This is a genomic window from Bradyrhizobium frederickii (assembly GCF_004570865.1).
Lineage (GTDB): Bacteria > Pseudomonadota > Alphaproteobacteria > Rhizobiales > Xanthobacteraceae > Bradyrhizobium > Bradyrhizobium frederickii.
The window spans coordinates 110,849-226,191 of record NZ_SPQS01000002.1; the positions used below are offsets into that span (position 1 = coordinate 110,849).

Sequence of the window (115,343 nt, forward strand, 5' to 3'; positions counted from 1 at the left end):
GGAAGGACGAGGTCGTCTCGAAGGGGACCGGCGCGTCCTGTCTCGGCAATCCGCTCAACGCGATGGCCTGGCTTGCCGGCGAACTGGCCCGCCGCAAGCGACCGCTGCGCGCCGGCGACGTCGTGCTCTCCGGAGCGCTCGGCCCGATGGTCGCGGTGAACCCGGGCGACGCGTTCGAGGCCAACATCGCGGGGCTTGGCACCGTCTCGGCGCGGTTCGCTTAACCACATCCGAAGGAACACCAGATGAAGCTCGCCAGATTCGGCAATCCAGGCGCCGAAAAGCCGGGGCTCGTCGACGATCAGGGCCGCCTGCGCGACCTGTCGAATGTCATCGCCGACCTCATCCCCGCCAACCTGTCGCGTACAGCGCTACAGAAGATCGCTGCGATCGCTCCATCCACGCTTCCGCTCGTCGCCGGCGAGCCGCGCTTTGGCGTGCCGATCGCAGGCGTCGGCAAATTCATCGCGATCGGTCTGAACTATGCCGATCATGCCGCGGAGGCGAATCTTCCACTGCCGTCCGAGCCGATCGTCTTTCAGAAGGCGATCACCTCTCTCAGCGGACCGAACGACGATGTCGTTCTACCGAAAGGTTCGAACAAGTCGGACTGGGAAGTGGAACTAGGGATCGTCATTGGCACCCGAGCTTCCTACGTTGAGCGCGCAGACGCGCTCGCCCACGTCGCCGGCTACTGTATCGTGAACGACGTGAGCGAGCGCGAGTACCAGATGGAACGCGGCGGCACGTGGGACAAGGGCAAGGGCTGCGACACCTTTGGTCCTGTCGGACCGTGGTTGGTAACGACGGACGACGTGCCTGACCCGCAGGCGCTCGACGTCTGGCTCGACGTCAACGGACAACGCATGCAGGCGGGTAACACCCGGACCATGATCTTCGATTGTGCCGAGATCGTCAGCTACGTCAGCCGCTTCATGACGCTGATGCCAGGCGACATCATTGCGACCGGCACGCCGCCCGGCGTGGGAATGGGCAAGAAGCCCGCTGCGATCTATCTCAAGCCGGGCGACGTCATGACGCTCGGCATCGAGGGGGGCTCGGAACGCAACGCCAGCAAACCCGTGAGTGGTCGCCAGCTGCGGGGCCGCGGTCGTGACCGTCTATAGGCGAAGGTTCGAAGGACGAACCGCCGTCGTCACGGGCGCGGCATCCGGCATCGGCCGCGACGTGGCGCGTCGCCTGGCAGCCGAAGGCGCCCGGGTCTCCATGTGGGACTTGAACGCCTCTGTCCTCGCCGCCGCAGCGGCGGAGGCCGGTGGGGCGTGCACGCAGTCGGTCGACGTGGCGGAGGAAGACGCAGTCGATGCGGCCATGCGGCGGAGCATCGACGATCTGGGCGGCCGGCTCGACATTCTGGTGGCGAGCGCCGGCATCACCGGGCCGAACGGAGCCGTGAAGGACTGCGCCGGCAGCGATTGGCGCAAGGTTTTCGACGTCAATGTCAACGGAGCTTTCTACTGCAACCGCGCCGCTGTCCGCGCGATGGAGAAGGGAGGCTACGGTCGCATCGTCAACGTCGCCTCGGTCGCGGGCAAGGAAGGTAACCCGAACGCTTCGGCCTACAGCGCGTCCAAGGCCGCCGTGATCGCGCTCACCAAATCGCTGGGCAAGGAAACGGCCACGACCGGTATCCGCGTCAACTGCATCACGCCGGCGGCGATCAAGACGCCCCTGTTCGATCAGATGACGGCCGAGCACATCGAATTCATGCTGTCGAAGATTCCGATCGGCAGGTTCGGAGCGATCGACGAAGCGACGTCGCTCGTCTGCTGGTTGGCGAGCGAGGAGTGCTCGTTCAGCACGGGGGCGGTGTTCGATTTATCCGGGGGGAGAGCAACGTATTAGCGCCCATCGTTATTGCGAGCGTCGAAAAACGAACATTCGTCCTAAACGGGCCAGAGAAGCGAGCTCGTGGGCAAGATTCAATGAGAGAGGGGGAAGATCATGCGTAGGATAGGAAGACGGGGCTTTCTGGCGGGAGCGCCCGCCTGGCGCAATCCGGGTACGAAGCCCGCGACACTGATTTTCATTCCGATCGGCCCACGACGCGAGAATGCGTGATGGCCGAACATTGGCCATCGAAAGGCGGCACAGCTAATCTGGGATAGACTGAATGGACGGGAGTGGGTTCTTTGCGAAGATTGTGAGAGGAGAGCTTCCTCAAGCGCCGATCGCGACGCTGCTGGGGTGGAAGTTCGTTGATTTCGACGCCGAGCAGCAAGTGATCAAGGTCGAGATGCAGGCTCGGCCGGAGTTCATGAATCCGGCTGGGCTCATCCATGGCGGCATGTTGGCCGCGATGCTGGATGAGACGCTGTCGCCCGCTCTGGCTGCGACCCTCGGGCCCGGTGAATTCGCCCCGACGCTCGAGATCAAGGTCAACTTCATCTCGCCGGCGAAAGTCGGCCGAATCTTCGGCACCGGTCGTGTCTTGAGTCGGGGGCGCTCGATCTGCTTCTTGGAAGGCCAACTCCACGACGAACAGGCCACTCTGCTTGTGACCGGCTCGGCGACTTCGAAGATCGGCCGCAGTCGCTGAGAGATTGCGGCGTAGCGCACGGGTCAACAGTCATCGCCTCTAGCCGGCGCAAGTCGAAAGCGCAACTAGCGTGGAGGTGTGCAAGACAGGCCCCTTCTGATTCGACTGAGGCGCTCGACGTGGCTGGCATCGCAGCCCTGGTCGGGCACGCGAAAGGCTCGGTGACGAGCAGATACATTCACATGCTTGACACGACGCTCGTCATGGCCGCGGACACGATCTCCGGCTACATCCAAGGGCTCCTCGATGGCATCGAGTTCAAGCAGACTGCCTACTCGTTGGATCGCGATACGCGAAAGGCCTCCCGATCGGACGTCCTCCATTTTGCCTAGCCGGGGTCTCTTGCTAAGATGACCATTCGGCAGATCGGCGAAGAGGGGGCGGTTCGGTTGATATCCAAGGGGGGCGATAAAACCAATTTCGAGAACTCGATACGCGCGGTCGAGCGGGAGACGCTGAATGACCGGGTCTACCGCGAGCTACGGACGATGATCATGTCGGGCGGCTTCGTTCCTGGAGCCGAGATGAAGCTTCGGACCTTGGCGCAAAGCCTGCACGTCAGCCTCATGCCGGTTCGCGATGCCATCGGCCGCTTGGTGGTCGAGCGCGCGCTGAAGATGCTGCCCAATCACAGGGTGATCGTGCCCGAAATAACGATCGACGAATTCCTGGAGATCCGCCGCGTGCGTATTCTCTTGGAAGGCGAGGCAGCCGCGCTCGCCTGCGCGCACATCGGCACCGATGGCATTGCCGAGCTCAAGCGACTCCATGAGAAGATCAAGTCGCTGGGCACGAACAAGCAGCGGCAGTTTTGGGCGCTTAATCAGGAATTCCACTTCACCATCTATGAAGCGGCCAAGAGCCCGTTGTTGCTCTCGATGATCGAGTCGCTCTGGCTTCAAATCGGGCCTGTATTCAACCAAATCCCGATCAATCTCACATCGGAAGGTGCCCGAGGGCACCAACGCATCATCACGGCCCTGAGCTCCGGCGATGCCAAAGCGGCGCGGGCCGCGCTCACCGAGGATCTCATGAAGGGTGGAGATCGCGTCATCGCTACCCTCATTCAGGACAAGCAGCCGGCGGGCTGAAAGCTCTGATCTCACTATGCAGCGAGTGCCGGCGTTCGTTGAACGCCGGAACGGATGCGCGCGGCCGAGCGGCAGAAGCCAACAAATCTTGCGCCGACGGCTTGTAATGGTATTTGTGATTTGTTATCACAAATTACAAATGAGCGAAGCCGGACTTCGCCGCTGCCGGTTGAGGGAAGGAAAGTCCATGAGAGCACGTGCTTTGTTGCTGGGCTCGGCGCTATTTTGCGCGACCGTCGCGTATGCGGACGAGGCCCCCATAAAGATCGGCGTCATGAACGATATGTCCTCGGTCTACGCCGTTGCCGGCGGGCGCGAGACCGTCGAGGCGGTGCGGATGGCCATCGAAGACACGGGCCCGGTGCTCGGCAAGAAGGTCGAGCTTGTCTTCGCCGACCATCAGAACAAGCCTGACGTGGGATCGACCATAGCGCGGCGGTGGTACGACGTGGACGGAGTGGACGCGATAGTCGACGTGCCGAATTCGGCGGTGGCCTTCGCGGTGCAGTCCCTGGCCAAGGACAAGAAGAAGATCTCGCTCTTCGTCGGTGCTCTGAGCTCGGACGTCACTGGCCCGAAGTGCGACGCCTATACGACGCAATGGGCCGTTGACACTTATTCGCTCGCAAATGTGATGGGTACAGCAGTGCTCAAGCGAGGCGGCAATCGCTGGTTCTTTCTTGGCGCCGACTACGTCTTCGGCCGATCGCTCGTTCGCGATACCAGCGCGGTGATCGAGGCGAATGGCGGCAAAGTGCTGGGCGCGGTCTATGCGCCGCTGAACACGGCGGACTTCTCGTCGTTCTTGCTACAGGCGCAGCCGACCAATCCGAATGTGATCGGGCTTGCGAATTCGTCCGACGACACGGTGAATTCGATCAAGCAGGCCGTCGAGTTCGGTCTCACGTCCAATGGCGCAACCTTCGCGGCCTATGTGCTGTTTCTCGAGCATGTCCAAAGTATCACGTTGAAGGCGGCGCAGGGCCTGCTCCTGGCAAATCCGTTCTACTGGGATCTCAATGACGAAACGCGCGCTTGGTCGAAGCGGTTCGAGGAGAAGATCGGCCACCCACCAGACTGGGATCCGGCCATGGCATACAGCGCCGTCTTCCATTACCTCAAGGCGGTGACGGCTGCCGGCACGCGCGACGCCGACGCGGTTGCGACGAAGATGCGCGAGATTCCCGTCAACGACTTCGCGACCAAGGACGGCAAGGTGCGCCTCGATGGGCGGGTGATACGCAACCTCTACCTGTTGCAGGTTAAGAAGCCCGCAGAGTCCAAGAGCAAATGGGACATTTACAACGTGGTCACAACTGTGCCGGGAGAGCAGGCGTTTCGTCCGCTTGATCAAGGAGGCTGTCCTTTGGTGAAGGCGGACTCAGGCAAGCAATAAAGCGGTCGACGCGTCTCGAAGCCTCGCGCCGTGTCTCGGGTGAGGGGACCAAGAACTGGAATGAATGCAGTGACGATGATGAGTGCCGGCCAGGCGGTCGTGAATGTCCTCAAGGCCGAGGGAGTCAAGTTCGTGTTCGGCATGCCCGGTGGCCATACCATCGGCATCTATGACGCGCTCTACGGCCAGCAGCAGATATCCCATGTCCTCGTGCGCCACGAGCAGCATGCCGCGAGCATGGCTGCCGGGTACGCGCAGCTCACCGGTGATCCGGGCGTATGTTGCGTCACCGCCGGGCCGGGCGCAACGAACCTGGTAACGAGCGTTGCGGAAGCCTTCGTGGGCGCGTTGCCGATGATCATCATCGCCGGTCGTGGTGCGACCCGCAACGCACACCGGGGCGCGAGCCAGGAGATTGATCAGGTCAAGATCTTCGCCGCTATCACGAAGTGGGGCATTCGGGTTGATCGGCCAGATCTCATCGTCGAGAGCCTCCGTCAGGCATTCACGATCGCGCGTTCCGGAAGGCCGGGGCCGGTGCTGGTCGATATCCCGCAGGACGTTCTCGCCGCGCAGATCGATCTTGCTGAGTATCGTCCCGTCGGCAAGCCTGCCGCCGTCAGAGGCGACAACGAACGCATCAAGGCCGCGGCCGCCGCCCTGCTTGCCGCGCAGAGACCGCTGATCGTTGCCGGAGGCGGCGCGATCGCGGCTGGTGCCTGGGTGGAAGTTCGACAGCTTGCCGAAACGCTCGGAAGCCCCGTGATCACCACGCTCGCCGGTCGTGGCATTCTTCCGGACGACCATCCATTAGCCGCCGGCGGCATCGGCCATCACCGTCAGGATGTGACCAAATACCTGCTTCCGAACGCGGACGTCGTCATCGGCGTCGCCGCGCGCTTTGAGCAGCAGGAGACCAACTGGAAACCGGACTATCTGCCGGCGCCATCCGCCACATACATCCAGATCGATATCGACCCGAATGAGATCGGCCGCTCGGTGGTCGCCGCAATCGGCATCACGGGCGATGCACGGCTGGTGCTGCAGGACTTGATCGCTGAGATCGGGCCCGCCAGGTCCAACCCGGGAGCAGAGACGAAGGTGTGGCTCGATGAGCTATCGCGACGTCGCGCGCAACTTGAGACTGAAATCGAGGTCATGGCCGGCTCCGACATGCAGCCGATCCATCCGATCCGGATTTTCAATAAGATCCGGCAGGCGTTCCCGCGCGACGCCACGGTTGCGATTGACGTTGGCGTCATCGCGCAGGGCATGGGCGGAGCCTATCCCTATTTCAAGATCTACGAACCGCGAGCAACGATCGTGCCATCGAGCTTCTACGGCATGGGTTTCTCGGCCTCGGCGTTCCCTGTAGCGCGCTTGGTCTATCCGGACCGGCCTGCGGTTTGCTTCGTTGGCGACGGTTCATTCCAGATGGTGATGAACATCCTACCGGTCGCCGCCGAGCTCAAACTCGGCGTCACTTGGTGCATCTTCAACGATCGTGCGCTGGGCTCGATCCGCGACATCCAGGTCCAGTCGTTCAACCAGCGTTTCATCGCCACCGATTTCATGCTCGATCTCGACTATGCCGGCGTCGCTAGGGCGTCGGGCTGTCATGGCGAACGCATCACCGATCCGAACGGCATCGAAGGGGCCTTGCAGCGCGCAATGACGGCCAACGCTGAGGGCAAGCCGGCCGTTCTCGATTTCGTGGTCGCCAAGGAGCGGCTCAAGGGCAGCACGGAGTTCTTTGCACGATGAAGCGACTTTCCTTCGGTCAACCCGTCGGCGGGATTGTTCAGGCCGCGTACACAGTCGAGAATATCGACGCCGCCATGCAGCACTACGTCGAGGCACTCAATATCGGACCGTGGTTCGTGAGCGGGCCTTTTGTCCCCGCCAAGGGCTTCTACCGCGGCGAACCAACCGACATGAGCCTCACGCTCGCCGTCGCGTTCACCGGCCACATGATGGTTGAGCTGATCGAGCAGCACGACACCAAGCCGTCCGTCTATCAGGAGACCATCAAGGTCAAGGGACACGGCTTTCATCACTGGGCAATTTGCTCCAAGGATTTCGATTCGGACGTCGCGCGCTATGAAGCGGCCGGCTATCCCGTCGTCTTCTCCGACATTTCCCCGCGTGGCGTGCGGATCGTCTATGTCGATACGCGACGAGACCTGCCGGGGATGTTGGAGATTATTGAGACCACGGAGGCGCTCGAAGGAATCTATCACGGCTACTTCGCCGCGGCACAGGATTGGAACGGCAAGGATCCGATCCGGCGTTGGTCGGTGAAGACGGGAACTTCGAAATGAAGTCGCAGGAGCTCTTCGACGTTGCGGGGCTGTCCGTGGCGATCACCGGCGGGGCCAAGGGCCTTGGTCGCGCGTTCGCCGAAGCCATGGTGGACAACGGCGCGCGCGTCACGCTGTTCGATCGTGATCGGGAAACGCTGAACCGAACGGTTTCCGAGTTGAGCGGGCGGGGCGATGTCGACGGCAGCGCGGTCGACGTCACCGATCGCGCCGCGATCGCATCGGCCGTCAACCAAATGGTCGAGAAGCGCGGCCGGCTGGATGTGGTCTTCGCCAATGCCGGCATCGATGCGGGCCCTGGCTTCCTTTCGATGTCCGGCGAACGGGACCCGAAGGGCGCGATCGAAGCGATCCCCGACGCCCTCTGGGACAAGGTCATCGACACCAATCTGACGTCAATGTTCGCAACGCTCAAGGCGGCTGCGCCTTACATGAAGCGGCAGAATGGCGGGCGCATCATTCTGACGGCCTCGATCGCGGGCGTTCGGCCGGGAGCCATCGTCGGCATGCCCTATCAAATCTCGAAGGCGGGCGTCGCGCACCTGGCCAAGCAATCGGCGCTCGAGCTGGCGCGATACAACATTCTCGTCAATGCAATCCTGCCGGGCCCGTTCCTGACCGAGCTCACGACGCCGGAGCTGCAGAAACGTTTCGAGGCGGGAAGCCCCATGCATCGCGTGGGCCGGCCCGAGGAGATCCAGGGACTTGCGCTGTTCCTGGCGTCTCCGGCATCGAGCTACATCACCGGAACGCACATCGTGATCGACGGCGGCTCGCTGCTCGGCCGCGCCGATTGACGCCTCCTGTGGAGACGCAAGATCAATGAAGGCAAATGAACTTTTCGATCTGACCGGCCATGTGGTCGTGGTCACGGGGGCTGCGTCAGGGATCGGTCTGGCTACGTCCCAGGTTGTCACGGCCAACGGGGCCCGCGTCGTCATGATCGACGTGGACGGAGATCGGCTTGTCGGGGCCGCAAACAGCGTGCGGCCTGCGGGCGCGGGCGTCGACACGGTTGTAGTCGATGTGCGCCAGGGCGGGCAGGTCGCAGCCGCCATCGACGATTGTGTCGCGAAGTACGGCAGGCTGGACTGTGTGTTCGCAAACGCCGGCATCAGCGGCGGACCCGGCTTCGGCAAGCTGGACGGCGCGCTCGAAGCGGCTTCCCTCGAGCTCTGGAACAACTGCCTGCGCATCAATCTCGATGGCGCATTTCACACCATGCAAGCCGCGGCGAAGCACATGAAGCCGCGGCGAAGCGGATCGATCGTGGTGACGTCATCCGTCGCCGCGCTTCGGGCCTCCGCAGCGCCGAGCTACGGCTACCACGCCGCCAAGGCCGGCATTGCGCAGGTCGTGCGCGTGGCGGCGCTCGAACTTGGACCACACAATGTGCGAGTGAATGCGATCGCGCCGGGACCGTTCAAGACCAATATCGGCAACGGCCGGATGCACACGGCGGAAGGGGCGGCCTTGTTTGCGAGCACGGTGCCGCTCGGGCGGCTCGCTGAGCTCGACGAAATCAAGGGTCTCGCGCTGCTCCTGGCTTCGCCGGCCTCGAGTTACATGACCGGGGCAATCATCCCAGTCGACGGCGGAACTCAGGCCTGATTGAAACACATCATAACCAAGTGCCCTTCAGGTGCAGAAAGAGTTCCTTGCCTTGCGCGGATTTTTCCGGTGACCCGCTCACGGCTAAATTCGTTTCGCGACTAAGAAATGGAAGAGGGATTTATGTCCGTTGAAGAAAGAGTCGCGATCGTGGGCGCCGGCCCGGTTGGTTTGCTAAGCGCTCTCGGGCTCGCGCAGGCGGGCATCCCGGTTATCGTCATCGAGCGTGCATCAGAAATCATCGCCTCCCCGCGCGCGATAACTTATCACTGGTCTGTACTTGAGGGCCTCGACCGACTTGGCTTGCTCGAAGAGGCGCTAGACGTCGGGTTCGCCAAGCAGGACTATACCTACTTGGATTTCGCGACCGGCGAGAAAATCAACTACAGCCTGGACGTTCTCGACGGACGGACACCTTTCCCTTTCAATCTCCATCTCGGCCAAAACCTACTTGCCGAAATTGCGTTGCGGCGACTCCAGCAGTTTCCGCATGCCGAGGTTCGCTGGGGTGTGACAATGCGCGATTTGATGCAAGATGGCAGCGGGGTCACTCTCTCAGTTGACGGCCCTGAGGGTCCTTCCGAACTCCGTGCCGGATGGGTTATCGGCGCCGACGGCGCGACAAGCAGCGTTCGAAGGGCCTTGCAGCTGGAGTTCGAGGGTATCACATGGCCAAAACGGTTTATCGCGGCCAACGTCCGGCACGATTTCTCGAAGCACGGCTATGCGCGCACCACTTTTGTGATTCACCCGACCCATGGCGCAATCATTGTAAAGCTGGATAAAGGCGATCTGTGGCGCTGCACCTACAGCGAGCCGCTCGATCTACCCGAGGAGAGCATCGCCGAGCGTATGACCGCGTACTTCGACGTCATCCTTCCGGGAGCGCGCGACATTGAGGTCGTTGCCTTTGCGCCTTATCGCATGCATCAGCGGGCAGCCGAGCGGTTCCGTGTTGGCAGAGTGTTGCTGGCCGGCGACGCAGCGCATGCAACGAACCCCAGCGGCGCCTACGGGCTTACATCGGGATTGTTCGACGCATTTGCGCTCTACGAGGCGCTGGCTGCTGTCGTTCGCGGCGATGTCGACGACGCGATCCTCGATCGCTACGCCGAGGAGCGCCGCCGCATCTTCCTCGAGGTCGTCTCGCCCGCGGCGGTCGACAACAAGCGGATCATCTTCGACACGACAGATCCGGAGCAGCACGAGGCCAATCTCATCCGTTTGCGCCGTCTGACAGATAAGGAGGTGCTGCTCGACCGGCTTATGCTGACGGTGCGAATGCGCAGCGAGGCGAGACCTCAGTAGCGTCTGAAGGTCAAGCCTCTGTTCGACGCACTGAAGTGTAGATGACGCGCCTCTTCAACGGGTTCGGCTTCGAGGCAGACGGCTCGTTCCGGCTCGTTGGCGAGCAGATCGACGGCAGCTTCCTCCTGGGTGGCCAAATGAAGACATAGCGTGCCCAGAGCATTGTTGTTATAATGAACTATTCTTCATCACCACGAGGCGCATATTGCGCTGCAGCGGGCCCCGTCAGACTACGCGGAGCAGGAGATGGAAGCCAAGCGCGAGTTTAGAGGCTCCGATACCCACGGTGTTCTGCAACGGTTTGGGGCCGACATCCGTGCAACAAGTGAGGGGCATGGATGGTCTTCGATTTACGCGTCGATCCAAAGGGAGAACCCCTTCGAGGGGCGGTTCGAAGCGATCCCTGATGACCTCATTGTGTTGCACCGTAGCGGCCCCGTGGAGACGACCTTTGCATCCGGCGGGCACGTCACTTCACGTTGCATTCCAAAAGGAAGCATCTTTTTTTTGCCGGCAGGTCATGCATGCGAAGTGGGATTGCGTGGGGCGCTGGATACTCTCCATATTTATCTCCGCGCAAACTTAGTTTCTGTCCACAATGTTACACCGCTGCTGGTGGAACGTGACGTGGTTATACAGCATCTGGCGCAGGCGGTTGAGCAGGCGGTTTGCGAGAAGGTCTCGAATTCAGATCGCTTCATCGATCCGATAGCGCGGGCGCTCGCGGACAGGGTCTCCGCGATTAGCAGGAGTAGCGAACCGTGGCAGGTTCAGACCGCTGGGCTGCCGGACTACGAACTTCGGCGCCTTAACGATTTCATAGAAGCCAATCTTGAGGGTGAGATCACCCTTGCTGCGATGGCCAGCGCGTGCGGAATTGGCACAAAGTCTTTCGTTCGGGCGTTTGCAGCAACGACCGGCAAGTCACCATACCAATATGTAATCGCGGCACGTGTCGAACGGGCCAAGCGATTGATCGAGCAAGACCAGGAAGGCCTCGCTGAGATAGCACTACGGTGTGGCTTCTCCCACCAGGAACACTTGACGCGTGCCTTCCGCAGGCTGACGGGCCAAACGCCCGGTCGGTACCGTCGCAGCGTCAACTGACAAGCAGCTAGGGCCAATGCAGAAACGCTCCGATCCAGCATCGCCAGTTGCAGTGCAAAATGAGCATACCGCGCGGCCTTTCGACGGAGGCGAGGTCCATTCCGTGCTGCGACAGTTCGCCGTGAAACGCGAGGCATCCAGTGCGGGGCTCGGCTGGTCGACTATGTTCGCATCGCTCCAGCGGGAAGAGCCGTTCAGGGGCCGCTTCGAAGCCAATGCCAACGCCCTGCTGGTGACTGCAGCTAGTGGACCAGTCGATATTACCTATCGGATCGATGGGCGTGTCGTATCCAGGCACTTGCAGGAGAAGGGGATCTTTTTCCTACCGCCGCGCCGCGACTGTGAGGTGACGCTAAATACGCCGTTGAATTCGATCCATGTGTACCTGCGCCCTGAACTGTTTTCTGGCTCTGAAGATAAAGCGGAGAACTCCGATTTTGGCCTCTTGCCTTTGTTGGGTGAGCCGGAGCCCCTAACCAGCAATCTCCTGGCAGTGGTGGAAGAAATGGTGCGTGAGGGTGATACCTCGTGTTCCCTCCTGGCCGATTCGATTTCGCATGCAATAGTCAATCGCCTTGTGGTGCTCAATGCACGGGAGCGGAAAGCGACGTGCGCTGTGGAACGCCAGCTGAGTACACGTAGCGTGCGCTCCATTCGTGATTTTGTCGAAGCTAATATCGCGGATTGCATCAAGCTGGACGATTTGGCTGCGATCTGCGGCGTAAGTCCCGAGTATTTCATACGGGTGTTCAAGTCTTCGCTGGGCGTGTCTCCTCACCGCTACGTTGTGGGGGTGCGAATTCATCATGCGAAACTGCTCCTGACGGATCCAAACATTGGCCTTGCGGAAGTCGCGAGGCAATGCGGGTTTGCGCACCAGCAGCATTTCACGAACACGTTCCGTCGGATGACCGGCTTGTCGCCAGGCGCTTATCGACGGGCAATGAATTAAGACTCCAGGATCTGCCTTTTCGATCTGAACGCTGGCTCGTTTCCTGACAACGAAGCGGACAGTTTGTGTCAGTTTCCTGCAAACCGGTCCGGTTTGTGCAGGCTTAGCCACCCGGCATGTCCTACTTTCACCTCACGTAGAGGCGCCAGACGCAATCACGGCGCCAACGATAGGGAGAGACGCGCATGGCATTGTTCGATGCCGGGCGAGGGTGCTCGCATATCCGAATTGGCCAGCATTCGCTTGAGGAGCCCTGGACCTCGGGTGATCTTGCTGCGCAGGAAAGTGGGCCGCTGCGATGAAAGACTGGTCTCCGCTCGTCGTCGGGATCGGCGGAACGTTGCGCGACGGATCAACCTCGGAGAGGGCGCTCCGCCTGGCTTTGACGGAAGCCGCGCGGCTCGGTGCGAAAACGCAGATCTTCGCCGGACAATCATTGAATCTCCCGCACTACGACAGCATTGAACGTACGGAGCGTGCGACCTCGTTGGTCGAAGCACTGCGCGCCGCAGACGGAGTCATCATAGCCACCCCAAGCTATCATGGCTCCATCTCCGGCCTGGTCAAGAACGCAATAGACTACACCGAGGATCTCAGCGCCGACGCGCGTAGCTATCTTGCCGGACGCGCCGTCGGCGCCATCGTATGCGCGGGCGGAGCCCAAGCCATGGGAGCGACGCTGGGGACTCTGCGGACCATCGTTCACGCGCTGCGCGGTTGGCCGACTCCATTTTCGGCGGTCATTAACAGTGCGCAGAGGCCATTTTCCGCAGATGGTGCGTGCAGTGATCCGATCATAGCGCAACAGCTTGCATTCGTGGCCGAGCAGGTCGTCGAGTTCGCGAGAATGCGGCGGCTGTATGAGAGCCGGCGCAATGGGCTGGCGCCTCAAGAAGTATCAGAAGCCGCGCCGGCGCAATGCGCCTAGAACGCGGCCGCAAACGACCATAACGGGAAACAATAGGGAGGGGTCATGAGCAGGAATCGCATCCTTAGTTATGAAAATCTCGTTGTCGTCTTGATGGGGTCCGCGTTTGGCTTCGTATTTTTCGACCGTCTTGCGCTGAATTTTCTATCTCCGTTTCTGATGCCTGAGCTCCAACTGAACAACACCCAGCTGGGTGCCCTCTCGGCTGGCCTGGCTCTGACCTGGGCAATCGCCGGCTATGCGGTCGGCACTCTTTCGGACTATTTTCAGAATCGCAAGACGCTCCTGGTCTGCGCGATAGTGATCTTCTCGATGTGCTCGGTAGGATCCGGTCTCGCCAATTCGTTTCTGACGCTGCTTGCCGCGCGCCTCGTCATGGGATTTGCGGAAGGACCCGTACTTCCGATCGCGCAATCGATCATGGCTGCGGAATCGTCGGAGCACCGTCGCGGCTTCAACATGGGCGTTTTGCAGAATTTCTTCAGCGCGCTCCTAAGTAATTTTGCCGCTCCTCTGCTGCTTGTCGCAATTGCGCAGATCTACGGCTGGAGAAGCGCTTTCTACATTGCGGCGGTGCCTGGCTTCGTGGTGGCCGCCCTGATTGTCGCATTTATCCGTGAACCTTCGTCGGGTGCCGCTCCGATATCGACTGCGTCAGCGCGCAACACGATCCCGCTTTCGACGATGCTGAAACATCGCAACATCTGGGTTTGCGCGATCGTGAGCTGCCTGATGGTGGCTTGGCTCCTGATTCAGATAACGTTCCTTCCGATCTATCTGGTGCAGGTCCGCGGTCTGTCGCCCAGTGCGATGAGCGTTGCCCTGGCCGCGACCGGTCTCGCAACGGCGGCGTCTTCGATCATCGTACCGGCGCTGTCGGATCGATTTGGCCGCCGTCCGATCCTGATCTTGTCAGGCTTCGTTGGCGTGATTGCCCCGGTGACAACCGTCATGTTCGACGGACCTTTGCCGTTGATGGTGTTGTTCATGGGGGTCGGCTATCTCGCCATTGGCGGCTTCTCGTTGTTCATGGCCACCGTGCCGTCCGAGACAATCCCGCCGACCCATGTTGCTACCGCGCTTGGCTTCATAATGGGCGTTGGCGAGCTCGCGGGCGGCTTCGCGGGCCCGGCCCTCGCCGGGATCGCTTCCGACGTGTTCGGTCCGTCCAGCTCGATGTGGATCGCCGCTACGCTTTGCATCTGTGCAGGCTTGCTTTGCCTGATGCTGGACGAAACTGCGCCGCGGGTGCTCGAGCGCCACAAAAGAATGATTGTGAGTTCGCCGGCATAAATGCCTATCGCCGGTTAGCTGCCACGCGCTCAACGGAAACGTCAGGAGATTGAAATGAACGTTCAGGCCATGCGCAAGAGCCTGCCGGTACCGGAACCTCACCTCACTCCGCAGGATCTGGTCGACCGCGCAGCCTCGATGCGAACGCTGCTGCGGGAATCGCAAGACGAGACCGATGAGCGAGGACATTTTTCGGACGAAATCCAGCAGAAGTTCATCGATGCTGGATTCTATCGGATCTTGCAGCCCAAGATGTTTGGTGGCTACGAGTTGGATTACGAAACATTTTTCCGCGTCATGGTGGAGATATCGCGCGGTCATCCGTCTGCAGGGTGGTGCTTGACGTTGGCCGCTTCTCATGCGCCGGTCATAGCCGCGCACTGGTCGGAAGCTGCGCAGATCGAAATCTTCGGTTCATCCGGACATTTCGCGTCACCGCACCGGGCTGCCCCCGGGGGCACGTGCCTGCCGGTGGAGGGCGGCTATATCATCAATGGTGTTTGGCCATACTCGTCGGGAATACCGCACAGCACGCACTTCCTGGGCGCAACGTTGCTTCAAACGTCGTTCCCGCCACGATTGCTCCACTTCGTTGTGCCGCAGGGGCAATACACAATTCTGGGCGATTGGGGTGGAGACCGCACCTTGGGCATGCGCGGCTCCGGCTCGAACAGCGTCAAGCTGGACAATGTCTTCGTGCCCGAGCACATGACCGCGTTTTTCGACGCGCTGGGTGTGAAGCAGGATCTCTCCGATGGCACACCCGGAACGCGATTGCATGGCAACCCTATGTACCTCGGCGTTCTCATGGGTCCTTATCACGCGTCCCTGACATCGCCTATCATCGGTGCCGCGCGCGCGGCGATCGATGAATATCGCGATATCCTGTTCTCGCAAAACACATTTGTTCCACCCTTCATTAAGCGCGCCTTCGAGACTGATTTCCAGGTCAACTATGGCCGCGCGATAGCTTTGACCGATGCAGCCGAAGGCGTGCTGCTCCAGGGTTTGCGCAAGCACATGGAGTACTGCCAGCGGTGGGCGAAGACGGGTTTGCAAGCCTCCGCAGAAGAAAACTTGCGACTCTGGGGAATGCTGCAGACCGGCGCACGTCTTGCCTGTGAAGCCATCGAACTCTTGTTCCAGACCGCCGGGTCGACCGCGGCGCGGAAGGGCTCAAGGATGCTTCGATACTTTGGCGACGCCCAGATGTATCGAGGACACATGTCCTCCCAATACATGACCTTCGCGAAGTACATTGGTCGCAGCAATCTCGGGCTGCCGACCGGTTTTCTGGATCTCTGAAGAAAGTCGGAGGGGGGACGTGACCCAAACTAAAGCAAAACCTGCTCCGTTGGTGCTGGCAGATCAGGGATTCTTTTGGACCGGTTTGGTCCGCCAGCAGACACCGAATGGCACCATCGCTGCGGGCCAGATGTTCGTACAATATCAGATCCCGGAGCACATCCGGCATCCATATCCTATCGTGATGGTCCACGGAGGTGGCGGGCAGGGAACGGATTTTCTCGGTACTCCCGATGGGCGGCCTGGATGGGCCACTTACTTTCTGAAACAGGGTTACGCGGTCTATGTCGTCGACCGCCCAGGGCACGGTCGCTCACCCCTGCATCCGGAGGCTCTGGGTCCCATGACACCTCCGCTGACCTACGAGTTTGCCATGACCCTGTTTACCGCGCCCGGCAAGCAGCCGAACAGCTGGCCGAACGCGCAAAAGCATAACCAGTGGCCTGGCTCCGGCGTCGTCGGCGATCCAGTTCTGGACCAATTCATTGCGACCCAAGGTCCATTCCTTGTCTTCTTGGCACAGACGCAACAGCTGATGCAGCGAGCCGGAGCCGAATTGCTGGATCGTATCGGTCCAGCGATCCTGCTCACCCATTCCATGGGCGCGCCCTTCGGCTGGCTCGCGGCAGATAGTCGACCGAACCTGGTGAAAGGCATTGTCGCGATCGAGCCAATGGGACCGCCTTTCGCCCAATTGCCAATGGGGCTCGGCGACCTCTCTTACGGACTCACCGCGATCCCGATGACATTCGATCCGCCCCTCAAAGGCCCAACTGAACTGCGGCGCGAAATCCGCAAGGCCCAGAAGCCGGGGCTGGCGGACTGCTTCGTTCAGAAAGAGCCGGCGAGGCGTCTTCCCAACCTGGCATCGATACCCGTTGCTGTCGTGACATCGGAGGCGTCGGCTTGGTCCATGCATGATCACGGAACCGTCGACTATCTCGTTCAGGCAGGCGTGCGAGCCGTCCATCTGCGCCTCGAAGACCATGGCCTGCGCGGCAACGGCCACCTGATGATGCAAGAACGGAACAGCGATGACATCGCTGCTTTCCTGGAAAGGTGGATCTCGGAATATGTGGGATCACGACCAACATAAATTCGATTTTTCGCGCCGCACTTGTGGTGAAGCAGCGGCTGGAAGGTGCGAGTGAGGTGGTCCGGTTTGTCAACAGACCGTTAGCGCAAGAGGAGTGCGAGATGGCGAAGAAGGGATATTGGGTCGGTCACATCAACGTCACGAACCCGGAGCGCTACAAGGACTACATCGCGGCCAACGCCGCACCATTGAAGAAGTACGGGGCGCGGTTCCTTGTCCGAAACGGTGCATGCGAGGTGCACGGCGACGCACTTCAGGGGCGTCGCCACGTCGTCATCGAGTTCGAAAGCTACGCAATAGCCAAGGCCTGCCACGACTCGCCCGAGTATCAGGCGGCGGCCAAGATTCGCGACGAAGCCAGCACCTCCGATTTCGTCATGATCGAGGGCCACGAGGATTAACAGCGATCCGCGGCGAGGGTCTGGCAACTTACGATTAAGAGCCTAGCCGGAGGTGGAGACTAATTCGTTCCACAGTATGCCGGTCAGTATCCGTCGCCGTAGCGGCGGGGCTTGCACCCCACCTTCTCGCTCATGCTCGAGAAGCCGCGATGACGTCCAGGGGCGTGCGCAAGGAATCAGGAGCATCATCAAATGAAAGATATCGAAGACAAGGTCGCGTTCATCACGGGAGGCGCGAGTGGGATCGGGTTCGGAATGGCCCGCGCGTTCTTGCAACATGGGGTGAAGGTCGTTATCGCAGACGTCCGTCAATCGCATCTCGATGCGGCTGCTTCCGCCCTCGATCGCTCCAACAAGAACTACCATCTGATCCGTCTGGACGTTACCGACCGCGAGTCAATGGCACGGGCCGCGACGGAGGCCGAGAAGGTATTCGGCAACGTCCACATACTCTGCAACAATGCAGGCGTATCGAGCATGGTGCCTATGGAAGACGCGAGCTTCGCGGATTGGGATTTTGTGATGAACATCAACGTCGGGGGCGTCGTCAACGGCATCGCGACGTTCGTTCCCCGGATTCGGGCGCATGGAGAAGGTGGTCACATCGTCAACACCTCCTCGATGGCCGGCATTCTCGCTCTTCCAAATCCCGGCGGCATCTACTCGACATCCAAATTCGCGGTGCGTGGCCTGACGGAGTCGTTGCGTATGGCGCTCGGACCGCACAACATCGGCGTTTCGCTCCTTTGTCCCGGTCTGGTTCGCAGCAATCTCGTCGACACGACGCTTCACCTCAATACGTTCGGTTCTGCTCAACCGGCGGGCGGCCCGTTCGCGGCCAGCGGTTCGCCGTTGGAAGCCGGGATGGATCCTCTCGCCGTAGGCGAACGGGTGGTCGAAGGAATCGTCGGGAACGAGCCATACATTCTTCCGCACGGCGAATTCAAAGACGAAGTCGCAGAGTCGTTCGGAGAGATACTTCAGTCGTTCCCCACCGATCGAGACGTCGATCCAAAACGGCAGCAGTTCGAAGCGATGCGCCGGCAAGCGACGACGGAGGCCAAGCGCTTGGCTGCAAGCATTGGTTAGAACTTCGATCTGGCGCTCGAGGACCGCGCCGATCTCCATTGGACGCCCGCTCGCAGCCGGGTCATTCGAAAGACGTCGCAATAATCGGAGGAAGCAATCCTCCGAACAAACAGCCGCTCTCAGCGCGGCCTATCAGGGAGGTGTCGATGCGAAGCGCTATCGCAGCCGCAGGGCTGTACGTGGTCTGGTCCGTTCTCGCGGCGCCGGCTGTCGCCGAAGACGAGCCCGGCATCACCGCCACCGAGATCCGCATCGGACAGACCATGCCCTATAGCGGGCCAGTGTCCGCCTTCGGCATCCTCGGCAAGGGGGAGGTCGCATATTTCAAGATGGTCAACGACCGCGGCGGCATCAATGGCCGAAAAGTCAACCTGCTCTCGCTCGACGACAGCTACGTGCCACCCAAGACCGTGGAGCAGACGCGCCGCCTGATCGAGAGCGACCAGGTTTCATTCATCTTCTCGACGATGGGCACCGCGCATAACACGGCGATCGCCAAATATCTGCAGGGCAAGAAGGTTCCCCAGCTGTTCGTCGCCTCGGGCGCCTCGAAGTTCGGCGATCCCGCGCAGTTTCCTCTAACGCTGATGGGCGTGATGGCGCCGTTCCGGAACGAGGCCCGGCTCTATGCGCGCTATGCTCTGCAGAAGAAAGCCGACGCGACCTTCGCGGTGCTGGCGCAGAACGACGATTTCGGACGCGACTACCTCGCCGGGCTCAAGGACGTGCTCGGCGATCGCTACGAGACGGCCGTCACGGCGGCGACCTACGAGACGACCGAGCCGACGATCGACTCCCAGATCGTGAAGCTCAAATCAACCGGCGCGGATGCGCTCGTGATCGCCGCGACGCCGAAATTCGCTGCGCAGGCGATCCGCAAGACTTACGAGATCAACTGGCGTCCGATGATGTTCCTGACCAACGTGTCGGTATGGATGTCCTCAGTAATGGAGCCCGCCGGGCTCGATGCCGGCACCGGCATCATTTCGAGCGCCTATGTCAAGGATCCGCTCGATCCGGCATGGGCGGACGATCCCGGGGTGAAAGGGTGGCGCGACTATATGGCCAAATACGTGCCTGACGGCGACATCCGCGATTCCAACTACGTCAACAGTTACAACAACGGCATGGCACTCGAGCACGTGCTTAAGGCGGCCGGCAACGACCTCAGTCGCGAGAACATCCTGCGGCAGGCGCTGTCGATCAAAGACTTGGAATTGCCGATGCTCCTGCCCGGCATCAAGGTCAATACCGGCGAGAGTGACCATCTGCCAGTCGAGCAGCTGCAGTTCATGCGCTTCACCGGCAAGCAGTGGGAGCGGTTCGGGGAGGTGCTCTCGACCAAGTAGCGTCGACATCAAACCGCATGCAATGATGTCGCGGCAGGTTGGTCCCGCGGGTTGCTGCCATTGCGCTGCAGCAACGATGGGAGCGATCGTATTGAAAATTGAGGGCCATTGGGTTTTACTCCGCGGCACCGAAGCCTCGAGCCCTTGGTCTGTCGGATGCAGGCGACGTCGAATTTTGGGGTGCAGGAGACGCACGGGATCCTGAACCGCTTCCAGGCCGAATTCCGCGGCTCGAGCGAAGGGCTCGGCTGGTCGTCCGCCTTTGCCTCGGTTCAGCGCGAACGGCCGTTCGAGGGGCACTTCCACGCACTATCCGACAATCTGATGGTGCTGCATCGGGGCGGCCCGGTCGACATCACGTATGTGATGGACGGCAAGTCGGTTGCCCGGCACATCCCGCGCGGCGGGGTTTTCTTCCTGCCGGCGGGCCATGCATGCCACGTGCTCCTGCGCGAACCGCTGGAATCCACCCATATCTATCTGCGCTCCGACCTTTTCGCCGGCCCTGACGGGTCGCCCGGCGTGATCGGCGGCCTCGCGCCGATGCTCGGCGATCAGGACGCTGTGCTGGAGCATCTTGCCTCGGCGATCGGTGATACCATCACCGGTGGTCTGCCGGCCTCGTCGCTCTTCGTCGATCCGATCGCGCAAGCGATCGCTAACCGTTTGGTGGCGATGAACTTCCACAAGCCGAGCACGGAAGCCGGCAAGCACCCGAACCTGCTCAGTGGCAGGCAGATGGCACGCATTCGCGAATTCGTTGATGCCAATATCGATGGCGATATCCGCCTCGACCAGCTGGCGGAGCTGTGCGGCCGCAGCACCGAGTATTTCGTGCGGCTTTTCAAGGCGACCAGCGGCGTCTCGCCTTATCAATACGTGCTCAATTTGCGCATAGAGCGCGCCCGGGCGCTACTTGCCGACGAGACCTTAAGTCTGGCCGAGATCGCGCTGGCTTGCGGCTTCTCCCATCAAGAGCATTTCACGCGGATGTTCCGCCGCTTCACTGGCATAACACCCGGACGATACCGACACAGCCACTAGGTTCCGCTGATTGCGGCCCCGGCGGTCGAAGGCCCGATACGGCCTGCATTATTTTTCCGGTTTTGTGCAGATTTTCTTCGGTTTCGTGCAGGCCCGCCGCGCCAGCCCGCCCCTAGCTTCCTTCCAACGACATGAGAACGCCGGTTCGCCGGCTTGGGAGGATTGCCATGAGCATCGCGCTGGCCGATGTCGGAGGCGCGTCCGTTGCGACGGCCGGTGATGCCGGCAAGGGCGCGTTTGCCTATTGCTCGCAGCAATATCGCGTCCTGTTCGGTACCGGCACCTCGGCGCGACTCGGCGAGGAGGCAGAGCGCCTCGGCATCAAGCGGGCGCTCGTGCTGACCACAAGCGAGCAGCACGACCTCGGGCGACGGCTCGGCACAGGCCTCGGTGACAGGCTCGCCGGACTGTTTAGTGCCGCGCGCATGCATACGCCGGTTGAAGTCACCAACGAAGCGCTTCGGATTGTGGAGTCCGGCGATATCGACGGGCTGGTCGCGGTCGGCGGCGGCTCGACGGTCGGACTCGGCAAGGCGCTCTCGCTGCGCACAGGGTTGCCGCATATCGCGATGCCGACCACCTATGCAGGCTCCGAGATGACGCCGATTCTTGGCGAGACCAGCAACGGCATCAAGACTACGCAGCAATCCCAGGATCTGGTGCCGGACACCGTCATCTACGACGTCGATCTCACCGTCAGCCTGCCGCCGCACATCTCCGCCGCCAGCGGCCTGAACGCGATCGCCCACGCCGTCGAGGCGCTTTATGCGCCCGACGCCAATCCTCTGACTTCGCTGATGGCGGAGGATGGCATCGCCGCGCTTGCCCGCGCGCTACCGCGCATCATGGTGGCGCCTGCCGATCCCGGAGCCCGTCGCGATGCGCTCTACGGCGCCTGGCTTTGCGGCGTCTGCCTCGGCGCGGTCGGCATGTCGCTGCATCACAAGCTCTGCCACGTGCTGGGCGGCATGTTCAACCTGCCGCATGCCGAAACTCACGCGATCGTGCTGCCGCACGCCGCCGCCTACAACGCCGCTGCCGCGCCTGAGGCCATGACTCGCGTCGCACGGGCGCTGCACAGCGCCAATGCTCCGCAGGGCCTGTTTGACCTTGCCCGGCAGCTCGCGCTGCCGCGCGCGCTCGCCGACATTGGAATGCCCGAGGGCGGCATCGCACGCGCCGCGGAGATGGCGGTGCGCAAGCCGTATGCCAATCCCAGACCGATTGATCGGGCCCCGATCGAGCAATTGATCGCGGCAGCTTGGCGCGGCGATGCGCCCGCGCAGGACTGAACCTCAGGGATCAAGGACAACACGATGGCCAATTTCAACGAGCATAACCTCACTGACGAGGTGGTTCGCAGCTTCGCCAACACGCCGAACAAGCGGCTGAAGTTTCTCATCGAGGAGACGGTGAAATCGCTGCACGATCTGGTGCGCCGCACCGAACTCACCTTCGAGGAATGGAATGAGGCGATCGAGTTCCTGACCCGCACCGGCCAGACCTGCACGCCGCTGCGCCAGGAGTTCATCTTGCTCTCCGACGTGCTCGGCGTCTCGATGCTGGTCGACGCCGTCAATCACCGCGAGCGCGAGGGCGCGACCGAGACCACGGTGCTCGGCCCGTTCTATGTCGGCGAGCACCGCGTCATGCCGCACGGTGCCAACATCTCCGAGGGCATCGACGGTGAAGTGATGTTCGTGCAGAGCCGCGTCACCGACCTCGCCGGCAAGCCGCTCGCCGGTGCCGAGATCGATGTCTGGCATGCCGACGATGACGGCTTCTACGATTCGCAGAAGGCCGATTACGCGACCCAGGGTTCGTCGCTGCGCGCGCGCTTCGTCACCGATGCCGACGGCCGCTTCTCGTTCCGCACGATCTTGCCGTGCAGCTATCCGATCCCGACCGACGGCCCGGTCGGCGATCTCATCACCGCCACGCAGCGTCATCCGATGCGCCCCGCGCATGTGCACTTCCTGGTCAAGGCCGAAGGCTACGAGCCACTGATCACCCACGTCTTCCTCGATGGCGACCAATATCTGCGCAGCGACGTGGTGTTCGGCGTCAAGGATGAGCTCATCGCGCGTGTCGAGCCGCGCAACGAAGCAGCGCTCCCGAACGGCGAGCGGGTCTCCGGCCCGTGGCACCTGATGGTCTACGATTTCCAGATGAAGCCCGGCGCGGGGCTGGTGCCCCGGCCGATGATGGCCGCCGAATGACGATCGCAACCAACGACACGACCAAGGAGAGGATGATGACCAGTAAACCTGTTGAGACCGATGTGCTTGTCGTCGGCAGCGGCCCGGCCGGCGCGACGGCGGCGGCGCTGCTCGGCATGTACGGCGTCAAGCACATCTTGGTGACGAAATATGGCTGGCTGGCTGACACGCCGCGCGCCCACATCACCAACCAGCGTGCGATGGAGGTGCTGCGCGATCTCGGCCTCGAGGACAAGGCGGTGGCGCAGGCGGTGCCGCAGCATCTAATGGCAAACAACGTGTTCTGCGAAAGCCTCGCCGGCGAGGAGTTCGGCCGGCTCTATTCCTGGGGCAATCATCCCTCGCGCAAGGCGGATTACGATCTCGCCAGCCCGACCCGGATCTGCGACCTGCCGCAGAATTTGCTCGAGCCGATCCTGATCGAGGCCGCCGGCCAGCGCGGTACTTCGCTCTGCTTCAACACCGAGTTCGTCGACCTGGTGCAGGACGCCGACGGCGTCACGGCAACGGTGAAGGATCGGCTATCCGGCGAGACCTACCAGATCCGCGCGAAATATCTGATCGGCGCCGATGGCGGCCGTAGCCGGGTTGCCGAGGTGATCGGGCTGCCGATGGAGGGGCAGATGGGCCGCGCCGGCAGCATGAACATCATCGTGCAGGCGGACTTGAGCAAATACGTCGCGCACAGGCCGAGTGTACTCTATTGGGTGCTGCAGCCGGGCGCGCAGATCGGCGGCATCGGCGCCGGCCTGATCCGCATGGTGCGGCCCTGGAACGAATGGCTGATCATCTGGGGCTACGACATCGAGCAGGGCGAGCGCAAGCTCAGCAATGACGAGGCGATCTCGATCGTGCGCAATCTCGTCGGCGACGAGGGCCTCGAGGTCAAGGTCCGCTCCACCTCGACCTGGACCGTGAACGAGATGTATGCCGGCCACTATTCATCGGGTCGCGTGTTCTGCGTCGGCGATGCCGTGCACCGCCATCCGCCGACCAACGGCCTCGGCTCCAATACCTCGATCCAGGACTCCTATAATTTGTGCTGGAAGCTCAAGCTGGTGCTCGAGGGCCACGCGGCACCGTCGCTGCTCAAGACCTATTCGGCCGAGCGCCAGCCGGTCGGCAAGCAGATCGTGACCCGCGCCAACAAGAGCATCGGCGATTTCCCGCCGATCTTCGAGGCAGTGGGCCTCGTCGCTTCGACCGATCCGGCGGAAGCACGCAAGGCGATCGCCGCGCGCAAGGCACCGACCGCCGAGGGCAAGGCGCGCCGCAAGAAGCTCTATGAGGCCATCGCCAACAAGAGCTACGAGTTCAACTGCCACGGCGTCGAGCTGAACCAGCGCTACGGCTCGACCGCCGTGGTGTCCGACGGCACGCCGATGCCGGCCTTCACCAGGGATCACGAACTTTATTATCAGGCCACCACCTGGCCCGGCGCACACTTGCCGCATGTCTGGGTCGAGCATCAGGGCCAGCGCAAATCGACGCTCGATCTTGTCGGCAAGGGCCGTTTCACGCTGCTCACCGGGATCGGGGGCGATGGCTGGAAGGCGGCGGCTGCCGCAATCGGGAAGACCTACGGCCTGCCGGTCGATGTGGTGACGATCGGTCCGCAGGGCTGCGACGCGCTCGACATCTATGCCGACTGGTATCGCCTGAGCGAAGTCGACGAGGACGGCTGCGTGCTGGTACGGCCCGACATGTATGTCGCATGGCGCGCCAGAGAGGCGGAAGTGAATGCCCACGACGTGCTGCTCGACGTGTTCGGCCAGATCCTTGGCCGTAGTGCGAAGGCGCAGGCGAAGTCCGTCGCCGCCGCGTGATGCGACGCTGCGCGGATAGTTTTCCAGAACGGAATGAACGGCAGCCGGCTTGAAAAACCGGCTTGCCTCAAGGGAGGGGAAAATGACCAAGGACCTATTGAACATAAAGTCTTTCGATCGCCGCCGTGTGCTGCAGGGCATCGCCGGTGGTTTCGCCGCCGTAGGCGCGACGACCTTGTTCGCGCCGGCGTTGCGGGCGGCCAACAAGCCGATCAAGATCGGCTATGTCTCGCCGAAGAGCGGTCCGCTGGCGGCCTTTGCCGAAGCCGACGATTTCGTGCTCGGTGAGTTCAGGAAGTTCATCAAGGATGGCGTCAAGGTCGGATCACAGACCTATCAGGTCGAGGTGGTGACAAAAGACAGTCAGTCGAATCCGAACCGCGCCGCCGAGGTCGCCAAGGAGCTGATAACCCGTGACAATGTCGGGCTGATCGTGGTCGGCGCCACGCCCGAAACCAACAATCCCGTGGCGACGCAGTGCGAGCTCGAGCAGGTGCCGTGCATCTCCAGCGTCGCGCCGTGGCAGACCAATTTCATCGGCCGCCAGACCAACCCCGGCGATCCCAAGAGCTGGAAGCCGTTCGACTATACCTTTCATTACTTCTGGGGGCTGGAGGACGTGATCGGCGTCTTCACCAGCATGTGGAGCCAGGTCGCGACCAACAAGTCGGTCGGCGCGCTGTTCCCCAACGATGCCGACGGCAACGCCTGGGGCGACACCACCATCGGCTTCCCGCCCGTGTTGGCCAAGCAGGGTTTCAAGCTCACCGATCCCGGTCGCTTCCAGAACCTCACCGACGATTTCAGCTCGCAGATCGCGGCATTTCGTGGCGCCGATGCAGAGATCATCACCGGCGTGATCATCCCGCCCGACTTCACCACGTTCTGGAACCAGTCGCGACAGAAGGGGCTCAAGCCGAAAGTCGTGTCGGTCGCCAAGGCGTTGCTGTTCCCCGCATCCGTGCAGGCGCTCGGCAAGGGCGGCAACAACATCTCAACCGAGGTGTGGTGGACGCCGACGCATCCCTACAAGTCGAGCCTCAGCGGCGTCAGCGCCGCCGATCTCGCCAAGGGATATGAGCAGGCCTCCGGCAAGCAATGGACCCAGCCGATCGGCTTCGTGCATTCGCTGTTCGAGGTCGCGATCGACGCCATCAAGCGCTCCAGCGATCCTAGCGACGGCGCGGCGCTGGCGAAGGCGATCGGGGCCACCAAGCTCGATACGATTGTGGGCCAGGTCGCATTCGGCTCCAACGCGGTGCCGCCCTTTGCCGCGAAGAACATCGCCAAGACGCCGCTGGTGGGCGGCCAGTGGCGGCTCGGCGGCGACAAGTACAACATGGTGATCACAGACAACAAGCTGGCGCCTCAGATTCCGCTCGGCGGCGACATGCAGGCGCTGAGTTAGCGCAAGCCAGCTGATTCATCGAAGGAGGAGAATGCGTGGTGTTGCTGAGCATCTCCTCTCCGCCGAAACCAGATGTGGGGCGACCATGCTCGAACTCCATGCCATCTCGAAACGGTTCGGCGCCATCGTCGTTGCCGACGCGATCGACCTGACGCTGTCCTCCGGTGAGGCACTGGGCGTGATCGGGCCGAACGGCGCCGGCAAATCGACGCTGTTCAACCTGATCACCGGGCTGCTGCGGCCCGATGCCGGCCGCATCGTTCTCGAGGGCATCGACATCACGGGTCTCTCGCCCGAGGCACGCTGTCGCGCCGGCATCGGGCGCTCGTTCCAGATCCCGCAGCCGTTCGACCATCTCTCGGTGTTCGAGAATCTTGCGGTCGCCGCGCTGTTCGGGGGCGGCCTGTCGGAGGTGGATGCGATCCAGCATTGCGGCCGCATGCTCGATCTGACCGGCCTCGAAGCCAAGGCCAATCGGCTCGCGGGCAGCCTGCCGCTGCTCGATCGCAAGCGGCTCGAACTGGCGCGGGCGCTCGCCACCCGGCCGCGCACGCTGTTGCTCGACGAGATCGCGGGCGGCCTTACCGATGCCGAATGCCACGAGCTGGTCGAGACGATCAGAACCATCCATGCCGAAGGTGTCGGCATCATCTGGATCGAGCATGTCGTGCACGCGCTGCTCGCCGTGGTGCAGCGACTGGTCGTGCTGAACTTCGGTAAGGTCGTGGCGCAGGGCGTGCCGAACGAGGTGATGCGCTCGCGCGAGGTCGAGACCATCTATATGGGCGTGCCGGCATGACCGCGCTGCTCAATGTCACGGCGCTCGATGCGTTCTATGGCGACTTCCAGGCGCTGTTCGGCATCGACTTCGAGCTGAACGAGGGCGAGGCAGTCGCAGTGATCGGCGCCAACGGCGCCGGCAAGTCGACCATGCTGAAATCGCTGGCGGGGCTGGTCAAGAACCGTCCCGACGCGATCTGCCTCGAGGGACGGGCGATCGGCGATGCGTCCGCCGCCAGCATCGTCCGGCTCGGCCTCGCGCTGGTGCCGGAGGGGCGCCAGCTGTTTCCCTCGCTCAGCGTCGAGGAGAACCTCCTGATCGGCGCATATGGCGGCGAACGCAGGGCGCCGTGGGATCTCGCCGCGGTCTACCGCATGTTCCCGGTGCTGAAGGAGCGGCGGCGCGGCGCGGTCACCGCGCTGTCGGGCGGGCAGCAGCAGATGGTGGCGATCGGCCGCGCGCTGATGTCCAACCCGTCGGTCCTGCTGTGCGACGAGATCAGCCTCGGCCTCGCGCCGATCGTGGTGGAGGACATCTACCGCATGCTGCCGCAGATCCGCTCTGGCGGTACCGCCGTCGTGCTGGTCGAGCAGGACATCGCCCGCGCCTTGCGGGCTTCGGATCGCTTCTACTGTTTGCAGGAGGGACGGGTGACTCTGAGCGGACGGCCAAGGGATGTCGATCAGGACACCATCCGCGCGGCCTATTTCGGAGCATGAGGAAGCGATGAGCGGGTTCGACACCATCATCGAAGGCGTGCTGCTCGGCGGCGTCTATGCGCTGTTCGCGCTCGGCCTGTCGTTGATCTTCGGCATCATGCGCCTGGTCAATCTGGCGCATGGCGATCTGATCCTGCTTGCCGCCTATCTGGTGCTCAGCGCCACCACCGCGCTCGGTCTGCCGCTTGCGGCCGCATCCCTGCTGGTCGTCATCACGATGTTCGTGCTCGGCTTCGTGCTGCAGCGGCTGGTGCTGGAGCGGGTGCTCGGCGACGACATCCTGCCGCCGCTGCTCGTCACCTTCGGCCTGTCGATCGTGATCCAGAACGGACTGCTGCTCGGCTACGGCGCCGACAGTCGCCGGCTGCAAGCAGGCGCCTTCGAATCCTCGTCGGTGGCGCTCGCCCCCGGCCTGAGCGTCGGGCTGGCGCCGCTGACCGCGCTGGTGACGGCGGTTGCCGCCGTCGCGCTGCTCCAGCTCATCTTCTATCGCACCTCGCTCGGCCGCGCCTTCCGCGCCACTGCGGATAATCCCGCGATCGCGCAATTGATGGGCATCAACGAGCGCAATGTCTACGCCATCGCGGTCGGACTGTCGCTCGCAGTGTCGGTGATCGCCGCTGTTGTGCTCGGTATCCGCGCCAGCTTCGATCCGTCGATCGGACCGGCGCGGCTGCTCTACGCATTCGAGGCGGTGATCATCGGCGGGCTCGGCAGCCTGTGGGGGACGCTGGCGGGCGGCATCGTGCTCGGGCTGGCGCAGGCGATCGGAGGGCGGATCAACCCGGAATGGCAGATCCTGGCCGGCCATCTCGCCTTCCTTGTCGTGCTGATGGTGCGGCCGCGCGGGCTGTTCCCGGCGAGGCGGACATGAGCGTCGAAAGCATCCGTAGCCCGGCAAGCCGCGAGCAGCGCCCGGTGGACGCGCCGGTTTGGCAGGTTCGGGTCGGCACACGGCTGTCGCGCATCGCGGCCGTGGCCGGCATCGCGCTGATCGTGGCGCTGGCCGCGCTGCCCGCGGTCGCCTCGCGCAACCTGATCCAGGATCTAATCTTCGTCTTCACCATGCTGAGCTTGGCACAGCTCTGGAACGTACTGGCCGGGTGGGGCGGGCTGGTATCGGTCGGGCAGCAGGCGTTTGTGGGGCTCGGCGCCTATGCGCTGTTTGCCGGCATCGTGATGGCCGGGCTCGATCCGGTTGCGGCGATCCCGCTGGCCGGACTGTTCGCGGCGCTGGTCGCGGCGGTGCTCGGGCCGCTGCTGTTCCGGCTGGAAGGGCCATATTTCGCGATCGGCAGCTGGGTCGCCGCCGAAGCGCTGCGGCTGATCTGCGCCCAGTTCAAGTCGCTAGGCGGCGGCACCGGGATGTCGATCTCGCCGGGCGAACTGTCGCAGATGGTCGGGCTGAAGGCGGTGCAGGCGCTGCTTGGCCTGCGCCCAGCGGCCGCGCGCGATGTGCTGGTTTACTGGTTGGCACTGCTGCTCGCCGTGCTGGTCACGCTCGGCATCTACGCCTTCATGCGCTCGCATCACGGCCTTGCGCTGGCCGCAAGCCGTGACAACGCAGCGGCGGCGCGCAGCGTCGGCGTCCGCACCGCGCGGACTCGCCACGTGCTGTGGATCGCGGTCGCGTTCGCCACTGGCATGGTCGGCGCCTTGGTTTATTTGCAGAAGGCGCGTATTTCGCCTGATGCGGCCTTCAGCGTCACCGACTGGACCGCCTATGTCATCTTCATCGTCGTAATCGGCGGGGTGCGCACCATCGAAGGTCCGATGGTCGGCGTGCTCCTGCTGTGGGGACTAGTCACCTATCTCGCCCAATATGGCAGTCTCTATCTGGTCGTGCTCGGCACGCTCGCCATCCCGATCATGCTGTTCATGCCCAACGGCGTGTGGGGCGCGGCAGCTCGACGCTGGCAATTGCAGCTGTTCCCGACCCAGCGCTGGCTCGGCCGCAGCGAGTCCGGTCCAATGCCGTTATGACCAATCCTGTGCCGAGTAGCTTCGTCCGTTCAGAAGCGCCACCGGTCCATCTTTGGGAAGGAGGCGCTCGGGCGTCCATGCGCCCTTGCAGTTGGACGTTTCGCTGTAAGCCATTGATCTCCAATGATCGGATTTTGGCTTAGTTGGAAAAAATTCTCTTGAGAAATCAATGGGAGCAGCATGTCTCTTAATCAGCGGGTCCCAGGTTCGAGCCTTGGTGCGCTGGCGGAGCTTGGCGCCGGGGCCACGGCTGAGACGGTAGCCGATGCCTCAATTGGCCGCCGACCGACTATGTTATGAGTGAACGTCAACGGTGTGCTGAGACGGTCGCAGCTGGCGGCGCGCAGCCAGAAATGCCCGTGATGGATTGGAGCATCAGGAGCTTGGCGTCGACTTCGGATAGCCGGCCGCAGTTGCAATCGTGCGGAACGTTTGACGAAGATCGTTGTCCATCTCGATTGTATTTCCGGTCCCCCTCGGCGTGACAGCGGAACATCGAAGCCTTTCCTCCCTCCGCCATTGCCCGAACGTAGCATCCAAGCGGGTGAATCTTTCTGGCCATCGTTTCCAGACGTTCGGCCGTCGTGACTCCCCAAGATTGCGGCGTCACAAAGTTGACTCCGGTGCCTACCGCGCCTTTCGCGGCCATCCGCCTTAATTCGTATCGGAAGTATCGATGCGGCATCTCCTTCGTTCATGCGGGCAAGCCAGTATTGCAAATATGTGATATATCATGTATCAAAGCTCGCCGATATTGCACGAGACCTGCGGGACGCATGACGAAGCTCATCTTCGGAGTGGTGGCGGACGATCTGACGGGCGGCATGGAAACGGCCGCCATGCTGGTCGCTGCCGGGATCGAATGCGGATTTGTCACCGACCCCGATCTCGCCGGCAGCTGCGGCGATGTGCCGGCTATTGTGGTCGCGCAGAAGACGCGGATGATCCCCGCAAGCGAAGCCGTCACCATGACGGAAAAGGCGGCGCGGGCGCTGCTTGCGCGGGGCGCGAAGCAGATCTTCTTCAAATATTGTGCGACGTTCGATTCCACCGACCAGGGAAATATCGGCCCGGTCTCCGACCTGCTGATGCAGCTGACCGGCGCCGAATACACCGCCTTCTGCCCGGCTTCTCCCGCCCTTCGAAGGACCGTCTATAATGGTCATCTGTTTCTCGGAACCGAGCTGATCTCGGATTCGCCGAAGCGCAATGACCCGCTGACCCCGATGACCGATCCCGATCTCGTCCGGGTTCTGCAACGTCAAACGCGGGTCAGGGTCGGTCTTCTGGCGCATTCGCAGATCAACGTCGGCGCCGACCCGGCCGGTCGTGCGATCGCGGAAGCGGCGGCTCGGGGTATCCAATACTTCATTGCGGACACGATCTACGATCGGGATCTCGATACGCTTGCCACGCTCACCTGCGACTGGAAGCTGATGACGGGCAATGCGACGATCGTGCAGCACTACCCGGCAATCTGGAAGGCGCGGGGGCTCATCGCCACGGCCAGGAGACCGCCCGGTTTGCGCGCGGTTGGTGGCGGCGGCGTGGTTCTCGCCGGAAGTTGCGCCGAGCGGACGTTGGAGCAACTTGCCGAATTCGAGAAGAGCCATCCCTTGTTTCGCATCGATCTTCCGAGCGCCGAAGATGTGGCGGCGACGGTTGGCGATGCGCTCGACTGGGCGCGGCCGCGGCTGGACCGCGGTCCTGTTGGCTTCGCCACCTCGGGCGCTCCGGAGGCCGTCAAAATGGCTCAGCAGCGATACGGCCGTGAAGGCGCGGCGCAACTCGCCGAAGCCATTCTTGGTCGGCTTGCTGTCTCTCTTCGCAGTATCGGCGTGCGGCGCTTCGCGGTGGCCGGTGGCGAGACGTCTGGTGCGATCGTCGAACACCTCGGCATTCGGCGTTTGCGGGTCGGTCCCTATGGTGGACCCGGCATCGGCATCGCGGTGACCGAAGACGAGGATCCGGTAGCCCTTTGTCTGAAGTCCGGCAAGCTGGGCCCCATCGACCTGTTCGCGACGACGCTGGAAGCGATGTTGAATCCGGAGGCGGTCAATTGAACGAACGCGAACTTAGACAATCCGTGCTGGAGACTGTAGCGCGCCTGGAAGCCAAGGGCTTCAATCACGGCAGCAGCGGAAATGTCAGCTGTCGCATCGGAGAAGACGTTCTCATCACGCCGACCGGTGGCAATAGCGGCAACACGACCATCGATGGTCTCGTCCATTTGAAGCGCGACGGAACGGTGGTTGGAGGCGGCTTGCCCTCCAGTGAATGGCACATGCATCTGGCGATCTTGAACGCCTATCCGCACGTGAACGCGGTGGTGCACACCCATGCCGACTGCTGCGTCGCGCTGTCCTGCCTCGCAAAGCCAATTCCTGCATTCCACTACATGGTCGCCAGTTTTGGCGGAAACGATGTGCCTTGTGCACCCTACGCCACGTTCGGCACCAGGGCTCTCGCCGACGGCGCCGTCGCGGCGCTGAAAGGGCGCAAGGCCTGCCTGCTCGCAAACCACGGGATGATTGCCGTCGGCAAAGGGCTGCAGGCGGCCTTCGACCTCACCGTGAAGCTCGAAACCCTTGCCCGGCAGTATCTGCTCGCCCGTCAGGCGGGCGCACCCGCGATCCTTGCCGACGACGAAATGGCGCGGGTGGTCGAGCGCTACGGCAGTTACGGCCGCGCCGCTCTGCCGGCCTGAGAAGGACAGCTTCATGGAGATCACCGGCAAGACCAAGATCATGTTTGTGCTCGCCGACCCGATCGATCATGTGCGGGCGAGTGCCGTCATGAATGCCTATTTCGGATCGATCGGCGACGACCTGGCCGTATCGCCGATCCACGTCCTGCCCGGCGATCTCGGCCACGTCATTGCAAGCCTCAGGCTCATGCGCAACGTCTTTGGTTTCGGCGTCACGATCCCGCACAAGACCCGCGTGATCGAGCATCTGGATGAGATTACGCCGGCGGCGCGGCTCATCGGCGCGGTCAATTTTGTCAAACGAACGGCCGAAGGGTGCCTCGTTGGCGACAATCTGGATGCGCGGGGATTCATCGCCAGCCTCGCTCAGCATGAGGTCGCGGTTCGGAATCGGAAGGTGCTCCAGGTCGGTGCAGGTGGTGCGGGACGCGCAACTGCATTCGGCCTGGCGGAGGCCGGCGCGCGCGAACTCATAATCACGAACCGGGATGACGGGAAGGCTCACGCGCTTGCGGCCGCCGTGGCTGCACACTATCCCGCCACGAAGGTCAGCGCCGGCCGCGCGGAGGCGCGCTCATTCGATCTCATCGTCAATACGACGTCGCTCGGCATGAAACCGGATGATCCGCTTCCGGTGGATATCGAAGGTGTCGGTGCCGGCGCCACCGTCAGCGACATTATCGTTAACCCAGCCGTGACCCGGCTTCTTGCAAGGGCGGCTGCGCAGGGCGCAAAGGTCATCGGCGGAAACCCTATGCTTGATGCGCAGATGGCCCTTGTCGCGCGGTTCATCGCGCGATAGCCTGATATATCAAATATTATATCTAGGAAGGCGACTTTGGGATTGGGTGCAAGGGGCCGCCGGATCGAAGGCAAGACGGAAGGGAAGCGAGGCTCCGTGAATATTGTATCGGCCAGGCAATCGGCGTCGGGCGCATCGATCCGCATCAGTCGCTTGGAGAAGCGCTTCGGTGCCGTGTCCGCCGTCGATGGCGTCGATATCGATATTGCTGCCGGTGAGTTTATCGCCCTGCTCGGACCAAGCGGCTCCGGAAAGACGACGATCCTGATGAGCGTCGCAGGATTCGAATTCCCGACCAGCGGCACCATTCACGTCGATTCCGAGGACCTGACCTATGTTCCTTCGAACAGACGCAATCTGGGAATGGTGTTCCAGAATTATACGCTGTTCCCGCACATGTCGATTCTCGACAATGTCGCCTTTCCCTTGAAGATGCGCGGTCTCCGGACAGCTGAGCGCCACGCGCGCGCCGAAGCCGCGCTCGCGACCGTGCGTCTGGCAGGCTATGGCCACCGCCGTCCGAATGAGCTTTCAGGCGGTCAGCAGCAGCGTGTGGCGCTCGCGCGTGCGATCGTCTACCAACCGCGCGTGCTCTTGATGGACGAGCCGCTAAGTGCGCTCGACAAGAATTTGCGCGAAGACATGCAACTCGAGATCAAGCGATTGCATGCCGAACTCGGCATCACTGTCATCTTCGTCACTCACGACCAGAGCGAGGCGCTTACTATGGCCGACCGGATCGCTGTCCTGAGAGACGGCAAGATCCAGCAGATCGGGCCGGCGCGCCAGCTTTACGAAAGGCCCGCGAATCTCTTTACCGCCGGCTTCATCGGCGAGATGAATTTCGTCGACGTTCGGGTCGAAAGCGTTGGCGACGACGTCGCGGTGGCGCTGCCCTGGGGTGAAACATGGCGCCTGCCGGCCACGGCGGCCGTTGAGCCGGCTGTTGCCGGCGAGGCAGCGGTGCTGGCCGTAAGGCCCGAGCGGCTGCAACTCGGCGTCAGTCCCGCCGGGCAAGTCATCGCTGTAACGTTAAGCGACGTTGTCTATGCGGGGGCCGCCCTGCTTCTGATTGGACATCTGCCTGACGGCACCGAGATGCGCGCGCGAATCCCCGGCGCCTCGCAGCTCAGCTCGTTGGTCCCAGGCGACGTTGCGTCCTTCACGATCCCTACGGAGGCGATGCTGCTCTACCGGGGGAAGCGGCGATGACGGAGGCGGGGCGATCGCATTTCTGGCATTCCGACGGCCGCCGGCTGAGCGGCCTGTCGACGCTGCTGCTGCTCCTGCCGTTCTTCACCATCATCGCCTTCGTCTTTGTCTATCCGATCCTGCAGCTCCTGGTGATCAGCATCCTCGAGCCGCATCCGACCTTGGACAACTATGCGCGCGTCGTCGAGAATCCGGTTCACATGCGCGTCCTGATGCGCACGCTCTGGACCGCAATGCTGGTGACCGCCTTATCCGTGGTCCTCGGCTTCCCGGTCGCCTATTACATGAGCCGGGCCAAGGGGACGGTCGCCGCCCTTGTCGCTGTCTGTGTCATCCTGCCGCTCTGGTCGAGCGTCCTGGTGCGCACCGCCGCCTGGTCATTCCTGTTCCAGCGCAACGGGCTGATCAATTCGGCGTTGATGTCTCTCGGCCTGACCTCGCAGCCGTTCAAGCTGCTTTATACCCAGAGCGCCGTCGTCATCGCCATGACCCACGTGCTTTTGCCGTTCATGATCCTGCCGATCTACGGCGCATTGCGCAGCATTCCGAATGACTATGGGCGTGCGGCCGCCGTGCTCGGCGCAACGCGCCTGCGGACCTTTCTGGAGGTGATCCTCCCCTTGAGCCTGCCGGGCGTCGTCTCCGGTTCGCTACTCGTGTTCCTCACGGCGCTCGGCTTCTTCATTACGCCCGCGCTGCTCGGCTCGCCGCAGGAGATGATGATCTCGACGCTCGTCTCGAAGCAGATTCGTGAGGTTCTCGATTGGCCCTTCGCTGCGGCGCTGGTCGGAGTGCTGACCGTATTCGTCACGTTGCTGGCGATCATCTTCAGCAAGATGCTCCGTTTCGACCGGCTGATGGGGAATGCCTCATGAAACCGCCGACCGACCGCGGATCGCTCGCGCTGGGAGCCTATGTCTATGCCGTGCTGGCTTTCATCATCGTGCCGTTGGTCATCGTCATTCCAATGTCGTTCAGCCAGAACGACTATCTGGCATTTCCGCCGTCCGGCTTTACGCTGAAATGGTACTCCGAATATTTTGACAGCAGGCAATGGCGTGCCGCCACCTGGCTCAGCGTACAGGTCGCCTTGCTGACCGCTCTCTTCGCGTCGGTCATCGGCACGGCCGCGACCTATGCAATGATCCGCGGCCACAGCCGGTTGGTAACCGCTTTCCAGATCGCCCTGATCGGGCCGATCATTGTGCCGCACATCGCGCTCGCGGTCGGTCTCTATCTGTTTTTTCAGACGATCGGTCTCTCCGGGACCATTCCCGGCTTCGTGCTGGCGCATACGGTGCTCACCTTGCCATTCGTCGTCTTCACGATGGCTGCCGCCTTGGGAAAGGTCGATGCCAATCTGGAGGCCGCCGCCATGAGCTGCGGCGCGACACGCTTTCAAGCTTTCCGCCTGGTCACGCTGCCGCTCGTCCTGCCGAGTCTCGCCAGCAGTGCGTTGTTTGCCTTCATCATCTCCTTCGACGAGCCGGTGGTGTCGTTCTTTCTGTCCGGTGTGCGCCAGAAGACGCTGCCGCGCCGAATGTTCGAGGACATCGAGCAGAACCTGACACCGGTGATTCCCGCGATCGCGACACTGCTGATCATGCTGTCTATTCTGATTCTGCTGGGGGCCCATGTCCTCAGATCCCGCAGCGTTACCCGGTAGCGAGCCAGTGAGAAGCCAGAGAGGAGACCTTCGATGCTGAAAGCAGGTTGGATGTGGAACTCGGCAGCCGTCGCGCTTGCTTCGGTTCTTTGTGGAGCGTTGCCGGCTGCCGCTGAAAAACTGGAAGACCAATTGGTGATTGCAACGACCGGTGGCCTGATGGGCAACACCCTCGCAAAATATTTCTACGACCCCTTCAACAAGGCCAAGAATGTCGAAATCGTCCCGGTCGCAATCGAGGTCCCCGACCAGTGGGCGCGCGCCAAGGCGATGCAACGAACCGGCAAGGTGGAGTTCGACATCGTCACGGCAACGGGTCCCGACCTGATCGGACGCACCGACATGCTCGAGAAGATCGACTGTGCGAAACTGCCCAGCGTCCAGAAGTTCGGTGTCGCCGACGCCTGTCAGCCCTACGGTGTTGCTCGCACGACCGGCGGCATGCTGATCGCCTACAATACCGAAACGTTCAAGAACAAGGCGCCCAAGACATGGGCGGACTTCTGGGACCTCAAGCAGTTTCCCGGCCCGCGAGGGCTGCCCGATACCGGCGATAGCGATTGGTGGGTGCCGGTAGCCGCGCTCCTCGCCGACGGCGTCAAGCCGGATCAACTTTTCCCGTTGGACATCAATCGTGCATACAAGAAGCTGGACGAGATCCGTCCCAATGTCGCGGTGTGGTGGAAGACCGGCGACCAGGTGCAGCAGATTATGCGCAGCCGCGAGGTCGTCATGGCCATGAGCTATTCAGGCCGCGCACTCGCCGTGGTGAAGGAGGGCGTGCCGGTTGCCATGTCCTGGGACCAAGCCATTCGCGACACCGGTTACATGGCTGTTCTCAAGGGGGCGCCCGACCCCAAAGCCGCCATGGCCTATCTCGATTTCTTCTATGCGAGCTCCGACGCGCATGTGCCGTTCATGCGCGCTGTCAACTATGCGACGGCCAGCAAGTCGGCCATCGAGTTGTTGAAGCCGGAGGAGCGCAATCTCTACGCGACCTCGCCGGAGAACTACGAAAAGCTGGTCAAGCCCGATTTCGCCTGGATCGGCGAACATCGTAACGAGCTGCGTGAGCGGTGGATGGCTTGGCTGACCCGCTAAGCCGCATTAGCTTCTGCCGCCATTCGCACTTGCAAGACGAGGACGGACCATGGATCACACCAGTGACCCCGGCGCGCTGCGCTACGTGATCGATCCTCGAAGGCTCGATCTCGTCGAGGAGTTCCGCGCAAGTCCGCTCGGCGTGCATAGCCCAGAACTTCGCAAGCTGTTGGCCCGGATGCGATGGGGCAAGCCGGAAGGGCGGCTTGTCCTGATCGTGCTCGAACCTGGTAAGGCCTGGCGGCTGTCGCGCATCCCCAACCGTCGGGGGGATCGGATGCCTTTCGTCGATGATCGCGTCTTGACCTCTCTCGTTGAAGCGGAGTGGCATGTCTTCAAGCTGCGTTGGCAGGAAATGACGGGAACGACGCTGCCTGCGGAGATTTCCGGTGATCTATAAGACCAACGAATATCTCGGCTATCCGGATCGCATCAGCGTCCCGGCCGGCGAGGCCGTCAGATTCCAGCTGAGCAGCAAGCGGCCGAGCGTGAAGGTCGAGGTGCTCAGGCTGCGCTGCGGCGATGTCGATGCGAGCGGCCCAGGCTTCAAATACGAGGTGATGGCGAGCCCCCTTGACGGTGAGCATGCCTGCCTCGACCAACCGATCCGCCCGGGATCAAACGCCGTCATCGACCACGACGGTGCCCTGGTCCCGACCGGCGGGCACTGGTGTTTCGGAGCCTACGTGTATCCGACGCGGATCGCGGACAATGCCAAGGCCGTGTTGGGAAATTGGTGCGAGCGCTCGGCGCGCGGCTACGCGCTGGAGCTCGACGAGGAGGGTCATCTGGTCCTGGTGCTAGGCCAGGCGAGCGGTGCGCCGGCGCGTTTTACCCTCGACGTCAAGCTGCGCCCGCGGGTCTGGGCGTTCGTATCATGCGCGCTTGATCTTGCGCAGGGATCGGTAACCTTGTCACTGATCGTGCCGGCAGACGGCGTTCGGCCGGCCGCGGCCTGTTCGAAATCGTTCGCGCTGCCGCAAACGCCCGCGCTCGATTCCGGTCTGCCGTTCCTGATCGCGGCCCATCATGTGAATGGTGATCGCCAATATACCTCGCACTTCGACGGCAAGATCGAATCTCCGCGCGTCTTTTCGTGTCCATTGGACGCAGAGGCGCTGCGGGTATTCGACGGCCGGCTGCGGACGGGGGTAAGCGATGCCGGGCTTGTCGCCTTCTGGGATTTCTCGAACGGAATCTCGTCACTGTCGATCAAGGACCTTTCGCCGAACAACCTGCATGGCAGCCTGCGCCAGTTGCCTCGCAGGGGCGTCACCGGCTTTCACTGGTCTGGATCCGTCCACGACTGGCGGCTGTCGCCGCAGGAATATGCGGCGATTCATTTCCACAGCGACGACATCTACGATTGCGAGTGGCAGACCACTTGCACGCTCGATGTGCCGGCCCATTGGCGATCCGGCGTCTATGCGCTCCGGTTGACGTCGGGTGGCAACAATCCCGACCGCGACTGCGAAAGCTACGTCACTTTTTTCGTGACGCCCGGTAGGGCGTCCAGACGCGCAGATCTGGTTGTGGTCGCTTCGGTCGCGACATACCTGGCTTATGCCAACAGTGCGTTGCGTCTTTATCAGGTTCACTTCGAGACGCTGATGGAGCACGTTCTGTGGTTGCCGCAAGATGACGTCTTCATGCAGGAGAACCCGGAGATCGGCCAGTCGACCTATGATTGCCATGTCGACGGCTCGGGGCGAGCGTACAGCTCCTGGCTGCGGCCTATCCTCAACATGCGTCCGCGCGGCTACTGGTTCAATTTGGTCAACGACACCCATATCCTCGACTGGCTCGAGGAGAAGGGGATCGCCTACGATCTGATCACGGATGTCGAGCTCGATCGGGAAGGAGCGCGGGCGCTCGCTCCTTACCGGGTCATGATGACGCCGACCCATCCCGAGTATTTTAGCTTCAGCATGATGAACGCGATCATGGCGTATCAGAACGCCGGCGGGCGGCACATCTCGATGGGAGGCAATGCATTCTACTGGCGCTGCGGCTTTCACCCGGCCGCGCCCGCCGCGCTTGAGGTTCGCCGCGGCATGGCCGGAACGCGCACCTGGGAATCGGAGCCGGGCGAAGTGCATCTTGCCGGCACCGGCGAGCCGGGCTCGCTGTGGCGGCATTCGGGCTTTGCGCCACAAAAGCTCGTTGGCGTCGGGTTCTCGGCCATGATCAACGATACCTGCGGCTACTATCTGCGCACCGCCGAAAGCGAGGATGCGCGCGTCGCGTTCACCTTCGAGGGCACGGGCCGTCACGAGAAGTTCGGTGATTTTGGATTTCGCTACAATGGTGCCGTCGGCAGCGAGATCGACCGTTACGATCTCGAGCTCGGAACTCCGCCGCATGCGTTGCGGATCGCGACGTCGGAAGGATTGGGCGCGGGGGCGCTGCCCACGCCGGAGGAATTTCGCACCGTGGTCGACGGGCTCGACGGCACGCAGAACGCGCTGGTGCGCGCCGACATGGTGTTCTTCGAGACCGCCCATGGCGGCGCCGTCTTTGCGACCGGATCGATCACCTACGGCATGTCGTTGGGTCACAACAATTACGACAACAACATCAGCACCATCACGTTGAACGTCGTGAATCGCTTTCTCGATCCACGGCCGTTCGTCATGCCCGCCAAAACCTAGACTGCGGCCTCGATTTCGGCCCAACATGCAAAATCGCCATCTCGTCGCCAGAGATGGCTTTTCGAACCAGGGAGGCTGTCATGTCGGACAAGCCTGAGTTTCAATCCCCGGAATCGGGGTCCGTCAACGTCGCTCCCCGCAAGGCGCGCCCGATGCATGCGGACGAGCACTGGGCCAGCCAGCCCTGGTATGAGGTTCCGCGCGGCGATCCTGCCGTGGCAGAGGTCTACACCTATACCGATGCGATGTCCTACGATCCGGGAGACGAAGTCGTGTTGCGCTCCTCAGCAACAGCAAAGATCTGGCGATTGCAGATCTATCGCGATGGTTTGGAGCCCGAGATGGTGCATGAGATCGACGCGCTTGACGGCGTGTTCGCCGCTACGCCGTCCGATGCCTACCGCAACGGCTGCAACTGGCCTGTCGCTCATCGCTGGACGTTGCCGCCGGATCTGCGCTCGGGCTTTTATCGTGTGGTCTCCTCGTGCGAGCGAGCGAACGGGGCCCGCTTCGTCCAGCATCATTTCTTCGTCGTGCGCCCGACCGAGAAGACGCGGCGCGCGAAGATTCTGATGATCCTGCCGACGGGCACCTGGACCGCCTACAATGATTTCGGCGGTGCCAATCACTACTTTGGCGTTGAAGGTCCTGACAGGGATGAACCGTCACCGGTGCTGTCGCTGCAACGGCCATGGACGCGCGGGGTGGTCTGGCTGCCGCCGGGCGCACCGCGCATCTGCGCCGATCCTGCACCCGAGATAGGTGACGCGCCACGTTATCCGATGAAGGAGTGGGCGTTCGCCAACGGCTTTGGCCAGTATTACGCGGCGGCTGGCTGGGCCCAGTTCGACAGGCATTTTGTGCTCTGGGCGCAGAAGGAAGGCTACGCCCTCGACATGATCACCCAGACCGATCTTCACTACCGGCCCGAGCTGCTCGACGCCTACCCTTGCGTCACCATCATCGGCCATGACGAGTACTGGACATGGGAGATGCGCGAGGCGATTGAGCGCTATGTGGAGGGCGGCGGGCGGCTCGCGCGCTTCGGCGCGAACTTCCTGTGGCAGATCCGGCTCGAGGACGATGGCAAGCGCCAAGTCTGCTACAAGTTCAAGGCCATCCACAAGGACCCGATCGTCGGCACGGACCGCGCGCGCCTGATGACGTCTGCCTGGGAAGATCGCAACGTCCGTTGGCCCGGCGCCTCGACGGTCGGCGTGAACGGCGCGCATGGCCTCTACGCGTCCTGGGGTGGCTTCGCGCCGAACGGCCAAAGAGGCTTTACCGTCTATCGCCCGGAGCATTGGGCGTTTGCCGGCACAGGACTGCACTATGCCGATATCTTCGGCGACAAGCAGCACATCTTCGCTTACGAGGTGGATGGGCTGGACTACACGTTCCGCAACGGTCTTCCTTTTCCAGTCCCGGCCGAGGGGCAGCCCGAGACCATTCAGATCCTGGCGATGGCGCCGGCCGTCCTGGCCGAAGACGAGCCGCAGGGTGAGGGATTCCGCTATTACATCCGCAGCAGCGACCACGAAGGGCTGGTGGAGTGCATCACCGGCGAGGTCACGCCCGAGGGTCTGGCCCGCTACAAATACGGCTCCGGCATGATGGTGCACATGACCCGCGGCAAGGGCGAGGTGCTGACAGCCGCGACCTGCGAATGGGTGATGGGACTGAAGCGCGGCGACCCGTTCACGCAGCGGATCACCCGCAACATCCTCGATCGCTTCACTGCGCCCCGTTCCGCGTGAGCAACTTTCAGCGACGCCTGGATTTCGAGCGTGCTGCCTTGGCAGGTGGTGCAGCGCGCGTCTTCATCGCTTCGATCTCGACGTCGTCGTCAATGGCCGTCTCGGGAGTCATGAAGCGCGTGCCGCCATGCTTTTCCAGCAACCGGACGAGATTCTGGCCGCCCTCCATCATGTCCGCCTGGATCGACTCGCGAACCTTGTCCGGCCGGCGCTGCCGCAGATTCTTGAGAACGGACAGGTGCTGGTGCTCGTTTGGATAGGTCGGGGGGGCGTGCGGGTAATGGAAATTCAACAAGGGGCCGTTCCGCATCCAGATATCGTCGAGGATGGCGAGCACTTCGGGAAGCCCCGATCCATCATAGAGACCGCGGTGGAATTGCCAGTTGGCTCGAACGGCGTCGGACCATCTGTGCTCCTTCTCCGCGCTGATCAGCTCGCGGTGAGTGGCCTCCATCCTGTCGATGTCGGCTTCCGAGATGCGCGTGGTTGCGTGCTCGGCAGCAAGTCCCTCGAGAAACAGCCTGACGGTCCTGAGCTCGATATACTGCTTGGCCGTCATGTGGGCGACCATGATCGAGCGTCCCGCCTGCATCTCGAGCGCGCGGCCGCGCACGAGCTGCATCAGGGCTTCGCGAATGGGCGTCTCGGAAACGTTCATGGTCGCAGCAAGGTCGCGGATCTTGAAGCGATGGCCGGGCCAGAACCGGCCTTCCATCAGCGCCTGGCGCAGATTGTTGTAGACCAGGCTTGTCAGGCTGTCGCGCGCGACCGGGCCAACGCCGCCCTCGCCATATCTCTGTTCAACGTCAACCATTCTCGGTCCCCGAAAGGTCTGGGCCGTTTCGGCCATGCGCGCCGATACGGGTTCGAATCCATTTCATATATAATATAGGATCCTACCTCGCGCACCGCGCGGGGCTTCTTTCCGAGACGGAGCCTTGAGAGGTTGGCCGCCTCCCCTGAAAAGTCGAATCCGTCGGCTCCGGACCACGGTCCCACTACGCCTTAGATAGGCAAACAATAATTCCCTGTAGTCGAGAACATAATATATGATATATCAGAGCTAGAGGAGAAGGGAAGGCATGCCGGAACTGATCAGGACAAGGGATGCCGCCCTGCGGGCGCGGGCCGAGAAGGTCGTGCCAGGCGGGATGTGGGGACATCTCCACGCGGCCAAGTTGCCGGAGGCGTATCCGCAGTTCTTCAGCCGTGGCGAAGGCGGCGTGCTCTGGGATGTTGATGGTCACCGCTACGTGGATTTCATGTGCAGCTGGGGTCCCAACCTGCTCGGCCACCACCATCCCGAGGTGGAGGAAGCCGCCGAGCGTCAGCGGCGCGACGGCGACTGCCTCAATGGTCCGGCCGAAGTCATGGTCGAGTTGGCCGAGCTTGTCGTCGATATGGTGGGACATGCCGATTGGACGCAGTTTCAGAAGAACGGCACCGATGCGACGACGACGTGCGTCACGATCGCGAGGGCTGCAACAGGTCGACGAAAGATCCTCGTCGCCAAGGGCGCCTATCATGGTGCCGTACCGTGGTGCTCACCGTCCCTTCTCGGTGTGACCGCGGAGGATCGCGCCCATCTCGCATACTTCACATTCAACGACGTCGAGAGCCTTGAGGCGGCGGCCAAGGAGGCGGGTGATGATCTTGCCGGAATTCTGATTTCGGCGTTCCGCCACGATCTCGGGTCCGATCAGGAACTTCCAACCGTAGAGTTCGCCCGTGCGGCGCGTCGCATCTGTGATAGCAAGGGGGCCGCGCTGCTTATCGACGAAGTTCGTGCCGGCTTCCGCCTGAATGCCGCGGGTAGCTGGGAAGGCCTTGGTGTTCGGCCCGATTTGTCCGCTTGGAGCAAGGCGATCGCCAATGGTCATGCCCTGGCGGCCGTCACCGGAGCCGATTGGCTGCGCCGCGCCGCGAGTCAGGTCTTTGTCACGGGGTCATTCTGGGCCGGCGCCGTCGCCATGGCTGCTGCCGTCGCGACGTTGAAGATCGTGCGCAGGGACGATGTTCCGGCCCGCCTTGCGCAGCTCGGGCAAACGCTGCGTGATGGTCTCGAGACGCGTTCCCGCCAGTTCGGTCTTTCAATCCGTCAGTCGGGGCCTGTGCAAATGCCGACCCTTTTGTTTGAAGGGGACCCGGATTATCGGAAAGGTTCGGCCTTTTGCAGCGCGATGCTTGCAAGGGGTGTCTACTTCCATCCCAAGCACAACATGTTCCTTTGCGCCGCCCATACCGAGAGCGACATCGCCGTGGCTCTCGAGGCTGCGGAGCACGGCTTCGCAAGCGTGGCGGCACTTTGATGTCACGTGGTGCGAAAACTATGATGGTGCGACGAATGCCCATGTTTGGTCGGATAAGCCGAGTGGTGCGACCAGTAAGTGATTGATTGATCTTGACCCGTCGCTATCTCTTAATCAGCTGCTCGATGAGTACACGCAAAGTCCTACGACGCGTTAGGATGCCCTTGCACGTATCGATACTGACGGTCTCCGCTTTTCACGCGAGCAGCATGTAGTTGGCTCAGCTCGGAGAGGCGCTTCCTTGTTTGGAAATGCCTGCTAAGCAATTGATATTACTAGAGGCGAATTGGTCCGTTTTTTCCAAATGCGCCTTGAAATCATTGAATAATCAAACTGATTTTGATTCCGCCATTCGGAGGTTCGACCCTCCCGCCCCAGCCAGAAGCTCCGCCCCCCTGAAATTGCTCACGAAACCGGCCCGACTGGGGCGCTGCTGCACAGCGCTGCGACGCATCCCTGCGGCACAGGTGTCGCTCGCAAATGGCTCGCCACATCTATCGCCGCCGAGCCGTCTGCTATTGGCGGCGGCGCACGCCTCCCGCGCTCGCCAAATAAGCATATTGGACTACGCGCTGCTGAACGCCCCGGGTGGCACCGCGGGACACAAGCTGCTCCTCCCGGACCTTATTTCTCTCAGTAGCCGTTCGCCCTTGGGTGATCGTTTCTGCAAGGAGTTCAACCCGATCCTCACGGCGGCCGACATTACGGAGGAAGGGCTCGGCGTTCACGCCGTGCGCCGTCTTTTCGGAGCGCAACTGAAAGGGAAGCTGCTGACCAAGGAGGATCGTGCGGGATCTCCTGGGCATGATAGCGAGAGCGAAACCACTGAACGCGATTGTGACCCGCACGAGTTCGAAGCGCTGTTCGAAGTCATCATGAAGCTCGTTGCTCGAGGCCGAGCGACGCCACCGCGAAACCGCGGGCGCAACAATCGGTAATGACCGCCTGATCGATTCGCGGCGTGACGATGACGCACCCAGGATCCGGTCAGTGCAACCGCCAGCAGTCTGCGGGCTGGACGATCGATCGACGGATCAATAACGTGATACGGCATGTATTGATTTGATCGAAAAGTCTTCTCCCCGAAGGAAAGTCTTGATTGTGACTGCGATTGCTGTTGTCGGCATTGGCTGCAGACTTCCAGGACATATCGAATCCCCGGACGCCTTGTGGGGCGCGCTTCTGGCAGGCACCGACCTCGTTGGGGAGATTCCGTCGCAGCGCTGGAATGCCGACGATTATTACGAACCCGTAGCAGGCGTGGCGGGCCGCTCGGTTTCGCGCTGGGGCGCGTTCCTGGACGACCCGTCGGGCTTTGATCATCGCTTTTTCGGCATCGGCGAACCCGAGGCCGTCGCCATGGACCCGCAGCACCGGCTGTTGCTCGAGGTCACTTGGGAGGCCGCCGAACATTCCGGTCGCGATCCGCGCCGCCTGTTTGGGACCGATGCCGGCGTGTTCTTCGGCCTCTCGCATCAGGACTACATGCAGGTCACGCGTGACGCAGGTGCAATGGGCCTCGCCTACGCTTTCACGGGAACGCCCTTCAGCATGGCGTCAGGACGGGTCGCCCATGCGATGGGGCTCACGGGTCCTGCCATCACCATGGATACGGCCTGCTCGTCCAGTCTCGTCGCCGTGCATGCGGCTCGGCGAAGCCTGCTCGCGCGCGAGTGCCACGTTGCGTTTGCCGGCGGGGCCATGTTGATGTTCTCGCCCACGACATTCGCCTCGGCGTCAGGGCTCGGCATGTTGTCGCCGACCGGGCGTTGTCATGCGTTTGACGAGCGCGCCGATGGCTTCGTGCGCGCCGAAGGCTGTGGGGTGGTGATGCTCAAGCTACTGAGCGACGCCCTGCGCGATAGCGATCGCGTGCTCGCGGTCATCCGCGGTAGCGCCGTCAATCAGGACGGACGCACGCACAACATATTGGCGCCTTCCCGCGCGGCCCAGATCGCGGTGATCGATCGTGCGCTTGCCGAGGCGCAGGTTGATCCCTCATCCGTCGGCATGATCGAGGCGCACGGCACCGGTACGCCGGTGGGCGATACTGAGGAGTTCCATAGTCTCTCAACACGGTATGGACGACATTCGCCCTGCGCCCTCGGCTCGCTCAAGAGCAACCTTGGCCACGCGGAATCGGCGGCGGGCGTCCTGGGCCTGATCAAAGCGACGCTCGCGCTGGCACATGGCGTCGTACCGCGATCCGTTCACTTCCATCAGCTGCCTGCGCATCTCCGGCCGATCGAGACTCAGCTCTTCGTCCCGACGGACACCGCGCCCTGGCCCTCGACCGGCGCTGACGGACTCCGCCGCGCGGCCGTATCGTCCTACGGAATGTCCGGCACGAATGCCCACGTCGTGCTCGAACAAGCCCCTCACGCGCCAGCTTCATCTTGTTCGCCGCAAGCCGCCGAAACACACGATCAGCCGTGGTTGTTTCCAATTTCTTCGACCTCGCCGGAGGCGCTTCGCGTTTCGGCCGGGCGACTTGCCGCTTGGCTGGACGCGAGCGCCGGCCGTCGTCGCCCCGGTGACGTCGCGCGGACCCTCGCCTGCAGGCGCGGGCACCGGCCCGTCCGGCACGCGCTCATTGCGACAACGCTCGGCGATCTGACAGCGCAATTGCGCAGGCTCGCGACCGATCAGTCCATCGATGCAGATTGGGCCGACCAGGATAGAAGCGGTCCCGTCTTCGTATTCTCCGGACAGGGGTCGCAATGGGAGTCGATGGGCGCGGCACTGATTGACATCGATCCGGTCTTCGCCGGGATGGTTGGCGCCATTGAACCTCTGATTCAGACCCTCTGCGGTTTCTCTGTGACCGATGCCCTGCGTCGACCGGCGCAACTCGACGGCATCGAACGGATCCAGCCCGCCATCTTTACTATCCAGGTCGCGTTGGCGGCGTCTCTGAAGGCCCAGGGCGTGGTGCCGTCGGCAGTGATCGGCCATTCGATGGGCGAAGTGTCGGCGGCAGTCGTGGCCGGCGCGCTCTCGCTCGAAGATGGCGTGCGGGTGATCTGTCATCGCGCCATGCTGTGCCAAACGCTCGCTGGATCCGGTGCAATGGCAGTCGTCGGGATGACGCCGGCGGCGGTTCGCGAAGATCTTGCGCGCCGACGGATTGACGACGTCGAGATCGCCGTACTGGCTGCTCCGGCCTCGACGGTGGTGGGGGGCGCTGCCGTGGCCGTGCAGCGCCTCGTCGCTGCCTGGCAGGCTGAAGGCCGCTCCGCCCGCGAGGTCGCGGTCGATGTGGCCTCGCACACGTCGCAAGTGGAGCCGATCCTCGCGCAACTGTCGGAGCGCCTTGCGGGGGTGACTGCGCACAGTCCGCACACACCGATGTACAGCACCGTGCTGCTTGATCCGCGCGAATCCCCCGTTTGCGATGGCGCTTACTGGATCGACAACCTTCGGCAGACGGTCCGCTTCCGTCCGGCTGTTCAGGCGGCGCTCGAAGACGGACATCGCGTATTCGTCGAGCTTTCGCCACATCCCATCGTGTCCCACGCGGTGTTGGAGAATGCTTCCGCAACGGACTTCGCCGTCCGCGCGCTTGCGTCGATGACTCGCGGCGAGCCCATGCACAACGGGCTTCTGGACCTGGTCGGCGCCATCTATGTCGCCGGCGCTGGGATCGACTTCAATGTTCTTTATCCGGATGGCCAGCTGCTTGACCTCCCGTTGCCGGCCTGGACGCACTATCCCCTGTTCCTAGCGCCGGCGAGGCCGGCCGTAGCTCCGCATCATGTGCCGTCGACGCATCCGCTGTTGAACGTCCACCGCGTCCTGCACGAAGAGCCGGAACGCCACGTCTGGGCTTGTGAGGTTGGTCTCGATGCCCACCCCTGGCTTGCGGACCACCGGGTGAACGGAACGCCGCTGTTCCCGGGCGCTGGCTTCTGCGAAATGGCGCTCGCCGCCGCGCGCACAGCCCTTGGCACATCGCTCGTCGAAGTGCAGACGATCACGTTCGACCACGCGTTGCGGTTGGAGCCATCGATCCCGATCGTCTGCACGGCAGTGCCGGACCGACCGGCTGAGCTGAATTTCAGGCTCGAGAGCCAGGCGAAGAGCGAAGCGCGGGTCCATGCAAGCGCCCGGCTTTCTGGCGCTACCTCTGCAAAGCTGCCGGCCGCGCACGACGTAGCCGCGCTACGCGCCGTTCACGCGACGCCCGTCGCCGTGGACGAGGTGTGGCGGTGGTTCGACTCGCAGGGCATCCAGTACGGCCCGTCATTTCGCGCACTGGCCCCGGGCTTGGCGTTGTCAGCGGACGGCGCTTCGCTCTTTGCGGATCTTCGGCTCCCGACCTCGTTCCGAACGGGCGCGCGGGGCTACACGGTGCATCCCGTGCTGCTTGACGCGTGCTTCCAGTCCGTCGGGGCGTTCGCCCGGGTGGTTTCGGAGACAAACGGGCGCTTGCTGCTGCCGCTCTCGGTGCGAAGCCTCCGGCTCCACCACACGGACGCCGACGCCGCCCACTGCATCACCCGCCTGGTCGCGATCGACGCCCTGCACGTCGAGGTGGATATCGATCTGCTCGACGCCTCCGGTCGCGTGCTGCTCAGTGTCGATGGATTGGCGATGGGGAGCGGCGCGGCCGAACAGCATGCCGATGCCGTCGCCTGCAACTCGCGCCTGCTCGACATAACCTGGCAGTCATGGGACATCCCGCGTGCCACGGCCAGGCCGGACGACGGCGCCTGGCTGCTGCTCGATGCCGATGATGCGGGGCACCGCTTGATGTTGGACTTGGAACGAGACCTGCGCCTGCAAGGGTTCAAGTCCCGCATCCTCAGCAGCGCCGGAGCGGGGAAGGGGGGCGCATGGCGCGGGCAGGTTGAAGACGCTCTGCATCAGCATCGCCCTGGAGCCGTGGTGGTGGTCTTGCCACGCGGTAATGAGCCGGCGAGTCCCGACGTATCTCGGGCGAACATAAGCAGCCTGCTGCACGTGACCAACGCGCTGAGGCAATGCGAGCGGCGGCCCCGCCTCTTCGTCGTCACATGTATGGCTCAACGCGTATTGCCAGACGACACCGTTCAGCTCGCGCACGCCGGAGTGCGCGGATGGCTGCGAGCCGTCGGCGCCGAGCTTCCCGCACTCCATCCGACCCAGATCGACGTGAACCCGCAGGCGGACGTGTCATTGCTTCGGTCTCAGTTGCTGAGCGGCTCGGACGAAGACGAAACGGCGCTGCGCGGAGCGAGTGCATATGTCGCACGGCTGCAGCGAAGCTCCCTTGGTCACGCCGATCGCCGTATGGTGGACCGCGACGCGACCCGCGATGGTCTTCGCCTGGAAATCCGCGTGCCTGGTGACCTTCAGAGCCTGGAGATGGCGGCCTACGAGAGGCGTGCGCCGGGCGGCGGCGAGGTGGAGGTCGCCGTCCATGCCACCAGTGTCAATTTCGCGGATGTGCTCGTTGCCCTTGGCCGCTATCCATCACTTGATGGCCGTGCGCAGGGGCTTGGCCTGGACTTCGCCGGCATTGTCACCGCCGTCGGGCCTGGCGTTTCGGCATTTCGCGTTGGCGACCGCGTGGCCGGGCTCTGCTGTGGGGGCGCCTGGGGCACGTATCTGACTTGCGATGCACGCCTGCTTGTCGCGATACCGCGCAGGCTCACGGATGCCGAAGCGGCCGCCATTCTCACGACAAGTGCCACGGCGATGTATGGCCTCGAGGATCTGACCCGGATCGGGCCTGGCGACAAGGTGCTCATTCACTCGGCGACCGGCGGCGTCGGGCAGGCGGCTGTGGCCATTGCCCGCGCGGCTGGTGCAGAGATATTTGCAACAGCGGGCTCCGAGGCGCGGCGAGAGCTGCTGCGCGCCGACGGCATCCGCCACGTCTACGATTCTCGAACCGCGGCATTCGCCGAGCAGATCCGGCAGGACACGGCAGGTTACGGCGTGGACGTGGTTCTCAACTCGCTCACGGGCGCGGCCCAGCGCGCCGGCCTGGGGCTCCTTGCGGCGGGCGGGCGGTTCATCGAGATCGGCAAGAAGGACATCTATGGCGGCACGTGGCTGGAACTGGCTCCGTTCAAGCGTAACCTCTCGTTCTTTGCCGTCGACCTTGCGCAGATGTGCACGACTGCTCCGGCCCGCGTGCAGGCGCTGCTCTCGCGAGTCATGCGTCTCGTTGGGGAGGAGCGGCTGCCCCTGCCGGACATCGCGACCTATCCCCTCGCCGACGCGGCTGACGCCATTCGCATTGTGAGCGGCGCCGGTCACACCGGAAAGCTCGTGCTCACGGTTCCAATGACCGGCCGTTTCCGGGTGCCGGCGGCGCCGGAACGCTTCACGCCGTTCAGGCGCGATGGTGCGTACATCGTCACTGGCGGCCTTGGCGGGCTCGGCCTGTTCCTCGCTGATGCGATGTCTGCCGCCGGCGCTGGTCGCGTGATCCTCAACGCGCGCTCCGAGCCCACCGATGCGGCGACGAGCGTGCTGAGCGCGATGAAAGCACGAGGCACCGAAGTTCAGGTGATAAGTGCGGACATCGCCGAGCCGTCGACTGCACGGCGCGTAGTCGGAGCTGCCACGGCGACCGGCCTGCCGCTGCGAGGTGTCCTGCACGGTGCAGCCGTCGTCGAGGACGGCATCCTCGCCTCCGTCACGGAGGAGAGGCTGCATCGAAACTGGGCCCCCAAGGCGGAAGGCGCCTGGCATTTGCATGCGGCGACGCTGAAGCAGCAACTCGACTGGTTTTGCTGTTTCTCTTCGGTTGCGGCGCTGTTCGGTTCGCCTGGGCAGTCCGCGTACGCCGCCGCCAACGGCTGGCTCGACACATTCACACAGTGGCGGCGCGCCCAGGGGCTGCCGTCCTCGGCGATCGCCTGGGCGGCGTGGGCGGATATTGGCGCCGGTGCGCATCTCTCGGCCCGCGGCGATGCGCGCATGATCGAGCCACGGGACGGTGCTTACGCATTCGAGACGCTGCTGCGGCACGACCGCGGGTATGCCGCGTATGTCCATCTCGACGGCGCCCCATGGCTGACGTCGCTCGCTGCGCGCAGCCCGTTCGGGGCGGCGATGTCGCAGGCCGCAGAGGCCGCGGGCGAACCGGCGCGCCGCCTGCGCATGGAGTTGAGACGCGCGCCGCCCGGCGAGCGCCCGGCCCTGCTGCGGCGTCTGATCATCGAGCATCTCGGTGTCATCTTGCGCCGCCCGGTGAATCCGGACCGCTCGTTTTTCGATTACGGCCTCGACTCACTCGGGACGCTCCAGCTGCTGATTGCGCTCGAGGCCGACACAGGCATCCGGCCCCGTTCCGTGAACGTGACGACCGTGCGTGCACTCGCCGACTCGCTGAGTGGCGCCATGCAGGAACTGCAGCCCGCTGGAGCAGATGCAAGTGACTGATCTGCGTCCGCTGCACGATTGGTCAGGGCCTCCGGCGGGGCTGACGCTGTGGCGTCCGTCTGCTGCGTCGATGGAGAGTGCGAAACGCGCGCCGGTGTCTCCCGTATTGCCGAGCTTCGAACAGGAGCAGCATCTGCGCGCCTTCCGTGCCTGTGAGCAGCGGCACGAGGCGATGGCGCGGCTGCTCGTCGTCGTGTGGGAAGAACCCGGGCGGTGTGACCTCAGAGCCATGACCCATGTGGTGACCGAGCATCTGCGCAGGCACGACACCTATCACAGCTGGTTCGAAGAGCGCGGCGGAGCAATCGTAAGGCACGTCCTCACAGAACCCGCGGCCATCCAGATGGAGCCTTCGACACTGGGCGAGATATGCGCGGAGGATTGGCAGAAACATGTCATGGCAACTCCAGCACCGTTTGCATGGGATTGCTTTCGATTTGGCATTCTCCAGCGCACGAGCGGGTTCACTTGCTTCGCAAGCATTGACCATTTGCACGCCGATGCGACCATCATAGCGTTCCTGATGACGGAGATCCGCTCAGCGTATCGCGCTGTGCTCGACGGCGAGAGGCCGCTTCAGCCGGGATCGCCGGGAAGCTATCTGGATTACTGCAGCAGTCAGCGCCAGCGGGCGGCCGCGACGACGCTGGCGGATCCCGAGGTGAGCCGATGGATCGCGTTCCTGCACCGCAACGGCGGGCGGATGCCGTCTTTCGCGCTGCCGCTCGGTGTGCTGGAGGATCGCTATCACGCGGAGTACGTGCATGTGGATGTCCTCGAAGAGGCCGTCATGGACGCATTCGAGTCCGCGTGCCACGCTGCCGGCGCGCGGGCGATCGGCGGCCTGCTGGCGTGCGCAGCGCTGACCGAACGGGAATTGGCTTGCCGCTCGCACTACAGTGTCGTCACGCCGACGACGACGCGAAGATCGCCAAAGGCTTTCAGGACAAGCGGTTGGTGCGTGGGAGTGGTTCCAATCGACTTCGACGTGCAACAACGAAGGTTTCCTGAACTTGCCTTCGCGGCCCAGCGCAACTTCGACGACCGGATGAGCCTGGCCGAGCTGCCGATCGAGCTCGTGCTGGAGCTGGCGGCCGGATTGCCGACGGTCGGGTCCGCTGCGTCAGGTGGCGTCATGCTATCCTATATGGATGTGAACGTTCCTCCGCTCAGCGCCCAGATCGCCCGCGAATGGCATCAGGCGGATGGGAGGGTCTATATCAACCAGGGCATCGCCGCGCAGGTTGCGATCTGGTTGTTCCGTACGCAACGCGGGCTTTCGCTCACGGCGGCCTATCCGGCAAACGAGACAGCCCGCACATCCATGCACCGCTATATCAAGGCGTTTGCGGACGCATGCCGCCGGGCCGCCGACGCATCGATGCCGGCGTACTGCGATGCCGGTCGCGAACGATGACGCATGCGATGGCGCACCCGGCAAACGTATCGAGTATGACGCCGGCATTCTTGTCCTTCGCAGATCAGGCGATTTATCTCGCGCATGTCTCGCTCGGGCAGCACGCGGTCATTCAGGTGCTGTGGCGCTACCTGCGGCCTGTAGACATGGACGCCTTGACGAGGTTTCGTGACAGCCTTGCGCACGGTCATCTGGCGCGGCTGATCCGGCCAGCGCTGCTTCCGTTTGGACGGCACCAATGGGTCAGCGCGCCGCCGCCGTCGGCTGCCATAGCTGCCGTGGTGGGGCCGCTTGCCCCCGAGGCGACGCAGGCGTGGGCCGACGCCCAGGTGGAGCTTGCATTGGATCCCGTGCGCGGACCAGCATGGAGCTTGACCTCCCAGGGCTTCACCGATGGCTCCACGGTGGTCTCGCTCGTCGTGTCGCATTGCATCGCAGACGGGCTGACGATCGCAATGGCCGTGAGCGAGGCGGTGCGCGGAGAGCGGCGTGTACCAATCTATCCGGGAGTTCGGACGGCGCGGCGCGCTGCGACGGCGCTGGGTGCCGAGCTCCAGCGCATTGTGCGTGACGCGCCAGCGACGTTTCGAGCGCTCGGCCAGCTGGCCCGTACGGCATCCACCTCGCTCGGCACGTCCAACACATCCGCCGCATCGCCGGTGGTGGCAACCGAGGATGACCGGACAATCGTGTATCCGTCGGCCTTCCTGCGCGTGCCCACGTCGGTCTGGGACGCCAGAGCACGGAGCCGCGGTGCGAGCCGCCTCACGCTCCTGACTGCGATCACTGCCCGCTTCGCCGAGCTGCTCGGTCGCGTCCGCGATGATGAAGTGACCCTGTTGATTCCCGTGAACCAGCGCAAAGGTCTGTCGCACACCGGCGGGAACGACGTCGCCCTCGCCACATTGAAGGTGCGTGTCGACGAACCGCGCGGGCGCCTGCATGCGTTGCAGCGGCGTCTGCGGGCCACGCTGCTGCGGACGAGACAGGAGCCTAATCGACTTGCCGCGCTGCTGCCGTTGGTGCCCTTTGTGCCGCGACGCGCATTTTGGGCTGCCAGCCATCTGGCGCTTGGCGCGCTCGCCGACCTGCCGGTCACCTGTTCGAACCTGGGCGACTTGCCCAAGGACGTGCTCCTGATCGATGGCGACGCGGCCGATCGAATCTGCTTTCGCGGCATCGACCGCCCGGTCGCGCGCCGCGCGATCGAGGCGCGTCAAGGCGTGGCGACGCTCTTCGCCGGCGTCATACCTGGATATATCGCCCTGAGCTTCGTTGCCTACCAGCCCGGCGTGGTCACGGAGCCTCGGCATCTTCGTGCGCTCGTGGAAGGTCTCTTGGCCGATTGCGAACTCGCTGGCGAGTTTTTTGATGCTTGAGACGAGCACGGCCGGCACCCCTGCACACACGCGGCACCGCCTCGCCTGGCTGGACCAACTTGCCTACGAATTGTTCCGGGTCACCGGCCGGAGCCAGCTGATGCAATGCCTCTGGCTCTATGATCGTGACGTGAACCGCGCCGCGCTGGTGCAAACATATGAACGGCTCACGGCGTTGTCCTTCAATCGGCTCATTGAGCCGTCACCTCTACCATGGGGCAGGCCACGTTGGGTGAAGCCGGCCGCAGGGTCCATTCCGTTCGAGCAGAGTTCGGACCTGCTGCCACGATCGCAGCTGCTGCAATGGGCTAACCAGCAAGCGCGCGCGCCGATGGACCCTGTCATCGGTCCCGCCGGGCGAATGGCCATCCAGCCATTCGACGATGGCAGCACAGCCGTGAGCATCGTCGGATCGCATCTGCTGCTCGACGGGATGGGGGCCTTGCGCGTCATCGCGTCTGCCGTGAACGGCACAGGCGTCCCGAATCCGTACTTGCCCAAAGGCGCCCGCGGGCGGCTGTCCGGGTGCCTGTCGGACGCCTGGCAGATCCTCGCCGACGCTCCGCAGACGGTTGCCGCACTCGCTCGGATCGCACACGCGAACTGGTACCGACGCGCCGCCCCCGTAAAGGGTCCGGCCCTTGCAGCCGTTGAGGTGGGTCACGACCCCTCGACGATCGTGGAGCTTCCAGCCGTTGCGGTGACTGTTGAATCGCGCGCCTGGTTTGCGTGCGAGCAGCGGCTTGGCGGTGGCATGAGCACGCTGCTGCCGGGCTTCGTGGCGTCCTTGGCATCGAGTCTGGGCCGTCGCCGTTGCTCGGATGGCGCCGTCAGCCTGCTCGTCCCAAGAAGCCGAAGGCGTGGGCTGGCCGACGAACGAGCGCTGGCGATCGAATTTCATATGATGAACGTCGCGCCTGAAGGGCTGACCAAGAGTCTGGAGCCGGTGAATGCAGCGAGGGCTCTGCTTCGTGGCGCGAGGAAAAGTCAGACCGATGTGCTGACTTCGTTGCTCCCTGCCATCGCTTGGATGCCCCGCACTGCGGCAAAGACGCTGGTGAACGGGCTGTTTGATTATTCCGATGAGCTGCCGGTAAGCTGCTCCGACCTTGGAATGCTGCCGGAAGGGCTCGCGCGCATCGACGGCGCGCCGTGCCGGCACTTGCTGACACGAGCCGTCGATGTCAACGTCTCACGCCAGGACCTGGAGCGTTCCCATGGTCATCTCGTCGTCGTGGCCTCCCGCTACGACCAGAAGGTTTCTCTGTGCATCGAGGCCTGCCAGTTGCACCCCACACCAACCACGGCCGACGAACTCCGCCTGCTGGTCGCTCGAACGCTCGCCGAATTTGGACTTGAGGCGGTCATAGACGCCTGAGGTCGGCGGCTATTGCATGTGAATTCGGAATCAAGGGAGATAGGACTTTGACGGACGGCGGTCGCCTCGTGCAGCAAGAGGCCAGGGGACCTGAGGGTTGAGCCTATCTCCTGCCAACAAACGGCGCGGCGGCGCGCGCGACGCCGGGGCGGACGACGTGCTGTGCTATATGGACCAGGCCTCATTCGTCGGATTGCGGGCGCTCGGACGCGGGCCGGCGCTGCAAGTCACCTGGCTGTATCCGCACGCGATCGATGAGGCCGCCGTGGCGCAGTTCAGTGAGCGGCTCGCACAGGGGTTGCTGGGACGCCTGCTGCAGCGTTCACCCTTGCCCTGGGGGCGGCACCGTTGGGTGGCGAACCCTGTGCCGGGCCCGGTGGCGTGGTTTAGCGATCCGCTCCCCCACGAGTTTCTCCCCAAGTCGCGACGTAAGCTGCTCGATCTGCCGGTGGATCCCGAGCGCGGACCTGGCTGGCGCCTGGCAGTCCAGGCGCTGGAGGGCGGCGGCTGCGCGCTGACGATGCTGGTGTCGCACACGATCGCCGACATGCAGGCCACCAGCCAGGCCATCGCCGACGCGGTGGCTGGCCGACGTATCGACTACGGGTTCCCCGCCCCATCCTGGCGATGGTCTCCGGTGAGGCTGGCGCGCGACAGCGTCGAGAGCCTGCGCGCGCTGCCTGGTGTTTCGCGCGCCGTGGTGGCTCTCGCGCGGCGGTCGCGCAAGGGGAGGGCGCGTTCGAACTCCGGCCCGCGAAGCCGGGACGGCTTGGAGCCGGCAGTGGACGTGCCGCTCGTGCAGGTGGTCATCGACGCAGGCGCGTGCCAACAGCGTGCGTCGGATCTGGGCGTTGCCAGCAACACGCTGATCATGGCGTTCGTGGCACGGCTCGCCTTCCGGATGGGCCGCGTGGACCCGTCAGGACGCGTGAAGCTGGTGCTGCCGGTCAGCGACCGTCATTCGGGTGACCGCCGCGGCAACGCGCTGCGGTCGATCACCGTGATGGCGGACCCCGATACGTGCCGCAACGATCCGCGCGCCTTGCAGCGGGATCTCAAGGCCGCACTGGCCTCGCTGATTCGGAACGGCGATGACTTGTCACCGCTATTTCCACTGATCCCCTATGTGCCGCTGTGGCTGGCGCGCCGCCTGGAGCGGGAGGCGCTTGGGGCGGACCTTCCCGTCGGATGCAGCCTGATCGGTGAATTGCCGCTCGACGTGAACTGCCCCTGCGGCGAGGCGCTGCTTCTGCAGATTTCTTTGCTGGAGCGCTATACGGCCTCGCAGCTCAATCGACTGGGTGGCGTGCTCTTCATCCCGAGCTACCGTGTCGGCGAGCGGCTATTCATGACCGTGTCCGGATACGTGCCGGACCGCGTGACGACCTGTGCTCGGTTGGCACCATTCGTGCGCGATGCGCTGGCGGATATGTGCATATGCGGGACGGTGAGTTGAGGCAACCTCACACCAAGGAATGTAGCGCTACGATCAGGATGAAGAACGCAAAGGTTTCGTGCTCAAGCAACGCGTAGCGCGTCGACGATCTTCATGCGGGCAGCCCGCACGGCCGGCAGGAATCCTCCGAGGAAGCCCATCACGAGGGCGAAGACCAGCGACCGCAGGACGATGCCGGGCGTTAGCACAAACCGAAACGCAAGCTCGGAGAGCGACGTCCAGTTGAGTGTCGTGATCCTCACCTGCGTCATGAGTGACGCCAACAAGATTCCAACGACCCATCCGATCAGCGCGAGCAGCAGCGCCTCGACGAGGAATGCAACCAAGATCCGCGAGCGCCGAAATCCGAGCGCGCGCAGCACTCCGACCTCCATCATGCGGCTGGCCACGGCCGCGTACATCGTAATCGTCGCGCCGATGACTGCGCCGAGCGAGAACATCCCCGAGAGCGTGAGCCCGAGAATCTGAATGAACCCGGAGAGCAGGCGTGACTGCTCCTCATAGAAGATACGCTCGCGCTTGGCCTCGATGGTGAGGCGAGGATCAGCTTCAAGGCGCGCCTTGAGCGCGTCGAAGCCGGAGCGGTCGGCGAGTCGCACCGTGATCGAAGAGAAGAAGTCTCGTCGGAACGATTGCATGAGCTGCTCGCTGTCGCCCCATATCTCGGAATCGAACCCGCTGCCGCCGGCGTCGAACCGACCCACGATCCGCCACTCCCGCTGGGCAAACCGGAGGCTCGATCCAATCTCGATGTCTTCGAAGCGCCCCGCGAGGGCTCGGCCGATTACGATCTCGTTCGATCCCGGACGAAACATGCGCCCCTCGGCGATCTGCACGTGCGGACGCACGGCGAGCGCGGCCGGACCGACGCCGCGGATCAACAGGTTGCTGGCCTGCCTGGTCTTGCGCCTTGGCTGCGCGATCAAGACCGCCACTTCCTTCGATACGAGCGGCGCCCCTTCGGCCCCGATGACGATTTCCGGCTGGCTTTCGATGATCCTGGCCTGCCGGCGGTCGATCAGGCTCTGGATCTCGACCTCCGCAGAGCGGCGCACGAAGATGACGTTGGTGTCTTCGCCGGTCGCGACCAGCGTCTGCTTGAGCCCGGAATCAAGCATGAGCACAGCAGCATAGACGAAAACCACGAGAGCCATGCCCGTCGCGGTGAGAAGATTGGTGAGCTTGCGCTCCTGCAGGTTTCGTAAGCTGTAGGAGAGCAGCAGCGGCATGATCAGCCCAACGCCCGAAGGCCGTCGACGATGCGGACACGGGCTGCCCTGCGCATCGGCAATAGTGCGGCGAGAATCCCGACCACCAACGCTGCAAGTGCCTGCAACATGACGGTGTTGACGCTTACGAACAGGGTCGGGAACAGCGTGGCGGAGAGCTCGGCAAGGCGCGCGGCGACCGGGGGCGTAAGCGCGATGCCGATCGCACCGCCGATCAACGCTATCAGGACGGATTCCCCGAGGATCAATCGCGCCACGTAGCCGGGACTGAAGCCGATGGCTTTCAGCGTGGCGTACTCGCGGAGTCGCTCGCGGGCCGTCATCGCCATGGTGTTCGCCATCACGGCCAGGATGATGAAGATCACCACGAAGGAGACGACACGAATGGAAATCAGGATCGCCTCGGTCTGCTTCACGAAACCGATCTGGAAAGCGCGCTCGGTCTCGGTGAGCGTCTCGGCCAGTGAGTTTCGAAACACTTCGTCGATGGCTTGACTGACGTCTGCAACGCTGTCCAGGCTAACGACGTCCACCGCGAACACGCCCACCTGGTCGGCTTGTGCCTTCGAGCGCACACGCAGTATCTCGTTCAGGTAATCCCAGCGGAAGAATAGCTGCGAGGTGTCGGTTTTGGGATCCCGGCCGTCGAAGACGCCGCAGATCACAAACTCCCAATTGCCGGGGAAAATGGTTCCGCGCAGCTGGATCACGTCGCCCGGCTTGAAGCCGTAGCGTTTGGCGAGCTTGCGCCCGACAATCGCGCCGCGGCGCTCGCTCAGGAAGGCGCGCCGCACCTCGTCCGGCACCAGGAGCTCGGGGAACATGTCGAGATAGCTCGCGGCATCGATCGCAAACTGGGGAAAGAAGTTTTTCGAATCCTTGTAGACGCCGCCGAACCAGCTCAAGTGGGTGACGCGCCGCACGCCTTCGACGGCGCTGATGCGCTTCTGATAGGATTTCGGCAGCGGAAGCGTAAAGGAGATGGCGTTGCGGGTCAGAAGCCGCGAAGGAACGGCGCCATCCACCCCCGCATACCACGTCTTGACGACGGTCTGGAGCACGCCAAAGGCGAGGATCGCGACGATGAGACCGACGAGCGTCAGGGAGGTGCGGAGCCGGTGCCGCAAGACGTTGCGTGCCACGAGCTTGAGCCACTGGCTCATGGTCGGCATTCACTCAAGGCGCTGCTCCACGAGGTAAGAGAGATCGCCCTTCTCCAGATTCATGATGCGTTTCGCATGCGCGGCGGCGCGGTGATCATGCGTGACCATCACGATCGTCTTGCCCATGTCGCGGTTCAGCCGCTGCATGATCTCGAGCACCTCCTTCGCCGACTGCCGGTCGAGGTCGCCCGTCGGCTCGTCGGCCACCAGCACGGTCGGGTCGGTGACGATCGCCCGCGCGATCGCCACGCGCTGCTGCTGTCCACCCGAGAGCTCGGAGGGCAGATGTTTGACGCGATCGCTGAGGCCGACCAGACTGAGCGCGAGTTGCGCGCGGTCCCGGCGGTCGCGCCGCCCCAGGCTGGTAAGCGTGAGAGGCAATTCGACGTTCTCGAGCGCCGTGAGCACGGGCATCAGGTTGTAGAACTGGAAGATGAAGCCTACGTTCGCGGCGCGCCAGTCGGCGAGTTCGGCTTCCGGAAGGAGCGTGATGTCCTCGCCCCCCACCGTGATCGAGCCATGATCCGGACTGTCGATGCCGGCGATCAGGTTGAGCATTGTCGATTTGCCCGACCCCGACGGACCCATCAGGGCGAGGAACTCCTTGCGACGGATGTCGAACGTCAGTCTGGAAAGAACCGGGACGATCTGCGCGCCGCGGCGGTAGCTCTTGCTTACGTCGCTCAGCGCGATCAGCACGTCCGCTCCGGTCGGCCGGTCGGAGATGGAAAGCACGGTCACTTCGTGGCCTGCTTCACTGCGCGTCCGTCGACGAGATCTTCCAGCGGCCGGACCACGACGCGCGTGCCGGCCTTGAGGTCGCGAACCTCGATCTGGTCGCCTATCTTTTCGCCGAGATCCACGTTCCGCAGACGGGCCTTGCCATCCTCGACGACATAGAGATGCTGGCGCCCATCGACCTCGAAGACGGCGGCCGCCGGCACCGCGAGAACAGGCTTGCGCTCCTTCTCCGATACTTCACGCTCGAGGAAAGCCACCTTTGCGCTCATCTCCGGAAGCATCCTCGGGTCGCGCTGCACGAACCGGATTTTCACGAGGGTCGACGCCTTGGCGCGATCCACGGTCGGCACCATCCGGCTGACCACGCCCTCGAAACGCTCGCCGGGGATCGCGTCCAGCTGGATCTCGACCGGTTGCCCCACGTGGATGCTCAGGTACGACGACTCCGCCACGTCGGCTTCCACCTCCAGCGAGTCCATGTCGGCAATGGTGACGACCGCGCCCTTGGTGTCGACCGCCTGCGAGAACGGGGTGATGGTGTCGCCTACGTTGGCGTGCCGCGTGAGGACGACGCCGTCGAAGGGCGCTCGGATCTGGGTCTGTCCGACGGCAACTTCGGAGGCGCGGAGATTGGCCTGCGCCGCGGCGATGGCGGCCCCGTATCCGTTAAACGCAGCGCGCGCCTTGGCGAGGCGTGCCTCGGCGCTTTCGCGCGTCGAATCGCTGATGATGTTCTTCTCGCCGAGGGCCTCGGAGCGCTTGAACGCGATTTCCGCCTGCGTCAGCTCCGCCCGCCCTTGGGCCAGGTTGGCTTCCGCAACCTGCACGTTGGCGGCTGCCTGGTCGCGCACCGCCACAGTGTCGCTGCTCTCGAGCCGGGCGATCACCTCGCCCTCGTGCACCTTGCTGCCTTCGAGCACGCCGAGCCACTCGAGACGGCCTGTCGCCTTCGAGGCGACGGACGCCTTGCGTTGCGCAACGACGTAGCCGGTCGCGTTCAGCAGCGTCAGCGCCTGCGACGGATAGACGGAGTAGACGACCGCCGTCTCGACGACGATCTGCGCATGGCTGCGCCACACCCACGTCGCGCCCCCGATACCGACGAGCAGGGCGAGGAGAAGCACGCGCCCCAGGATGCGGCGCAACTGCCTGCGGCGCCGGGAGCCGGCGCTACGGTCGATTGCAAGCGCGGAAAGATCGGAGGCGTCGGCTGCGCCGTCGCTTAGGGCCTGGGGCAAAGTCATGGTTTGATCATGGATTTCCGAACAAAACAGCGCAGACTTTGAAGAAAATATCCTGTTGAGAAAGCCTTAAGCCATGCGCTTGACCGGTGTCATTAGCATGAAGGGTCGCGCTTGACATCCATGATTTCGTATTCTCCAAATCTTCTCATGGCTTGAAACATAGCCGATGGCACCCGCATCGACGCGATCGCCATGACTCGACACTTCGAAGACCGGAGCGGGACCATCAGGTTTGCCATCGCAGTCCATGGGACACGAGGAGACATCGAGCCTGCGGTTGCGGTTGCACGTGAGCTGCAGCGCCGCGGTCACGAGGTCAGGATGGCCGTTCCCCCTAATCTCGTCAGGTTCGCCGAGTCGGCCGGTCTTTGTTCGGTGAATTCCTACGGTCCCGATTCCCAACGCCAGCTCGAGGCGGAAGTTTTCCACGACTGGTTCAAGTTGCGCAATCCCGTCAAGGTGCTGCGCCAGGCGCGCGAGTACCTCGCCGACGGCTGGGCGGACATGAGCGCGACCCTGACCGGGTTGGCGGCCGGCGCCGATGTGATCCTGAGCGGTACGACCTATCAGGAGCTGGCCGCCAACGTTGCCGAGGCCCAGGGGGTGCCGCTTGCCGCCCTGCATTACTTTCCCGTCAGGGCGAACAATCACATCCTGCCGATTCGATTGCCCCCGAGATTGGTCGATACCTTGTGGTCATTCGCCGAGTGGTCGCACTGGCGTCTGTTGCGGCCGGCCTATGATGACCAGCGCCGTGCCCTGGGGCTTCCGCACTCCGGAATTCGTGCCGCGCGTCATATCGTCGAATCCGGCGCGTTGGAGATTCAAGCCTATGACAAGGTGTTCTTTCCCGGGCTCGAGGCGGAATGGGGCGGGAAGAGACCGTTAGTGGGCACGATGACCCTGCAATTCGCGACCGAGTTCGACGATTCCGTGAATTCCTGGATCGCCGCCGGCGACCGCCCCCTTTACTTCGGGTTCGGCAGCATGCCAGTCGATAGACCGGCGGAGACCGTCGCCATGATCACAGATGCGTGCCGGGACCTCGGCGAGCGTGCGCTGATCTGTTCGGGAGTCCTGCCGCTTGAAGGCACGGTTCCCACACAGGACGTCATGATCGTGCCTTCGGTCAATCACGCCGACGTCCTGCCGCGCTGCCGGGCCATCGTTCACCATGGCGGCGCCGGCACCACGGCCGCCAGCATGCGCTCCGGCGTCCCGACTCTTGTGCTGTGGATAGGCGCCGACCAGCCCGTATGGGCGACACAAATCAAACGCCTCGGCGTCGGCACCTCGCGTCGTCTCGCCACAACGACCCGGGACACCCTTCGACATGACCTGCGGACCGTTCTGGAGTCAGGCTGCGCCGCCCGGGCGCGCGAGGTGGCCGATCAGATGACACCGCCGAGCCGGAGCCTGACGACCACCGTCGCCCTTCTCGAAGGGCTGGCCGGCACGCGCGCGTGATGTCGAGACCACTCAGAGGACGGAAGCCGAAAGGGTTGGTCGAGGCGCTCGGGGGCCCTCGACTGCCCTACGCGAGCGTTCGGAGAAAACGTTGCAACCGGGGATGCGCGGAGCTGTTGATCAGGTCCGCCGGTCTGCCCCGCTCGACCACCGCCCCGCGTTCCATGAACCACACCTCGTCGGCCACTTCGCGGGCGAAGCCCATTTCATGAGTCACGCAGATCATGGTCATGCCATTGGTCGCAAGCTGCTTGATCGCGGCCAGCACCTCGCCGACCATTTCAGGATCGAGCGCCGAGGTCGGCTCGTCGAACAGCATCACCTCGGGGTCCATGGCGAGCGAGCGGGCGATGGCGACGCGCTGGCGCTGACCGCCGGACAGCTTGCCCGGCATCTCCTCGGCCTTCGCGGCGAGGCCGACGCGGGCGAGCTCGGCCAACGCCCGCTCGCGGGCTTCCGCCTTTCCCATCTTGCGCAGCTTGGTCAGGCCGAGGGTGATGTTGCCGATCGCCGACAAGTGCGGAAACAAATTGTAGGCTTGGAACACGAAGCCGACCCGCTGGCGCAGCCGGTTGATGTTGACGCCGCGCGCGCCGACGTCCACGCCGTCGACCAGCACGCGGCCGCCCTGGATCGCCTCGAGCCGGGTCACGGTGCGGATCAGGGTCGACTTGCCGCAACCCGACGGCCCGACCAGCACCTTGACCTCGCCGCGGCGGACCTCGCCGGAGACGCCGGCCAGAGCCTGCATCGCTCCGTACCATTTATCGACGCTCTCGAACTGGATCATGGCCGCCTCACACTGCCACCGCAACGGCCGGTGTCGCGACGGCGACGCGCCCGGCAGAAATTCGCCGCTCGATATATCGGGCCAGCGAAGTCAGCGCGAAGCACAGCACGAAATAGGTCAGCGCCAGGATGGCGTAGACCTCGAACGGCTGGGTCAGCAGCACGTTGTTGACCTGGCTCGCGGCGAAGGTCATTTCGTGCGCCGAGATGACATAGCCCAGCGACGTCTCCTTGATCGTCGAGACGAACTGGCTGACCATGCTCGGCAGCATGTTGTGCAGCGCCTGCGGCAGCACGATCTTCCAGGTTGTGGTCCAGTAGCCGAGGCCCAGCGCGGAGGCTGCCTCGAACTGGCCCTTGGGCAGGCCCTGGATGCCGGCGCGGATGATCTCCGATAGATAGGCCGCCTCATAGACCACCAGCGCGATGATCAGCGTTTCGACGCCGCCGACCGCGCGGCCGATGATCAGCGGCGAGAAGAAATAGGTCCAGAAAATGAACATGATCAGCGGCAGGCCGCGGACCGTGTGCACGATCGCGGTCGCAGACAGGCGCAGCCAGCGATAGGGGCTGAGCCGCGCCAGCGCCAGGCAAATGGCGAACGGGAAGCACAAAGCGAGCGCCGTCAACGCCATGAACAGGGTCATGGCCAGTCCGCCGATCGGTCCGTGCGGGTATTGCCCGACGAGGAACAGCAACCAGTTGTTCTGCAGGATCTCCAGCATCAGGCGTTCTCGAGCTTGAGGCGGCGACCGGCATAGGCGCCGCAGGCCATGATGCCGAACGAGATGGCGAGATAGATCGCGGTGGCGACTGCAAAGGCTTCGAAGGTCTTGAAGGTGTAGCTTTCGACCTCGCGCGTGCGGTAGGTCAGTTCGCCGACGCCGATCGCCATGGCGAGGCTGGTGTTCTTGAACAGCAAAAGCGTCTGGTTGATCAGAGGCGGGACCGCGATCCGGATCGCCTGCGGCAGCACCACGTAGCCCATCGCCCCGAGATAGCCGAAGCCGATCGAGCGCGCCGCCTCGTTCTGCGCCTTGGGAATCGAGCGGATGCCACTTCGAATGTCCTCGGCGACGTACGCGGCCGCCGCCAGCCCGAGCGCGATAGTGGCAAGCAAGAACTCGCCGTGATGGCCGTTGATCCATTGCCGGGCCGGGCGGGGCAGCAGTGAGGGGACGCCAAAGTACCAGACGAAGATCTGCACCAGCAGGGGCACGTTGCGGTGGTACTCGACATACAGCGCGACAAACCACTCGAAGGGCCGGAACGGGATCATTCTGATCAGCGTCAAGATGATACCCATCGTCATGGCAAGGCACCACGCGGCGCAGGTCAGTGCGATCGTGACGGCAAGCCCGATCAGGAACCAGTCGAAATACTGGCCTGAGAGGACCCCGCGGAGATCAAAGATATATCCCATCGCGCCGGCCCTCTCTCGATATCGGTTGCGACCTCAGCCCTTGATCTCTTCGACCGGGAAATCGCGCTTGATGTTGAACGCGGTGCCTTCACCGAGCCATTTGCCGAAGACCTTGTCGATCTCGCCGGAACTTGCGAGCTTGGCGAGCACGGCGTTGACATGATCCTTGAGCGCGGCCTCGTTCTTGCGCAGGCCAAGGCCCCAGGGCTCGACGAACAGCGATTTCTCGATCACCAGCATCGGCGTCTTGGCCTGGCTCTGCTGGCGCAGTTTTACCAGGATCAGCTCGGAGGCGCAGAAGGCGTCGACCTTGTCCTGCACCAGTGCGAGGTAAGCCGACGACGTGTCCTGGAAGGTCACGGTCTCCGCCGTTGGAATCAGACGACGCACGCCCTGCTCGGAGGACGAGCCCTTGAGCGCCGTGACCTTCTTGCCGGCGAGTTGGTCGAGTGCCGTGATGCCGGATTCCTTGGTCACCATCAGCTTCTGCTGGCTGACGAAATACGAATAGGAGAAGTCGATCTGCTTGGCGCGTTCGGGGGTGTAGCCAAGATTGGCGGCGAGAATATCGACGCGGCCCTGGATCAGCTCGGGGATGCGCGCCTCTACTGCGATCGGCTTGAGCTCGAGTGTAACGCCGAGCGATTCCGCGACCTTCTGGCAGACGTCCACGTCATAGCCGACGATCTCGCGGGTCTGCGGGTGCTGGAACGAGAACGGCTCGGCGGTGCCTAGCGTGCCGCAGATCAGTTTGCCCCGCGCCTTGATGTCGGCGAGCTGGTCGGCGTTGGCTGCGGTCGCCGCGCCGGCGGCGAGGAGGGTGGCCAATCCAAGAATCGAAATCAGTCGCATCGTGCGTTCCCCTGCTATCATGGTCGGTGCAGCGCCTCGCAGGCGCGCTTCAGGCGCGCCCCGGCATCCTCGAGCGCATCCAGAGACGTCGCGATCGACAGGCGCAGATAGGGCGACAGCCCATAGGCCGAGCCGTCGAGCACGGCAACGCCCGCGTCCTCGAGGAAATACATCGCCACGTCGAGATCAGTCTCCAGCAAGCTGCCGTCGGGCCGCCTGCGGCCGATCAGGCCGGCACAGGACGGATAAATGTAGAAGGCGCCGTCGGGCGTCGCGCAGCTGATGCCGTCGATCGCGTTCAACAGTTCGACGGCCCGGTCGCGCCGTGCCTTGTAGGCGGCCCGCGCCGTGCCAACAAAACTTTGGTCGCCTTCGAGCGCGGCAGCGGCGGCGGCCATGCTCATGGCGGCTGCAGCCGACGTGGTCTGCGACTGGATCACGTTCATCGCGGCCAGCAGCGGCTTCGGGCCGGCGCCATAGCCGATCCGAAAGCCCGTCATCGCATAGGTCTTGGAGACGCCGTTGACCAGGAGCGTGCGTTCCCGCAACGCCGGCGCGATTGCAACCGGGCAGACCGGCGCGCCGCCGTCGAAACGGATCTGCTCATAGATGTCGTCGGTCATCAGCGCGACGTGCGGATGGCGCAGGAGGACGTCGGTCAGCGCGGCCATTTCGGCGGCATCGTAAAACGCGCCGGTCGGGTTCGACGGCGTATTCAGGATCAGCCAGCGGGTGCGCGGCGTGATCGCATGTTCGAGCGCCTCGGCCGTCAGCTTGAACCCGGTATTCTCTCCACAGGGGACGATGACGGGCTTGCCGTCGCAGGCCAGCACCATGTCGGGATAGGACACCCAATAGGGCGCCGGCACGATCACCTCGTCGCCTTCGTTCAAGGTCGCGGCCAGCGCGTTGAAGATCACTTGTTTGGCGCCGCTGCCGACCGTGATCTCGTCGATCGCGTAAGTGACCCCATTCTCGCGCGCGAACTTGGCTGATATCGCCTTGCGCAGCCGCGGCGTGCCGTTGACCGGGGCGTAGCGCGTCTGGCCGGCGGCCATGGCAGCGGTGGCCGCCGCCTGGATATGGGCGGGGGTATCGAAATCGGGCTCGCCGGTGGTGAGATCGATGATATCGCGGCCCTGCGCCTTCAACTGCTGCGCGCGCATGCGCGCCATCATGCTGGGCGAGGGTTTGATCCGCTGGACGCGGGCCGAAAGCGGAATGGCCATCGTGTTCATGGTGCCTTCGCCACGCCGATATAGGCATTGTCGAGCCGGCCTTCCGCGATTGCTTTCAGCGCATCGGCCTCCCGGGCCTCCTGCTTGCGCACCAGCGCCAGCAATTCGGCGGCCTCGGCACGGTCGAATGTCACGACGCCGTCGGCGTCGCCGATCACCACGTCGCCGGGCATCACGACCATGCCGTCGACCGAGACCGGCACGTTGATCTCGCCAGGACCGCTCTTGTAGGGACCGCGATGGGTGACGCCCCGCGCGTAGCAGGGGAAGTCGGCCTTCACGAACGCATCTACGTCGCGGATCGCGCCGTCGATGACAAAACCGGCAACGCCGATCGCCTTGGCCCGGCTCATCATGATCTCGCCGACCAGGGCCTGGGCGAGGTCGCCGCTGCCGTCCACCACCAGCACGTCGCCGGCGCGGAGGATTTCATAGGCCTTGTGCAGGGTCTGGTTATCGCCGGGCCGGGTCTTCACCGTCACCGCCGTGCCGATCAGGCGGCCGGAGCGATGATAGGGCCTGAGGCTCTTGCTGCCGTGCAGCCGGTTCATGTTGTCGGAAATGACGGCGACCGCGGCATCGCGAAAATCGTCGAGGATAGCGGCCGGGACTGGAGGGGCGCTGGGATTGATGCGATGGCCGATGGGGGACATGCGTTGATCTTGCTTTGGGAAAGGGCGTTGACGACGATCATGTGACTTGGCTTCAATGATGGAAAGTGAATATTATTCGCAGACATGATCGCTTTTTTTCATAGGTCGTTCGGCCGCTGGCGACCGAGGATTTGCCGATGCCGGTCAGCCTGAAGCAGATCGAGGCCTTCTACTGGACGGCGAAGCTGGGCGGCTTCACCGAGGCAGCTGAGCGGCTCCATCTGGCCCAATCGACGATCTCGAAGCGGATCCTGGAGCTTGAGGACGTCATCAAGGAGCCGCTGTTCGACCGGGCAAGCTACGCGTTGCGGCTGACCCGGGCGGGTGCGGCGAGCCTGCCGATCGCGACCGAGATGCTGACGCTGGAAACGCGCTTTCGCGAAGTCGCCGGCGGCTCGGGGACGTTCTCCGGTCCATTCCGTTTCGGCGTGACCGAGCTCGTGGCGTTGACCTGGCTGCCGAAGTTGATCGTCGCGATGAAACGGGAATATCCGAACCTGATCCCAGAGCCGGAGGTTGCGGCCAGCATCGACCTGTATGGAAAGCTCGCTGCCAACGAGATCGATCTCGTGATCGGGCTCGATCCGCCGCAAACTCCAAACCTGTTGTTGGTGCCGCTCGGGGCGGTGCAGCTCGAATGGGTCGCCGCGCCAGGCTTCGGACCGGCCGAAGACTGCATTCCGCTGCATGAGATGGCGAAATATCCCATCCTGAGCCAGACCCAGGGCTCGGGCCTGCAGCGTCTGGTGCTGGACTGGGCGGTCGCGAATGGCCTGCGGATCAATCGCGTGGTCCAGTGCAACAGCTTGAACGTGCTGGCCGGGCTCGCTGCATCCGGCCTTGGCGTCACCTTCCTGACCGCGAGCTATTTCGCCGACGAGATCAGGCGCGGGCGTCTGCGCGTGATCCGGACCGAGCCTGCGATTCCGCCGATCCGCTATTTCGCTGTGCGTCGCGCCGAGGATCTGTCGCCGCTTGCCGGCCGCATCGCAGACATTGCCCAGGTAAGCTGTGACTTCTCGGCCCGCAGCCTGCCGGGCCGGTGAAGCGGCTCCCGTCCGGCTGCGAGTCCGGCTTGCGCCGATCCCGACGCAAACCTCTTGACAGCGGCCAAAATACTTAACATGTTAAGTATGTGGGGCCAGCTACGCGACTTCGTGCGTCGAAGCGCGCATTGTTCGCTGCCGTCGCCCAAACAAAGAGCTGCCGGTCGCAACGGCTCGAACCAGGGAAGGACCCGTGATGTCCAAGCTTGCGGAAAACATCGCCAAGGCGGAACGCTACCTTGCCCGGTTCGCGGAGCATGGGGTGCTCAACCGCATCGGCGGCGAGGACGTCCCGGCTGCGGACAGCGCGACGTTCGAAACGATTTCTCCCGTCGATCTGAAGCCGCTCGCCAAGGTGGCGCACGGCAAGGCCGCAGACATCGATCGGGCCGCGAAGGCCGCGCACGCAGCCTTTCCGCTATGGGCCGAGACATCCGGGGAGGCCCGGAAAGCGCTCTTGCACCGGGTTGCCGACGCCATCGTCGCCCGCGCCGAAGAGATCGCCTTCGTCGAATGCATGGATACCGGGCAGTCTCTCAAGTTCATGGCCAAGGCGGCGTTGAGGGGCGCCGAGAATTTCCGTTTTTTTGCCGACCGCGCGCCCGAGGCCCGCGACGGCAAGTCGCTTCGGACCGACGGCCAGGTGAACATGACCACCCGCGTGCCGATCGGTCCGGTGGGCATCATCACGCCCTGGAATACGCCCTTCATGTTGTCGACGTGGAAGATCGCGCCGGCGCTCGCGGCCGGCTGCACCATCGTTCACAAGCCGGCCGAATTCTCGCCACTGACCGCGCGCCTGCTGATCGAGATCGCGGAAGAGGCGGGTCTGCCCAAGGGCGTCTGGAATCTCGTCAACGGTTTTGGCGAGGACGCCGGCAAGGCGCTGACCGAGCATCCGCTGGTCAAGGCGATCGGATTCGTCGGGGAAAGCCGCACCGGCTCGATGATCATGAAACAGGGCGCCGATACGCTGAAGCGCGTTCATTTCGAGCTGGGCGGCAAGAACCCGGTGATCGTGTTTGCGGATGCTGACCTCGACCGCGCCGCGGATGCGGCTTTATTCATGATCTACTCTCTCAACGGCGAGCGCTGCACCTCCTCCTCGCGTCTGCTCGTCGAGGCGAGCATCTACGACAAATTCACCGCGACGGTCGCGGAGAAGGCCGGCCGGATAAAGGTGGGACATCCGCTCGATCCCGACACCGTCATCGGTCCGCTGATCCATCCGGTTCACGAGAAGAAGGTGCTCGACTACGTCGAGATCGGCAAATCGGAGGGCGCGACGATTGCCACCGGCGGCCGCAAGGTCGATGGTCCTGGCGGCGGCTGCTACGTCGCCCCGACGCTCTTTACCGGCGCCAACAACCGGATGCGCATCGCACAGGAGGAAATCTTCGGCCCCGTTCTGACGGCGATCCCGTTCAAGGACGAGGCGGAGGCGCTCGCACTCGCCAACGACGTCCAGTACGGTCTCACCGGCTATCTCTGGACGGCCGACGTCACGCGCGCCTTCCGCTTCACCGATCGGCTGCAGGCCGGAATGATCTGGGTCAATTCGGAGAATGTCCGCCACCTGCCGACGCCCTTTGGCGGTGTGAAGAGCTCCGGTATCGGCCGCGACGGCGGAGATTGGTCGTTCGATTTCTATATGGAGACGAAGAACGTCGCGTTCGCTACCACCGCGCATAAGATCCAAAAACTAGGCGGTTAAGCGGTCCGCAGCAGACCAAGGAGGACATCATGGCATTGCCTACGCCCAACCTTTATCCGCCATTCAACATCGTACGTCTCAGCCATGTCGAATTTGGCGTGAGCGACCTTGCCAAGTCCCGCGCGTTCTATGTCGACACGCTCGGTCTGCAGGTGACGGACGAAAGCTCCGATGCGATCTATCTTCGGGCGATGGAAGAGCGCGGCCACCATTGCATCGTGCTGAGGAAGTCCGACAAGATCGAGGCCCGCGATCTCGGCTTCAAGGTGTTCGGCGAAGAAGACCTCGACAAGGCGGTCCAGTTCTTTGAGAGCAAGGATCTGCCGGTCGAGTGGGTGGAGCGTCCCTATCAGTCACGCACGTTCCGCACCCGCGATCCGCACGGCATTCCGCTCGAGTTCTATTCGAAGATGGATCGGTTGCCGCCGATTCACCAGAAATACGCCCTCTACAAAGGTGTGAAGCCGCTCCGCATCGACCACTTCAATTGCTTCTCGCCGAACGTCGACGAATCCGTCGCTTTCTACAACGAGATCGGCTTCCGCGTGACGGAGTACACCGAGGACGAGGAGACCGGACGTCTATGGGCGGCCTGGACCCACCGCAAAGGCGGGGTTCACGACCTGGCGTTCACCAATGGCCGCGGCCCGCGCCTGCACCACACGGCGTTCTGGGTGCCGACCCCGCTCAACATCATCGATCTGCTCGACCTCATGGCCACCACCGGATGGGTGTCCAGCATCGAACGCGGTCCGGGCCGCCACGGCATCTCGAATGCCTTCTTCCTCTACATCCTCGATCCGGATGGCCATCGCATCGAAATCTACTGCTCGGATTACCAGACCGTCGATCCCGATCTCGAACCGATCAAATGGGACCTGAAGGACCCGCAGCGTCAGACGCTGTGGGGGGCGCCCGCGCCGAAATCCTGGTTCGAGCACGGCAGCCTGTTCGCCGGGATTGCGCCGCGCGACGCCGAGCTGGCGGCCCAGCCGATCATCGCCCCCTGATCGGCTGGAGAACACATTCAACAAGGAAGGCCGCGCATGTCTCGTCCAAGGTTCATCAGCTTCACCCGCAACGGTGCGCTCGGCTACGGCCTGCTCGTGGACCATGGCGTGGTCGATCTGTCCGGACGTCACGCCAAGCGCTGGCCCAGCTTGCGTGAGGTGATCGGGGACGGTGCGCTGCTGTCTCTGGCCGAGGAGAGCGCCGCGCGATCGGCGGATTTTCCGGTCGAAGACATCCGCTATGAGATTCCAGTGCCGGCGCCGGAAAAGATCATCTGCGTCGGCGTCAACTTTCCCGACCGCAACGAGGAATACAAGGACGGCCAGGCGGCCCCCTCAAATCCCTCGCTCTTCATCCGCTTTCCGCGCTCGTTCACGGGCCATGAACAGGCTTTGCTGCGTCCCCCGGAGAGCCCGCAGCTCGATTACGAGGGCGAGATCGTCATCGTGATCGGCAAGGGCGGCCGCAGGATTGCGCAGAGAGAGGCGCTCGAGCATATCGCCGCGCTATCGCTGTGCAACGAAGGCACGATCCGCGATTGGGTCCGGCACGCCAAGTTCAACGTGACACAGGGCAAGAACTTCGATCGGACCGGTTCGATCGGACCCTGGCTCATTCCCTATACCGATGAGAGCCAGCTAGCCGACATCAAGCTTGAAACGCGGGTCAATGGCGACGTCCGCCAGCAGGACCGCACGAGCCGGATGATCTTCTCCTTCCGCAAGATCATCAACTATATCTCGACGTTCACGACCCTGGTCCCGGGCGATGTCATCGTAACAGGTACGCCGACGGGGGCCGGCGCACGCTTCGACCCGCCGATCTGGCTGAAGCCCGGCGACGTCGTCGAGGTCGAGGCGGAAGGCATCGGCGTGCTCCGCAACACGATCGCAGATGAAGTGTGATCGCCGCCACGGCCCGCCGATAGCCGCGCTAGATCAGGCCGCCGATGCGGCCTGCACGCGAATTCGGCCCTGGTCATCCACGGCGATCGGAATGGCATCGAGAGCGCAATTCAGGCCCAGTCCTTCGACGCCGACGCCGTCCCGAACACGGAATCCGGCGCTGTGATTGGTGCATCGAAGAACGGTTCCATCCGCGCTCAGCAAATTGTCACCGCGATGATCGAGCGGCAGGTACTGGTGGGGACACGCATTGACGTAAGCTGCCAGAGTGCCCGCCGATCTGACGATCAGGATCGGAAAATCCGCCGGGCCGGATTTGATCGATTTGAAGCTGCCTTCGCCGACGTCATTGGCATGGCACAGGATGGTTCCCTCGGCCGGCGCGCCGCGATAGCTCCTCCATGCGTCCAGTATCGCGACCTCCCTCAAGATGCCTTCAGCACGCCGCGCTGAATCTGATCGGCCTCGATGCTCTCGAACAGGGCCTTGAAGTTGCCCTCGCCGAAACCGTCATCGCCCTTTCTCTGGATGAACTCGAAGAAGATCGGGCCGATCACGGTCTTGGAGAAGATCTGAAGCAGGATGCGCGTCAGCCCGCCGTTGACGACACCCTCGCCGTCGATCAGGATTCCGTGCTTGCGCATGCGGTCGAGCGGTTCGGTGTGGCCCTTCACGCGGTCAAATGATTTGTCATAGTAGATCGAGGGCGGCCCCGGCATGAACTCGAGCCCGCGCGCGGCGATGGCGTCGGTCGCCGAATAGATGTCATCGGTGCCGACGGCGATGTGCTGGATGCCTTCGCCCTTGTACTGGCGCAGATATTCTTCGATCTGGCTCTTGTCGTCGGCGCTCTCGTTGATCGGGATTCGAATCTTGCCGCAGGGGGACGTCAGGGCGCGCGAGGTCAGGCCGGTCAGCTTGCCCGAAATGTCGAAGTAGCGGATCTCGCGGAAATTGAACGTCTGGCTGTAGAACTTGTACCAGGTGTCCATGTTGCCGCGCATGACGTTATGCGTGAGGTGATCGAGATAGTAGAACCCGACGCCTTTCGGGGTTGGGTCGACTTCACCGGTCCAGTCATACTCGGCCGAATAGGGCGAGCCCTTCGCGCCATAGGTCTCGACCAGGTACAGCAGGGATCCGCCGATGCCGACCACGGCCGGCACGTCGAGCGACTTGTCGTTGCCGGTGTATTCCGTTCCGCCGAGCTCCAGGACGCGCTTCAGGGCGTGTTTGGCATCGACGACGCGCCAGGCCATCGCCGGCGCGCAAGGTCCGTGTTCTCCGACGAAGCGCGCCGCATGGGAGTTCGGCTCCCGGTTCAGGACGTAATTGATCTTACCCTGGCGCCAAAGGGAGATGTCCTTGGTCTTGTGCCGTGCGACCTCCGTGTAGCCCATCTGCTCGAACAGCTTGGCGAGCTGCTGCGGCTCCGGATGGGCGAACTCGACAAACTCGAAGCCATCGGTGCCTGCCGGATTGACTGCCGAAATCGTGGCCGGTGGGGCATCGTGAGGGAAGGGGCCCAATGTCGCTCTCCTGGAAAGGGTCTGGTCCGATAGGAAATATACTGCCGGCGGCCTGCACGATCTCCGCAAAATCCGCTCGACAAAGCCGGGCTGTGCGTGAAACATGCATACTTACGTATTTATGTGCAAGGATCACGCATGGATCAGTTCGACGTCAAATTGCTGCAGGCGCTTCAATCCAACGGACGTCTGTCGAATTTCGAACTGGCCGACGTCGTCGGTCTATCGGCGTCGCAATGCTCGCGCCGTCGCGCGGCCCTCGAGGATACCGGCGCGATTGCGAGCTACCACGCGCATCTCGATCCCGAAGTGCTCGGACTCGGCATTGTCGTCTTCGTGCAGGTGACGCTTGCGACACACTCGCCGGACAATTCGCGGCGCTTCCTCAAGCTGATCGAGAGCCTGGAGGAAGTGCAGGAGGCGTATGCGCTCACCGGCGAAGCCGATTACCTCATCAAGGTGACGATCACCGACTTGAAGGCGCTCTCGCGGCTTCTCAACGAGGTGTTTCTGCCGCACGACAGCGTCGCGCATGTGCGCTCATCCATCGTTCTCGATCGCTTGAAGCAAACCTCGCAATTGCCGCTTGGGCACCTCATCCCGGCCGAGCCGCGCGCTGCGGAGAGCTCCGCCTCCCGACGCAAAGGTTCATCACGGCCCGGGCGATCCAGAAAGAGTTGAGCTGGTGTAGCTTGCAGGCGATCAGCCCACGGCATGCCGATCACATCCTGCTGGCGGGGAGCATCATGTCTGGTCGCGCAATGCGCAAGACATCATGTCCATCGCGCCTGCTGCGCCGGATTGCAGCATCGGTCCGGATTTCAGACGAGACAACAGCATTGCAGCAAGTCGGACGTCGTGCGCTTCGCCCGGACTCAGGGCCAGCCGTACAGGCAGGCCGGCGGCAGATCACGCCAGGGCGCTCATGATCGTAGGACCCAGAAGATGCCGTTGAGGACACGTCGATCGTTCACCCGAGGAACGCCTCGTGGCTGGTTCGGCAGCATCGGCTTGATGGCAGTCCATTCGTCGTCGGAGAGCTCGTAGCGCATGATTCGGCCCCGCGCTCAGGGGCATGAATCACGGCTCGTCAGTCGGGACTGACTCAACGCAGCACAGTTAGGCAAATGCCCGCAGCAGCTGGTTGCCAGTTTATTAACTCAGTCGCGCTCACGTTGCATCAAAGGCACAATGCGTGTTTTTGCTTCGAATAGCGCGCTCCGTCGTTGTCGAGCTCACCTGCGTCATCTACCGTAACAATCGATAACACTTCGCAATCCGCGTGGAACCGCGGTCTCCGGCTTGTGGAGCGGCAATCGTCGAGAGGCTGAGGTACGATGCGCGAATGCATTGGGGCTGTGCTGGTTCGAACTCAATCGGACCAGATGAAGAGAATGAGTCCGCGTGAAACTCGTCGATCGCCTAAGCCCATTGGACTTTACCGTCTGCTGCTGATGAGCGTCTCGGTGGCCATGCTATCGGCGCTGCTGCCGCGATCTGTGGCAGCGCAGGGCTGGAACGGCAGCACGAGTTCCGACTGGACCGTGGCAGCCAACTGGACAGGCGGAATTCTGCCCAGTGCCGGTGCCGCGGCCGGCATCAATACAGTGTCCCCCAATCCGACCATCCTCGGCGTTAGCGGTGCTGCGTCGGCTGCGGTGGGCAGCTTCGGCGTCGCTCAGTCATCTGCAACGTCCGGCAGCCTCACAATTCAGAACGGCAGCACGCTGACGAGCGGCGGCACCCTGTCTTCGGTCGGTTCGGGCACGGCAGGCACCGGCATCGTGACGGTGACCGGCGCCGGATCGCGGTGGATCGTATCCAGTACGACGTTCATCATCGGCAATGCCGGCAACGGCACACTCAACATTGCGGACGGAGCGACCGTCGTCGCCCAGAACGGGATGAGGCTCGGAAACCTTGCCGCAGGTTTCGGCACGCTCAACATCAGCGGCGGTGGCGTCCTGGAGACAACCGGTCTGGTTGCGGGCGCCGGAGCGCGGCAGATGAACTTTGATAACGCCACTGTCCGGGCATTGGCCAACAGCGCCGCTTTTTTTGGTGGAAGCATCAACCAGATCAATATTGCCGCCGGCGGACTGACGTTCGATACCAATGGGTTCAACGTCAAAACGCTTGGATTCAGCGGCGTCGGTGGCTTGACCAAGATCGGCGCCGGGACCTTCACGCTGGGCGCCGCCAGTACGTATACCGGCGAAACGGTGATCCAGCAGGGCACGCTTGCGCTGGCGGGCCCTGCCGGCTCTGCCACTGATGCCCTCGCCAACTCGAGCCGCGTGGTCGCGAACGCAACATTCGATATTTCGGCGATAATAGGTGCCGGCTCGCATATTCAGAGTCTGGCCGGCACCGGCACCGTCAACCTGGGCGCCAAAGACCTGATCGTCACCAATGCGAACGATACGTTCGCCGGAGCCATCAACGGCAGCGGCGGACTGACGCTCGCGAGCGGCACGCAGACGCTGGCGGGGGGCAACACCTACACCGGCGCGACCACGTTGAGCGGGGGCACGCTACGAGCCGGCGCTGCGGGCGCTTTCAGTGCCGGTTCCGCCACCGTCGCAAACGCTGGCACGACATTAGACCTGAACGGCTTCAATCAGACGGTGGCCTCGCTTGATAACGCCGGCACCTTGCGGTTCGGCAGCGCGCCGGGGACTACACTGACGGTGACCGGGAACTATGTCGGCAACGGCGGCACGCTTCTCCTCAACACTGCGCTCGGCGGCGACAACTCGGCCACGGATCGCCTGGTGGTGCAGGGAAACACGTCTGGCTCCTCCACGCTGCGAATCACCAATGTGGGCGGCGCTGGCGCGCAGACGGTCGAAGGCATCAAGGTGATCGACGTCGCCGGTGCCTCGAATGGGAGTTTCGTCTTGCAGGGCGATTACGTGCTGCAAGGCCAGCAGGCCGTCGTTGGCGGTGCCTACGCCTATACGCTGCAGAAGAACGGCCTCGGCACGCCGACGGATGGCGACTGGTATTTGCGTTCAAGTCTCATTAATTCGCCGACGTCGCCACCTGCCGGACCGCTCTACCAGCCCGGCGTTCCCCTCTACGAGAACTATGGGCAGGTGCTGCTCGGCATGAGCCAGGCGCCGAGCTTGCAGCAACGCGTCGGCAACCGCTATTGGAACGGCAGCGAGGCGATGGCGCGCGCTGGCATCAACACGGCGCCGACGGCGGATAATTCGTGGACGCAATCTGCATTCTGGGGCCGCGTTGAGGGCGGTCAGGTCGAGTTGCGGCCTTCGAACACCACGGGTTCGACCTACAATGCCGACGAGATGAAGGCCCAAGTGGGTCTCGACGGCGTTGCGCTCGACAACGACCGCGGCCGGTTGATCTTAGGACTCACCGCGCAATATGGCCTGACGACGGCCAGTATCAATTCGTTCTTCGGCAACGGCCGCATCCGTGCCGAGGGGACGGGGGTGGGAGCGACTGCGACCTGGTATGGCCATGACGGCTTCTATGTCGATGGCCAGGCCCAGACCATGTTCTACCGCAGCGACCTCTCATCGGCGCTTGTTGGCAGCATGACTCATGGCAATGAAGGCTTCGGCTACACGTTCAGCGTCGAGACCGGCAAGCGGATTTCGGTCGGCAACGGCTTTTCGCTGACCCCGCAGGCGCAGCTTTCGTATGCAAAAGTCGGGTTCGATGCCTTCGCCGATCGCTTCGGCGCGCTGGTCTCAATGCAGGATGCCGAGAGCCTGCTCGGCCGCGTCGGGCTGTCGCTCAATCATCAAAATGTCTGGAACGACGGCTCGGGCATTATCCGCTCCGACGTCTATGCGATCGGCAATCTGCAATACGAGTTCCTCAATGGCACCAGGATTGACGTCGCCGGCACCGGCTTCGCGAGTGCCAGCGACCGCTTGTGGGGCAATATCGGCGGTGGAGGTAGCTATAGCTGGGCCAACGGTCGCTATGCCGTGTTCGGCGAAATCACCTATCGTACGAGCCTCGAAAGCGTTGGCGAGAACCACAGCTACAAAGGCACCGGCGGCTTCCGCGTCACCTGGTGAATATTGGCCTCTGCGCGCTTCGCGTTCTTAGCCCTGACGTCCAAGTCCGAAATAGGCCCCATAGCGTCGTTTGGTCCGATGCAGCGGTCTGTCTGGAGTAGCGAAAAGTTGACCCGCCGGCCGAGCTCCGACTTCTCGGTTTTGCCCTTCAGCGACGTCTGGAGATGTCCGCTTTTCCGCCGCCGTTAGAGGCATTGCGCGGCCAGCCGCGTAATGAGTACACGGCCTAGCTCAACGCGGCCGAGAGCTTGTGCATCACCCGGTCGAGCACCTTCACCTCCTCGGCGGTCAGCACGCCGAGCAGCTCGGTCTCCCGCGCCAGCGCGAAAGGCACGATCTTGCGATAGAGCGCGCGGCCGGCCGGGGTCAGCGCGACGATCAGCTCGCGCCGATCGTCTGGATGATGCTTGCGACTCGCGATGCCGCGCGACTGAAGTCCCTGGACGGCGCGGCTGACCTGCATCTTGTCGAGCGTCGTCAGCGGACCGATCTCCTTGGTCGCGATTTGCGGGCGTACGCCGAGGATCGCAAGCACGCGCCATTCCTGCCGCGTCAGCGCAAAGCGTTCGGAATAGACCTCGGCAACCGCCAGCGACACCTGTTCGGCGAGCCGCGCCAGCCGGTACGGAAAATATTGCTGCAAGTCGAGCTCGCCACCATCCTGCGCCGTCATGCGCTCAGTCGCTTCCCGGTCTCGCGCCTCCCCCGAACGTCCCATCACACCATGTCCGCGCCGTAGGTCCACCTGGCGGATTCTTCCGAGCCGGTTGATCCAGATCAAATCCAGGTAATAGTAACATCTGATACCAATTGCGCAACGGCAAATCCAGGGAGCGAGACATCATGAAAATCGAGAAGATCCATCACGTCGCCTATCGCTGCGTCGACGCCAAGGCCACCGTCGAGTTCTACAAGAAGGTCATGAACATGGATCTTCTCGGCGCCATTGCCGAGGACCGGGTGCCGTCGACCAAGGCGCCGGATCCCTACATGCACATCTTCCTCGATGCCGGGAACGGCAACATCCTCGCCTTCTTCGAGCTGCCGAACTCGCCGCCGATGGGACGCGATCCCAACACGCCGGACTGGACCCAGCACATCGCCTTTCAGGTCAAGGATCTCGCCGAGCTCGATGAGGCCAAGGCGCGCGCAGAGGCCGCCGGCCTCGACGTCGTCGGCGTCACCGACCACACCATCTTCAAGTCGATCTATTTCCGCGACCCCAGCGGTCATCGCCTGGAGATCGCGGCCTGGACCGCGACACCCGAGCAGATCGATCGCATGAAGTCGGTCGCCCACGAGATGGTCGAGGAATGGTCGCGCACCAAGCGTCCGCCGCGCCACACCGCCTGGATGCACGAGAAGGAATTCGCGGACGCGCATTGATCCTTGGCCGTGCATCAGGAAGCGAACATGACGAGCTACATCTATCCGAAGTTCGGTTATCGGCGCTGCCAGGAGCAGGCCGAGGGAATTGTGAAGCGGCATCCGATCGTAGTGATCGGCGCAGGTCCCATCGGCTTGACCGCGGCGCTTGATTGCGCGGCACGCGGCCAGCCGGTCGTGGTGCTCGACGACAACGACACCGTCTCGATCGGCTCGCGCGCAGTCTGCTACGCCAAGCGTCCGCTCGAAATATGGAACCGCCTCGGTTGCGCGGCGCCCATGGTCGGGCGCGGCGTCAGCTGGAACGTCGGGAAGGTGTTCTTCCGGGACGAGCTGTCCTACCAGTTCGATCTGCTGCCGGAGGCCGACCACCAATGGCCGGCCATGATCAACCTGCAGCAATATCATCTGGAGGAGATGCTGGTTGCCCAATGCAGGGCCAATCCGCTGATCGAGCTGCGCTGGAAGCACCGTCTCATCAGCCTCAAGCAGGCCGCCGACCATGCGACCTTGGCGGTGGAAACGCCCGACGGCATCTTCACCATGGAAGCGCAATGGGTGATCGCCTGTGACGGCGCCAATTCCGACGTGCGCAAGATGGTGGGTGCCGAGTTCACCGGACAGTTCTTCCAGGACCGCTTCCTGATCGCCGACGTCGCCATGAAGGCGGATTTCCCGACCGAGCGCTGGTTCTGGTTCGACCCGCCGTTCCACCCCGGCCAGTCCGTGCTGCTGCACCGGCAGGCGGACAATATCTGGCGCATCGACTTCCAGCTCGGCTGGGAGGCCAATCCCGATGAGGAAAAGAGGCCCGAGCGGGTGATCCCGCGCATCCGCGCCATGCTCGGCGAGGACACCGAATTCGCGCTCGAATGGGTTTCGATCTATCAGTTCGCCTGCCGGCGCATCGACAATTTCCGGCAAGGTAGGGTGCTGTTCGCCGGCGACGCGGCGCATCAGGTCTCGCCGTTCGGCGCGCGCGGCGCCAATACCGGCGTGCAGGACATCGACAATCTCGCCTGGAAGCTCGCGATGGTGCTGCGCGGCGAGGCGTCGGAAGCGCTGCTCGACAGCTATCACGAGGAGCGTGCCTATGCCGCGGACGACAACATCCTGAACTCGACGCGGGCCACCGACTTCATCACCCCGAAGACCAGACCGAGCCGCTATTTCCGTGACGCGGTGCTGGAGCTCGCCCGGCATCACGGCTTTGCCCGACCGCTGGTCAACAGCGGCCGGCTCTCGACCCCGACCCCTTACCTGACGTCGGCGCTCAACACGCCCGACCAGGACGCGGTGCCGGGAGGCATGCGGCCCGGCACGAATGCGGCGGATGCGCCGATTGCGGTGGACGGCAAGCCGGCCTGGTTCCTGCATTGTCTCGGCGACGGCTTCACGGTCGTGGCCTTCGGCAAGGTGAGCGACAAGACCGAGATCGCGGTCGGGCCGTTCACGGCGAAGCTCATTCTCGTCGGCTGCGATATCGAGGATCCCACGGGTCTTCTTGCCGAGCGCTACGGCGCTGCGCCCGGGACCACCTATTTGTTCCGTCCCGACCAATATGTCGCCGCGCGCTGGAGTGGCTTCGACGAGGCCAAGATCACACAGGCGGTGCTGCGCGCCGCCGGCCACGACACCGCCGACCGGACGGAGCTTGCGGCATGATGCTCAATCTGTCACCGAACATCACCGATCGCGACGATTTCTACGCCGAGCTGATCAACAGTCAGCGTGACCTCGACGAGGAGCAGGCGCTGCGCATGAACGCCCGGCTGATCCTGTTGCTCGCCAATCACATCGGCGACCGCAAGGTGCTGACCGAGGCGATCGGCTGCGCCCGCCGGGGCGGCGGTTAGGTCGCGGACACCGGTCTCATCGAGGCTCGTACGAAGCCGCAGGCGGCGCCGGGTTCCTGTCGCGCGATCTCGCCAGCTGAATGCGGCGCCGAGGTCGCTCGCGTCGAAAAGCCACGGGGGCAAGCCGGAGCACGAGCCGCTCTTCTTGACTTGGCTCAAGGTGAACTCGGCGAAGTTCGCCATCCTCTCAGGCCACACCAAGGTCGGAGGAAGTCCCATGGTAGGCCGAACCGTTGCCGCAGCGTTGCTGTTCGCCATCCTGGGCCAGCCAGCTCTGGCTCAATCGCCCGCGGACCATCAGGGCCATCATCCAGGACAGGACCAGGCGCCGGCGTCGCCGCAGTCGAGTTCCCCTGCAAACCCGTCCGCCGAGCGGCAAGGCCCGACGCGCGGCGGAGATATGATGGGAATGATGGGGCGCGGAATGATGGGCCAAGGAATGAAGGGGCATGGCGCGACAGGCGGCGATGCCGTGCAGTCGCCGGTCGTCTTCCGCATCATCTTCGCGCTGATGGATGCCGATGGCGACGGGAACGTCTCGTTGCCGGAGTTTCAGGTCGCTCACGAGCGAATTTTCAAGGCAATGGATCGCGACAAGGACGGAAAGCTCACGTTTGAGGAGATGATGGCGTTCATGCACAGGAGCAAGAGCCACGTCGCGCCACAGCAGTGAGCCGAACCGAAGGGCAGGCGCGCCAGGCCGTGTCGTTTGATCGGGTCCTGCGATGGGCTCTGGTTGCGATCGCAATCGCGGGGTTGACTGCCGGCATTCTCGCGCGAGCCGCGGGCCGGTCTGATCTGGCCGAGGTCGCGTGGTCGCTCGGCACGGCGCCCGTGATTGCAGGATTGGCGGTCTCGATCATCCAGGATCTGCTGAGAGGCCGCGTCGGAGTGGACGCGATCGCTCTGCTCTCGATGAGTGCGGCGTTAGCGCTCGGGCAGCCGCTCGCAGGGGCTGTCGTCGCGCTGATGTACTCCGGTGGCAACGTGCTGGAGGAGATCGCGATCGCACGGGCGGAGCATGATCTGCGATCCCTGGTTGATCGGGCGCCGCGGCAGGTCCATCGCAAATCCTGTGACCGGATCGAGGATGTTCCGATCGAGGACGTCGCGGTCGGCGAAGAGCTTCTGGTGCAGGCCGGCGAGATCGTGCCGGTCGACGGTGTCGTTGCGTCGGCTTTTGCCACGATCGACGAGTCCGCGGTTACGGGCGAGCCGATTCCGGTGGAGAAGACGCGCGGAAGCGCCGTTCTCTCCGGCTCTCTGAATGCGGGTGAGACCTTCCAACTGCACGTGACCGCGCCGGCCAGCGAGAGTACCTACGCGGGCATCGTGCGCATGGTGACTGCGGCGCAAACGGCGAGAGCGCCCTTTGTGCGGTTGGCCGATCGGTATGCGCTGATCTTCCTGCCGGTGACACTCGTCATCGCCTTTGTGGCATGGTACGTCTCCGGCGACGTGACCCGCAGCCTTGCCGTGCTGGTGGCGGCGACGCCTTGCCCCTTGATTCTGGCCGCACCCGTGGCCTTTATCGCCGGGGTGGCGCAAGCGGCCCGCCGCGGCATCCTGGTCAAGGGCGGGAGGGCGCTGGAGGCGTTGGCCCGTGCGCACACGGTGCTATTCGACAAGACCGGGACTCTGACCGTCGGCGGAGCGCGGCTATTGTCCGTGGAAGTTGCGCCGGGCGAGAATCCGGATGAGGTGCTCGCGCTCGGGGCGTCGCTCGAGCAAGCTTCGCATCACGTGCTTGCGAAGGCCGTCGTCGCTGCGGCCCTCGCCCGAGGGCTCAAGCTGAAGTCGCCCGATCATGTCAAGGAGACCATGGGTTCCGGCCTTAGCGGCCAGATCGACGGACGCCAGGTTATGGCGGGCTCGCGAGAGATGCTGCTCTCGCGGGCCGAGCTCTCGCCATGGGAGTTGCGGGCAATTCGTCGTGCCTCGTGGCGCTCGGCGCTGATCGTCTTCGTCGCGGTGGACGGCCGTCCCATCGGCGCGTTGCTGCTGGCCGACGAATTGCGAGCCGATACACCACGAGCGATCAGGCTGCTGCGCGATGCCGGCATCGTGCGCATGGTGATGGTCACGGGTGATCGCGCCGCCGCGGCGCAGGCGATCGGGGCCGCGCTCGACCTCGATGCCGTGCTGGCCGATCGCGTTCCCTCAGACAAGGTCGAGGCGGTGCGTAGCGAACAGCGGCTGCATCCGACCATCATGGTCGGCGACGGCATCAATGACGCCCCGGCGCTGGCCGTGGCCGACACCGGGATCGCGCTCGGCGCACGCGGTGCAAGCGCCTGCTCCGAGGCGGCAGACGTGGTGATTCTCACGGATCGGCTGGACCGGGTTGGCGAAGCGATCATCATCGCGCAGCGGTCGCGGCGCATCGCCCTTCAGAGCATCTTCGTCGGAATGGGATTGTCGCTGGCGGCAATGGTCGCTGCCAGCCTTGGCTGGCTCGATCCCGTCCCCGCCGCGATCGTCCAGGAGGTGATCGATGTCGCCGTCATTCTGAACGCGCTGCGCGCGCTCAATCCGCCCCTGGTCAGGACTGGTCCGCGCCTCAGCGCGGAGCAGGGGCTGACATTGCATCACGATCATCAGGCCCTGCTCAGGGATCTCGACCGCTTGCGCCAGATCGTCGATGCCCTGGACGATGCGGCCCCCGAATCCGTCGCTGCCTTGATCGGCGAGGCCCTCCGCCTGGTCCAGGGCAGCGTCGTGCTGCACGAACGCGAGGATGAGGACAGCGTCTATCCGAAGCTCACGGAGGTGCTGCGCGATCGCCACGGGCTCTCTGCCATGAGCCGTGCACATCGCGAGATACTGCATCTCGCGCGGCTACTGGCCCGGATTGCGGAGGATCTGCCGTCGGAGAAGATCGACCGCTACCTTGTTCGAGACGCTCAGCGCGTGATCGAGGCGATCGAAACGCTGGTGCGCATGCACACGGCCCAGGAGGAGGATATCTACGAGGCCGTGGCGGCATAGGCGTTCGCCGTGCCGCACGCTGACGGGCATCAGGAGCTGTTCGCGATGCGATGATGAAGGTCGCATGTGCATTCCGCTTCGCAACTTGCTCTCGTAGCCTTTCCCTGTAATCTGCAACAAGAAACAGGAAGGGATCGATGGCAGGAGTCTTGGAGGGCGTGCGTGTGCTCGATTTCGGGCGCTATATCGCTGGACCCTATTGCGCGACGCTGCTGGCCGAATTCGGCGCCGAGGTCATTCGCGTCGAGAAGCGCGACGGCAGCGAGGATCGCTTCGTGGCGCCGGTCGGCGAGAATGGCGAAGGCGCGCTGTTTCTCCAAATCAACCGGAACAAGAAGTGCATCACGCTCGACCCGATGAAGCCGGAAGGGCAGGAGGTGATGCGCCGCCTGGTGGCGCGAGCGGACGTCGTCGTCGCCAATCTGCCGCCGCAGACCCTGCGCGCGATGAGGCTCGACTACGAGTCCCTGAAGGCGATCAAGCCCGACATCATCCTGACCACGGCGACCGCGTTCGGCGGGCCGGGCCCCTGGTCCGACCGCGTCGGCTTCGACGGTGTCGGGCAGGTGATGTCGGGATCGGTGTACATGACGGGCGCAGGCGATCCGCCGTACCGCGCCGCGGTGAACTGGGTCGATTTCGGCACCGCGCTGCATTGCGCGTTCGGCACGCTCGCCGCCCTGATCGAGCGCGGCAAGTCCGGGCGGGGGCAAATCGTGGAGGGCGCGCTGCTCGCAACCGCTTTGTCCTTCACCAACGCGACGCTGATCGAGCAGGCCGTCATCAACGTCAATCGCGTGCCGACCGGCAATCTCGGCCAGACCGCGGCTCCCGCCGACATCTACCGCACCAAAGACGGCTGGGTGCTGTGCCAGGTCACCGGCCATCCGCTGTTCAAGCGCTGGGCTCGGCTGATGGGCGAGGAGGACGTATGGCTGAACGATCCGCGCTTTGCCGACGACATCAGCCGCGGCAACAACGGCGCCGTGATCAGCAAGCGGATGGCGCGCTGGTGCGCCGAGCGCACCACGCAGGAGGCCGTTGATACGCTGGGCCAGGCCATGATTCCGACCGGCCCGGTGCTCTCGCCGCAACAGGCGCTGGATCATCCGCATATTCGTGCGGCCGGCTTCATGCAGGACGTCGACTATCCAGGCCTGCCGAAGCCGGCACCGGTGACACGTGTCGCGGTCCGGCTCTCGGAAACGCCGGGCGAAATCGCAAGCCGCCCGCCGACGCTCGGCGAGCACACCGATCTCGTCCTCAAAGAGCTCGGCTATGACGCCGCGGAGATCGCGGCGCTTCGACAAGGCGGCATCGTCTAGCGTCACAGCAATTGCTTCAACGCCAGCGCGTCGGCGGGGGCGGCGCTCTTCTGGTCATTGTCGAAATAGACATAGACGTCGCAGCCCTGCCGTTTCCAGGACTTGATGCGCTTGGCCCATTGCGCCAGCGTGGCCTTGGTATAGTGCCCGTGATAGCGCCCGCTCGGCCCGTGCCCGCGCACATAGACGAAATCCGCCGTGCGCTTCCAGGGCGCCGGCGCATCGTGATGGTCGGACAGGCAGAGCGAGATGTTCTCGTCGGCCAGCATGCGCAGGATGCGCGGCTGATACCAGCTCGGATGACGGAATTCGAAGCTGTAACGCCGTTTCCGCGACAGCAGCTTGAAGAAGGATGCAAGGCGATCGGGGTTCGCTTCGAATTGCGGCGGCAGCTGGAACAGGATCGGGCCGGCCTTGCCGCCGAGCCGCGAGATGCGGTCTTCCAGCAGCTCGAGGCTGTTGACGGAGCGCTCCGACAGGCGCTTCCAATGCGTGATGAATTTCGATGCCTTCCAGGCGAAGACGAAGTCGCGCCCGGTCTGCTCGCGCCAGCCCGTCACCGCTTCGGGTGTCGGCGTGCGGTAGAACACGCCGTTCAGCTCCGTGGTGTCGAACTGTCCGGCGTAGTAGCTGAGCTGCTGCTTCAGCGTCACGCCCTCGGGAAAGAACGGACCGCGCCAGGAATCGTAATGCCAGCCCGAAGTTCCGATCAGAACGCGCGCCATCGATCAGGCATCCCTTGGGCGCGGCGGGAGGCCGCGCCTTGCTGGAGGCAACGTTCGTGCGCGAGATATGTTGCTGTCGGCGTGGCGGGCGCGCGTGGATCAGTTCGACGCCAGCGCCGCCTTGGCCACCTCGGCCATCCAGCTCGACGCCACGGGTAGGATCGCGTCGTTGAAATCGTAGCGCGGGCCGTGCAGCTCGGCGCCGTCGCGCAATTCGCCATTGCCGATCCAGACGAAGGCACCCGGCCGCTGCTGGAGGTAATGGGCAAAATCCTCGCCGGCCATGCTGGGCGCGAGGTCGCGCCGCACCGGCGCCCGCACCTTTTCCGCGGCGATGCGCGCGAGGTCGGCCTCATCAGGCGTGTTGACCACCACGCCCACACCCCAGACGATCTCCGGCGTGACCTTGACGCCGAAGCTTGTCGCGATCCCGGCGCAGGTGCGTTCGATGCCGTCGAGGATGACGTCCTTGACCGCCTCGCGGTGGTAGCGCAGCGTGCCGCGGATGGTGACGCGTCCCGCGATCTGGTTCGGCGCGGTGCCGCCTTCGATGGTGCAGAGCGACAGTACGGCGGTGTCGAGCGGATCGACGCCGCGCGCCACGATCGATTGCAGCGCCACGATCAGATGGCCGGCCGCCATTACCGGATCGCGCGTCAAATGCGGCATGCCGGCGTGGCCCGCATGGCCCTCGATGGTGATGGTGATGCGTCCGCCGGAGGCCATGACGACGCCGTCATGCACGGCGATGGTGCCGGCGGCAAGGCCCGGCCAATTGTGAAAGCCGAACACCCGCTGCATCGGAAAGCGGTCGAACAGCCCGGCCGCGACCATCGCGCGCGAGCCGCCAAAGCCTTCCTCCGCCGGCTGGAAGATGAAATCGACCGTGCCGCTCCAGCTGGTATCAGTGGCGAGCAGCGCGGCGGCGCCGAGCAGCGAGGCGGTGTGGCCATCATGGCCGCAGGCATGCATCACGCCCGCTGTCTTGGACGCATAGGGCAGGCCGGTGTCCTCGGTGATCGGCAGCGCGTCCATATCGGCACGCAAGCCGACGCGGCTCTGCGCATGGCCGCGCGTCAGGGTCGCGACGATGCCGTGGCCGCCGATACCGGCCTCGAACGGAATGCCGAGCTCGGTGAGCCGGTCCTGCACGAAGGCGGCGGTGGCTTTTTCCTGGAGCGAGAGTTCCGGGTGGGCATGAAGGTGCCGGCGCCAATTGGTCAGTTTCTGGTGCAGCTCGGGTGTCAAGCGGGTGTCTCTCGCAAGGTGTCGATTACTGCCACCATAACGGATTATCGGGCTGACGCATCCAGCGCCAGCGAATGGCTCGCGTGCAGCCACATCGTCATGGCCGGGCTTGACCCGGCCATCCACGTCTTCCTCTCGGCATAAAGAACGTGGATGCCCGGGACAAGCCCGGGCATGACGGCGTGCTCTACGCCGCCAGCTTCGCCAGGCCCGCCCAGTCGAAGCTGATCCCATGCCCGCGCCGGTCCGGCGCCAGCGCCTTGCCGTCCTCAAGCACCAGCGGGTGTTCGATGTATTTGTCCAGCCCGAAGCCATGCGCCTCCAGATAGGAGCGGTTCGGGCAGGCCGCGAGCAGATGCACGGTGATGTCGTGGGCGCCGTGGCTGGTGACGGGCAGGTTGAACGCTTCCGCCAGCCGCGCGATCTTCATGAAGGCGGAAACGCCGCCGCAATTGGTGACGTCGGGCTCGGGATAGGACACCGCGCCACTGGCGATGTAGCTCTTGAACTCCCACAGCGAGCGCAAATTCTCGCCCGCCGCGATCGGTACGCCGCCGGCTTGCATGATGCGCGCGTGCCCGGCGATATCATCGGGGATGGTCGGCTCTTCCAGCCAGGTGAGATCGTAGGGAACGAAGGCGCGCGCGGCGCGGATCGCCTCCTCCACCGTCCACTTCATGTTGGCATCCGCCATCAGCGGAAAGCCGTCGCCAAGATGCTGTCGCATCGCGGAGACCTTGGCGACGTCGGCTTTCAGGTCGGGCCGGCCGACCTTCATCTTGATGGCGCGAAAGCTCTTCGCGAGGTTGCCGTCGGTCTGCTTCAGCAGCTCATCCACGGAGAGATCGAGGTCGATGCCGCCGGCATAGCACGGCACCCGTGCGTCGAAGCCGCCGAGCAATTGATACAGCGGCAGCTTGGCGCGCCGCGCCTTCAAATCCCACAGCGCGATATCGAGCGCGGAGAGCGCCAGCACCACCGGCCCGCCGCGGCCGCCATAATGCAGCGCCCACCAGACCTGCTGCCAGATCGCCTCGGTATCGTCGGCCTCGCGGCCCTCGACCAGCGCGGGGATCTCGCGCCTGAGAATGTCGGCGACAGCGCCGCCGTTGCGGCCCACGGTGTAAGTGTAGCCGACGCCTTCGGCGCCGTCGGCATCGCGGATGCGGCAGGTGATCAGCTCGAACGCCGCCATCTCGCCATGGGTGGAGTCGGACAGCGTGACGGGGAGGGGGATCCGGAAGAGTCCGGTCTCGATGTTTGCGATAAGCGGCATGCGACCTCCCTTTTTCTTTTTATTTCGTAGGGTGGGTTAGCGAGCGGCTGAGCGAAGCGCAGTCCGCTCGCGTAACCCACCTCTTTAATCTCCGCGGCGGCAGAAAGGGTGGGTTACGCCGCGCGAACTGCGCTTCGCGCAGTCGCGGGGCTAACCCACCCTGCACCTTGCGTCACCGCATCGTCGCGAGTTGCAGCGCCAGCGCACAGGCGCGGTCGTATTCGTCGAGATTGATCCATTCGTCGATCGTGTGTGCCTCGTTCTGGCCGGCGCCGAAGGTCACGGTCGGAATGCCGTGACGGACCATCCAGTTGGCATCGAGGCCGCCATTGGCGGTGCGGACGTTGGGAGTTCCGCCGACCGCGGTCACGGCCTCGACCGCGCGCTTGATGACGGGCTGGCTGTCCTTCATGCGGAATGGATAATAGTCGGTCTCGGCCTTGAACTTGACCTTGCCGGACTTGCCCTGCGCATTCGTCACCTTCTTGGCCGCTTTCTCGAACGCGGCCTTGTAGGCCTTGGTGATCTCCTTGAAGAATTTGCCGTCATGGCTGCGGCTCTCGCCGCGCACATGGACGTAATCGGTGACGACGTTGGTGGCATCGCCCGCGGGGCGGCCCTCGCCGCCGGTGACCGGGCCGACATTGCTGGTGCCTTGCCGCTTGCCCTTCACCACCTTGCCGAACCAGCCACCCGCCTTCACGTCGGCGAGCGCCAGCGCCATGATCATGGTCGAGGAGATGCCGCGCTCCGGCGCGACGCCGGCATGCGAGGCCCGGCCGAAGATCTCGACGGTCCAGCGGTCGGCGCCGACCGCGCCGATGACGACGTTGGAGGCGGAGCCGCCGTCATAGTTGAAGGCCATCACCGGCGAGCCGAGCTCGTCCAGCTTGACGTGGCGCGCGCCGTAGAGTCCGCTCTCCTCGCGTACGCAGAACAACAGCGTGATCGGCGGATGATCGAGCTTCTGCTTTTCGAGCTCGGCTGCCAGCGTCACCAGCACGCCGCAGCCGCAGCGATTGTCGCCGCCGAGCGCGGTCTTGGCCTCGTTGACGATCTTGCGTCCGGATTTCTTCGGCTTGGCACCGGCGCAGAGCGGCACGGTGTCCATGTGGGTCATGAACATGATGCGCGGCTGGTTGTGCAGCGCGCCGCGGCCGGGCAGGTCGACCATGAGGTTGCCGGTCTCGGTCGGCACGGGAATGCGGGTGTTGGCGTCGTCGAGCCGGATCGCCTTCGCCGGCACGCCGGCTTCCTTCAGTGCGGCGGCAAGCTCGCACCCGATCGCCGCCTCCTGTCCGGTCACGCCCTCGACGGCGAGGAAACGCATGAGGCGGTCGGTGGCGGCTTTGGTGTCGACGGGCATGATTCTTCCTTTGGCAAACCGGCCCCGCACCTTATGAACGCGGCGAGGTGTAAGTCAAAAAGATCAGCACGCCGAGTGCCAGCATGGCAGCCATGAATAGCAGCACGGCCGGGAGTCCCGCGAGCGCTGCCACCGCGCCCGTCACCGACTGCATCAAGGCTGCGCCGAGGAAGAAGGCGAGGTTGATCGCCGCCAACGCCTTGCCCGCCACTTGCGCATCGACGAGCTGGCGGGACATGCCGAACAGCAGCGGCTGGGCGGAGGTCGCAAGCCCGATCAGCACGAACAGCACGAGGTCGTATTGCGGCGGCATCACGGGTAGGCCGAACAGCGTGGAGACCGCATAGTGCGGCGCGCCCAACGCCATCAGCGCCAGCAGCACCGCCCCGGCCATATGCGAGCCCGCCACCAGATCGCGGCGGCGGCCGAGCCTGCGGTCGATCATGCCGATGAGAAGCGGACCGATGATCATCGCCAGCGTGAAGGCGCCGAGCTGGTTGCCGGCCTCGACCCGCGACAGTCCCTTGACCTGCATCAGCCACGGCCCGCCCCACAATCCGCGCAGCACCAGCAAGGTCGCCAGCGACACCAGCGCGAGCGCGATCAGCCCGCGCAGGGGACGCGAGAGGCCGAGCCTGAGCACCTCGATCATCTGCGACAGCGGCGAGGAATCGTCCTTGTGCTCGGCCGGCTGATTCGGAACCAGGGCGAACACGGCGAGCGCGACCGCGATGCCGCCGAGCGCGGACATCCAGAACCCGGCGCGCCAGCCCCAATTGTCGACCACGAAGGCGAGCGGGCTCGCCGACAGCAGCATGCCGATATTGCCGATCGAGAGGATCGCGCCCGACCACAGCCCGAACCGCGCCGCAGACAATTGCTTCGCTGCCAGCGTCATCGGGCACATCAGCATGCCCGAGGTGGCGACCCCCAGCATGAACTGCCCGACCGCGAAGCTCGCAGGCCCCGTCGCAAATCCCGACGCGACCGCGCCGATCACGGTGCCCGCGAGCAGGCTCAGCGACACCGGCCGCACGCCGAAGCGATCCATTGCCGCGCCGACCGGGATCTGCGCCGCGGCAAAGGCGAAAAGATAGATCGAGGTGAGGCTCGCCAGCGCCTGCGGCTCGAGATGGAAATCCGCCGCCATCAGATCGAGGCTGACGGCCGGAATGGTGCGCAGCAAGGTCGAGAGCATGTGGCCGCACGCGAGCGCGACGAGTGCAAGGATCAGCACGCGGGTGGCGCTGCCCGCGTCGTCGGTGGTGGCCATGGGCGTCCCGTTCCCGAAATGGTTTTGGACGGGCTTACATGACAGCGAGGAGGGCGCCAATGGCAGTAGCGCGCCCCCCTCATTCCGGATTGTGGCTTCAGCCGGCAATCCGCACGGCGTTGACCAGGTGCCTCTGGACCGTCATGGCGAAGTGCCGGGCAGGTGGTATTCCCGGCCTCGGGCGGCCCTTCTGAACCAGGACGGCCGCCAGACGTTGTATTCGGGAAAACGTGGCATCCTGCCGGGTAAACGCGCCTTCCCCTGCCGCCAGCGGCGGCAATCTCTTCGTCCGAAAGTACAAGTCAGATGACAAGCGAGACGGCCCGTCGGGAGCGGAGGAGGAGCAATTCCTTGCTTTTGGCTCTCGCCGTGGGATTCCTCGTCTTTGGCGGCGCGGCGGGCGCACTCTATTATGCGTTGCGGCCCGACGTCCTCCGGATCGCCGTTGGACCACCAGGCAGCGACGACCACAAAGTCATTCAGGCGATGGCCGAGGCCTTCGGCGGCGAAAGCCGGACTGTCAGGCTGCTCCCGATCAAGACCGATGGAGCGGTGGAGTCCCTCGCTCTGCTTGGGGCTGGCAAGGCCGAGCTTGCCGTCGGGCGGGGCGATCTGGACATGCCCGCCGAGGCGCAGACCGTTGCCGTCGTACGCAAGAACTTCGTCGTGCTGTGGGCTCCGTCTGGAGCCGCGGGGAAGAGCTCGAAAAGAAAGCCTTCGCCCAGAATCAAGGAGGTCGGCGATCTCGCAGGGCGCCGCGTCGGCGTGATCGGCCGGACCCCGGTCAACGCCGCATTGCTACGCGTCATCCTGAGCGCCTCCGGAGTGGAGTCGGACAAGGTCGTCGTGACACACTTTGGCACGGACCAGATCGAAGAGCTGGCGCGCGATCCGACCCTCGATGCATTCATGGCGGTGGGGCCGCTCGACAGCAAGATCACATCCGATGCTGTGGCTGCAACGGCCCGGGTGCGCGGCGCGCCGAAGTTTCTCGCAATCGAGACATCGGAAGCGATTGCCCTCAGGCACCCCCGGTACGAATCGGAGGAAATTCCGCCCAGCGTCTTCAATGCGGATCCGGCGTGGCCGGACGACAAGGTTGAAACAATCAGCGTCAGCCACCTCATCGTCGCGAGAAAGTCCCTGCCTGAAACGACAGTCTCGGCCTTTTTCCGCCAGCTCTTTGCCGTTCGCCAGGCGATTGCAAGGCAGGTGCCGGGTGCAGCGCACATTACCAAGCCGGACGTCGAAAAGGACACCGAACTGCCGGTCCATCGAGGAGCGGCGGCTGTCATCGACGGCAACGAGCGTACCTTTCTTGACCGGTACGGCGATTACTTCTGGTTCGGGCTGCTGCTTCTGTCGGGGATCGGCTCGGCCGCCGCCTGGTTGCGTCGCTATTTGAATCGCGACGAAAGAGAGGAAACCAACAGCCACCGCAAGAGGATCCTGGCCATGGTTTTCAGCGCGCGCACCGCGGGATCGAACCAGGAACTTCTGGATTTGCAGCGCGAGGCCGACGCCCTCATCGGTGAAACGCTCGAATGCTACGATGACGGCGCTATCGAGCAGGACGAACTCGCGGCATTTGCTCTGGTGCTCGGGCTGTTGAGCAATGCCATCGCGGACCGACGAGCCGCGTTGCAGCGCGCCAACTTCGAAACCGTTCGAGGCGCGGCGACGGCGCCGCGAGGGTGAGGCGACCATCTGAAACTGCCGCGGTCGATCCCCGCGCGCAAATGCCCCGCAATGCAAAGACCGAGGGCACAGTCGGGATTAACTTCTGCTTGCGGGCACCCGGCTTCCGACGCGGTCGGCGTTTTCCTCAGCCGGCACGCATTGCCGTGTCGATAGCGACGTTGACCTCGCCGTTTCGCTCATTCGTCATTCAGGACCGCGCGGCCCGGGAATAATCGGAACAAAAGCGACGTTGTCGCTCTTAGCTTGGTCAGGAGACCTTCTCATGCTGCGCTCAAGACCGCCACGGGTCATTCGCACAACGCTCGATCTTGCGAATGCGAACCAGGTCAAGTCCGTTCGCAAGCGCCTCAAGATCTCCGATGCCGATCTGGTCAGGATCGTCGACAAGATCGGTAACTCCCTGGCGGCCATAGAGAAGGAAGTTCAGCTCGAAAAGCTCGAGTTCGTTGAGCAGTGCAGCGCCAAGGGCGGACACATGATCCCCGGCACATGATCCCCGGATAAACTCAATCATCCCATCGAAAAGGAGAACTGAGATGAACGGCCTGATTTACCTCGTAGGACTCATCGTCGTGATCGCGGCCATTCTGTCGTTTTTTGGCTTGCGTTGATCGTTCTCATGCGGGCCGACCGCCACCCATCTGGGTGAAGCAGTTGGCGACTTCGTGTGTATCAAATGGATGATTTGCACCAGGTGAACACCATCATCGCCACGACCATTTGCGCCTTCTTCAAAGGACATCCCGACGCCCAGATCGGGACCGAAGAGGCCAAGCTGCTGGCGAAGCAGATTACCCAGGCGCTGGAGCAGGCAGGGCTAGAGATTTCTGCCGCCAATCCGGCGAAAGGACCGCACTAGGCTTTCGGCCGGCGAGCCGGTGATGTCGCCAACCCCTGACGTTGCAGTGCTTCATGGAGGCCAGCCTGTCCGGAATTGTTGATGGCGGAGACGTTGCGGTGTCCCACATCTCTTTCCCAAACGAACTGGCTGCCTTAGCCGGATTCCGTCCTGGCCCTGCTTTCCATTAATTCGAGTCCAACTCCCCCAGCAGCTTCCCCGCCTCATCGAGTAGCTCCCGGATCGCCCTTCGCTCCGCGATCCGCTCCCGCGTGAAGGCGCCATGCTTGCGTGCGTTGCGGTTGCCCCATGGCGCGCCCGATCCCGGGGCACCGCCGTGCATGCGGCAGCGCAGCTTGCCGCGCACGGCCGGCGCGCGGCAGGCGAGGCCGCCGCGCGTACTGGCGCCGCAGCGCGGGCTCGCCGCCATCGCACGCGTGTTGCGGACGTGATCGGCGCTCACGAGTCGGCGCCCTGGCTGCCCTGCTCGCCGACCGTCAGGTGCGCATGCTGCGCGACATTCCCCACGATTGCCCTGCCGCCATCCTGCACCGACAGATTCTGCACCGTGATCGGACGTTCGCCGTTGCCGCGGTGGCGGTTGAGGGCCTCGATCTGGGCGGCGAAGGTGCGGGCCAGCCGGGTCATTGTGCGCGCGATGCCTTCCTGCTGCGCGAGGTCCTCGGTGAAGGCGAGGCGGCAGGCCGAGCGCATGGTGGCGACGTGAACGGACACCATCTGCGCTGTCAGCATGGCCTCGAGCGAATCCCTGGGAGCGATGCTCTTCATCATCGAGACCATGAAGGCGAGATTGGCCTCGTCGGGCTTCTGCAGGATCACGCTGGCTTTCATCAATTGCTTGAGGATGCCGTGCAGCGCGTCGCGGTCGACGGCGCCGAGCGCCTCGCCCAACAGCCGTTCGCCGGCCTCGGCGTCGGGATGCTGGATCACGATGTGTTCTGCGGTGAGCTTGATCCGTGGGCTCGGCTTGCCGCGGTCATGCTTGGTGACGGGCGTGGTGCCGTTGCGTGTCAGGGCTGTCGTCATGGCGATATCTCCTTGGGCCCACGGCAGGCGCGAAGGGGCCCCGCTGGTGCGAGGCCGACCCGCGCAGCTGCCGTGCGGCGGTTTTCGATTTTCAGATGTCGATGAAGGGCTTATGCGCGATTGAAACCGGCACCCATGGCCAAGCAGGCCGGGTTGCTCACGGTTGTCGCGATGATGGCATTATGCCCCTGTTTTGCCCGACGAGTCAAAATCGATTTCGTAACATCCGAAGATGGGTGCCCCCGCGTAAGTCGTTGTTTCGACTGGGGCCGTCTACTGTGCATGGGGTTGTTTTCGCATTTTTTGTTTGGCGGAGGTGCGTACCTGCCGTGCTGCGGAATGAAGACGCCCGAACGCGATTGCGAAATCCGGCACGCCCGCTATTCATGATCCTTCAATGCGTCGCACCAACAAGCCTGCACAAGCGGCGCTGGTGAGGTCTGGGGAGAGAACCAATGCAACGAACCGTCCGCCTGCTCGCCGTCATCGCCGGATTGTGCGCTGCTGTGCTGTCGACCGAAGCCATGGCGCAGAAATATCCGGTGCGGCCGGTCAAGGTCATGGTCGGCTTCAGCGCGGGCGGACCGGTCGATGTCGTCGCGCGCATCGTCGGCGATCGCCTCGGCAGCAAGCTCGGACAGCCCTTCGTGATCGAGAACCGCGCCGGCGCCAACGGCATGATCGCGGCCGAAGGCGTCGCGCGGGCCGAAGCGGACGGCTACGCCATGCTCGCCTGCAACTCCTCCACCATCACGCTGAACAGGACGCTGTTCAAGGACATCCGCTACGATCCGGAAAAGGACTTCGCGCCGCTCACCACCGTCGTGTCGGCGCCGCTCGTGCTGGTGGTCAATCCGGAGAATCCCAAGACGGCCGATATCAAGACCGTGGCCGATCTCGTTGCCGCGGCGAAGGCCGCGCCCGGTGCGCTGGCCTACGGCTCGGGCGGCAACGGCAACCTCGCCCATCTCGCCATGGAGCTGCTCAGCCAGAAGGCCGGCGTCAAGCTGATCCACGTGCCTTATCGCGGCGGTTCGGCCGCCGAGGTCGGGATTCTCGCACAGGAGGTGCTGGCAGTGTTCGATCCGCTCTCCGCCGTGCCGCTGGTCAAGGCCGGCAAGCTGCGCGCGCTCGCGGTGTCGTCGGCCGAGCGGCTGCCGGCGCTGCCTGACGTGCCGACCGTTGCGGAAGCGGGCTATCCCGGCTTCGACATCTCATTCTGGGTCGGCTTCTTCATGCCGAAATCGACGCCGGCGCCGATCCTCGAGACGCTGCACCGGGAAATCGTCGCGGCGGCCAAGGATCCGGCGATCGCGGAGAAGCTCGGCTCGCAAGGCGTCGTCAGCGTGCTCAGCCCGGCCGACTACGCCACCAAGATCGCGAAAGAGACGAAGGAGCTTGCCGAGGTCGTGGCCGCGGCGAACATCAAGGCGGAGTGAGAAGGCCGCTTGCTCGAATGATCATGATTGCGGTCAACTTTCCTCGTCGCCGGCCAGCTGCGCCAGCCGGTCGAGCAGCGGGCGTTGGCCTGCGTTGATCTTCTCCCGCGCCGCTTCGAGCGTGAACCATTCGGCACGATCGACCTCCGGGAAGGTTTGCCGTTTGCCGCTCCGTGGCGGCCATTCCATCTCGAACGTGTTGCTGCGAACGCTGCGCACGTCGAGATCGAGCTCAGCAGCGAAGGCGGTGACGAGCTTGCCGCCGCGCTGCTTGACCTGACCAAGCGCCGTCAGCGGCCCGGACAGCTCGAGCCCAAGCTCCTCGGCGAATTCCCGCCGCGCGGCGATATCAGCATCCTCTTCGTCCGCATATTCCCCCTTGGGGATCGACCATGCGCCGAGATCCTTGTTGCGCCAGAACGGCCCCCCGGGATGAACGAGGAGAACCTCGAGCTTCCGGCGCCTCCGATAGGCGATGATCCCGGCACTCTTCGATGGCATCGCGGGTTCCGTGCAGAAGGGTCCACCCTTTCGGTTGGGAAAAAGTGGAACAGGCGGTTTTTGCGCAGGTTAGTAGCCAACGTTCATTTAATAAGTTTAATAAGAGGGAGTGACCCATGATCCGCCTGTTGGCAACCACGGCCTTGGGGCTGGTGCTGGCGAACGCCGCCTTTGCGCAATCGCCCAGCACGACCACGAAGTCCGATCAAACCCCGCAATCCCAGACAAACTCCACAGCGCCGTCCACCTCTTCGCCATCCGGCACCGCTGATACGCAGCGCACCACATCGCAGCCGCAGCAATCACCGGCGACTGGAACGTCGGCACAGAATACGCAGAGCCCCGCGTCGTCTGGGGCTGCAAATCCCAGCACGCCCAGCAATGCCGCGAACAGCACGGATACTTCGCGGCCGCAGAGCGGCACCGCGACCTCGAACACGGCCGGCAACCAGCCCGCGCCGCAGCAGAGCGCCAACCCGCCACCGGCCAACAGCAACCAGGCGCAGGATCGGTCCAATCCGCCTCCGACCAACAGCAATCAGGCCCAGCAGGCCCCTGCGGCGTCCGGAACCAACCAGGCCCAGCAGGCGCCGAATGCGCCCGCCAGCAATCAGGCGCAGGGCGAGCGGGCCGGAACCGGCTCGCAGGCGGCCGCGCAGACCGACGTCAATCTCAACCGCCAGCAGGAGACAAGGATCAGCACGTTGATCTCGCGCCTGAACGTTCGGCCTTTGACTAGCGTCAATTTCTCGCTGAATGTCGGCACGGTGGTGCCGCGCGACGTGCATCTCTCGACGCTACCGCCGGACGTCGTCGAGATCGTGCCGCAATATCGCGGCTACAGCTTTGCGCTGGTCAAGGATCAGATCGTGGTGGTCGATCCGGCGACGTACAAGATCGTGACGGTGTTGCCGTATTCGGGGCAATCCACCGCGACAACGACGACCACGCGCGAGCGCAGCGCCAGCAAGTTCTCCGATCGCGATCGTGAGGTGATCCGCAAGCATGCGAATTCCGCACCGAAGGGCGAAGCGAGGCGCGGACCACCGGCAGCACGGCGCGAACGGAGATCCGCGTCGGCGATCGCGTGCCGGACAGTGTCGAAGTGGAGGAATTCCCGAGCACGGTCTATCGGGATGCGCCGGGTCTGCGGGAATACCGCTACATCCATCGCGACACCCGGACCTACGTCATCGAGCCCCGCGAACGGCGGGTGATCGAGGAGATCGACTAACGGTGAATGTCGGAGCCACCCTCGCGGGTGGCTCCGAGCACTAGCCCGAGGGCCGTTCGCGTGATGCGAAGCGAACGGCGCGGGCCTTCGCGCTCTTTCCTGCCGCGCGCGCTGCAATCATGCTGCGCGCCTTGCCGTGAGCGGACGCCTTCTTGCGCAGCAGGCTCGCGAACCGCTTGCGGGCACGGTTCTCCGTCAGCCGGGCGGCCAGCTGTTCGGCCTTGCGGATGGAAGCGATCGCGGAAGACGTCAGGTTGACGGGAACCCAGGCCACGTCCTTGGCCTTCGAGAGACTGCCGACACCTTCGCAAGGCGCCTCGCGCGGCAGGTCGATCCGGATTGCAATGGCCTCCGAGCGCTCGGTCCAGTCCTCGGCCTTGGTGCCGGTGATGATGCGGACATAGTCGCGCGTCTCGCGTGGCAGCTCACTCTGTTTGGCAAGCCACCTTTGAATGCGGCCCGGACCTGCATTGTAGGCGGCTGCGGCGAGACCGAGATTGCCGAAATCATCGCGCAGCTTGCGCAGGAATTTTGCCGATGCCGGCAGCGCCTTCATGGGATCGAAGGGATCGTCGAGCCCGACTTCGGCGGCCGTCTCCGGCATGAACTGCGCTACGCCCTGCGCGCCGGCATGGCTGACCTCGTTGGACTTGAAGCGGCTCTCCTGCCAGAGCAGGCGGGCAAAGAACGGCACGGGAATGCCGCTGGCCTCGGCGGCTTCGCGAAGCGCATGACAGAATTTATCCGTCGGCGAAACCGGCCCTTCGGCGACGGGTTCGCTCGCGCGCAGCGGCTCGATTGTTTCCTCATGCGCCGCGCGCGCGTTGGCCAGCTCGATGGCCTGCACGCTGGCGAGGAAGAGTTCGACCACCGGAACCAGTGGCGAGGCATGGTTGTTCTGAAGGATGGCGGTGTTGAAAGTTGATGTCTTCCGGGACGCCGACGGATCGAGGTCGCACATCAGAATCAGGAACGCGGCACAAGCCGCGACGACAAATCGCATTTGCTGGGACAACCTCGAACTGTGGGAATGAACGGCCAGCGATGCGCCGGCGATAGGAAGTCCTTAACCTTCCGATTGCGGCAAAGCTGCGATCTCGCCGGTTCCTTCGGTGCTACTACGGTGTTCCCAAAAAGAAACTGCCCGCGATTGTGCGGATCATGATTTTCAAATGGGACGAGCGATCATGATGCGATGGATGCTTGGCGTGGTGATGTCGCTGTGGCTCGTCTGCCCGGCGCTCGCGGGCAATCTCGATGCGAAGGCAGTGAACGATGCAGCGCGTCCGGAAAAGCAGCCAGCTGCGGACAAGATCAGCGCGCCGGTGACGAAGCTTCAGATTCTGCTCGATCGTGCGCAATTCTCTCCGGGCCAGATCGACGGCAAGCTCGGCGAGAACGCGCAGAAGGCGCTGAAGGCGTTCGCCGAGCAGAACGGACTTGGCTTCGACAAGACCATCGGCGCTGAACTCTGGGACAAGCTGAACGCAGCCAGCGAAGGCTCTGTTCTCGTCGACTACAAGATCACCGACGCGGATGCGAAGGGGCCATTCCTCAAGAAGCTGCCAACCAAGCTCGAGGAGATGAAGTCGCTGGAGGCGCTGAGCTACACCAGCCCGCTCGAAGGGCTTGCTGAAAAATTCCATATGAGCGAAGAGCTGTTGAAGGCGCTCAATCCGGGAAAGGCGTTCGACAAGATCGGCGAGACGATTGCCGTGGCCAACGTACCGGCGCGTCGGGAGCTTCCGCGCATCGTTCGGATCGAGATCGACAAGGCGCGCGCGACGCTGAAGGCTTACGAGGGCTCTGGTCGTCTGGTCGCGTTCTACCCGGCGTCAATCGGCAGTCCGGATCGCCCGACGCCGACGGGGACGCTGAAGGTCACCGGCACCCATGAGCTGCCGACCTATCACTACAATCCGGAATACAAGTTCAAGAGCGTGAAATCCAAAACGCCCTTCGAGATCAAGCCGGGTCCCAACAACCCGGTCGGATCGTACTGGATCGGGCTATCGGCACAGGGCTATGGCATCCACGGGACGGCGGAGCCGGACAGGGTCAGCAAGTCCGCCTCTCACGGCTGCATCAGGCTCACCAACTGGGACGCGCGTGTGCTCGGCGAGAATGCCAAGCGCGGCACCCCCGTCGTCTTCCTCGATGCGCCGACGGAATCCTCCTCGCAGCAGCGGGACACGGCGGCCGGCAAGCGGGCGGCGACCTCGTCGAACTAGTCCTTGGGGAAGTCCTTGCGCATCGCAATCTCGGCGGCGTCGCCGGGCGACAGCACCGTCTGGTCGAAGGCGGCCTGCGGTTTCGTCATGATGTCGTAGAGCGAGATGCCTTTGATGGGCTTGCCCATCAGCTCGCGGACGCAGTCGGCGAGCGTGCCGTTGTAGACGAGATAGGGCGGACCTCGGTCCTTCTGTCTCTCGCCCTTCAGCGACGGCCACTTCTTCAATTCGGCCGGCGCGTCATAGGCGATCGGCGATCCCTCTTTGAACATGCGTTGGACCCCGGTGGCTTGGATTGCCGGGAATCCTAGAGCCGCCGGGTAAACACACGTTAAAGAATTAGTTCAAATCAATCGGCGATGAAGGCGAGCAGGGTGCCGTTGGCCTTGGCTGGCGGCACGCAGACCGCAGGCCCACTGCGCACGGCAGCCGACCCCAGTGCCCTCTCCGTCGCCGCGAGATCGCCGCTGACGAGCACGAGCGCTGCGCCGCCGCGCTCGGCGAGGCCGGCGAGTGGCACGCCGGGATAGCGCTTTCCGAGCTGCTCCAGCGTGAGATAGACGAAGTCGGCGCGATCGCCGCCGGAGGGCACGGTCACGGCGCCGTCGGGGTCCGCCTTCGGCTCGCGGTCGATCAGCCGGCCGAGATGTGCGGCGTCCTGCGCCGGCTCGGGCGTTGCGATCAGAATCTGCTTGATCCGCTTCGCCGCGTTGGCGTGCTTCATCAGCTCGGGAATCCACACGGTCTCGCGCGTCTTGTGCTGGCAGGCGAAAATGCGAACGCCGCCGGGCGCTTCGGCGGTCGGCCACATGAAGGTGCGGAATTTCGCCGCCGAGACGGTGCCATCAGGCAGCGTCACCGGCCGCTCGAAATCGGTCGGGCCGATCGGCGTCAGGCCGCGGGCTCGGATCTCCTCGGCGCCGGCGGTGGAATCGACCGCGGTGAATGCGATGCGCTCGATGCCTTCGCCGCGCTTGTCGAGGAAGGCGCGCGCCGGCGCGTTGTGCTCGGTCGCGGCGAGCACGCCGAGCAGCTCCATATAGTCGGGATCGAACATGATGGTGTAATTGCCGGTGCCCATATGCGCGCTATGGGTGCCGCGCGGAGAGACGGTGAAGCCGAGCCGCCGGTAGTTCTCGGCGGCCTGGTCGAGATCCTTCACCATGATTACGGCGTGGTCGATACCGATGACGTTCTTGAGAGCCACTGTTCTCTTCCCGCGAATGCAAACTGACTTGGACCGCCGCGCCGGCGGCCGCTGGTCCTGTCTACGCCGGATAGGCGGCCAAGTCATTTTCAAATCGGCGCGAGATGCGGAATTTCATTTCGCGAAATGCGGCGCCGTTGGATGACCAGGTCAGCGGGCCTGCGCGAGATAAGCGGCGAGGATCGCGCGCTCTTCGCCGGTCATCTCGGTGATGTTGCCCGGCGGCATCGCGCCGGACCAGGCCGCGACACGGCCGATCAAGCGGATGTTGCGATGGATGTGCTCGGGCGTATCGAGCAGGATGCCCTTCGGCGCGGTCACGATCCCGGCCCAGACCGGCTCGGCCGCGTGGCACATACTGCACCGGGACATCACGATCTCCTCGACAGCGTTGCGCGTGGGTTGTGCTGACAGCGCGCCCGTCCTCACCTCGCGTGGGCCGGCTGCCGAGAGGAACAGGATCGCGATGACGCCGATTGCCGCCACGCCCCAGACCCACCATGGCGATTTGCGCCCGGCGTGCCGCTCGTTGAAGAAATGGCGGATCACCGGGCCGAGCGCCAGGATGATCGCGACGATGATCCAGTTGAAGCGTGTGGCGTAGAGCAGGGGATAGTGGTTGCTGATCATCAGCACGACGACGGGGAGCGTCAGATAATTGTTGTGGACCGAGCGCTCCTTGCTGGCCTTGCCGAGCTTCGGATCGGGCGACTGCCCCGCGATCAGCGCCGCCACGATCCTCTTCTGGTTCGGGATGATCAGCGCGAAGACGTTGGCGACCATGATGGTGCCGATGATCGCCCCGATCTGGTTGAATGCGCCGCGGCCGCTCAGCACATGGGTGAAGGCATAGGTCAGCGCGACCAGGAACAGATAGCCGCCGATGGCAAAGGGCAATTCGCGCTGCGCGAGCCCGGTGCGACAGGCGGCCTCATAGAGCAGCCATGCCAGCGCGAGACTCGCGAAGCTGAACAGGCCGGCCTGGAACGGCGTGAGGTCGAGGATCGACTTGTCGACCAGGAACAGGTCGGCCTCGAGATAATACACCACCACCATCAGCGCAAAGCCTGACAGCCAGGTCGTGTAGGCCTCCCATTTGAACCAGGTCAGCTCGTCCGGCATCTGGCTGGGGGCGACCAGATATTTCATGATCCGGTAGAAGCCGCCGCCATGGACCTGCCAGGCCTCACCCTGCACGCCATCGGGCAGGTCGCGTCTCGGCCTGAGGCTGAGATCGAGGGCGATAAAGTAGAAGGAACTGCCGATCCAGGCGATCGCCGCCACCACGTGCAGCCAGCGGAGCAGCAGGCTCGCCCATTCCGATATGATGGATCCCCACATGATGCCCCCAACATTCGTGGCGGCGATGCCGCGGCACTGCTGACCGCGACGTGCAGCCGCGCCCTCACATCTGTCGCATCGATCGGCCGCATTTTCCAGTACGATGGAATGCGGCTGATGCACATCGTGCGAGCACGGGCTGACGTGGAATTCGGCGGCGTGTAACCTGCCGCAGACCATTTGCGGGGCGATCGACGTTACGTTTGCGACGGGCAGGCCGGGAGGATGACGACGTGAAGAACAGGATTTCGACCGCGGTGCTGGCTGCGGGGGTGATCGTATCGGCGACCGGTGCGCAGGCCGAGCCGGTGTTGCAGGGCAAGGACGCTTATGGCGATTGGCAGGCCGACAAGCCCGGCACGATCAGGCTGATCCGGCCGCAGGATCTGGTCAGGCCCGGCGCCACGCGCTCGGTTGCGAGCTCGTCGCGCGTGGTACCGCGTCCGCCGGAGGCCGCGCTCCGGGTGCCGGCGGGCTTCAAGATCGACCTGTTCGCCGAAGGCCTGCGCGCGCCTCGCATCGTGCGAGTGGCGCCGAACGGCGATGTCTTCGTCGCGGAGACGCGGGCCGGCACTATCCGCGTGTTGCGCGCCGGCGAGGGCGGCAAGGTTGCGAGCAACGAGGTGTTTGCCAGTGGCCTGCGCCAGCCCTTCGGCATCGCCTTCTTCCCGAGCGGCGACAATCCGCAATGGGTCTATGTCGCCAACACCGACAGCGTCGTCCGCTTTCCCTATCAGGCCGGCGATCTCAAGGCGCGCGGCAAGGCGGAGACGATCGTGCCAAGCCTGCCGCATGACGGCGGCCACTCCACCCGCGACATCGTCTTCACGCCAGACAACAAGCGCATGCTGGTCTCGGTCGGCTCGCTCAGCAATGTCGCGGAAGGTCTGGGCACGCCGCCGGGCGGATTGGAGGCTTGGTCGAAAGCGCAACCGCTTGGCGCGGCCTGGGCCAGCGAGACGGAGCGCGCCGCCGTGCTCGCCTTCACGCCTGATGGCAAGGAGCGGAAGATCTACGCCACCGGCATCCGCAATTGCGTCGGCCTTGCGATCCAGCCACAGACCGGTCTGCCCTGGTGCTCGACCAACGAGCGCGACGGCCTCGGCGACGATCTCGTGCCCGACTACGTCACCAGCGTGAAGGAAGGCGCCTTCTATGGCTGGCCGTGGTTTTATATAGGCAACAATGAAGATCCGCGCCATTCCGGCGCGCGGCCGGACCTCAAGGACAAGGTGACGGTGCCCGACGTGCTGATTCAGCCGCATTCGGCCTCGCTCGGCATGACGTTCTACCAGGGCACGCAGTTTCCGCAGGAGTACCAGGGCGATGCCTTTGCCGCCGAGCACGGCTCGTGGAACAGGTCGAAGCGCACCGGCTACAAGGTGATCCGCATCAAGATGAAGGACGGCAAGCCGACCGGGGAGTATGAGGATTTCGTCACGGGGTTCGTGGTGAGCGACACGGAAGTTTGGGGAAGGCCGGTGGGAGTGGCGGTGGCAAAGGACGGATCGCTGCTGGTGTCGGAGGACGGCAACGGCACGATCTGGCGGGTGACGCATTCGCGGTGAGCGAACATGCTTCGCCTCTCCCCGCAAGGGCAGGGCAATCGCATATGGCATCACTCGCGAGCGGAGCGCGCGCCTCGTCCTTCGAGACGACCGCTTCGCGGTCTCCTCAGGATGAGGCTAAGTGGCATCGGTGCCCGCTGAAACGGCTGCCGCGCACTCCCTCCTCATCCTGAGGGCCCGCCAAAGGCGGGCGTCTCGAAGGATGGCCGCAGGGAAGAGCTCTCATCTGCGATAGCCCTGCCGCAGGCGGGGGAGGGAGAAGTGAGACCTAACCCCGCCTCACGCTCGCGCCGCCATCCACCGGCAGGGTCACGCCGGTGATGAAGTTCGCCTCGTCGGACGCCAGAAACAGAGCGGCGTTGGCGACGTCCCAGCCGGTGCCCATCTTCCTGCGCAGTGGCACCTTGCTGTCGCGCTCGGCTTCGACCTCGGCGCGGGTCTTGTGCCATTCGCGGGCGCGGGTATCGACGGCCATCGGCGTGTTCATCAGGCCGGGCAGAATGACATTGGCGCGGATGCCGTATTCGGCGTTCTGGTAGGCGAGCTGTTCGGTGAAGGCGATCATCGCCGACTTCGTCGCCTTGTAGGCGACGTAAGGATAGGTCGTGATCGCCGCCATCGAGGAGATGTTGATGATGGCGCCGCTCTTCTGCGCCCGCATGATCGGGATCACTTCCTTGGCGGCGAGAATGCAGCTCTTCAGATTGATGGCGACAACGCGATCGAACGCTTCCTCGGTGATTTGAAGCAGCTCGGCATCGCCGCCGGAGAGGCTGACGCCGACATTGTTATGCAGCACGTCGATCCGGCCCCAGCGCGCCTGGGCGTCCGCAACCATCGCCTTGATGTCGGCCGACTTCGTCACGTCGGCCTTGAAGGCCGCGGCGGTGCCGCCTTTCGCGGCGATCATCGCGACCGTTTCCTGCGCGGATTCCAGATGATGGTCGACGCACAGGACCTTTGCACCCTCGCGGGCGAAGGTGAGCGCGGTGGCGCGGCCGTTGCCCATGCCTTCGCCGGGACTTTGCCCGGCCCCGACGACGATCGCGACCTTGTCCTTCAACCGCATCTCAGTTCACTCCCCGGCACGGGCACCATTCGCCCTATTATTTTCGTGCAGATTAGCAATCGCCCCGGCCGGAGAGAAGGGCGTGGCTCCTGCGTGCATGTCATTGACTTCACATGAAATTGCATGTTGCGGCCGGCCGGTCGGGCATCGCTGAGCCTTGCAGTGCAGGAACCGTTCTGAGGTCGCAGCGTTTGCTGCCGGAGCCTTTCCCGCGCTAGGCTCTCTCCCGGGGGACCTCCCAACCGCCAGTGGCTTGCCGATGAATCTGCTCGATCCGCAAGGGCCCGTGGCTGCGGCCAACAGCACCATTCTGGTCGATTCCGTCTTCATCATGCTCGTGATCGTGGTGCCGACCATTGTCGCGATCCTGGCTTTTGCGTTCTGGTTTCGCGCCTCCAACACCAAGGCGCGCTACCAGCCCGATTTCGTCTATTCCGGCCGCGTCGAGATGGTGGTGTGGTCGATCCCGGCGCTCACCGTCATCCTGCTCGGCGGCGTTGCCTGGATCGGCTCGCACCAGCTCGATCCTGCGGCGCCGGTTCCTGGGACCGGCAGTCCGGTGCGGATCCAGGCCGTCTCGCTCGACTGGAAATGGCTGTTCATCTATCCGGACCAGCGCATCGCTACCGTCAATACGCTGACGGTGCCGGCCGGCGCCGAGCTGAATTTCCAGCTGACGTCGTCGAGCGTGATGAACACGTTCTTCATCCCGCAGCTCGGCAGCATGATCTACACCATGAACGGCATGGTGACGAAGCTGAACCTGCGCGCCGACAATGAAGGCAAGCTGCAAGGCCTGTCGGCGCACTTCTCCGGCGACGGCTTTCCCGACATGATGTTCGACGTCAACGTGATCTCGCCGCTCGCCTTTCCCGATTGGGTGGCGGGTACGGCGAAGACCGACGCGGTGTTGAACGAGGCCAGCTACAAGAAGCTGATGCAGCAGGGCATCGAGAGGGGCAGGCCGTCCTATCGTCTCGAAGACCCGCGCCTGTTCGACCTGATCGCGAACCAGCACATTCCGCCGGGGCCGGGCCCGGAGCTGATCTCCGAGGCCGGCCGTCCGCACAGTGGAGGCCATGATGCTCGGTAAGCTCGACTGGTCCGCCATTCCGTTCGATCAGCCGATTCCGCTCGCTGCCGGCGCGGTGGTGCTGGTCGCGATCCTCGCGGTGCTGGCCTGGGTCGTGGCGAAGGGGCATCTGCCCTATCTCTGGCACGAATGGATCACCAGCGTCGATCACAAGCGGATCGGCGTGATGTACATCCTGCTGGCTTCGGTGATGCTGCTGCGCGGCGGCAGCGACGCCATCATGATGCGGATCCAGCAGGCGGTCGCCTACCAGTCGCAAGGTTATCTGCCGCCCGAGCATTACAACCAGATCTTCTCGGCGCACGGCACCATCATGATCTTCTTCGTGGCGATGCCGTTCGTGATCGGGCTGATGAACCTCGTCGTGCCGCTTCAGCTCGGCGTGCGCGATGTCGCGTTCCCGACCCTCAATTCGGTCGGCTTCTGGATGACGGCGACCGGCGCATTGCTGGTCAATATCTCGCTCGTGGTCGGCGAGTTCGCGCGCACCGGCTGGCTCGCCTTTCCGCCGCTGTCGGAATTGTCCTATTCGCCGGGCGTCGGCGTCGATTATTACGCCTGGTCGCTGCAGATCTCCGGCGTCGGCACGCTGGTCGCCGGCATCAATCTTGTCACCACGGTGCTGAAGCTGCGCACCAAGGGCATGAACTATCTGCGCATGCCGATGTTCTGCTGGACCACGCTTGCCTCGAACCTGCTCATCGTCGCGGCCTTCCCGATCCTGACCGCCACGCTCGCGATGCTGCTGCTCGACCGCTACCTGGGCTTCCATTTCTTCACGAATGAGGCCGGCGGCAACGTCATGATGTTCATGAACCTGATCTGGGCCTGGGGCCATCCCGAGGTCTACATCCTGGTGCTGCCGGCCTTCGGCATCTTCTCGGAGGTGGTCTCAACCTTCTCCGGCAAGGCGCTGTTCGGCTATCGTTCCATGGTGCTTGCGACGATGGCGATCTGCGTCATCTCCTTCATGGTCTGGCTGCATCATTTCTTCACGATGGGGGCGGGTCCCGACGTCAACGCCATCTTCGGCATCGCCAGCATGATCATCGCGGTGCCCACGGGCGTGAAGATCTACAATTGGCTGTTCACGATGTATGGCGGCCGCATCCGTTTCGCGACGCCGATGCTGTGGGCGGTCGGCTTCATGGTCACTTTCATCGTCGGCGGATTGACCGGCGTCCTGCTCGCGGTGCCGCCGGCCGACTTCATGCTTCACAACAGCATGTTCCTGGTGGCGCACTTTCACAACGTCATCATCGGCGGCGTGCTGTTCGGCGCCTTCGCCGGCTTCGAATACTGGTTTCCGAAGGCGTTCGGCTTCCGCCTCGACGAGCGCTGGGGCAGGGCTGCGTTCTGGTTCACCTTCCTCGGCTTCTACGTCACGTTCATGCCGCTCTACATCGCCGGCATGCTCGGCATGACCCGCCGCATGCAGCACTATGATGTCGCGGCCTGGCGGCCCTGGATGATCGTCGCGGCGGTCGGCATGGCGGTGCTCACGATCGGCGTGATCGGCCAGATCGTGCAGCTCGTGGTCAGTATCCGCAACCGGGAGGCGCTGCGCGACCGCACCGGCGATCCCTGGGACGGCCGCTCGCTGGAATGGGCGACCTCGTCGCCGCCGCCGGTGTTCAATTTCGCCTTCAATCCCGACGTGCGCGGTGAGGACGCCTATTGGGACATGAAGGTCCATGCCCGGCAGCAATCGCTCGAGCATGACAGACCGGACTATCAGGACATCGAGATGCCCCGGAATTCCCCGACTGGCTTCGTCTGCGCGTTCTTCGCCACCATCATGGGCTTTGCACTGATCTGGCACATCTGGTGGATGGTGGTTCTGGGTGGCCTCGGCGCCTGGGCGACCTTCGTCGTGTTCGCCTGGCGCGACCATGACGAATACGTCATCCCGGCCGAGGACGTCGCAGCGATAGACCGTATCAATCGCGAGGAACGCCGCGGCCTCGTCAGCATGGCGGGGACAGTCTGATGGCGATGACCGCGACCGCCGGCCACGCGCACGCCGATCCGCATCACATCGGCGTCGTCATCGAGCATCCCGGCCCCGCGCCGAAGCGGATCGTGACCGCCTACGGCTTCTGGATCTTCCTGCTCTCTGACATCGTGATGTTCTCCTGCTTCTTTGCGGCCTATGCGGTGCTATCAGGCCAGACCGCCGATGGCCCCAAGGGCTCGGAGATCTTCGAGCAGAGGAACGTCGCGATCGAGACCGTCTGCCTGCTGCTGTCGAGCTTCACCTGCGGCATGGCGAGCATCGCCGCCGATGTACGCAACCGGTTCTGGTTCTATCTCGCCATGGCCGTGACCTGCGTGCTCGGGCTGATCTTCCTCGTGATCGAATTCCGCGAATTCGCCGACCTCGTCGCGCGCGGCTATGGCCCGTCGCGCAGCGCCTTTCTGTCCGCATTCTTCTCCCTGGTCGGCTGCCACGGCCTGCACGTCTCCGCCGGCGTGTTGTGGCTGCTCACCATGATGGCCCAGGTGTTCGCAAAGGGCTTTCGCGCCGATATCTTGCGCCGGATGACGTGCTTTGCCTTGTTCTGGCACGCGCTCGACATCATCTGGGTCGCGGTGTTCTCCGTCGTTTATTTGCTCGGGAGTGGCGCATGAGCGATCAGACCCACGCGCGGACCGACCATGACCTCGCGCCGGGCGAGGAAGAGCAGCATAGTGTCGGCGCCCGCATTCTCGGTTACGTCGTCGGGCTCGCGCTCGCGCTGCTGCTCACGGCGACATCGTTCTTCATTGCCGGCACCGATCTGGTTTGGCAGCCCTCGATTCCCGTCGCGCTGATCGTGCTGGCGATCGCGCAGATGGGCGTGCATCTGGTGTTCTTCCTCCACATCACGACCGGCCCCGACAACACCAACAACGTGCTGGCGCTGGCCTTCGGGCTGCTGGTGGTGTTCCTCGTGGTCGGCGGCACGGTCTGGATCATGGCGCATCTGAATGCGAACATGCCGCCGATGGACCAGATCATGCGTATGCAGTGACAGCGCGTCATTGCGCGATCAGATTGGGCTTGGTCGGTTCGGATTCACCTGTCCCAGCACCGCACAAAAAAGAAGAGCCGCTTGTGATGACAAGCGGCCCAAGTCTAGGGAGGAAACGCCCAAGCAAAGACAATCCGATGAGGATCGTCCGCCAAGGAAACGCTCGCGCAAGCGCTCGCGTGCGCATACAAATGCAGCAAGTCCCGGCTTGGTTCAATTCCGGATCAATACGGTGCCGGGCTACTACTCACGGCTGCGTGAAGCACTTTGTTCACTTCGGGCGGCGGCAATTATAAGCCTTGCGGAAGCCGGCCGCCTGGGCGTCGTCCTCCGAGCAGAACCAGCGGTCCGGCTTGGTGGTCGCCGGGTAGCTCGGGCAGCCCCGCAAATGATAGATGCCGATATTGCCGGTGACGCGCGCGCGCACCGCAAGCTTGCCCTTGATGCTGCAGCTCGGCGGCATCGTCAGCTCCTCCGGGAATAGCACGGCGCGAATTTCCTTGTCGCGGTCCTGGCGGCAGGCCGAGCCCAGGAGTGCGCCGTCCTTCTTGCCGGCGCGGAAGTCTTGCGGTGCAACAAAGCAGCCCTTCCAGATCCCGGCCGAGGCCGTCTTGGCTTCGCTGGCCCCCGGCTTGACGTTTGCCTTGATCGGCTCCCGCGCGACGGCAAAGCCGAGCTTGATCAACTGCTCGTTCAGGCTGGCCTTGTCGCCCTCGGCGGTGCAGATCGCCCGGTGCCGCTTGCCAAAGCTCTTCTCCGGCCCGACATCGTCGCAGCGAACGGACCGCTTGTTGATCAGCTTGGCAAGCTGGTCGCGCGCCTCGATGCCGCAGGTCCAGGGATCGGCTTGATCGTCGATGCAGACCTGGTCCAGCTCGGGCGCGTCGACGCCGTCGAGCCGGTAGGTGACGTCGCCGAGCTGAATGGAATTGCCGTCGCGGACCGTCGCGGCGGCGGTCAGCGCGGAGGCCGGCTGGGACGAGGCCAGGAGGCCGGGCAAGGCGAAAAACCAAACAAGCGCGAAGGCGCGGGCGGCGGCAAAGACATTTCGGAAGGACATGCGGTCTCGCTATCGATTGCTAGTCTGCCCGTTCCTAGCATCCGGATATGGCGATACCAATGGTCTGCACCCCGCGAAGTGTGACATTCCGGCCTCGCGGCTTTACTCCCCGGCCGCTCTGACCCTATCGTTCACGGGCCTTGCGAACCGTGCAGGCCGAATCGCCCGGAAAGCGGCGAGGGCGGGAGGAAAAGGTTGCGATGAAAGACCCCGTGGACGTCCTGATCATCGGCGCCGGCGCTTCGGGCGCGGCGGTGGCGTGGTCGCTGGCCGAGACCAAGATGCACATTCTCTGCCTCGAGCAGGGCGGCTGGATGAACCCGGCGGAATATCCGAGCACGGGCCGGGACTGGGAGGCCAAATTCTACGGCGAATGGTCGTCGAGCCCGAACGTGCGCGGCCGGCCCGAGGACTATCCTGTTAACGACGACAATTCGCCGATCAAGGTCGTCAACTACAATGCGGTCGGTGGCTCGACGGTGATGTACACCGCGCATTGGCCGCGGCTGCATCCCTCCGATTTCAAGGTGAAGACGCTGGACGGCGTCGCCGACGACTGGCCGGTCGACTACGACGCGCTGACCCCGTTCTTCGAGGAGAACGACCGCATGATGGGCGCGTCGGGCCTCTCAGGCGATCCGCTCTCGCCGCTGACGCATCCGCCGATGCCGCAGCAGCCGCTCGGCCTGTCCGGCGCCATCATCGGCAAGGCCATGAACGAGCTCGGCTGGCACTGGTGGCCGTCGGACACGACGGTCGCGACCATGGACTATGAGGGGCGGGCGCGCTGCATCAATCTCGGCCATTGCACGCCGGCGTGCGCGCAAGGCGCAAAGTCCTCCACCGACATCACCTATTGGCCGCATGCGATCCGCGCCGGCGTCGAGCTGCGCACCCATTGCCGGGTGCGCGAGATCACCACCGACGAGAACGGCATGGCCTCGGGCGTGGTCTATTACGACAAGGACGGCGTCGAGCAGTTCCAGCCCGCGCATGTCGTCATCATCGCCTGCAACGGCGTCGGCACGCCGCGGCTGCTCTTGAACTCGGCATCCAGCCGCTTCCCGAACGGGCTTGCCAATTCATCGGGCCTCGTCGGCAAGAATTTGATGTTCCACCCCTATGCGCAGATCTACGGCTATGTGAAGGAGCCGACCGACAGCAACCGCGCGCCGCCGACCTGCCTGTGGAGCAAGCAGTGGTATGACACGGACCTGTCGCGCGGCTTCGTGCGCGGCTATGGCGTGCAGTTCGTGCGGGGCGCGGGTCCGGTGTTCGAGGCCGTCGTCAGCGAGCAGAAGGGCATTTTGCCCTGGGGCGAGGATCATCACCGTATCTTCCGCAAGCTCAATGGCCATCGCCTGGGTTTCTCCGCGATCTGTGAGGATCTGCCGGAGGAGCACAACCAGGTCACGCTCGATCCCGTGCTCAAGGACAGCCACGGCATTCCCGCGCCGAAGATCGACTACACGATCAGCGAGAACAGCCGGAAGATGATGGAGCATGCACTCGCCCGCGGCCGGGAGACTCTGGAGACGGCAGGCGCGACCGACATCTGCATCAACTCGCCGATCCCCTGGGGCGGCTGGCATCTGCTCGGCACCGCGCGTATGGGCACCGACCCGGAGCGCTCCGTCGTCAACGAATGGGGCCGCACCCACGACGTCAAGAACCTCTTCATCGTCGACGGCAGCATCTTCGTCACCTCGGGCGGCGTGAACCCGACCTCCACCATCCAGGCCCTCGCGCTCTACATCGCCGACCAGATGAAGCAGCGCCTCGCCAATTTGTTCGATTGATCATGATGATGTTCAGACCCAGCCACGCGCTCGCTGCACCTCTCCCGCTTGCGGGAGAGGTCGGCGCGCAGCGCCGGGTGAGGGTTCTCTCCTCTGGAGGAGTCTCTCTGCGGAAGCACCCTCTCCCCAACCCTCTCAGCGCGAGCGAAGCTCGTCGCGCCCCGCAAGCGGGGGAGGGAGCGCACCTTCATTTTGATCTCAAAGTTTCCACGAGAGGACGACATGGCTGAAGAGCTCACCCTCACGCCGCGGCAGCGCCAGGACTTGCGCACCATCGCCGCGATGATCATTCCCGCCAGTGACGAGTATGGGGTCCCCGGCGCCGATGACGACGCAATCCAGGCCGACATCCTCGCGACGCTCGGCCGGGACACCAGGCCGGTGGTCGCTGCGCTCGATCACCTGGCGCAGCTCGCGGGAGGGTCGCTCGCGGAGCTCGATGCCGAGAGGCGCGATGCCGTGGCGCTAGCGTTCCGCAAGCACGGCGGCGTGCCCGCGGCGACGCTCGTGCGCGTCGTGCTGCAATGTTATTACCGCGATGATCGCGTGCTGCGCTCGCTTGGGCTCGAGCTGCGCGCGCCGTTCCCCAAGGGCCACGTGCTGCCGGACGGCGACTGGTCGCTGCTCGATCCGGTCAAGGCGAGAGGCGGCTCGCTCAGGCGGGCACCCTAGCCATCTGGGCAGTCCAGCCCTGCGCTCCAGGCGGGCACCTTGCGCGGCAGCGAACAGGCCACCATCTGTGTGAGCCTTCAAGGACTCTTGCCATGCTGGATTTCACTTCAGACATCGTCGATGACGCGCCGTCATCGCGAACGACCCCCTCTGCCCCGGTCGATGACCGGGCGTTGCTGGACGCCTATTCCAATGCCGTGATCGACGTCACCGACCGGGTCGGCTCCGCGGTCGTGCGGGTCGAGACCGGACCAAAAGTGCCGAACGGCCGCGAACGTGGCGGGCTCGGCTCGGGCATCGTGATCTCGCCGGACGGGCTCGTCCTCACCAACAGCCATGTGGTCGGCGCCTCGAAGGAGATCCGGCTGCGCGATGTCGAGGGTCATGTCGGCGACGCCCAGGTGCTCGGTGTCGATCCCGATACCGACCTTGCGCTGCTGCGTGCCAACGGCGTGCGCCATTTGCCCTATGCCGCGCTCGGCAATTCCAAGACGTTGCGTCGCGGCCAGCTCGTGATCGCGATCGGCAATCCGCTCGGCTTCGAATCGACCGTGACGGCTGGCGTGGTCTCGGCGCTCGGCCGCTCGATCCGCTCCGTGAGCGGGCGTACCATCGAAGACGTGATCCAGACCGATGCCGCGCTCAACCCGGGGAATTCCGGCGGGCCGCTGGTGTCCTCCAATGCCGAGGTGATCGGCATCAACACCGCCATCATCAACGGTGCGCAGGGCATCTGCTTCGCGGTCGCCAGCAACACCGCGCAATTCGTGCTGTCGGAGATCATCCGCCACGGCTATGTCCGCCGCGCCTATATCGGCGTCGCCGGGCAGACCGCGCCGGTGCCGCGGCGCCACGCGGTGCTGGCCGGCATCGAGAACAAGATGGGCGCGCTGCTCACGCAGATCGAGCCTGACGGCCCTGCGGCAAGGGCGGGCCTGCTGCCCGGCGACGTCGTGATCAGGCTGGATGGCGTCGAGATCAACGGCGTCGACGATCTGATCCGCGTGCTCGATCGCGACCGCATCGGCCGGCGGCTCGCCATGGATGTGCTGCGGCTCGGCCGCCTGCGGGCGATCGACATCGACCCGATCGAGCGCAAGCCGCAGCGCTAGCTGCGGGCTCACGGGCGAGGTATGACAATGTCATGCCTCGTCCCGGGAACACCGCCGCATGATGCCGGCGCATGAGACCTACGATGTCATCGTCATCGGTGCCGGTGCCGGAGGCATGACGGCGGCGGCGGTGGCCGCTGCCGAAGGCCTGCGCGTGCTCGTAATCGAGAAGACCGCGTTCGTCGGCGGCACCACGGCCTGGTCCGGCGGCATGGTCTGGATCCCTGCCAATGCGAAAATGAAGGAGGCCGGGCTCTCCGACAGTGTCGCGGATGCCGTCCAATATCTGTCGAGCACGGTGCCCGAGCCCGCCAATGCCGGCCTGCGCGCCGCCTTCCTCACGCGCGGGCCCGAGGCGATCGCCTATCTCGAAGCCAACACGGAAGTTCGTCTCCAACCGGTGAAGACCTCTCCGGATTATTATCCGGAACGACTGGGCGCGTCATCAGGCGGCCGCGTGCTGGAGCCGGTTGGTTTCGACGGCAGCCGGCTGGGCGAGGGCTTTGCGCGCCTGCGGCCACCGCTGCCGGAGGTCACGCTGTTCGGCGGGATGATGGTCAATCGTCTCGAGATTGCGCATTTGCGCAGAGTTGGAAAATCCCTGCGCTCGACCATGCGCGCGGCGCGGCTGCTTTCAGCCTATGCGTTGCAGCGGCTGCGAAGCCCGCGTGGCACGACGCTGCATCTGGGCAACGCGCTTGCCGCGCGGCTGTACGCCTCGCTGCTGGCGCGGCAAGTTGAAGTTTTCTTCAGCGCCGAGGTCGAGGATCTCTCGATGCAGGGCGATCGCGTCAACGGCGTGGTGATCCGCCATGGCTCCCGCAACCGGCCGATCGCAGCGCGCCGCGGCGTGGTGCTGGCGACCGGCGGCTTTTCGCACGATGCCGTGTTGCGCAAGCGTCTTTTTCCGGCGGCG

Annotated in this window: 100 protein-coding genes and 5 pseudogenes (2 of these 105 running past the window's edge); 76 read left to right on the forward strand and 29 right to left on the reverse strand. The window is 63.8% G+C overall.

The features are described from left to right. The 40 genes and pseudogenes from E4K64_RS03345 to E4K64_RS03545 all read left to right on the forward strand — a co-directional run. Positions 1 to 224 carry the end of a 2-keto-4-pentenoate hydratase gene (locus tag E4K64_RS03345; protein WP_135162164.1) on the forward strand. Its footprint begins 559 nt before the window's first position, so only the last 224 of its 783 coding nucleotides appear in the window; its start codon lies off the left edge, out of view; the stop codon is at positions 222 to 224. Positions 225 to 245: 21 nt separating this feature from the next. Continuing rightward, positions 246 to 1,117, forward strand: a pseudogene (locus E4K64_RS03350) (fumarylacetoacetate hydrolase family protein). Beyond that, positions 1,087 to 1,866, forward strand: coding sequence for an SDR family NAD(P)-dependent oxidoreductase (locus E4K64_RS03355; protein ID WP_235884526.1), 780 nt, complete (start codon positions 1,087 to 1,089; stop codon positions 1,864 to 1,866). The pseudogene E4K64_RS03350 and the gene E4K64_RS03355 overlap by 31 nt, the downstream one beginning before the upstream one ends. A gap of 268 nt (positions 1,867 to 2,134) precedes the next feature. After that, entirely contained in the window at positions 2,135 to 2,560 is a 426-nt protein-coding gene (locus E4K64_RS03360; RefSeq protein WP_135162166.1) for a PaaI family thioesterase, read from the forward strand. Positions 2,561 to 2,688: 128 nt separating this feature from the next. Next, a pseudogene (locus E4K64_RS03365) lies at positions 2,689 to 2,892 on the forward strand (integrase); the annotation flags it as partial. A gap of 18 nt (positions 2,893 to 2,910) precedes the next feature. Then, complete coding sequence (locus tag E4K64_RS03370; protein WP_135162167.1) at positions 2,911 to 3,651, forward strand: GntR family transcriptional regulator; 741 nt, start codon at positions 2,911 to 2,913, stop codon at positions 3,649 to 3,651. A 187-nt stretch (positions 3,652 to 3,838) separates the two neighbouring features. Further along, positions 3,839 to 5,047 (forward strand): ABC transporter substrate-binding protein, encoded by a 1,209-nt coding sequence (locus E4K64_RS03375; protein WP_135162168.1) that lies wholly within the window; start codon positions 3,839 to 3,841, stop codon positions 5,045 to 5,047. A 78-nt stretch (positions 5,048 to 5,125) separates the two neighbouring features. After that, positions 5,126 to 6,811, forward strand: a complete 1,686-nt coding sequence (locus E4K64_RS03380; RefSeq protein WP_283812313.1) for a thiamine pyrophosphate-binding protein — start codon at positions 5,126 to 5,128, stop codon at positions 6,809 to 6,811. Beyond that, complete coding sequence (locus E4K64_RS03385) at positions 6,808 to 7,368, forward strand: VOC family protein (RefSeq protein WP_135162170.1); 561 nt, start codon at positions 6,808 to 6,810, stop codon at positions 7,366 to 7,368. The genes E4K64_RS03380 and E4K64_RS03385 overlap by 4 nt, the downstream gene beginning before the upstream one ends. Then, positions 7,365 to 8,165 carry an SDR family NAD(P)-dependent oxidoreductase gene (locus tag E4K64_RS03390; protein WP_135162171.1) on the forward strand — a complete coding sequence of 267 codons (801 nt, stop codon included), beginning with the start codon at positions 7,365 to 7,367 and terminating at the stop codon, positions 8,163 to 8,165. Before E4K64_RS03385 ends, E4K64_RS03390 begins: the two co-directional genes overlap by 4 nt. A gap of 25 nt (positions 8,166 to 8,190) precedes the next feature. After that, positions 8,191 to 8,979, forward strand: a complete 789-nt coding sequence (locus tag E4K64_RS03395; protein WP_135162172.1) for an SDR family NAD(P)-dependent oxidoreductase — start codon at positions 8,191 to 8,193, stop codon at positions 8,977 to 8,979. A gap of 123 nt (positions 8,980 to 9,102) precedes the next feature. After that, complete coding sequence (locus E4K64_RS03400; protein ID WP_209311937.1) at positions 9,103 to 10,287, forward strand: FAD-dependent oxidoreductase; 1,185 nt, start codon at positions 9,103 to 9,105, stop codon at positions 10,285 to 10,287. Positions 10,288 to 10,533: 246 nt separating this feature from the next. Further along, complete coding sequence (locus tag E4K64_RS03405; protein ID WP_135162174.1) at positions 10,534 to 11,394, forward strand: helix-turn-helix domain-containing protein; 861 nt, start codon at positions 10,534 to 10,536, stop codon at positions 11,392 to 11,394. Positions 11,395 to 11,410: 16 nt separating this feature from the next. Next, positions 11,411 to 12,346, forward strand: a complete 936-nt coding sequence (locus E4K64_RS03410; protein ID WP_135162175.1) for a helix-turn-helix transcriptional regulator — start codon at positions 11,411 to 11,413, stop codon at positions 12,344 to 12,346. Between the two features lie 298 nt (positions 12,347 to 12,644). Continuing rightward, on the forward strand, positions 12,645 to 13,274 hold the full coding sequence (locus tag E4K64_RS03415) for an NADPH-dependent FMN reductase (protein ID WP_135162176.1): 630 nt from the start codon (positions 12,645 to 12,647) through the stop codon (positions 13,272 to 13,274). A 45-nt stretch (positions 13,275 to 13,319) separates the two neighbouring features. Continuing rightward, a complete protein-coding gene (locus E4K64_RS03420; protein WP_135162177.1) occupies positions 13,320 to 14,567 on the forward strand; it encodes an MFS transporter in 1,248 nt (415 codons plus the stop codon). A gap of 54 nt (positions 14,568 to 14,621) precedes the next feature. Further along, positions 14,622 to 15,872, forward strand: coding sequence for an acyl-CoA dehydrogenase family protein (locus E4K64_RS03425; protein WP_135162178.1), 1,251 nt, complete (start codon positions 14,622 to 14,624; stop codon positions 15,870 to 15,872). A gap of 19 nt (positions 15,873 to 15,891) precedes the next feature. Next, positions 15,892 to 16,968 carry an alpha/beta hydrolase gene (locus E4K64_RS03430; protein WP_209311938.1) on the forward strand — a complete coding sequence of 359 codons (1,077 nt, stop codon included), beginning with the start codon at positions 15,892 to 15,894 and terminating at the stop codon, positions 16,966 to 16,968. A 101-nt stretch (positions 16,969 to 17,069) separates the two neighbouring features. Beyond that, entirely contained in the window at positions 17,070 to 17,369 is a 300-nt protein-coding gene (locus E4K64_RS03435) for a DUF1330 domain-containing protein (protein WP_135162179.1), read from the forward strand. A 192-nt stretch (positions 17,370 to 17,561) separates the two neighbouring features. Continuing rightward, complete coding sequence (locus tag E4K64_RS03440) at positions 17,562 to 18,458, forward strand: SDR family oxidoreductase (RefSeq protein WP_135162180.1); 897 nt, start codon at positions 17,562 to 17,564, stop codon at positions 18,456 to 18,458. A 146-nt stretch (positions 18,459 to 18,604) separates the two neighbouring features. Next, positions 18,605 to 19,807: an ABC transporter substrate-binding protein gene (locus E4K64_RS03445; protein WP_135162181.1), complete on the forward strand. Its 1,203-nt coding sequence runs from the start codon at positions 18,605 to 18,607 to the stop codon at positions 19,805 to 19,807. A 156-nt stretch (positions 19,808 to 19,963) separates the two neighbouring features. After that, on the forward strand, positions 19,964 to 20,851 hold the full coding sequence (locus E4K64_RS03450) for a helix-turn-helix domain-containing protein (RefSeq protein WP_135162182.1): 888 nt from the start codon (positions 19,964 to 19,966) through the stop codon (positions 20,849 to 20,851). Between the two features lie 167 nt (positions 20,852 to 21,018). Next, on the forward strand, positions 21,019 to 22,143 hold the full coding sequence (locus E4K64_RS03455) for a maleylacetate reductase (RefSeq protein ID WP_135162183.1): 1,125 nt from the start codon (positions 21,019 to 21,021) through the stop codon (positions 22,141 to 22,143). Positions 22,144 to 22,167: 24 nt separating this feature from the next. Continuing rightward, entirely contained in the window at positions 22,168 to 23,070 is a 903-nt protein-coding gene (locus E4K64_RS03460; RefSeq protein WP_135162184.1) for an intradiol ring-cleavage dioxygenase, read from the forward strand. A 35-nt stretch (positions 23,071 to 23,105) separates the two neighbouring features. Next, positions 23,106 to 24,896 (forward strand): FAD-dependent oxidoreductase, encoded by a 1,791-nt coding sequence (locus tag E4K64_RS03465; protein WP_135162185.1) that lies wholly within the window; start codon positions 23,106 to 23,108, stop codon positions 24,894 to 24,896. 82 nt (positions 24,897 to 24,978) lie between these two features. Further along, the gene (locus tag E4K64_RS03470; RefSeq protein WP_135162186.1) at positions 24,979 to 26,304 is read left to right on the forward strand and encodes an ABC transporter substrate-binding protein; all 1,326 of its coding nucleotides are present in this window, start codon (positions 24,979 to 24,981) and stop codon (positions 26,302 to 26,304) included. 85 nt (positions 26,305 to 26,389) lie between these two features. Further along, complete coding sequence (locus E4K64_RS03475) at positions 26,390 to 27,103, forward strand: ABC transporter ATP-binding protein (protein WP_135162187.1); 714 nt, start codon at positions 26,390 to 26,392, stop codon at positions 27,101 to 27,103. Continuing rightward, positions 27,100 to 27,804 carry an ABC transporter ATP-binding protein gene (locus E4K64_RS03480; RefSeq protein WP_135162188.1) on the forward strand — a complete coding sequence of 235 codons (705 nt, stop codon included), beginning with the start codon at positions 27,100 to 27,102 and terminating at the stop codon, positions 27,802 to 27,804. The genes E4K64_RS03475 and E4K64_RS03480 overlap by 4 nt, the downstream gene beginning before the upstream one ends. Before the next feature lie 7 nt (positions 27,805 to 27,811). Beyond that, positions 27,812 to 28,678, forward strand: coding sequence for a branched-chain amino acid ABC transporter permease (locus tag E4K64_RS03485; protein ID WP_135162189.1), 867 nt, complete (start codon positions 27,812 to 27,814; stop codon positions 28,676 to 28,678). After that, the gene (locus E4K64_RS03490) at positions 28,675 to 29,787 is read left to right on the forward strand and encodes a branched-chain amino acid ABC transporter permease (RefSeq protein WP_135162190.1); all 1,113 of its coding nucleotides are present in this window, start codon (positions 28,675 to 28,677) and stop codon (positions 29,785 to 29,787) included. Before E4K64_RS03485 ends, E4K64_RS03490 begins: the two co-directional genes overlap by 4 nt. 776 nt (positions 29,788 to 30,563) lie before the next feature. After that, the gene (otnK, locus tag E4K64_RS03500; RefSeq protein WP_135162191.1) at positions 30,564 to 31,850 is read left to right on the forward strand and encodes a 3-oxo-tetronate kinase; all 1,287 of its coding nucleotides are present in this window, start codon (positions 30,564 to 30,566) and stop codon (positions 31,848 to 31,850) included. Continuing rightward, positions 31,847 to 32,494, forward strand: a complete 648-nt coding sequence (locus tag E4K64_RS03505) for a class II aldolase/adducin family protein (RefSeq protein WP_135162192.1) — start codon at positions 31,847 to 31,849, stop codon at positions 32,492 to 32,494. Before otnK ends, E4K64_RS03505 begins: the two co-directional genes overlap by 4 nt. Positions 32,495 to 32,507: 13 nt before the next feature. Beyond that, positions 32,508 to 33,296 (forward strand): shikimate dehydrogenase family protein, encoded by a 789-nt coding sequence (locus E4K64_RS03510; protein ID WP_135162193.1) that lies wholly within the window; start codon positions 32,508 to 32,510, stop codon positions 33,294 to 33,296. A 102-nt stretch (positions 33,297 to 33,398) separates the two neighbouring features. After that, a complete protein-coding gene (locus E4K64_RS03515) occupies positions 33,399 to 34,508 on the forward strand; it encodes an ABC transporter ATP-binding protein (protein WP_167771814.1) in 1,110 nt (369 codons plus the stop codon). Continuing rightward, entirely contained in the window at positions 34,505 to 35,383 is an 879-nt protein-coding gene (locus E4K64_RS03520; protein ID WP_135162194.1) for an ABC transporter permease, read from the forward strand. Before E4K64_RS03515 ends, E4K64_RS03520 begins: the two co-directional genes overlap by 4 nt. Further along, on the forward strand, positions 35,380 to 36,174 hold the full coding sequence (locus tag E4K64_RS03525; RefSeq protein ID WP_135162195.1) for an ABC transporter permease: 795 nt from the start codon (positions 35,380 to 35,382) through the stop codon (positions 36,172 to 36,174). Before E4K64_RS03520 ends, E4K64_RS03525 begins: the two co-directional genes overlap by 4 nt. 33 nt (positions 36,175 to 36,207) lie before the next feature. Further along, positions 36,208 to 37,275 (forward strand): ABC transporter substrate-binding protein, encoded by a 1,068-nt coding sequence (locus E4K64_RS03530; RefSeq protein WP_235884530.1) that lies wholly within the window; start codon positions 36,208 to 36,210, stop codon positions 37,273 to 37,275. A gap of 49 nt (positions 37,276 to 37,324) precedes the next feature. Next, positions 37,325 to 37,675: a N,N-dimethylformamidase alpha subunit family protein gene (locus E4K64_RS03535; protein ID WP_135162196.1), complete on the forward strand. Its 351-nt coding sequence runs from the start codon at positions 37,325 to 37,327 to the stop codon at positions 37,673 to 37,675. After that, positions 37,665 to 39,926, forward strand: a complete 2,262-nt coding sequence (locus tag E4K64_RS03540) for a N,N-dimethylformamidase beta subunit family domain-containing protein (protein ID WP_135162197.1) — start codon at positions 37,665 to 37,667, stop codon at positions 39,924 to 39,926. The genes E4K64_RS03535 and E4K64_RS03540 overlap by 11 nt, the downstream gene beginning before the upstream one ends. An 80-nt stretch (positions 39,927 to 40,006) precedes the next feature. Next, positions 40,007 to 41,683: a N,N-dimethylformamidase beta subunit family domain-containing protein gene (locus tag E4K64_RS03545; RefSeq protein ID WP_135162198.1), complete on the forward strand. Its 1,677-nt coding sequence runs from the start codon at positions 40,007 to 40,009 to the stop codon at positions 41,681 to 41,683. A 109-nt stretch (positions 41,684 to 41,792) separates the two neighbouring features. Here E4K64_RS03545 and E4K64_RS03550 read toward each other — a convergent pair. Further along, positions 41,793 to 42,497 (reverse strand): annotated as a pseudogene (locus E4K64_RS03550) (GntR family transcriptional regulator); the annotation flags it as partial. Positions 42,498 to 42,765: 268 nt separating this feature from the next. On the opposite strand from E4K64_RS03550, the gene E4K64_RS03555 reads away from it, so the two are divergent. The 7 genes from E4K64_RS03555 to E4K64_RS03585 all read left to right on the forward strand — a co-directional run bounded on the left by E4K64_RS03555 (position 42,766) and on the right by E4K64_RS03585 (position 56,999). Beyond that, positions 42,766 to 43,992, forward strand: a complete 1,227-nt coding sequence (locus E4K64_RS03555) for an aminotransferase class III-fold pyridoxal phosphate-dependent enzyme (RefSeq protein ID WP_135162199.1) — start codon at positions 42,766 to 42,768, stop codon at positions 43,990 to 43,992. A gap of 560 nt (positions 43,993 to 44,552) precedes the next feature. Beyond that, positions 44,553 to 44,930, forward strand: coding sequence for a hypothetical protein (locus E4K64_RS03560; RefSeq protein ID WP_135162200.1), 378 nt, complete (start codon positions 44,553 to 44,555; stop codon positions 44,928 to 44,930). 163 nt (positions 44,931 to 45,093) lie between these two features. Then, complete coding sequence (pks2, locus tag E4K64_RS03565) at positions 45,094 to 51,369, forward strand: sulfolipid-1 biosynthesis phthioceranic/hydroxyphthioceranic acid synthase (RefSeq protein WP_235884544.1); 6,276 nt, start codon at positions 45,094 to 45,096, stop codon at positions 51,367 to 51,369. Continuing rightward, a complete protein-coding gene (locus tag E4K64_RS03570) occupies positions 51,362 to 52,786 on the forward strand; it encodes a condensation domain-containing protein (RefSeq protein ID WP_167771788.1) in 1,425 nt (474 codons plus the stop codon). Before pks2 ends, E4K64_RS03570 begins: the two co-directional genes overlap by 8 nt. A gap of 35 nt (positions 52,787 to 52,821) precedes the next feature. After that, a complete protein-coding gene (locus E4K64_RS03575; protein ID WP_135162203.1) occupies positions 52,822 to 54,165 on the forward strand; it encodes a WS/DGAT/MGAT family O-acyltransferase in 1,344 nt (447 codons plus the stop codon). Next, positions 54,158 to 55,543: a hypothetical protein gene (locus E4K64_RS03580; RefSeq protein WP_135162204.1), complete on the forward strand. Its 1,386-nt coding sequence runs from the start codon at positions 54,158 to 54,160 to the stop codon at positions 55,541 to 55,543. Before E4K64_RS03575 ends, E4K64_RS03580 begins: the two co-directional genes overlap by 8 nt. A 97-nt stretch (positions 55,544 to 55,640) precedes the next feature. Further along, complete coding sequence (locus E4K64_RS03585) at positions 55,641 to 56,999, forward strand: hypothetical protein (RefSeq protein ID WP_135162205.1); 1,359 nt, start codon at positions 55,641 to 55,643, stop codon at positions 56,997 to 56,999. Positions 57,000 to 57,061: 62 nt separating this feature from the next. On the opposite strand, the gene E4K64_RS03590 is transcribed toward E4K64_RS03585, so the two are convergent. Genes E4K64_RS03590 through E4K64_RS03605 form a run of 4 tightly spaced genes read right to left on the reverse strand, consistent with a single transcriptional unit; the run spans position 57,062 to position 61,376 of the window. Continuing rightward, positions 57,062 to 58,228: an ABC transporter permease gene (locus E4K64_RS03590; protein WP_135162206.1), complete on the reverse strand. Its 1,167-nt coding sequence runs from the start codon at positions 58,226 to 58,228 to the stop codon at positions 57,062 to 57,064. A 2-nt stretch (positions 58,229 to 58,230) separates the two neighbouring features. Continuing rightward, the gene (locus E4K64_RS03595) at positions 58,231 to 59,391 is read right to left on the reverse strand and encodes an ABC transporter permease (RefSeq protein ID WP_135162207.1); all 1,161 of its coding nucleotides are present in this window, start codon (positions 59,389 to 59,391) and stop codon (positions 58,231 to 58,233) included. Between the two features lie 9 nt (positions 59,392 to 59,400). Beyond that, positions 59,401 to 60,090: an ABC transporter ATP-binding protein gene (locus E4K64_RS03600; protein ID WP_167771789.1), complete on the reverse strand. Its 690-nt coding sequence runs from the start codon at positions 60,088 to 60,090 to the stop codon at positions 59,401 to 59,403. Positions 60,091 to 60,128: 38 nt separating this feature from the next. Further along, positions 60,129 to 61,376 carry an efflux RND transporter periplasmic adaptor subunit gene (locus tag E4K64_RS03605; protein ID WP_135162209.1) on the reverse strand — a complete coding sequence of 416 codons (1,248 nt, stop codon included), beginning with the start codon at positions 61,374 to 61,376 and terminating at the stop codon, positions 60,129 to 60,131. A gap of 192 nt (positions 61,377 to 61,568) precedes the next feature. On the opposite strand from E4K64_RS03605, the gene E4K64_RS03610 reads away from it, so the two are divergent. After that, positions 61,569 to 62,843 (forward strand): glycosyltransferase, encoded by a 1,275-nt coding sequence (locus tag E4K64_RS03610; RefSeq protein WP_135162210.1) that lies wholly within the window; start codon positions 61,569 to 61,571, stop codon positions 62,841 to 62,843. Between the two features lie 67 nt (positions 62,844 to 62,910). Here E4K64_RS03610 and E4K64_RS03615 read toward each other — a convergent pair whose 3' ends face one another. From E4K64_RS03615 to E4K64_RS03640, 6 genes are read right to left on the reverse strand one after another with little or no spacing between them, the layout of a single operon-like run. After that, positions 62,911 to 63,633 (reverse strand): amino acid ABC transporter ATP-binding protein, encoded by a 723-nt coding sequence (locus E4K64_RS03615; protein ID WP_135162211.1) that lies wholly within the window; start codon positions 63,631 to 63,633, stop codon positions 62,911 to 62,913. A gap of 7 nt (positions 63,634 to 63,640) precedes the next feature. Further along, positions 63,641 to 64,357: an amino acid ABC transporter permease gene (locus E4K64_RS03620; protein ID WP_126256641.1), complete on the reverse strand. Its 717-nt coding sequence runs from the start codon at positions 64,355 to 64,357 to the stop codon at positions 63,641 to 63,643. Then, the gene (locus E4K64_RS03625) at positions 64,357 to 65,055 is read right to left on the reverse strand and encodes an amino acid ABC transporter permease (RefSeq protein WP_135162212.1); all 699 of its coding nucleotides are present in this window, start codon (positions 65,053 to 65,055) and stop codon (positions 64,357 to 64,359) included. Before E4K64_RS03625 ends, E4K64_RS03620 begins: the two co-directional genes overlap by 1 nt. A 33-nt stretch (positions 65,056 to 65,088) precedes the next feature. Further along, a complete protein-coding gene (locus tag E4K64_RS03630) occupies positions 65,089 to 65,907 on the reverse strand; it encodes an ABC transporter substrate-binding protein (protein WP_135162213.1) in 819 nt (272 codons plus the stop codon). A gap of 17 nt (positions 65,908 to 65,924) precedes the next feature. Further along, a complete protein-coding gene (locus E4K64_RS03635; protein WP_209311829.1) occupies positions 65,925 to 67,145 on the reverse strand; it encodes an aspartate transaminase in 1,221 nt (406 codons plus the stop codon). Beyond that, a complete protein-coding gene (locus E4K64_RS03640; RefSeq protein ID WP_135162214.1) occupies positions 67,142 to 67,798 on the reverse strand; it encodes an RraA family protein in 657 nt (218 codons plus the stop codon). The genes E4K64_RS03635 and E4K64_RS03640 overlap by 4 nt, the downstream gene beginning before the upstream one ends. A gap of 137 nt (positions 67,799 to 67,935) precedes the next feature. Here E4K64_RS03640 and E4K64_RS03645 point away from each other — a divergent pair, with 137 nt between their 5' ends. The 4 genes from E4K64_RS03645 (at position 67,936) to E4K64_RS03660 (ending at position 72,474) form a co-directional block, all read left to right on the forward strand. Beyond that, a complete protein-coding gene (locus E4K64_RS03645; protein WP_135162215.1) occupies positions 67,936 to 68,844 on the forward strand; it encodes a LysR family transcriptional regulator in 909 nt (302 codons plus the stop codon). Positions 68,845 to 69,040: 196 nt separating this feature from the next. Next, positions 69,041 to 70,558: a 5-carboxymethyl-2-hydroxymuconate semialdehyde dehydrogenase gene (hpaE, locus tag E4K64_RS03650; RefSeq protein ID WP_135162216.1), complete on the forward strand. Its 1,518-nt coding sequence runs from the start codon at positions 69,041 to 69,043 to the stop codon at positions 70,556 to 70,558. Positions 70,559 to 70,587: 29 nt separating this feature from the next. Further along, entirely contained in the window at positions 70,588 to 71,568 is a 981-nt protein-coding gene (gene hpaD, locus E4K64_RS03655; protein ID WP_135162217.1) for a 3,4-dihydroxyphenylacetate 2,3-dioxygenase, read from the forward strand. 36 nt (positions 71,569 to 71,604) lie between these two features. Continuing rightward, positions 71,605 to 72,474 (forward strand): fumarylacetoacetate hydrolase family protein, encoded by an 870-nt coding sequence (locus tag E4K64_RS03660; protein WP_135162218.1) that lies wholly within the window; start codon positions 71,605 to 71,607, stop codon positions 72,472 to 72,474. A 33-nt stretch (positions 72,475 to 72,507) separates the two neighbouring features. On the opposite strand, the gene E4K64_RS03665 is transcribed toward E4K64_RS03660, so the two are convergent. Further along, the gene (locus E4K64_RS03665) at positions 72,508 to 72,903 is read right to left on the reverse strand and encodes a Rieske (2Fe-2S) protein (RefSeq protein ID WP_209311939.1); all 396 of its coding nucleotides are present in this window, start codon (positions 72,901 to 72,903) and stop codon (positions 72,508 to 72,510) included. Continuing rightward, a complete protein-coding gene (gene hppD, locus E4K64_RS03670; protein WP_135162219.1) occupies positions 72,900 to 74,003 on the reverse strand; it encodes a 4-hydroxyphenylpyruvate dioxygenase in 1,104 nt (367 codons plus the stop codon). Before hppD ends, E4K64_RS03665 begins: the two co-directional genes overlap by 4 nt. A gap of 138 nt (positions 74,004 to 74,141) precedes the next feature. Between hppD and E4K64_RS03675 the strand changes: the two genes are divergently transcribed. Continuing rightward, complete coding sequence (locus E4K64_RS03675; RefSeq protein ID WP_135162220.1) at positions 74,142 to 74,684, forward strand: Lrp/AsnC family transcriptional regulator; 543 nt, start codon at positions 74,142 to 74,144, stop codon at positions 74,682 to 74,684. 245 nt (positions 74,685 to 74,929) lie between these two features. Here E4K64_RS03675 and E4K64_RS40170 read toward each other — a convergent pair. Next, positions 74,930 to 75,058, reverse strand: a pseudogene (locus E4K64_RS40170) (transposase); the annotation flags it as partial. A 339-nt stretch (positions 75,059 to 75,397) separates the two neighbouring features. Between E4K64_RS40170 and E4K64_RS03685 the strand changes: the two are divergent. Then, positions 75,398 to 78,058, forward strand: a complete 2,661-nt coding sequence (locus tag E4K64_RS03685; protein ID WP_235884533.1) for an autotransporter family protein — start codon at positions 75,398 to 75,400, stop codon at positions 78,056 to 78,058. A gap of 226 nt (positions 78,059 to 78,284) precedes the next feature. Here the strand turns inward: E4K64_RS03685 and E4K64_RS03690 are convergent, their stop codons facing one another. Beyond that, on the reverse strand, positions 78,285 to 78,776 hold the full coding sequence (locus tag E4K64_RS03690) for a MarR family winged helix-turn-helix transcriptional regulator (RefSeq protein WP_430642459.1): 492 nt from the start codon (positions 78,774 to 78,776) through the stop codon (positions 78,285 to 78,287). A gap of 125 nt (positions 78,777 to 78,901) precedes the next feature. On the opposite strand from E4K64_RS03690, the gene E4K64_RS03695 reads away from it, so the two are divergent. The 6 genes from E4K64_RS03695 to E4K64_RS03720 all read left to right on the forward strand — a co-directional run bounded on the left by E4K64_RS03695 (position 78,902) and on the right by E4K64_RS03720 (position 85,613). Further along, entirely contained in the window at positions 78,902 to 79,444 is a 543-nt protein-coding gene (locus E4K64_RS03695; RefSeq protein ID WP_135162221.1) for a VOC family protein, read from the forward strand. Positions 79,445 to 79,471: 27 nt separating this feature from the next. Next, positions 79,472 to 81,109: an FAD-dependent oxidoreductase gene (locus E4K64_RS03700; RefSeq protein WP_135162222.1), complete on the forward strand. Its 1,638-nt coding sequence runs from the start codon at positions 79,472 to 79,474 to the stop codon at positions 81,107 to 81,109. Then, positions 81,106 to 81,300, forward strand: coding sequence for a DUF2783 domain-containing protein (locus tag E4K64_RS03705; protein ID WP_135162223.1), 195 nt, complete (start codon positions 81,106 to 81,108; stop codon positions 81,298 to 81,300). The genes E4K64_RS03700 and E4K64_RS03705 overlap by 4 nt, the downstream gene beginning before the upstream one ends. A gap of 244 nt (positions 81,301 to 81,544) precedes the next feature. Further along, a complete protein-coding gene (locus tag E4K64_RS03710) occupies positions 81,545 to 81,973 on the forward strand; it encodes an EF-hand domain-containing protein (RefSeq protein WP_430642460.1) in 429 nt (142 codons plus the stop codon). Further along, positions 81,970 to 84,288 carry a heavy metal translocating P-type ATPase gene (locus E4K64_RS03715; RefSeq protein WP_430642461.1) on the forward strand — a complete coding sequence of 773 codons (2,319 nt, stop codon included), beginning with the start codon at positions 81,970 to 81,972 and terminating at the stop codon, positions 84,286 to 84,288. Before E4K64_RS03710 ends, E4K64_RS03715 begins: the two co-directional genes overlap by 4 nt. A 137-nt stretch (positions 84,289 to 84,425) precedes the next feature. Continuing rightward, positions 84,426 to 85,613 carry a CaiB/BaiF CoA transferase family protein gene (locus E4K64_RS03720; RefSeq protein ID WP_135162225.1) on the forward strand — a complete coding sequence of 396 codons (1,188 nt, stop codon included), beginning with the start codon at positions 84,426 to 84,428 and terminating at the stop codon, positions 85,611 to 85,613. Positions 85,614 to 85,615: 2 nt separating this feature from the next. Here the strand turns inward: E4K64_RS03720 and E4K64_RS03725 are convergent, their stop codons facing one another. The 5 genes from E4K64_RS03725 to E4K64_RS03745 all read right to left on the reverse strand — a co-directional run bounded on the left by E4K64_RS03725 (position 85,616) and on the right by E4K64_RS03745 (position 91,501). Continuing rightward, positions 85,616 to 86,338, reverse strand: coding sequence for a DUF72 domain-containing protein (locus tag E4K64_RS03725; RefSeq protein WP_135162226.1), 723 nt, complete (start codon positions 86,336 to 86,338; stop codon positions 85,616 to 85,618). A gap of 99 nt (positions 86,339 to 86,437) precedes the next feature. Beyond that, positions 86,438 to 87,586: an amidohydrolase gene (locus E4K64_RS03730; RefSeq protein WP_135162227.1), complete on the reverse strand. Its 1,149-nt coding sequence runs from the start codon at positions 87,584 to 87,586 to the stop codon at positions 86,438 to 86,440. A gap of 187 nt (positions 87,587 to 87,773) precedes the next feature. Continuing rightward, positions 87,774 to 88,862, reverse strand: coding sequence for a mandelate racemase/muconate lactonizing enzyme family protein (locus E4K64_RS03735; RefSeq protein WP_135162228.1), 1,089 nt, complete (start codon positions 88,860 to 88,862; stop codon positions 87,774 to 87,776). Positions 88,863 to 89,034: 172 nt separating this feature from the next. Next, positions 89,035 to 90,228 (reverse strand): M20/M25/M40 family metallo-hydrolase, encoded by a 1,194-nt coding sequence (locus E4K64_RS03740; protein ID WP_135162229.1) that lies wholly within the window; start codon positions 90,226 to 90,228, stop codon positions 89,035 to 89,037. Between the two features lie 31 nt (positions 90,229 to 90,259). Next, on the reverse strand, positions 90,260 to 91,501 hold the full coding sequence (locus E4K64_RS03745) for an MFS transporter (protein ID WP_135162230.1): 1,242 nt from the start codon (positions 91,499 to 91,501) through the stop codon (positions 90,260 to 90,262). Between the two features lie 306 nt (positions 91,502 to 91,807). Between E4K64_RS03745 and E4K64_RS03750 the strand changes: the two genes are divergently transcribed. The 3 genes from E4K64_RS03750 to E4K64_RS03760 all read left to right on the forward strand — a co-directional run bounded on the left by E4K64_RS03750 (position 91,808) and on the right by E4K64_RS03760 (position 94,061). After that, positions 91,808 to 93,199, forward strand: coding sequence for a TAXI family TRAP transporter solute-binding subunit (locus tag E4K64_RS03750; protein WP_135162231.1), 1,392 nt, complete (start codon positions 91,808 to 91,810; stop codon positions 93,197 to 93,199). Positions 93,200 to 93,464: 265 nt separating this feature from the next. Continuing rightward, positions 93,465 to 93,695 (forward strand): DUF3606 domain-containing protein, encoded by a 231-nt coding sequence (locus E4K64_RS03755; RefSeq protein WP_135162232.1) that lies wholly within the window; start codon positions 93,465 to 93,467, stop codon positions 93,693 to 93,695. 183 nt (positions 93,696 to 93,878) lie between these two features. Continuing rightward, positions 93,879 to 94,061, forward strand: a complete 183-nt coding sequence (locus E4K64_RS03760) for a hypothetical protein (RefSeq protein WP_135162233.1) — start codon at positions 93,879 to 93,881, stop codon at positions 94,059 to 94,061. Positions 94,062 to 94,227: 166 nt separating this feature from the next. On the opposite strand, the gene E4K64_RS03765 is transcribed toward E4K64_RS03760, so the two are convergent. Both E4K64_RS03765 and E4K64_RS03770 read right to left on the reverse strand, forming a co-directional pair. After that, a complete protein-coding gene (locus E4K64_RS03765; protein WP_135162234.1) occupies positions 94,228 to 94,503 on the reverse strand; it encodes an HGGxSTG domain-containing protein in 276 nt (91 codons plus the stop codon). Further along, on the reverse strand, positions 94,500 to 95,087 hold the full coding sequence (locus E4K64_RS03770) for a hypothetical protein (RefSeq protein ID WP_135162235.1): 588 nt from the start codon (positions 95,085 to 95,087) through the stop codon (positions 94,500 to 94,502). The genes E4K64_RS03765 and E4K64_RS03770 overlap by 4 nt, the downstream gene beginning before the upstream one ends. A 455-nt stretch (positions 95,088 to 95,542) precedes the next feature. On the opposite strand from E4K64_RS03770, the gene E4K64_RS03775 reads away from it, so the two are divergent. Further along, entirely contained in the window at positions 95,543 to 96,526 is a 984-nt protein-coding gene (locus E4K64_RS03775; RefSeq protein WP_135162236.1) for a Bug family tripartite tricarboxylate transporter substrate binding protein, read from the forward strand. A gap of 33 nt (positions 96,527 to 96,559) precedes the next feature. On the opposite strand, the gene E4K64_RS03780 is transcribed toward E4K64_RS03775, so the two are convergent. Next, entirely contained in the window at positions 96,560 to 97,027 is a 468-nt protein-coding gene (locus E4K64_RS03780) for an NUDIX hydrolase (protein WP_135162237.1), read from the reverse strand. A gap of 116 nt (positions 97,028 to 97,143) precedes the next feature. Here E4K64_RS03780 and E4K64_RS03785 point away from each other — a divergent pair. Together E4K64_RS03785 and E4K64_RS41065 are read left to right on the forward strand one after the other, a co-directional pair. Further along, positions 97,144 to 97,878 (forward strand): annotated as a pseudogene (locus E4K64_RS03785) (DUF1236 domain-containing protein); the annotation flags it as partial. 236 nt (positions 97,879 to 98,114) lie between these two features. Then, positions 98,115 to 98,261 (forward strand): DUF1236 domain-containing protein, encoded by a 147-nt coding sequence (locus E4K64_RS41065; RefSeq protein WP_235884535.1) that lies wholly within the window; start codon positions 98,115 to 98,117, stop codon positions 98,259 to 98,261. Between the two features lie 40 nt (positions 98,262 to 98,301). Here E4K64_RS41065 and E4K64_RS03790 read toward each other — a convergent pair whose 3' ends face one another. Continuing rightward, a complete protein-coding gene (locus E4K64_RS03790) occupies positions 98,302 to 99,264 on the reverse strand; it encodes a lytic transglycosylase domain-containing protein (RefSeq protein ID WP_135162238.1) in 963 nt (320 codons plus the stop codon). A 184-nt stretch (positions 99,265 to 99,448) separates the two neighbouring features. On the opposite strand from E4K64_RS03790, the gene E4K64_RS03795 reads away from it, so the two are divergent. Then, complete coding sequence (locus E4K64_RS03795; protein ID WP_135162239.1) at positions 99,449 to 100,492, forward strand: L,D-transpeptidase family protein; 1,044 nt, start codon at positions 99,449 to 99,451, stop codon at positions 100,490 to 100,492. Here E4K64_RS03795 and E4K64_RS03800 read toward each other — a convergent pair. The 3 genes from E4K64_RS03800 to E4K64_RS03810 all read right to left on the reverse strand — a co-directional run bounded on the left by E4K64_RS03800 (position 100,489) and on the right by E4K64_RS03810 (position 103,040). Next, complete coding sequence (locus E4K64_RS03800; RefSeq protein ID WP_126256609.1) at positions 100,489 to 100,764, reverse strand: hypothetical protein; 276 nt, start codon at positions 100,762 to 100,764, stop codon at positions 100,489 to 100,491. The genes E4K64_RS03795 and E4K64_RS03800 overlap by 4 nt on opposite strands. A 77-nt stretch (positions 100,765 to 100,841) precedes the next feature. Then, entirely contained in the window at positions 100,842 to 101,699 is an 858-nt protein-coding gene (locus E4K64_RS03805) for a VOC family protein (RefSeq protein WP_135162240.1), read from the reverse strand. Between the two features lie 150 nt (positions 101,700 to 101,849). Beyond that, complete coding sequence (locus E4K64_RS03810) at positions 101,850 to 103,040, reverse strand: urate hydroxylase PuuD (RefSeq protein ID WP_135162241.1); 1,191 nt, start codon at positions 103,038 to 103,040, stop codon at positions 101,850 to 101,852. Positions 103,041 to 103,273: 233 nt separating this feature from the next. On the opposite strand from E4K64_RS03810, the gene E4K64_RS03815 reads away from it, so the two are divergent. After that, positions 103,274 to 104,608, forward strand: a complete 1,335-nt coding sequence (locus E4K64_RS03815; protein ID WP_135162242.1) for a PQQ-dependent sugar dehydrogenase — start codon at positions 103,274 to 103,276, stop codon at positions 104,606 to 104,608. A gap of 268 nt (positions 104,609 to 104,876) precedes the next feature. On the opposite strand, the gene E4K64_RS03820 is transcribed toward E4K64_RS03815, so the two are convergent. Then, positions 104,877 to 105,677 (reverse strand): SDR family NAD(P)-dependent oxidoreductase, encoded by an 801-nt coding sequence (locus E4K64_RS03820; RefSeq protein ID WP_135162243.1) that lies wholly within the window; start codon positions 105,675 to 105,677, stop codon positions 104,877 to 104,879. Positions 105,678 to 105,936: 259 nt separating this feature from the next. On the opposite strand from E4K64_RS03820, the gene E4K64_RS03830 reads away from it, so the two are divergent. Genes E4K64_RS03830 through cyoD form a run of 4 tightly spaced genes read left to right on the forward strand, consistent with a single transcriptional unit; the run spans position 105,937 to position 109,784 of the window. Continuing rightward, positions 105,937 to 106,770: a cytochrome ubiquinol oxidase subunit II family protein gene (locus E4K64_RS03830; protein ID WP_135162245.1), complete on the forward strand. Its 834-nt coding sequence runs from the start codon at positions 105,937 to 105,939 to the stop codon at positions 106,768 to 106,770. Beyond that, positions 106,760 to 108,760, forward strand: a complete 2,001-nt coding sequence (gene cyoB / locus E4K64_RS03835) for a cytochrome o ubiquinol oxidase subunit I (protein ID WP_135162246.1) — start codon at positions 106,760 to 106,762, stop codon at positions 108,758 to 108,760. The genes E4K64_RS03830 and cyoB overlap by 11 nt, the downstream gene beginning before the upstream one ends. Further along, complete coding sequence (locus tag E4K64_RS03840) at positions 108,760 to 109,401, forward strand: cytochrome (ubi)quinol oxidase subunit III (protein WP_135162247.1); 642 nt, start codon at positions 108,760 to 108,762, stop codon at positions 109,399 to 109,401. Before cyoB ends, E4K64_RS03840 begins: the two co-directional genes overlap by 1 nt. Continuing rightward, complete coding sequence (gene cyoD, locus E4K64_RS03845) at positions 109,398 to 109,784, forward strand: cytochrome o ubiquinol oxidase subunit IV (RefSeq protein ID WP_126256600.1); 387 nt, start codon at positions 109,398 to 109,400, stop codon at positions 109,782 to 109,784. Before E4K64_RS03840 ends, cyoD begins: the two co-directional genes overlap by 4 nt. A gap of 271 nt (positions 109,785 to 110,055) precedes the next feature. Here the strand turns inward: cyoD and E4K64_RS03850 are convergent, their stop codons facing one another. After that, on the reverse strand, positions 110,056 to 110,844 hold the full coding sequence (locus E4K64_RS03850; RefSeq protein WP_135162248.1) for a thermonuclease family protein: 789 nt from the start codon (positions 110,842 to 110,844) through the stop codon (positions 110,056 to 110,058). 200 nt (positions 110,845 to 111,044) lie between these two features. Between E4K64_RS03850 and E4K64_RS03855 the strand changes: the two genes are divergently transcribed. From E4K64_RS03855 to E4K64_RS03870, 4 genes are all read left to right on the forward strand, one after another. Beyond that, positions 111,045 to 112,643, forward strand: a complete 1,599-nt coding sequence (locus E4K64_RS03855) for a GMC family oxidoreductase (protein WP_135162249.1) — start codon at positions 111,045 to 111,047, stop codon at positions 112,641 to 112,643. A 222-nt stretch (positions 112,644 to 112,865) separates the two neighbouring features. Beyond that, complete coding sequence (locus tag E4K64_RS03860) at positions 112,866 to 113,315, forward strand: gluconate 2-dehydrogenase subunit 3 family protein (protein ID WP_135162250.1); 450 nt, start codon at positions 112,866 to 112,868, stop codon at positions 113,313 to 113,315. A 92-nt stretch (positions 113,316 to 113,407) separates the two neighbouring features. After that, positions 113,408 to 114,427 (forward strand): S1C family serine protease, encoded by a 1,020-nt coding sequence (locus E4K64_RS03865; protein ID WP_135162251.1) that lies wholly within the window; start codon positions 113,408 to 113,410, stop codon positions 114,425 to 114,427. A gap of 58 nt (positions 114,428 to 114,485) precedes the next feature. Then, positions 114,486 to 115,343, forward strand: partial view of an FAD-dependent oxidoreductase gene (locus E4K64_RS03870; protein WP_135162252.1) — the 5' portion only. Its footprint extends 873 nt past the window's final position; the window shows 858 of its 1,731 coding nt (coding positions 1-858); it begins with the start codon at positions 114,486 to 114,488; its stop codon lies beyond the right edge, outside the window.

Coding starts and splice junctions, on each gene's coding strand:
- E4K64_RS03740 (WP_135162229.1), bottom strand. CDS start 90,228: ATGCCCGTCGACACCAAAGCCGCCACCGACCGCCTCATGCGTTTCCTC.
- E4K64_RS03780 (WP_135162237.1), bottom strand. CDS start 97,027: ATGCCATCGAAGAGTGCCGGGATCATCGCCTATCGGAGGCGCCGGAAG.
- E4K64_RS03410 (WP_135162175.1), top strand. CDS start 11,411: ATGCAGAAACGCTCCGATCCAGCATCGCCAGTTGCAGTGCAAAATGAG.
- E4K64_RS03685 (WP_235884533.1), top strand. CDS start 75,398: ATGAGTCCGCGTGAAACTCGTCGATCGCCTAAGCCCATTGGACTTTAC.
- E4K64_RS03460 (WP_135162184.1), top strand. CDS start 22,168: ATGGCCAATTTCAACGAGCATAACCTCACTGACGAGGTGGTTCGCAGC.
- E4K64_RS03590 (WP_135162206.1), bottom strand. CDS start 58,228: ATGCCGCTGCTGCTCTCCTACAGCTTACGAAACCTGCAGGAGCGCAAG.
- E4K64_RS03415 (WP_135162176.1), top strand. CDS start 12,645: ATGAAAGACTGGTCTCCGCTCGTCGTCGGGATCGGCGGAACGTTGCGC.
- E4K64_RS03800 (WP_126256609.1), bottom strand. CDS start 100,764: ATGTTCAAAGAGGGATCGCCGATCGCCTATGACGCGCCGGCCGAATTG.
- E4K64_RS03520 (WP_135162194.1), top strand. CDS start 34,505: ATGACGGAGGCGGGGCGATCGCATTTCTGGCATTCCGACGGCCGCCGG.
- E4K64_RS03690 (WP_430642459.1), bottom strand. CDS start 78,776: ATGGGACGTTCGGGGGAGGCGCGAGACCGGGAAGCGACTGAGCGCATG.
- E4K64_RS03865 (WP_135162251.1), top strand. CDS start 113,408: ATGCTGGATTTCACTTCAGACATCGTCGATGACGCGCCGTCATCGCGA.
- E4K64_RS03700 (WP_135162222.1), top strand. CDS start 79,472: ATGACGAGCTACATCTATCCGAAGTTCGGTTATCGGCGCTGCCAGGAG.
- E4K64_RS03775 (WP_135162236.1), top strand. CDS start 95,543: ATGCAACGAACCGTCCGCCTGCTCGCCGTCATCGCCGGATTGTGCGCT.
- E4K64_RS03400 (WP_209311937.1), top strand. CDS start 9,103: ATGTCCGTTGAAGAAAGAGTCGCGATCGTGGGCGCCGGCCCGGTTGGT.
- E4K64_RS03390 (WP_135162171.1), top strand. CDS start 7,365: ATGAAGTCGCAGGAGCTCTTCGACGTTGCGGGGCTGTCCGTGGCGATC.
- E4K64_RS03420 (WP_135162177.1), top strand. CDS start 13,320: ATGAGCAGGAATCGCATCCTTAGTTATGAAAATCTCGTTGTCGTCTTG.
- E4K64_RS03695 (WP_135162221.1), top strand. CDS start 78,902: ATGAAAATCGAGAAGATCCATCACGTCGCCTATCGCTGCGTCGACGCC.
- E4K64_RS03795 (WP_135162239.1), top strand. CDS start 99,449: ATGATGCGATGGATGCTTGGCGTGGTGATGTCGCTGTGGCTCGTCTGC.
- E4K64_RS03615 (WP_135162211.1), bottom strand. CDS start 63,633: ATGATCCAGTTCGAGAGCGTCGATAAATGGTACGGAGCGATGCAGGCT.
- E4K64_RS03375 (WP_135162168.1), top strand. CDS start 3,839: ATGAGAGCACGTGCTTTGTTGCTGGGCTCGGCGCTATTTTGCGCGACC.
- otnK (WP_135162191.1), top strand. CDS start 30,564: ATGACGAAGCTCATCTTCGGAGTGGTGGCGGACGATCTGACGGGCGGC.
- E4K64_RS03760 (WP_135162233.1), top strand. CDS start 93,879: ATGGATGATTTGCACCAGGTGAACACCATCATCGCCACGACCATTTGC.
- E4K64_RS03745 (WP_135162230.1), bottom strand. CDS start 91,501: ATGGCCACCACCGACGACGCGGGCAGCGCCACCCGCGTGCTGATCCTT.
- E4K64_RS03510 (WP_135162193.1), top strand. CDS start 32,508: ATGGAGATCACCGGCAAGACCAAGATCATGTTTGTGCTCGCCGACCCG.
- E4K64_RS03455 (WP_135162183.1), top strand. CDS start 21,019: ATGAGCATCGCGCTGGCCGATGTCGGAGGCGCGTCCGTTGCGACGGCC.
- E4K64_RS03625 (WP_135162212.1), bottom strand. CDS start 65,055: ATGGGATATATCTTTGATCTCCGCGGGGTCCTCTCAGGCCAGTATTTC.
- E4K64_RS03620 (WP_126256641.1), bottom strand. CDS start 64,357: ATGCTGGAGATCCTGCAGAACAACTGGTTGCTGTTCCTCGTCGGGCAA.
- E4K64_RS03525 (WP_135162195.1), top strand. CDS start 35,380: ATGAAACCGCCGACCGACCGCGGATCGCTCGCGCTGGGAGCCTATGTC.
- E4K64_RS03675 (WP_135162220.1), top strand. CDS start 74,142: ATGGATCAGTTCGACGTCAAATTGCTGCAGGCGCTTCAATCCAACGGA.
- E4K64_RS03860 (WP_135162250.1), top strand. CDS start 112,866: ATGGCTGAAGAGCTCACCCTCACGCCGCGGCAGCGCCAGGACTTGCGC.
- E4K64_RS03640 (WP_135162214.1), bottom strand. CDS start 67,798: ATGTCCCCCATCGGCCATCGCATCAATCCCAGCGCCCCTCCAGTCCCG.
- E4K64_RS03725 (WP_135162226.1), bottom strand. CDS start 86,338: ATGGCGCGCGTTCTGATCGGAACTTCGGGCTGGCATTACGATTCCTGG.
- E4K64_RS03790 (WP_135162238.1), bottom strand. CDS start 99,264: ATGCGATTTGTCGTCGCGGCTTGTGCCGCGTTCCTGATTCTGATGTGC.
- E4K64_RS03770 (WP_135162235.1), bottom strand. CDS start 95,087: ATGACGACAGCCCTGACACGCAACGGCACCACGCCCGTCACCAAGCAT.
- E4K64_RS03450 (WP_135162182.1), top strand. CDS start 19,964: ATGCAGGCGACGTCGAATTTTGGGGTGCAGGAGACGCACGGGATCCTG.
- cyoD (WP_126256600.1), top strand. CDS start 109,398: ATGAGCGATCAGACCCACGCGCGGACCGACCATGACCTCGCGCCGGGC.
- E4K64_RS03440 (WP_135162180.1), top strand. CDS start 17,562: ATGAAAGATATCGAAGACAAGGTCGCGTTCATCACGGGAGGCGCGAGT.
- E4K64_RS03360 (WP_135162166.1), top strand. CDS start 2,135: ATGGACGGGAGTGGGTTCTTTGCGAAGATTGTGAGAGGAGAGCTTCCT.
- E4K64_RS03530 (WP_235884530.1), top strand. CDS start 36,208: ATGCTGAAAGCAGGTTGGATGTGGAACTCGGCAGCCGTCGCGCTTGCT.
- hpaD (WP_135162217.1), top strand. CDS start 70,588: ATGGCATTGCCTACGCCCAACCTTTATCCGCCATTCAACATCGTACGT.
- E4K64_RS03810 (WP_135162241.1), bottom strand. CDS start 103,040: ATGTGGGGATCCATCATATCGGAATGGGCGAGCCTGCTGCTCCGCTGG.
- E4K64_RS03605 (WP_135162209.1), bottom strand. CDS start 61,376: ATGACTTTGCCCCAGGCCCTAAGCGACGGCGCAGCCGACGCCTCCGAT.
- E4K64_RS03490 (WP_135162190.1), top strand. CDS start 28,675: ATGAGCGTCGAAAGCATCCGTAGCCCGGCAAGCCGCGAGCAGCGCCCG.
- E4K64_RS03385 (WP_135162170.1), top strand. CDS start 6,808: ATGAAGCGACTTTCCTTCGGTCAACCCGTCGGCGGGATTGTTCAGGCC.
- E4K64_RS03645 (WP_135162215.1), top strand. CDS start 67,936: ATGCCGGTCAGCCTGAAGCAGATCGAGGCCTTCTACTGGACGGCGAAG.
- E4K64_RS03575 (WP_135162203.1), top strand. CDS start 52,822: ATGACGCCGGCATTCTTGTCCTTCGCAGATCAGGCGATTTATCTCGCG.
- hpaE (WP_135162216.1), top strand. CDS start 69,041: ATGTCCAAGCTTGCGGAAAACATCGCCAAGGCGGAACGCTACCTTGCC.
- E4K64_RS03555 (WP_135162199.1), top strand. CDS start 42,766: ATGCCGGAACTGATCAGGACAAGGGATGCCGCCCTGCGGGCGCGGGCC.
- E4K64_RS03630 (WP_135162213.1), bottom strand. CDS start 65,907: ATGCGACTGATTTCGATTCTTGGATTGGCCACCCTCCTCGCCGCCGGC.
- E4K64_RS03480 (WP_135162188.1), top strand. CDS start 27,100: ATGACCGCGCTGCTCAATGTCACGGCGCTCGATGCGTTCTATGGCGAC.
- E4K64_RS03735 (WP_135162228.1), bottom strand. CDS start 88,862: ATGCCGCTTATCGCAAACATCGAGACCGGACTCTTCCGGATCCCCCTC.
- E4K64_RS03485 (WP_135162189.1), top strand. CDS start 27,812: ATGAGCGGGTTCGACACCATCATCGAAGGCGTGCTGCTCGGCGGCGTC.
- E4K64_RS03720 (WP_135162225.1), top strand. CDS start 84,426: ATGGCAGGAGTCTTGGAGGGCGTGCGTGTGCTCGATTTCGGGCGCTAT.
- E4K64_RS03840 (WP_135162247.1), top strand. CDS start 108,760: ATGGCGATGACCGCGACCGCCGGCCACGCGCACGCCGATCCGCATCAC.
- E4K64_RS03435 (WP_135162179.1), top strand. CDS start 17,070: ATGGCGAAGAAGGGATATTGGGTCGGTCACATCAACGTCACGAACCCG.
- E4K64_RS03610 (WP_135162210.1), top strand. CDS start 61,569: ATGACTCGACACTTCGAAGACCGGAGCGGGACCATCAGGTTTGCCATC.
- E4K64_RS03535 (WP_135162196.1), top strand. CDS start 37,325: ATGGATCACACCAGTGACCCCGGCGCGCTGCGCTACGTGATCGATCCT.
- E4K64_RS03755 (WP_135162232.1), top strand. CDS start 93,465: ATGCTGCGCTCAAGACCGCCACGGGTCATTCGCACAACGCTCGATCTT.
- E4K64_RS03855 (WP_135162249.1), top strand. CDS start 111,045: ATGAAAGACCCCGTGGACGTCCTGATCATCGGCGCCGGCGCTTCGGGC.
- E4K64_RS03380 (WP_283812313.1), top strand. CDS start 5,126: ATGAGTGCCGGCCAGGCGGTCGTGAATGTCCTCAAGGCCGAGGGAGTC.
- E4K64_RS03635 (WP_209311829.1), bottom strand. CDS start 67,145: ATGAACACGATGGCCATTCCGCTTTCGGCCCGCGTCCAGCGGATCAAA.
- E4K64_RS03545 (WP_135162198.1), top strand. CDS start 40,007: ATGTCGGACAAGCCTGAGTTTCAATCCCCGGAATCGGGGTCCGTCAAC.
- E4K64_RS03470 (WP_135162186.1), top strand. CDS start 24,979: ATGACCAAGGACCTATTGAACATAAAGTCTTTCGATCGCCGCCGTGTG.
- E4K64_RS03830 (WP_135162245.1), top strand. CDS start 105,937: ATGAATCTGCTCGATCCGCAAGGGCCCGTGGCTGCGGCCAACAGCACC.
- E4K64_RS03475 (WP_135162187.1), top strand. CDS start 26,390: ATGCTCGAACTCCATGCCATCTCGAAACGGTTCGGCGCCATCGTCGTT.
- E4K64_RS03425 (WP_135162178.1), top strand. CDS start 14,622: ATGAACGTTCAGGCCATGCGCAAGAGCCTGCCGGTACCGGAACCTCAC.
- E4K64_RS03595 (WP_135162207.1), bottom strand. CDS start 59,391: ATGAGCCAGTGGCTCAAGCTCGTGGCACGCAACGTCTTGCGGCACCGG.
- E4K64_RS03405 (WP_135162174.1), top strand. CDS start 10,534: ATGGAAGCCAAGCGCGAGTTTAGAGGCTCCGATACCCACGGTGTTCTG.
- E4K64_RS03660 (WP_135162218.1), top strand. CDS start 71,605: ATGTCTCGTCCAAGGTTCATCAGCTTCACCCGCAACGGTGCGCTCGGC.
- E4K64_RS03705 (WP_135162223.1), top strand. CDS start 81,106: ATGATGCTCAATCTGTCACCGAACATCACCGATCGCGACGATTTCTAC.
- E4K64_RS03445 (WP_135162181.1), top strand. CDS start 18,605: ATGCGAAGCGCTATCGCAGCCGCAGGGCTGTACGTGGTCTGGTCCGTT.
- E4K64_RS03850 (WP_135162248.1), bottom strand. CDS start 110,844: ATGTCCTTCCGAAATGTCTTTGCCGCCGCCCGCGCCTTCGCGCTTGTT.
- E4K64_RS03395 (WP_135162172.1), top strand. CDS start 8,191: ATGAAGGCAAATGAACTTTTCGATCTGACCGGCCATGTGGTCGTGGTC.
- E4K64_RS03820 (WP_135162243.1), bottom strand. CDS start 105,677: ATGCGGTTGAAGGACAAGGTCGCGATCGTCGTCGGGGCCGGGCAAAGT.
- cyoB (WP_135162246.1), top strand. CDS start 106,760: ATGCTCGGTAAGCTCGACTGGTCCGCCATTCCGTTCGATCAGCCGATT.
- E4K64_RS03580 (WP_135162204.1), top strand. CDS start 54,158: ATGCTTGAGACGAGCACGGCCGGCACCCCTGCACACACGCGGCACCGC.
- E4K64_RS03750 (WP_135162231.1), top strand. CDS start 91,808: ATGACAAGCGAGACGGCCCGTCGGGAGCGGAGGAGGAGCAATTCCTTG.
- E4K64_RS03370 (WP_135162167.1), top strand. CDS start 2,911: ATGACCATTCGGCAGATCGGCGAAGAGGGGGCGGTTCGGTTGATATCC.
- E4K64_RS03465 (WP_135162185.1), top strand. CDS start 23,106: ATGACCAGTAAACCTGTTGAGACCGATGTGCTTGTCGTCGGCAGCGGC.